Annotated in this window: 95 protein-coding genes, 4 tRNA genes, 3 rRNA genes and 1 riboswitch (2 of these 103 cut by a window edge); of the genes, 60 read left to right on the plus strand and 42 right to left on the minus strand. The window is 67.8% G+C overall.

The genetic code is table 11. The features are described from left to right. The 9 genes from V5740_RS08055 to V5740_RS08095 form a co-directional block, all read left to right on the plus strand. Positions 1-25, plus strand: partial view of an SAM-dependent methyltransferase gene (locus tag V5740_RS08055; RefSeq protein ID WP_347304475.1) — the 3' portion only. Its footprint begins 950 nt before the window's first position; the window shows 25 of its 975 coding nt (coding positions 951-975); the start codon falls outside the window, past its left edge; it ends in the stop codon at positions 23-25. 92 nt (positions 26-117) lie between these two features. Next, on the plus strand, positions 118-732 hold the full coding sequence (locus tag V5740_RS08060; protein ID WP_347301983.1) for a hypothetical protein: 615 nt from the start codon (positions 118-120) through the stop codon (positions 730-732). Positions 733-760: 28 nt separating this feature from the next. Next, on the plus strand, positions 761-1,030 hold the full coding sequence (locus V5740_RS08065; RefSeq protein WP_347301984.1) for a DUF2171 domain-containing protein: 270 nt from the start codon (positions 761-763) through the stop codon (positions 1,028-1,030). Positions 1,031-1,240: 210 nt separating this feature from the next. Next, positions 1,241-1,330 carry a potassium-transporting ATPase subunit F gene (locus V5740_RS08070; protein ID WP_347301985.1) on the plus strand — a complete coding sequence of 30 codons (90 nt, stop codon included), beginning with the start codon at positions 1,241-1,243 and terminating at the stop codon, positions 1,328-1,330. Positions 1,331-1,345: 15 nt separating this feature from the next. After that, positions 1,346-3,019, plus strand: coding sequence for a potassium-transporting ATPase subunit KdpA (gene kdpA, locus V5740_RS08075; RefSeq protein ID WP_347301986.1), 1,674 nt, complete (start codon positions 1,346-1,348; stop codon positions 3,017-3,019). A gap of 12 nt (positions 3,020-3,031) precedes the next feature. Beyond that, entirely contained in the window at positions 3,032-5,050 is a 2,019-nt protein-coding gene (kdpB, locus tag V5740_RS08080) for a potassium-transporting ATPase subunit KdpB (RefSeq protein ID WP_347301987.1), read from the plus strand. A 14-nt stretch (positions 5,051-5,064) separates the two neighbouring features. Next, positions 5,065-5,646, plus strand: a complete 582-nt coding sequence (gene kdpC / locus V5740_RS08085) for a potassium-transporting ATPase subunit KdpC (RefSeq protein ID WP_347301988.1) — start codon at positions 5,065-5,067, stop codon at positions 5,644-5,646. After that, positions 5,643-8,294 carry a sensor histidine kinase KdpD gene (locus V5740_RS08090; RefSeq protein ID WP_347301989.1) on the plus strand — a complete coding sequence of 884 codons (2,652 nt, stop codon included), beginning with the start codon at positions 5,643-5,645 and terminating at the stop codon, positions 8,292-8,294. Before kdpC ends, V5740_RS08090 begins: the two co-directional genes overlap by 4 nt. After that, complete coding sequence (locus V5740_RS08095; protein WP_347301990.1) at positions 8,291-8,965, plus strand: response regulator; 675 nt, start codon at positions 8,291-8,293, stop codon at positions 8,963-8,965. The genes V5740_RS08090 and V5740_RS08095 overlap by 4 nt, the downstream gene beginning before the upstream one ends. A 14-nt stretch (positions 8,966-8,979) precedes the next feature. On the opposite strand, the gene V5740_RS08100 is transcribed toward V5740_RS08095, so the two are convergent. The 4 genes from V5740_RS08100 to V5740_RS08115 form a co-directional block, all read right to left on the minus strand. After that, entirely contained in the window at positions 8,980-12,303 is a 3,324-nt protein-coding gene (locus V5740_RS08100; protein ID WP_347301991.1) for an error-prone DNA polymerase, read from the minus strand. Positions 12,304-12,306: 3 nt separating this feature from the next. After that, entirely contained in the window at positions 12,307-14,853 is a 2,547-nt protein-coding gene (locus V5740_RS08105) for a DUF6504 family protein (RefSeq protein WP_347301992.1), read from the minus strand. Beyond that, a complete protein-coding gene (locus V5740_RS08110) occupies positions 14,765-15,466 on the minus strand; it encodes a protein ImuA (protein WP_347304476.1) in 702 nt (233 codons plus the stop codon). The genes V5740_RS08105 and V5740_RS08110 overlap by 89 nt, the downstream gene beginning before the upstream one ends. 121 nt (positions 15,467-15,587) lie before the next feature. Then, positions 15,588-17,246, minus strand: a complete 1,659-nt coding sequence (locus V5740_RS08115) for a DUF5597 domain-containing protein (protein ID WP_347301993.1) — start codon at positions 17,244-17,246, stop codon at positions 15,588-15,590. Between the two features lie 130 nt (positions 17,247-17,376). Between V5740_RS08115 and V5740_RS08120 the strand changes: the two genes are divergently transcribed. The 5 genes from V5740_RS08120 to ald all read left to right on the plus strand — a co-directional run bounded on the left by V5740_RS08120 (position 17,377) and on the right by ald (position 23,011). Then, on the plus strand, positions 17,377-18,078 hold the full coding sequence (locus V5740_RS08120; protein WP_347301994.1) for a response regulator transcription factor: 702 nt from the start codon (positions 17,377-17,379) through the stop codon (positions 18,076-18,078). Positions 18,079-18,088: 10 nt separating this feature from the next. Then, on the plus strand, positions 18,089-19,411 hold the full coding sequence (locus V5740_RS08125; RefSeq protein WP_347301995.1) for an ATP-binding protein: 1,323 nt from the start codon (positions 18,089-18,091) through the stop codon (positions 19,409-19,411). Positions 19,412-19,538: 127 nt separating this feature from the next. After that, entirely contained in the window at positions 19,539-20,222 is a 684-nt protein-coding gene (locus tag V5740_RS08130) for a carbonic anhydrase (RefSeq protein WP_347301996.1), read from the plus strand. A gap of 4 nt (positions 20,223-20,226) precedes the next feature. Beyond that, positions 20,227-21,768, plus strand: a complete 1,542-nt coding sequence (locus tag V5740_RS08135) for a SulP family inorganic anion transporter (protein WP_347301997.1) — start codon at positions 20,227-20,229, stop codon at positions 21,766-21,768. Positions 21,769-21,895: 127 nt separating this feature from the next. After that, entirely contained in the window at positions 21,896-23,011 is a 1,116-nt protein-coding gene (ald, locus tag V5740_RS08140) for an alanine dehydrogenase (protein WP_347301998.1), read from the plus strand. Between the two features lie 7 nt (positions 23,012-23,018). Here ald and V5740_RS08145 read toward each other — a convergent pair whose 3' ends face one another. Beyond that, the gene (locus tag V5740_RS08145) at positions 23,019-23,420 is read right to left on the minus strand and encodes an acyl-CoA thioesterase (protein ID WP_347301999.1); all 402 of its coding nucleotides are present in this window, start codon (positions 23,418-23,420) and stop codon (positions 23,019-23,021) included. A gap of 1 nt (position 23,421) precedes the next feature. Beyond that, positions 23,422-25,506 (minus strand): S9 family peptidase, encoded by a 2,085-nt coding sequence (locus V5740_RS08150; RefSeq protein ID WP_347302000.1) that lies wholly within the window; start codon positions 25,504-25,506, stop codon positions 23,422-23,424. Positions 25,507-25,558: 52 nt separating this feature from the next. Here V5740_RS08150 and V5740_RS08155 point away from each other — a divergent pair, with 52 nt between their 5' ends. The 4 genes from V5740_RS08155 (at position 25,559) to V5740_RS08170 (ending at position 30,203) form a co-directional block, all read left to right on the plus strand. Then, a complete protein-coding gene (locus V5740_RS08155) occupies positions 25,559-27,364 on the plus strand; it encodes an aminopeptidase P family protein (RefSeq protein WP_347304477.1) in 1,806 nt (601 codons plus the stop codon). 201 nt (positions 27,365-27,565) lie between these two features. Beyond that, on the plus strand, positions 27,566-28,033 hold the full coding sequence (locus tag V5740_RS08160) for an EF-hand domain-containing protein (RefSeq protein WP_347304478.1): 468 nt from the start codon (positions 27,566-27,568) through the stop codon (positions 28,031-28,033). A gap of 3 nt (positions 28,034-28,036) precedes the next feature. Beyond that, entirely contained in the window at positions 28,037-28,801 is a 765-nt protein-coding gene (locus tag V5740_RS08165) for a response regulator (RefSeq protein WP_347302001.1), read from the plus strand. 52 nt (positions 28,802-28,853) lie between these two features. Beyond that, a complete protein-coding gene (locus V5740_RS08170) occupies positions 28,854-30,203 on the plus strand; it encodes an ATP-binding protein (RefSeq protein WP_347302002.1) in 1,350 nt (449 codons plus the stop codon). A gap of 9 nt (positions 30,204-30,212) precedes the next feature. On the opposite strand, the gene V5740_RS08175 is transcribed toward V5740_RS08170, so the two are convergent. Beyond that, positions 30,213-30,893, minus strand: a complete 681-nt coding sequence (locus V5740_RS08175; protein ID WP_347302003.1) for a lysophospholipid acyltransferase family protein — start codon at positions 30,891-30,893, stop codon at positions 30,213-30,215. Beyond that, on the minus strand, positions 30,890-31,426 hold the full coding sequence (locus V5740_RS08180) for a YdcF family protein (protein WP_347302004.1): 537 nt from the start codon (positions 31,424-31,426) through the stop codon (positions 30,890-30,892). Before V5740_RS08180 ends, V5740_RS08175 begins: the two co-directional genes overlap by 4 nt. A 158-nt stretch (positions 31,427-31,584) precedes the next feature. Between V5740_RS08180 and V5740_RS08185 the strand changes: the two genes are divergently transcribed. The 5 genes from V5740_RS08185 to ggt all read left to right on the plus strand — a co-directional run bounded on the left by V5740_RS08185 (position 31,585) and on the right by ggt (position 40,617). Then, positions 31,585-32,238: a zinc-ribbon domain-containing protein gene (locus V5740_RS08185; protein WP_347302005.1), complete on the plus strand. Its 654-nt coding sequence runs from the start codon at positions 31,585-31,587 to the stop codon at positions 32,236-32,238. Between the two features lie 89 nt (positions 32,239-32,327). Continuing rightward, positions 32,328-32,414, plus strand: a tRNA-Leu gene (locus V5740_RS08190). 423 nt (positions 32,415-32,837) lie between these two features. Further along, positions 32,838-35,654, plus strand: a complete 2,817-nt coding sequence (locus tag V5740_RS08195; RefSeq protein WP_347302006.1) for a M14 metallopeptidase family protein — start codon at positions 32,838-32,840, stop codon at positions 35,652-35,654. 99 nt (positions 35,655-35,753) lie between these two features. Next, a complete protein-coding gene (locus V5740_RS08200) occupies positions 35,754-38,795 on the plus strand; it encodes a TonB-dependent receptor (protein WP_347302007.1) in 3,042 nt (1,013 codons plus the stop codon). Positions 38,796-38,853: 58 nt separating this feature from the next. After that, positions 38,854-40,617, plus strand: a complete 1,764-nt coding sequence (gene ggt / locus V5740_RS08205; protein ID WP_347302008.1) for a gamma-glutamyltransferase — start codon at positions 38,854-38,856, stop codon at positions 40,615-40,617. Between the two features lie 76 nt (positions 40,618-40,693). Here the strand turns inward: ggt and V5740_RS08210 are convergent, their stop codons facing one another. Both V5740_RS08210 and V5740_RS08215 read right to left on the minus strand, forming a co-directional pair. Beyond that, entirely contained in the window at positions 40,694-41,800 is a 1,107-nt protein-coding gene (locus tag V5740_RS08210; protein ID WP_347302009.1) for an FAD-dependent oxidoreductase, read from the minus strand. After that, a complete protein-coding gene (locus tag V5740_RS08215; RefSeq protein ID WP_347302010.1) occupies positions 41,797-42,750 on the minus strand; it encodes an alpha/beta hydrolase in 954 nt (317 codons plus the stop codon). The genes V5740_RS08210 and V5740_RS08215 overlap by 4 nt, the downstream gene beginning before the upstream one ends. A 31-nt stretch (positions 42,751-42,781) precedes the next feature. Here V5740_RS08215 and V5740_RS08220 point away from each other — a divergent pair, with 31 nt between their 5' ends. The 7 genes from V5740_RS08220 (at position 42,782) to V5740_RS08250 (ending at position 49,865) form a co-directional block, all read left to right on the plus strand. Further along, positions 42,782-43,240, plus strand: coding sequence for a prepilin peptidase (locus tag V5740_RS08220; RefSeq protein ID WP_347302011.1), 459 nt, complete (start codon positions 42,782-42,784; stop codon positions 43,238-43,240). A 93-nt stretch (positions 43,241-43,333) separates the two neighbouring features. Beyond that, positions 43,334-44,326 (plus strand): Flp pilus assembly protein CpaB, encoded by a 993-nt coding sequence (cpaB, locus tag V5740_RS08225; RefSeq protein WP_347302012.1) that lies wholly within the window; start codon positions 43,334-43,336, stop codon positions 44,324-44,326. Between the two features lie 38 nt (positions 44,327-44,364). Then, positions 44,365-45,831, plus strand: coding sequence for a type II and III secretion system protein family protein (locus V5740_RS08230; protein ID WP_347304479.1), 1,467 nt, complete (start codon positions 44,365-44,367; stop codon positions 45,829-45,831). Positions 45,832-45,845: 14 nt separating this feature from the next. Next, the gene (locus V5740_RS08235; RefSeq protein ID WP_347302013.1) at positions 45,846-46,538 is read left to right on the plus strand and encodes a CpaD family pilus assembly lipoprotein; all 693 of its coding nucleotides are present in this window, start codon (positions 45,846-45,848) and stop codon (positions 46,536-46,538) included. Continuing rightward, positions 46,535-47,848, plus strand: a complete 1,314-nt coding sequence (locus tag V5740_RS08240; protein ID WP_347302014.1) for a pilus assembly protein CpaE — start codon at positions 46,535-46,537, stop codon at positions 47,846-47,848. The genes V5740_RS08235 and V5740_RS08240 overlap by 4 nt, the downstream gene beginning before the upstream one ends. Continuing rightward, entirely contained in the window at positions 47,848-48,816 is a 969-nt protein-coding gene (locus V5740_RS08245; RefSeq protein ID WP_347302015.1) for a type II secretion system F family protein, read from the plus strand. Before V5740_RS08240 ends, V5740_RS08245 begins: the two co-directional genes overlap by 1 nt. Positions 48,817-48,839: 23 nt before the next feature. Beyond that, on the plus strand, positions 48,840-49,865 hold the full coding sequence (locus V5740_RS08250) for a type II secretion system F family protein (protein ID WP_347302016.1): 1,026 nt from the start codon (positions 48,840-48,842) through the stop codon (positions 49,863-49,865). A 9-nt stretch (positions 49,866-49,874) separates the two neighbouring features. Here V5740_RS08250 and V5740_RS08255 read toward each other — a convergent pair whose 3' ends face one another. Then, the gene (locus tag V5740_RS08255; RefSeq protein WP_347302017.1) at positions 49,875-50,369 is read right to left on the minus strand and encodes a MarR family winged helix-turn-helix transcriptional regulator; all 495 of its coding nucleotides are present in this window, start codon (positions 50,367-50,369) and stop codon (positions 49,875-49,877) included. A gap of 323 nt (positions 50,370-50,692) precedes the next feature. Between V5740_RS08255 and V5740_RS08260 the strand changes: the two genes are divergently transcribed. Both V5740_RS08260 and V5740_RS08265 read left to right on the plus strand, forming a co-directional pair. Next, positions 50,693-53,950, plus strand: coding sequence for a TonB-dependent receptor (locus V5740_RS08260; protein WP_347302018.1), 3,258 nt, complete (start codon positions 50,693-50,695; stop codon positions 53,948-53,950). Positions 53,951-54,039: 89 nt separating this feature from the next. Continuing rightward, positions 54,040-55,035 (plus strand): 2OG-Fe(II) oxygenase, encoded by a 996-nt coding sequence (locus V5740_RS08265; protein WP_347302019.1) that lies wholly within the window; start codon positions 54,040-54,042, stop codon positions 55,033-55,035. Here the strand turns inward: V5740_RS08265 and clpB are convergent. After that, positions 55,032-57,611 carry an ATP-dependent chaperone ClpB gene (clpB, locus tag V5740_RS08270; protein WP_347302020.1) on the minus strand — a complete coding sequence of 860 codons (2,580 nt, stop codon included), beginning with the start codon at positions 57,609-57,611 and terminating at the stop codon, positions 55,032-55,034. The two genes, V5740_RS08265 and clpB, sit on opposite strands and share 4 nt — an antisense overlap. A 189-nt stretch (positions 57,612-57,800) precedes the next feature. Here clpB and V5740_RS08275 point away from each other — a divergent pair, with 189 nt between their 5' ends. The 3 genes from V5740_RS08275 to V5740_RS08285 are packed head-to-tail and all read left to right on the plus strand — an operon-like array spanning position 57,801 to position 59,833. Beyond that, positions 57,801-58,820 (plus strand): LLM class flavin-dependent oxidoreductase, encoded by a 1,020-nt coding sequence (locus tag V5740_RS08275; protein ID WP_347302021.1) that lies wholly within the window; start codon positions 57,801-57,803, stop codon positions 58,818-58,820. A gap of 57 nt (positions 58,821-58,877) precedes the next feature. Continuing rightward, positions 58,878-59,084 (plus strand): hypothetical protein, encoded by a 207-nt coding sequence (locus V5740_RS08280; RefSeq protein ID WP_347302022.1) that lies wholly within the window; start codon positions 58,878-58,880, stop codon positions 59,082-59,084. Then, positions 59,081-59,833, plus strand: coding sequence for a hypothetical protein (locus tag V5740_RS08285; RefSeq protein ID WP_347302023.1), 753 nt, complete (start codon positions 59,081-59,083; stop codon positions 59,831-59,833). Before V5740_RS08280 ends, V5740_RS08285 begins: the two co-directional genes overlap by 4 nt. Before the next feature lie 9 nt (positions 59,834-59,842). On the opposite strand, the gene V5740_RS08290 is transcribed toward V5740_RS08285, so the two are convergent. Then, entirely contained in the window at positions 59,843-61,183 is a 1,341-nt protein-coding gene (locus V5740_RS08290; RefSeq protein WP_347302024.1) for an MFS transporter, read from the minus strand. 192 nt (positions 61,184-61,375) lie between these two features. On the opposite strand from V5740_RS08290, the gene cyoA reads away from it, so the two are divergent. The 9 genes from cyoA to V5740_RS08335 are packed head-to-tail and all read left to right on the plus strand — an operon-like array spanning position 61,376 to position 69,964. Further along, positions 61,376-62,551 (plus strand): ubiquinol oxidase subunit II, encoded by a 1,176-nt coding sequence (gene cyoA / locus V5740_RS08295; protein ID WP_347302025.1) that lies wholly within the window; start codon positions 61,376-61,378, stop codon positions 62,549-62,551. Between the two features lie 22 nt (positions 62,552-62,573). Then, positions 62,574-62,834 carry a hypothetical protein gene (locus V5740_RS08300; protein ID WP_347302026.1) on the plus strand — a complete coding sequence of 87 codons (261 nt, stop codon included), beginning with the start codon at positions 62,574-62,576 and terminating at the stop codon, positions 62,832-62,834. After that, positions 62,831-64,867, plus strand: a complete 2,037-nt coding sequence (cyoB, locus tag V5740_RS08305; RefSeq protein WP_347302027.1) for a cytochrome o ubiquinol oxidase subunit I — start codon at positions 62,831-62,833, stop codon at positions 64,865-64,867. The genes V5740_RS08300 and cyoB overlap by 4 nt, the downstream gene beginning before the upstream one ends. Positions 64,868-64,872: 5 nt before the next feature. After that, on the plus strand, positions 64,873-65,538 hold the full coding sequence (gene cyoC, locus V5740_RS08310; protein WP_347302028.1) for a cytochrome o ubiquinol oxidase subunit III: 666 nt from the start codon (positions 64,873-64,875) through the stop codon (positions 65,536-65,538). Continuing rightward, complete coding sequence (gene cyoD / locus V5740_RS08315; protein ID WP_347302029.1) at positions 65,535-66,017, plus strand: cytochrome o ubiquinol oxidase subunit IV; 483 nt, start codon at positions 65,535-65,537, stop codon at positions 66,015-66,017. The genes cyoC and cyoD overlap by 4 nt, the downstream gene beginning before the upstream one ends. A gap of 19 nt (positions 66,018-66,036) precedes the next feature. Beyond that, positions 66,037-66,774, plus strand: a complete 738-nt coding sequence (locus tag V5740_RS08320; protein ID WP_347302030.1) for an SURF1 family protein — start codon at positions 66,037-66,039, stop codon at positions 66,772-66,774. Positions 66,775-66,793: 19 nt separating this feature from the next. Further along, positions 66,794-68,143 (plus strand): ATP-binding protein, encoded by a 1,350-nt coding sequence (locus V5740_RS08325; protein ID WP_347302031.1) that lies wholly within the window; start codon positions 66,794-66,796, stop codon positions 68,141-68,143. Continuing rightward, the gene (locus V5740_RS08330) at positions 68,136-68,678 is read left to right on the plus strand and encodes a response regulator transcription factor (protein ID WP_347302032.1); all 543 of its coding nucleotides are present in this window, start codon (positions 68,136-68,138) and stop codon (positions 68,676-68,678) included. Before V5740_RS08325 ends, V5740_RS08330 begins: the two co-directional genes overlap by 8 nt. Positions 68,679-68,716: 38 nt before the next feature. Further along, the gene (locus V5740_RS08335; RefSeq protein ID WP_347302033.1) at positions 68,717-69,964 is read left to right on the plus strand and encodes an MFS transporter; all 1,248 of its coding nucleotides are present in this window, start codon (positions 68,717-68,719) and stop codon (positions 69,962-69,964) included. Here the strand turns inward: V5740_RS08335 and V5740_RS08340 are convergent. From V5740_RS08340 to V5740_RS08355, 4 genes are all read right to left on the minus strand, one after another. Continuing rightward, positions 69,961-70,314 carry a UrcA family protein gene (locus V5740_RS08340; protein ID WP_347302034.1) on the minus strand — a complete coding sequence of 118 codons (354 nt, stop codon included), beginning with the start codon at positions 70,312-70,314 and terminating at the stop codon, positions 69,961-69,963. The two genes, V5740_RS08335 and V5740_RS08340, sit on opposite strands and share 4 nt — an antisense overlap. A 201-nt stretch (positions 70,315-70,515) precedes the next feature. Continuing rightward, positions 70,516-71,469, minus strand: coding sequence for a hypothetical protein (locus V5740_RS08345; protein ID WP_347302035.1), 954 nt, complete (start codon positions 71,467-71,469; stop codon positions 70,516-70,518). 292 nt (positions 71,470-71,761) lie between these two features. Beyond that, positions 71,762-73,162 carry a hypothetical protein gene (locus V5740_RS08350; RefSeq protein WP_347302036.1) on the minus strand — a complete coding sequence of 467 codons (1,401 nt, stop codon included), beginning with the start codon at positions 73,160-73,162 and terminating at the stop codon, positions 71,762-71,764. Positions 73,163-73,257: 95 nt separating this feature from the next. After that, a complete protein-coding gene (locus tag V5740_RS08355) occupies positions 73,258-73,410 on the minus strand; it encodes a hypothetical protein (protein WP_347302037.1) in 153 nt (50 codons plus the stop codon). Positions 73,411-73,519: 109 nt separating this feature from the next. On the opposite strand from V5740_RS08355, the gene V5740_RS08360 reads away from it, so the two are divergent. Next, complete coding sequence (locus V5740_RS08360) at positions 73,520-73,951, plus strand: PRC-barrel domain containing protein (RefSeq protein ID WP_347302038.1); 432 nt, start codon at positions 73,520-73,522, stop codon at positions 73,949-73,951. Positions 73,952-74,046: 95 nt separating this feature from the next. On the opposite strand, the gene thiC is transcribed toward V5740_RS08360, so the two are convergent. Together thiC and V5740_RS08370 are read right to left on the minus strand one after the other, a co-directional pair. Continuing rightward, positions 74,047-75,903, minus strand: a complete 1,857-nt coding sequence (gene thiC, locus V5740_RS08365; RefSeq protein ID WP_347302039.1) for a phosphomethylpyrimidine synthase ThiC — start codon at positions 75,901-75,903, stop codon at positions 74,047-74,049. A 47-nt stretch (positions 75,904-75,950) separates the two neighbouring features. Then, positions 75,951-76,058, minus strand: a riboswitch (TPP riboswitch). 33 nt (positions 76,059-76,091) lie between these two features. Next, positions 76,092-76,985 (minus strand): MipA/OmpV family protein, encoded by an 894-nt coding sequence (locus V5740_RS08370; RefSeq protein WP_347302040.1) that lies wholly within the window; start codon positions 76,983-76,985, stop codon positions 76,092-76,094. Between the two features lie 109 nt (positions 76,986-77,094). On the opposite strand from V5740_RS08370, the gene crtY reads away from it, so the two are divergent. The 6 genes from crtY to V5740_RS08400 are packed head-to-tail and all read left to right on the plus strand — an operon-like array spanning position 77,095 to position 83,780. Further along, positions 77,095-78,312 (plus strand): lycopene beta-cyclase CrtY, encoded by a 1,218-nt coding sequence (gene crtY / locus V5740_RS08375; protein WP_347302041.1) that lies wholly within the window; start codon positions 77,095-77,097, stop codon positions 78,310-78,312. After that, positions 78,309-79,835: a phytoene desaturase gene (locus V5740_RS08380; RefSeq protein ID WP_347302042.1), complete on the plus strand. Its 1,527-nt coding sequence runs from the start codon at positions 78,309-78,311 to the stop codon at positions 79,833-79,835. Before crtY ends, V5740_RS08380 begins: the two co-directional genes overlap by 4 nt. After that, positions 79,832-80,134 carry a barstar family protein gene (locus tag V5740_RS08385; RefSeq protein WP_347302043.1) on the plus strand — a complete coding sequence of 101 codons (303 nt, stop codon included), beginning with the start codon at positions 79,832-79,834 and terminating at the stop codon, positions 80,132-80,134. Before V5740_RS08380 ends, V5740_RS08385 begins: the two co-directional genes overlap by 4 nt. Then, complete coding sequence (locus V5740_RS08390; RefSeq protein ID WP_347302044.1) at positions 80,131-80,715, plus strand: TIGR00730 family Rossman fold protein; 585 nt, start codon at positions 80,131-80,133, stop codon at positions 80,713-80,715. The genes V5740_RS08385 and V5740_RS08390 overlap by 4 nt, the downstream gene beginning before the upstream one ends. 47 nt (positions 80,716-80,762) lie before the next feature. Beyond that, positions 80,763-81,815 (plus strand): phytoene/squalene synthase family protein, encoded by a 1,053-nt coding sequence (locus V5740_RS08395; RefSeq protein WP_347304480.1) that lies wholly within the window; start codon positions 80,763-80,765, stop codon positions 81,813-81,815. A 27-nt stretch (positions 81,816-81,842) separates the two neighbouring features. Then, complete coding sequence (locus V5740_RS08400) at positions 81,843-83,780, plus strand: biotin carboxylase N-terminal domain-containing protein (protein ID WP_347302045.1); 1,938 nt, start codon at positions 81,843-81,845, stop codon at positions 83,778-83,780. Here V5740_RS08400 and V5740_RS08405 read toward each other — a convergent pair. Beyond that, entirely contained in the window at positions 83,731-85,017 is a 1,287-nt protein-coding gene (locus V5740_RS08405) for a multidrug effflux MFS transporter (RefSeq protein WP_347302046.1), read from the minus strand. The two genes, V5740_RS08400 and V5740_RS08405, sit on opposite strands and share 50 nt — an antisense overlap. Positions 85,018-85,120: 103 nt before the next feature. Between V5740_RS08405 and dinB the strand changes: the two genes are divergently transcribed. Next, positions 85,121-86,242, plus strand: coding sequence for a DNA polymerase IV (dinB, locus tag V5740_RS08410; protein WP_347304481.1), 1,122 nt, complete (start codon positions 85,121-85,123; stop codon positions 86,240-86,242). 1 nt (position 86,243) lies between these two features. Here the strand turns inward: dinB and V5740_RS08415 are convergent, their stop codons facing one another. Further along, positions 86,244-86,690, minus strand: coding sequence for an NUDIX domain-containing protein (locus tag V5740_RS08415; RefSeq protein ID WP_347302047.1), 447 nt, complete (start codon positions 86,688-86,690; stop codon positions 86,244-86,246). Between the two features lie 9 nt (positions 86,691-86,699). After that, positions 86,700-87,323 carry a 6-phosphogluconolactonase gene (locus V5740_RS08420; RefSeq protein WP_347302048.1) on the minus strand — a complete coding sequence of 208 codons (624 nt, stop codon included), beginning with the start codon at positions 87,321-87,323 and terminating at the stop codon, positions 86,700-86,702. Positions 87,324-87,493: 170 nt separating this feature from the next. Between V5740_RS08420 and V5740_RS08425 the strand changes: the two genes are divergently transcribed. Together V5740_RS08425 and V5740_RS08430 are read left to right on the plus strand one after the other, a co-directional pair. After that, positions 87,494-88,018 carry a ferritin-like domain-containing protein gene (locus V5740_RS08425; protein ID WP_347302049.1) on the plus strand — a complete coding sequence of 175 codons (525 nt, stop codon included), beginning with the start codon at positions 87,494-87,496 and terminating at the stop codon, positions 88,016-88,018. A gap of 87 nt (positions 88,019-88,105) precedes the next feature. After that, positions 88,106-88,936 (plus strand): MBL fold metallo-hydrolase, encoded by an 831-nt coding sequence (locus tag V5740_RS08430; RefSeq protein WP_347302050.1) that lies wholly within the window; start codon positions 88,106-88,108, stop codon positions 88,934-88,936. A gap of 7 nt (positions 88,937-88,943) precedes the next feature. On the opposite strand, the gene V5740_RS08435 is transcribed toward V5740_RS08430, so the two are convergent. The 4 genes from V5740_RS08435 to V5740_RS08450 all read right to left on the minus strand — a co-directional run bounded on the left by V5740_RS08435 (position 88,944) and on the right by V5740_RS08450 (position 94,159). Further along, positions 88,944-89,993: a phosphoesterase gene (locus V5740_RS08435; RefSeq protein WP_347302051.1), complete on the minus strand. Its 1,050-nt coding sequence runs from the start codon at positions 89,991-89,993 to the stop codon at positions 88,944-88,946. Next, the gene (locus V5740_RS08440; protein WP_347302052.1) at positions 89,990-91,321 is read right to left on the minus strand and encodes an AarF/ABC1/UbiB kinase family protein; all 1,332 of its coding nucleotides are present in this window, start codon (positions 91,319-91,321) and stop codon (positions 89,990-89,992) included. The genes V5740_RS08435 and V5740_RS08440 overlap by 4 nt, the downstream gene beginning before the upstream one ends. Positions 91,322-91,395: 74 nt before the next feature. Next, on the minus strand, positions 91,396-93,495 hold the full coding sequence (locus V5740_RS08445) for an AsmA family protein (protein WP_347302053.1): 2,100 nt from the start codon (positions 93,493-93,495) through the stop codon (positions 91,396-91,398). 19 nt (positions 93,496-93,514) lie between these two features. Continuing rightward, entirely contained in the window at positions 93,515-94,159 is a 645-nt protein-coding gene (locus V5740_RS08450; RefSeq protein WP_347302054.1) for a glutathione S-transferase, read from the minus strand. Between the two features lie 116 nt (positions 94,160-94,275). Between V5740_RS08450 and V5740_RS08455 the strand changes: the two genes are divergently transcribed. Together V5740_RS08455 and V5740_RS08460 are read left to right on the plus strand one after the other, a co-directional pair. After that, entirely contained in the window at positions 94,276-95,499 is a 1,224-nt protein-coding gene (locus V5740_RS08455; RefSeq protein ID WP_347302055.1) for a threonine synthase, read from the plus strand. A 130-nt stretch (positions 95,500-95,629) separates the two neighbouring features. After that, the gene (locus tag V5740_RS08460) at positions 95,630-96,778 is read left to right on the plus strand and encodes a mandelate racemase/muconate lactonizing enzyme family protein (RefSeq protein ID WP_347304482.1); all 1,149 of its coding nucleotides are present in this window, start codon (positions 95,630-95,632) and stop codon (positions 96,776-96,778) included. A 20-nt stretch (positions 96,779-96,798) separates the two neighbouring features. Here the strand turns inward: V5740_RS08460 and V5740_RS08465 are convergent, their stop codons facing one another. The 10 genes from V5740_RS08465 to V5740_RS08510 form a co-directional block, all read right to left on the minus strand. Next, on the minus strand, positions 96,799-96,951 hold the full coding sequence (locus V5740_RS08465; protein WP_347302056.1) for a hypothetical protein: 153 nt from the start codon (positions 96,949-96,951) through the stop codon (positions 96,799-96,801). Continuing rightward, a complete protein-coding gene (locus tag V5740_RS08470; RefSeq protein ID WP_347302057.1) occupies positions 96,935-97,111 on the minus strand; it encodes a hypothetical protein in 177 nt (58 codons plus the stop codon). The genes V5740_RS08465 and V5740_RS08470 overlap by 17 nt, the downstream gene beginning before the upstream one ends. Positions 97,112-97,241: 130 nt before the next feature. After that, complete coding sequence (locus V5740_RS08475; protein ID WP_347302058.1) at positions 97,242-98,105, minus strand: SMP-30/gluconolactonase/LRE family protein; 864 nt, start codon at positions 98,103-98,105, stop codon at positions 97,242-97,244. Between the two features lie 245 nt (positions 98,106-98,350). Then, positions 98,351-98,427: transfer RNA gene (locus V5740_RS08480), tRNA-Met, on the minus strand. 134 nt (positions 98,428-98,561) lie between these two features. Beyond that, a 5S ribosomal RNA gene (gene rrf, locus V5740_RS08485) occupies positions 98,562-98,676 on the minus strand. Between the two features lie 123 nt (positions 98,677-98,799). Beyond that, a 23S ribosomal RNA gene (locus V5740_RS08490) occupies positions 98,800-101,594 on the minus strand. 249 nt (positions 101,595-101,843) lie between these two features. Then, positions 101,844-101,919 (minus strand) — tRNA-Ala (locus tag V5740_RS08495). An 11-nt stretch (positions 101,920-101,930) separates the two neighbouring features. Continuing rightward, a tRNA-Ile gene (locus V5740_RS08500) sits at positions 101,931-102,007 on the minus strand. 195 nt (positions 102,008-102,202) lie between these two features. Continuing rightward, positions 102,203-103,689: ribosomal RNA gene (locus V5740_RS08505) — 16S ribosomal RNA — on the minus strand. Together the 16S, 23S and 5S rRNA genes with 3 tRNA genes alongside form the textbook arrangement of a ribosomal RNA operon. A 495-nt stretch (positions 103,690-104,184) precedes the next feature. Further along, on the minus strand, positions 104,185-105,978 hold the full coding sequence (locus V5740_RS08510; protein ID WP_347302059.1) for a DEAD/DEAH box helicase: 1,794 nt from the start codon (positions 105,976-105,978) through the stop codon (positions 104,185-104,187). A 261-nt stretch (positions 105,979-106,239) separates the two neighbouring features. On the opposite strand from V5740_RS08510, the gene rimO reads away from it, so the two are divergent. Beyond that, positions 106,240-107,631 carry a 30S ribosomal protein S12 methylthiotransferase RimO gene (gene rimO / locus V5740_RS08515; RefSeq protein ID WP_347302060.1) on the plus strand — a complete coding sequence of 464 codons (1,392 nt, stop codon included), beginning with the start codon at positions 106,240-106,242 and terminating at the stop codon, positions 107,629-107,631. Positions 107,632-107,689: 58 nt separating this feature from the next. After that, a complete protein-coding gene (locus V5740_RS08520; RefSeq protein ID WP_347302061.1) occupies positions 107,690-108,781 on the plus strand; it encodes a serine hydrolase in 1,092 nt (363 codons plus the stop codon). Here the strand turns inward: V5740_RS08520 and V5740_RS08525 are convergent. From V5740_RS08525 to V5740_RS08550, 6 genes are all read right to left on the minus strand, one after another. After that, positions 108,762-109,091, minus strand: a complete 330-nt coding sequence (locus V5740_RS08525; protein WP_347302062.1) for a hypothetical protein — start codon at positions 109,089-109,091, stop codon at positions 108,762-108,764. The genes V5740_RS08520 and V5740_RS08525 overlap by 20 nt on opposite strands. Continuing rightward, on the minus strand, positions 109,091-110,092 hold the full coding sequence (gene nadA / locus V5740_RS08530) for a quinolinate synthase NadA (RefSeq protein WP_347302063.1): 1,002 nt from the start codon (positions 110,090-110,092) through the stop codon (positions 109,091-109,093). The genes V5740_RS08525 and nadA overlap by 1 nt, the downstream gene beginning before the upstream one ends. 49 nt (positions 110,093-110,141) lie before the next feature. Then, positions 110,142-110,939 (minus strand): hypothetical protein, encoded by a 798-nt coding sequence (locus tag V5740_RS08535; protein WP_347302064.1) that lies wholly within the window; start codon positions 110,937-110,939, stop codon positions 110,142-110,144. A 128-nt stretch (positions 110,940-111,067) separates the two neighbouring features. Next, the gene (locus tag V5740_RS08540; protein WP_347302065.1) at positions 111,068-111,760 is read right to left on the minus strand and encodes a DUF4230 domain-containing protein; all 693 of its coding nucleotides are present in this window, start codon (positions 111,758-111,760) and stop codon (positions 111,068-111,070) included. Next, the gene (locus V5740_RS08545; RefSeq protein WP_347302066.1) at positions 111,742-112,614 is read right to left on the minus strand and encodes an MBL fold metallo-hydrolase; all 873 of its coding nucleotides are present in this window, start codon (positions 112,612-112,614) and stop codon (positions 111,742-111,744) included. The genes V5740_RS08540 and V5740_RS08545 overlap by 19 nt, the downstream gene beginning before the upstream one ends. Beyond that, complete coding sequence (locus V5740_RS08550; protein ID WP_347302067.1) at positions 112,614-112,808, minus strand: DUF465 domain-containing protein; 195 nt, start codon at positions 112,806-112,808, stop codon at positions 112,614-112,616. Before V5740_RS08550 ends, V5740_RS08545 begins: the two co-directional genes overlap by 1 nt. Before the next feature lie 159 nt (positions 112,809-112,967). Between V5740_RS08550 and V5740_RS08555 the strand changes: the two genes are divergently transcribed. Together V5740_RS08555 and ptsP are read left to right on the plus strand one after the other, a co-directional pair. Further along, entirely contained in the window at positions 112,968-113,123 is a 156-nt protein-coding gene (locus tag V5740_RS08555) for a DUF465 domain-containing protein (RefSeq protein ID WP_347302068.1), read from the plus strand. Between the two features lie 198 nt (positions 113,124-113,321). Further along, positions 113,322-115,343, plus strand: partial view of a phosphoenolpyruvate--protein phosphotransferase gene (gene ptsP, locus V5740_RS08560; protein ID WP_347302069.1) — the 5' portion only. Its footprint extends 249 nt past the window's final position; only the first 2,022 of its 2,271 coding nucleotides appear in the window; the start codon lies at positions 113,322-113,324; its stop codon lies beyond the right edge, outside the window.

Genomic DNA, 115,343 nt, shown 5'->3' on the forward strand with positions numbered 1-115,343 from the left:
CTGGCCCGACGGCGCGGGCTTCTGATCGCGCGGCCAAGGAACGCCCTGCCCCCTCCGGCGGTTCTCCTGCCATGTGCCGCCCCTGGCAAAGGGGTTGGCGACCCGAGGAGAGCAATCATGGGTGAATACGAGCCCGATGACAGCCGCGACGTCACGCTGAAGCCGAACAACGTGCCGGGCGAGCCCACGCCGACCGGCGCGCGCGAGGACGAGGCACGGCAGAAGGCGAAAGCCAGCAAGACGCAGCCCGCGCAGCAGCAGCAGGCCCAGTCGATGGACGACAAGGGCATGAGCCAGTCGCTGGGCGGGATGAGCCAGTCGATGGGCAAGGTTGAGCCCAACACCGCGCGTGATGTCGGCAAGGAGGAGCAGCCCCATGCGCCTGGAGAGTCGCGGGTGAAGGCGGAAACCTTCGAGCAGAAGGACGTGGAAGTGGTCGATCCGGCGCCATGGGGCGCGGAGGCCAGCCCGCCGTCCGAGCCTGAGCCCAACCGTGAGAGCGACACCGGCATCGGTGGCGACACTTACGACAGCTATGCCGACACGCTGAGCGAGCAGGCGAGCGGCACCGGCGAGGCGCAGCGCCGCCAGGCGGCCGAGCAGGGCGATGCCGGCGATGTGCCCGCCACCGATGACGATGACGCAGATGCGATGGCCGCCGACAATGAAGGCCGCGGCTACGGCGATTCATCGGACGCGCGGCTGGCCGCCCTGCGCGGCGACAAGTCCTGAACCTGAAAAACCAACGGAGACAATGACGATGGCTGATGCAAGTGCGATCCGCGAACACATGGAAGTGATCGGCGCCGATGGTGTGCATGTCGGCACGGTGGACAAGGTCGAAGGCGACCGAATCAAGCTGACCAAGAAGGATTCGGGCGCGGAGATCGAAGGGGCGGAGGGCACCCATTCGGGCCACCACCACTTCATCTCGCTGGGCCTGGTGGCCGAGGTCGAGGGCGATCAGGTGCGCCTGAGCACCACGGGCGCCAACGCCCAGTTGTTCGAGGAAGAGGAAGGCGACGCCTGATCCAGGCTGACCTTCCCTGATCCGGCGCGGCCCGTCACCTGAGTGGCGGGCCGCGCTGCGTTTGCGGCGCCGCCAAACGGTTGTCCTTACCCGCGGCCTGTCCGACGCGGATTGATCTTTACGGGTTCCTTATGCGCGGACGGCTGTTTGCCCCGCGCAAGCTGACGCCTCTCCGCCCCATGTGCTGCGGCGCATGGAGGAGATCGTGTCATGTCATTCGACCTTGGGCTGGGTGCGGCAGTTGCCGCGCTGGTGCTCGCCTATCTTGTCGCGGTGCTCGCGCGCCCTGAACGTTTCTGAGCGGGGGCGCGCACGATGACGCTATCCGGCTGGACCCTGATCGGCCTGTTCCTCGCCCTTGTGGTCGCCCTCGCCCGCCCGGCGGGTGCGGCGATGTACCGCCTGTATGACACGCACCCGCTGCGCGGTGAAGGCGCGCTGTACCGCCTGATCGGCGCGGGTACCGCCGAACAGGGCTGGGCCGGTTATGCCATCGCGGTGCTGGCGTTCAACCTGGCGGGAATCGCATTGCTGTTCGCCATCCTGAAGCTGCAGGCCGTGCTGCCGCTGAACCCGCAGGGGTTCGGCAGCGTGGATACCTGGCTGGCGTTCAACACCGCCGTCAGCTTCGTCACCAACACCAACTGGCAGAATTACGGCGGGGAGACGACCCTGTCCCACTTCAGCCAGATGGCGGGGCTGACGGTGCAGAACTTCCTGTCCGCCGCCACCGGCATCGCGGTCGCCTTCGCCTTCATCCGCGCGCTGTCGCGCGGCGGCACCCCGACGCTGGGCAATTTCTGGGTGGATGTCACGCGTATCACCTTGTGGCTGCTGCTGCCCGCCTGCGTCGTGCTGACCATCGCCTATGTCGCCATGGGCGTGCCGCAGACGCTGTCCGCGGGCGTCACGGCGACCACGCTGGAGGGTGCGGAGCAGGTGATCGCGCTGGGGCCGGTCGCCTCGCAACTCGCCATCAAGATGCTGGGCACCAATGGCGGCGGCTTCTTCAACGTCAATTCGGCGCATCCGTTCGAAAACCCCTCCGCGCTCAGCAACCTGTTACAGATGCTGACCATTTTCGTCGGCGGGGCGGGCCTGACGCTGACCTTCGGCCGGGCGGTCGGCAATATGCGGCAGGGCTGGACCATCCTGGCGGCGATGCTGCTGCTGTTCGTCGCCGGATTGGCGCTCGTCTACTGCGCGGAGGCGGCGGGCAACCCGCTCCACGCCGGTCTCGTTGGCGGCAACATGGAGGGCAAGGACGTGCGTTTCGGCATCGCCGCGACTGCCCTGTTCGCCGCCGTGACCACCGCCGCCAGTTGCGGCGCAGTGATCGGCATGCACGACAGCTTCATGCCGCTGGGCGGCCTCGTCACCCTGTTCAACATGCAATTGGGCGAGGTGATCGTGGGCGGCGTGGGCGCGGGGTTCTACGGCATCCTGATCTATGCCGTGCTGGCGGTGTTCATCGCCGGGCTGATGGTCGGCCGCACGCCCGAATATCTCGGCAAGAAGATCGAGGCGCGGGAGATGAAGCTGGCGGTGATCGCCATCGCGGTGCTGCCGTTGTTCATCCTGGGCCTGACCGCGATCGCCAGCGTGACGCAGGCCGGGCTTGCCGGGCCGCTGGCAAGTGGGCCGCATGGCTTTACGGAGATCCTGTACGCCTACACCAGCGCGGTCGCCAACAATGGCTCCGCCTTTGGCGGGCTGACCGGCAACACCCCGTTCTACAACGCGACGCTGGCATTGGGCATGTTCGTCGGCCGGTTCGGCGTGATCCTGCCTGCGCTCGCCATAGCCGGCGGCCTTGCGGCCAAGCAGCGGCAGACGGCTGGACCGGGCACCTTCCCCACCACGGGCGCGCTGTGGATCGGCCTGCTGGCGGCCATCATCCTGATCGTCGGCGGCCTCACCTTCCTGCCCGCGCTCGCCCTCGGCCCGATCGCCGACCAGGCGCAGATCGCCGCTGGCACCATCCTTTGAGGGCATGAACCCATGAACCAGACCCTGTTCACCGGCCCGCTGCTGGCGGGCGCCGCCCGCGATGCCTTCGCGAAGCTCAACCCCGCCGCGCTGATCCGCAATCCGGTGATGTTCGTGACGGCGATCGTGGCGGCCCTGTCGACCGTGCTGTGGCTGCGCGGCATTGCCACGGGCACCGGCAATCCCGCCTTTGAAGGGCAGCTGGTCTTCTGGCTGTGGCTAACCGTACTGTTCGGCAATTTCGCCGAGGCGCTGGCGGAAGGCCGGGGCAAGGCGCAGGCCGCCAGCCTGCGGGCGACCAAGGCGGACCTGACCGCCAAGCGGCTGGCGGCGACCGGCGGCGAATGGCGGCAGGTGCCGGCCCATGAGCTGAAGGTGGGCGACCTGGTGCTGGTCGATACCGGCGACCTGATCCCCGCCGATGGCGAGGTGGTGGACGGCGTCGCATCCGTGAACGAGGCCGCGATCACCGGTGAATCCGCGCCTGTCATCCGCGAAGGCGGCGGGGATCGGTCCGCCGTCACCGCCGGCACCCGCGTCATCGCCGACCGGATCACCGTGCGCGTCACCGCCGCCGCGGGCGAGGGGTTCCTGGACCGCATGATCGCGCTGGTGGAAGGGGCCAGCCGGCAGAAGACCCCGAACGAGATCGCGCTGACCATCCTGCTGGCGGGACTGACGCTGATCTTCCTAATCGCGGTCGGCACGCTGCCCGCCTTTGCCGCCTACGCCGGCGGCAGCATCGCGGTGCCGGTGCTGGTGGCGCTGTTCGTGACGCTGATCCCCACCACCATCTCGGGCCTGCTGTCCGCGATCGGCATCGCCGGCATGGACCGGCTGGTGCGGTTCAACGTGCTGGCGAAGTCCGGCCGCGCGGTGGAGGCGGCGGGCGACATCGACACGCTGCTGCTGGACAAGACCGGCACCATCACGGTCGGCGACCGGCAGGCGACCGCCTTCCTGCCGCTGCCGGGGGTGGCCGGGCATGAACTGGCCGCGGCCGCCCGCCTTGCCAGCCTGGCCGACGAAACGCCCGAGGGCCGGTCGATCGTCGTATTGGCTGACCAGCAGGCGCCCGGTGGAGAGGCCATGCCCGCGGGCGCAGAGCCGATCGCCTTCACCAGCCAGACCCGCGTATCGGGCGTGCAGGTCGGCAGCCGCGCATTGGTCAAGGGCGCGGTCGATGCGGTGCTGCGCCGCCTGCCCCAGGCCGCCAACGCCGATGCCCTGCGCCGCATTGCCGACGACATCGCCCGTGCGGGTGGCACGCCGCTGGCGGTGGCTGATGGCGCGCGGCTGCTGGGCATCGTCCACCTGAAGGACATCGTGAAGGCCGGCATCCGCGAACGGTTCGGAGAGCTGCGCCGCATGGGCATCCGCACGGTGATGATCACCGGCGATAATCCGCTGACCGCCGCCAGCATCGCCGCCGAGAGCGGGGTGGACGATTTCCTGGCGGAGGCGACGCCGGAGGACAAGCTGGCGCTGATCCGCCGCGAACAGGCGGGCGGCAAGCTGGTGGCGATGTGCGGTGACGGCACCAATGATGCACCCGCCCTCGCCCAGTCGGACGTGGGTGTCGCCATGAACACCGGCACGCAGGCCGCGCGGGAGGCGGGCAACATGGTCGATCTCGACAGCGACCCGACCAAGCTGATCGAGATCGTGGGCCTGGGCAAGCAGATGCTGATGACCCGCGGCGCGCTGACCACCTTTTCCATAGCCAACGACGTGGCGAAATACTTCGCCATCCTGCCGGCCATTTTCGTGACGCTGTATCCCGGCCTCGGCATGCTGAACCTGATGCGGCTGGGCAGCCCGGAAAGCGCGATCCTATCCGCGATCATCTTCAACGCAATCATCATCCCGCTGCTGGTGCCGCTGGCCCTGCGCGGGGTGAAGTACCGCGCCGGTGCGGCGGACGCGCTGCTGGCGCGCAACCTGGCTGTCTTCGGCGGCGGCGGCCTCCTCGCCCCGTTTGCCGGGATCAAGCTCATCGACCTCCTCGTCACCGGCCTCGACCTGGCCTGAAGGACATGCCCACCATGCTGCACGAATTGCGGCGGTCCATCCGCCCCGCCATCACCCTGCTGCTGCTGCTGACCCTCGTCACCGGCATCCTCTATCCGCTGGCGATGACAGGGGCGGCGCAATTGCTGTTCCCCGCGCAGGCGAATGGCAGCCTGATCCGGCAGGGTGGCCGCGTGATCGGCTCCGACCTGATCGGCCAGGGCTTCACGACCGATGCTTATTTCCACGGCCGCCCGTCGGCTGCGGGCAATGGCTACGATGCCGCCGCCTCCGCCGGCTCCAACCTCGCACCCGGCTCCGCCGATCTGGCCGTGCGCATCGCGCAAGGCCGGGCCGACGAAGACCTGACCAGCCTGGCTCCATCCGATCTGGTCACCACTAGCGCCTCGGGACTGGACCCCCACGTCAGTCCCGAGGCGGCCTTTGTGCAGGTGCGCCGCGTCGCCGCCGCGCGCGGGCTGCCCGTTGCGCGGGTGGAGCAGCTGGTTCGGGCAGCGATCCAGAACCCGTTGCTCGGCGTGCTGGGCGAGCGGCGCGTCAATGTGCTGGAGCTCAATCGACAACTGGACGCGATTGGGGCAGCACCCGCCCCATGATACCGGTCGCCCCGCGCCCTGATCCCGATGCGCTGCTGAAGGCCGCGCGGGCGGAGGCGCGCGGACGGCTGAAGATCATCCTCGGTGCCGCGCCGGGCGTCGGCAAGACTTACGAGATGCTGCTGGATGGCGCAGCGCTGGCGCAGGCCGGCCGCGACGTGGTGGTCGGCGTGGTGGAGACGCATGGCCGCGCCGACACCGCCGCGCTGGTCCAGCCGCTGGAAGTGCTCCCCCGCCGCGCGGTCCCTCATGGCGCGCACAGCCTGGCGGAGTTCGACCTCGACGGCACGCTCGCCCGGCGGCCCGACGTGGCGCTGGTGGACGAATTCGCCCACACGAACGCACCCGGCAGCCGCCATCCCAAGCGGTGGCAGGACGTGGAGGAGCTGCGTGACGCCGGCATCGACGTCGTCACCACGCTGAACATCCAGCACCTTGAAAGCCTGAACGACGTCGTCGCCGGCTTCACCCGCGTCCGCGTGCGGGAGACGGTGCCCGATGCACTGCTCGACGATGCGGAGATCGAGCTGGTCGACCTGCCGCCGGACGAGCTGATCGCCCGCCTGCGGGAAGGCAAGGTCTACCTGCCTGATGAGGCGACCCGCGCGCTGGGTCATTTCTTCTCCAAGGCGAACCTCAGCGCCTTGCGCGAACTGGCGCTGCGCCGGGCGGCGCAGGCCGTGGACCGGCAGATGCTGGACCATGTGCGGCTGGCCGGCGAGCCCGGCATCTGGGCCGCGGGCGAACGGATCGTGGTGGCGATCGGCGACCAGCCGGGCGGCGACCTGCTGGTGCGCAGCGCCCGCCGGCTGGCCGATGCCCTGCACGCGCCGTGGACCGCGCTGACGATCGAGACCGGCCGTACCGCTCGCTTGCCGGCGGAGGCGCGCGGGCGCATCGCCGATGCGCTGAAGCTGGCCGGTACGCTGGGCGCCACATTGGTCACGGTGTCCGCACCCACGGTGATGGAAGGCCTGCGCGCCCATCTGGCGGAATCGCGGTCAACCGCGCTGGTCATCGGCAAGACGCGGCGCCCCTGGTGGTTCGAACTTCGCCACCGGTCACTGGTGGACCAGCTGGTGCGCGGGCCCGATCCGGTCGCGGTGCATGTGGTGCCGCTGCCCGGCGGCGCCATGGCGGAACGGCCCGGCCTGCCCCTGCCCACCCCCGGCAGCGCGGCGATCGCCTTGCTGAGCGTGGCGTTGACGACGCTCGCTGCGCTCGCGCTGCAACCTTGGCTGGGACCCGAGGCGGTGGACCTGCTCTATCTGGTGCCGGTGGTTGCCGTCGCCACCTGGCGCGGCCTGCGCGCATCCCTGGTCGCCAGCGTGGCGGGGGCACTCGCCTATAATTTCTTCTTCCTGCCGCCGGTCCATACGCTCAACATCACGGGGCCGCAGAACCTGCTGACCTTCGCCATCCTGGCGGGCGTGGGCATCACCGCCGCGCAGCTGGCCGGCCGGTTGAAGCGGCAGGCCAATGCGGGCGCCCGCTCTGCCACGGAGAATGCCGCGCTGGCCGCTTTCGGACAGCGGCTGGCAGCGGTGGCGGACGAGACGGGCACGGCGGCGATCACCTGCGGGGAGATCGCCAACCTGCTGGGGCTGAACACGGTGCTGCTGCTGCGGCGCGATGGCCGCCTGGTCGTGGCGGGATCCGCGCCCGGAGAGGCCGCGCTGGGGCCGATCGACTACACGGCGGCCGACTGGGCGTGGGACCGGGCCGAGCCTGCCGGGCGCGACACCGCCACGCTGACCGCCAGCGACTGGCAGTTCCATCCGCTCGCCACGTCGCTGGGCGTGCTGGCGGTGCTGGGGATCAGCCATGACAGCCAGGCCGATCCGCTGCCGGCAAATCGCCGCGTGTTGTTCGCCACGCTGCTGGGGCAGGCGGCGCTGGCGCATGAACGGCTGCAACTGGAAGGGGAAGCGCGGCAGGTAGCGGCGTTGCAGCAGCGGGACGACCTGCGCGCCACGCTGGTGTCATCGCTGGGGCACGACCTCAAGACGCCGCTGACGGCCGTGCTGGCCGCTGCCGACGCGCTGGCACACGAGGCGCCGGGCAACCCCGCCGCCGCCACGCTGAAGACCGAGGCCCTGCGCCTGGCGCGATTGTTCGACGACCTGGTGGAGATGACGCGGATAGAGGCCGGCGCCCTTGCCGTGAGGCCGGAACCCATCGACCTGACCGATGCAGTCGCTGCGGCAGTTCATGATCTGAGGTCGACGCTCGCCAGTCACCCTGTGCGGCTGGACGTGCCGGTCACGCTGCCGCTGGTGATGGCCGACCCGCGCATGCTGCACCACATGCTCATCAACCTGATCGACAATGCCGCGAAGTACTCGCCCGCCGGCGCTCCGGTCACGATCAGCGCCCGGCGCGATCCGCACCGGCTGAGGCTGTGCGTGCTGGACGAAGGGGCCGGCCTGCCGCCGGGCGCCGCCGACGGCCTGTTCGCCCGCTTCACACGCGGCGAGGGGTCGGACGGGCCGGGCGGCACCGGCCTTGGCCTCGCCATCGTGAAGGGCTTCGCCGATGCGATGGGCCTGACGGTGCGCGCCGCGCCGCGGGACGAGGGCCCGGGATCGTGCTTCGCGGTCGAGTGGCCGGAACCGCTGATCCGCACCCTGCGGAGTGGCGTGGCATGACCCCGCCGCTGCTGGTCGTCGATGACGAGCCCGCCATCCGCCGGCTGGTGCGCGGCGCGCTGGATCGCGCGGGCCATGCCAGCGCGGAAGCGGCGAACGCGGCGGAGGCGCTTGCCGCCGCGGCACGCCCCGGTTGCGAGCTGGTGCTGCTCGACCTCGGCCTGCCGGACCGCGACGGACTGGAACTGATCCCGCTGCTGAAGGCGCTGGACCGCGCCGTGCTGGTGCTGACGGCCCGCGATGCGGTGGCGGAGAAGGTGGCGGCGCTGGACCTCGGCGCCGACGACTACGTCACCAAGCCGTTCGACACGGACGAGCTGCTCGCCCGCATCCGGGTGGCGCTGCGCCATCGCAGCGGCGGCGATGCCGGTGGGCGGCTGGTGGCGGGCCCGGTGACGCTGGACATCGCGACGCACCGGGTGACGTTGCGGGGCGAGGCGGTGCACCTGACGCCCAAGGAGTTCGCGCTGCTTGCCGAATTGCTGCGCCATGCGGGCAAGGTGCTGACGCACCGCCACCTGCTCGGCACCGTATGGGGGCCGGCGCATGTCGGCGACATCGAATATCTGCGGGTAGCCATGCGCGCGCTGCGCGGCAAGCTGGAGGATGATCCCGCAGCGCCGCGCCTGCTCATCAACGAACCAGGCATCGGCTACCGCATCGCCGGGTGACACGCGCGCATGCTCTAGTGAAAGTCGTGGCTCTTGATCGGGATCACATCCTCCGGGTCGCAGCCGGTGCGGAACGGCCGGTGGTAATCGCTGCGCACGCGCTTCTTCCAGCCGGGATCGCCGCGGTCGGGCGATCCGGCATGGGTCGCGCCATCGCCCCGGCTGGTCAGGCGCGGCAGGTCGATCTCCCCCACCTCCCGCAACATGGCCGTACGGTCGTGGATGCGGTCGGCGATGATGTGGATCGTGCCGGCATTCCCGCCGGACCCGTCGCGCTGGACCACGCCGGTCACGCTGATCATGGCGGATGACATCACCACCGTGCGCTGCGCCTCGAACCGGTCGGGCCACAGGATGATGTTGGCGACGCCCGTCTCGTCCTCAATGGTGATGAACAGCACCCCCTTGGCGCTGCCGGGCTTCTGCCGGACCAGGATGATGCCGGCGACCTCCACCCGGCGCCCGTCCTTGGTGGCGCGCAACGCCTCGCACGCAATCACCCCCTGCCGTGCCAGCCGGTCGCGCAGGAAGAACAGCGGATGCTGCCGCAGGGTCAGCTGCGTGGCGCGGTAATCCTCCACCACCTCGCGCCCCGCGGTCAGCGGCACCAGGCTGACCGGCTCCTCCCGCCGCTCGGCCGCCTCCAGCAGCGGCAGCGGCGTTTCCCCCAGGCCGCGGATCGCCCACAGCGCCTGCCGCCGGTTCAGGCCCAGCGCGTGGAAGGCGTCCGCCTTGGCGAGCTTCTCCAGCGTGGCGAGCGGCACGCCCGAACGGCGCCACAGATCCTCCACGCTGCGAAACGGGGTCAGGTCACGCGCGGCCATGATCCGCGCCACATCGGTGGCGGACACGCCGTGGACGATCCGCATGCCGAGGCGCAGCGGCAGCATGCCCCCCGTCCCTTCGCCATCCACCAGTTCCGTGTCCCAGCCGCTGTCGATGACGCAGACCGGCCGGATCTCCACCCCATGCTCGCGCGCGTCGCGCACGATCTGCGCCGGGGCGTAGAACCCCATCGGCTGCGCGTTGAGCAGCGCGCAGCAGAACACGTCCGGATGGTGGCACTTCATCCAGCTGGACGCATAGGCGATCTTGGCGAAGGACGCCGCGTGGCTTTCGGGGAAGCCGTAGGACCCGAAGCCTTCGATCTGCTTCACCAGCCGTTCGGCGAAGTCGGGGCCGATGCCCTTGGCGGCCATGCCGGCGATCAGCTCCTCCTTGAACTGGCCGACACCCTGCGTGTACTTGAACGTCGCCATCGCCTTGCGCAGCTCGTCCGCGCGGGCGGGGGTGAAGCCGGCGCCTTCGATGGCGACCTTCATCGCCTGTTCCTGGAACAAGGGGACGCCCAGCGTCTTCTGCAGCACCGCCTTCAGCGCCGGGCTGGGATAGTCGAACTCTATATCCTTGTTCTTACGCTTCTGCTCCCGCCGCTTGAGGTAGGGGTGGACCATGTCGCCCTGGATCGGGCCCGGCCGCACGATCGCCACCTGGATGGCGATGTCGTAGAATTCTTCGGGCAGCATCCGCGGCAGCATCGCCATCTGCGCGCGGCTTTCGATCTGGAACACGCCCAGCGTGTCCGCCCGCTGGATCATGGCGAAGGTCGCCGTGTCGTCGGTCTGCAAGGCCGGATGATCCAGCGTCAGGTGCAGCCCCTTGTGCCGTTCCAGCAGGTCGAAGGCGCGGCGCATGCAGCCCAGCATGCCGAGGCCGAGGATATCGACCTTCATCATGCCGGCCTCCTCGATATCCTCCTTCTCCCATTCCACCACCTGGCGATCGACCATGGCGGCAGGCTCGATCGGCACCAGCCGCGCCAGCTGGTCGCGGGTCAGCACGAAGCCACCGGGATGCTGCGACAAATGACGCGGCGTGCCGATCAGCTTGCGCGCCAGTTCCAGCGTCAGCGCCAGCCGCGGATCGCCGCGATCGAGGTTCAGCGCATCGACGTGCCGGTCGGCCACGCCTTCCTCCGACCAGCCCCAGACCTGCCCGGCCAAGGCTGCGGTCATGTCCTCTGGCAGGCCCAGCACCTTGCCCACCTCCCGCACCGCGCCACGCGCGCGGAAACGGCTGACCACGGCGGTCAGCGCGGCATGGTCATGGCCGTAGGTCTCGTAGATCCACTGGATCACGTCCTCCCGCCGCTCATGCTCGAAATCGATGTCGATGTCGGGCGGCTCGGCCCGGTTCTCCGACAGGAAGCGTTCGAACAGCAATTCGTGGAGGACGGGGTCGATGGAGGTGATGCCGAGCACGAAGCAGATCACCGAATTGGCGGCGGAGCCGCGCCCCTGGCACAGGATGCCCTGGCTGCGGGCATACTTCACGATGGAATGAACGGTCAGGAAGTAGGCCGCGTAATTCAGCTTGGCGACGAGGCCCAGCTCCTTGGCCAGCAGGGTGCGATAGGCCGGGGGCGGATCGCCGGCGAAGCGTTTCGTCAGCGCGGCGGTGGAAAGCTTCTCCAACGCCTGCTGCGGCGTCTGCCCGGTGATGACCGTCTCCTCCGGGTAGAGGTACTGGTCCTTCAGGTCGCGCGGGGAGAAGGTGCAGCGTTCCACCACCCCCTCCACCGCCGCGAGCGCCTGCGGGAAGCGGGCGAAGCGGCGGGCCATCTCGCCCGGCGGCTGCAAGCAACGGTCGGCGGAGCGTTCGCGCCTGAGGCCCAGTTCGTCGATGGTGCACTTTTCCCGGATGGCGGTGACGACGTCCTGCAGCAGCCGCAGCTCCGGTTCGTGATACAACACATCGCCCGTCACCAGCGGCGTCAGGCCGAACCGTTGCGCCGCCAGCGCCGCCGCATGCAGCCGGCGGGCATCGTCCGGCCGGCGGCGCTGCGTCAGGCAGACATGGCCCCGCGGATCGCCCGATCCGTCGCCGAACAGGTCCGCCATCCAGCGCAGCGCGCCTTCGTCCGGACCGTCATCATCCGGCACCAGCGCGGCGACGAGGCCGGTGGAGTATTCCGCCACATCCTCCCAGTGAAGGAAGCAGCGGCCCTTCTCCCCCCGGTCCGGGCGGGCGCGGCCCTTGCCCAGGGTCAGCAGCCGGGTCAGCCGGCTCCATGCGGCCAGATCCTCCGGCCAGACCAGCAGCGATGCCCCGGTGACGAGGTCGAGCCGGCAGCCCGCGACCATCCGCACCGGGCTGCCTTGCGCCGCCACCTCCTCCGCCGCGACCATCGCGCGGATGATGCCGGCGACAGAGTTGCGATCGGTGATGCCGAGCGCGGGCAGGCCCATCTCCGACGCGGTGGAGAACAGCTCCTCGCACGAGGATACGCCGCGCAGGAAGCAGAAATGGGTCGAGACCTGCAGTTCGGAATAGGCCATGCCTCAATCACCCAGCCCGTGGATGAACCAGCTGAGATCGCCGGTTTCCGCGCTGACACCGTCGCCGCGGCGGAACAGCCAGAAACGCTGGCCCGCCTCGTCCTCCACCCGGTAGTAATCGCGCACCGCCAGCCGTTCCGGCACGCGGCGCCACCATTCGCCCGTCACCCGTTCCGGCCCCTCCGCCCGGACAACGCGGTGGCTGGTGCCGCGCCAGGTGAAGCGGCGCGGCGGCTGGTCCGGCATCTCCGCGATGACGTGGTCGATCCGTTCCGGCCGGGCGAGCAGCCAGACGGGGCGCGGCCAGCGCGGGTGCCAGGGGTGGTCGGGCGGACGTGTATCCAGCCGGCGGACATCATCGGGGCGCAGCATCGCCGCACGCCCGCGTCCGGGGTCGAGCGGGCCGGTGCGGGTCCAGCAACGTTCGGGCACGTCGCTTTCCACCGGGGCCGCGCGCCACAGCCGCTCGGCCCCGATGCGGTTCGCCAATGCGTCGATCAGCGGCGCGAGATCGGGCGCGGCCTCCTCCGCCAGCGTGGGTGCCAGCGATTGCGCACCCAAGGGGTCGGCCCGGCGCACATGCAGCGCCATGGCATCGATGCCGTAGCCGGGCTCGATCTCCTCGATCCGGCGCAACGTCAGGCGCAGCATGTGCACCGCATCGCGGGTCGGCCGCGCGAAGCCCAGCCGCAGCCTTTGCGGCACGCCGTCCACCCGCGCGGCGACCAGTTCCACGCTGCGCGCACCCTGCCCCGCCTTCGCCAGCTCCACCGCCAGCCGGCGCATCAGTTCGTCCAGCCAATGGGCGATCGCCTCCGGCGTGGCGATCGGTTCGGCGAAGCGCTGTTCCACCACCACGCGGGTGGGCAGCAGCACCGGTTCGGACGGCTCGGCCACGCGGCCCCAGGCCTGGTCGATCCGGTCCGCCACCGCCCGGCCGAAGCGGCGCACCAGCGGTGCGCGCGGCATGGCGGCGAGCTGCCCCACGCTGTCCACCCCCAACCGCGCCAGCAGCTCCAGCGCCCGCGGCTCCAACCGCAGGGCGGCGACCGGCAAGTGCGCCAGCGCCTCCGCCTGACGGCCCGGCTGGAGGATCTGCGCCGCCTCCGCCGCGCCGAAGCGGGCAAGCGCCCAGGCCGCGCCGGCGGTGTCCGCCACCGCCACCCGCGCGGCGATGCCGTGGCGGGCCAGCAGGCGCAGCAGCCGGCGGCAGAAGCGCGCCTCCCCGCCATGCAGGTGTGCGACCCCGGTCAGGTCGATGAACAAGCCATCCGCGTCGGAGATGGTGACGTTCGGTGCCCAGCGGCGCGCCAGCAGTTCGGCCAAAGTGCGCAACGCTGCCGCATCGCCATCCGGATCGGCCTCGCGCACCTCCAGTCCCGGCACCTGCGCGCGCGCCATGGTCAGCGCAGTACCCGGACCGATCCCGACGCTGAGCGCAGCGGCATTGGCGGCGGCGACCTCCACGCGCGGGCCGGTCTTGCGCACCGTCACCAATGGCGGCTCGTCAATCGGCGTCACGGCGAGGCCGTCTGCCTCCTCATCACGGCATACGCGCGCGACCACGCTCGCCAGCGTGCGGCCGGTCTGGAAGAAGCGGCCCTGCCCGTAAGTGGGCGCGGTCGGTTCGCTGCGGCCATGATTGTCGGGATGCGGCCCTTCACCGGGGAACTGCACCGCGGGCATCGCCGCCAGCTGCTTCAGGCTTTGCGCCACATTGGGCGGCGCGACATAGCCGGCCTCCCCCCCATGGCCATCGCGCGCGCTGCGTTTGGGCGCTTTCATCTGGCGGCGGACCACCACATCCTCCCCCGGACCATGCACCGGCGGCATGGCGGCGAACTGGCGCAGCGCCGCGCCACGCCCCGCCTTTGCCGGCGCGTCCTCCCCCGGGAAGCGCAGCGGCGGCACGTCGGGCCGGCCATGGCCGAGGTTCGGGCCGACATCATCGGGGCAGAGGCCGAACGGATTGTCGATCACCTCCGTCTTGCGCGACAGCTCGCCCGATCGGGGGCGCTGATGCGTGGGCAGGTTGTTCACCGCCGTTTGCAGATCCTCCCCCAGCCAGCCGCGCGTGCCGGGGCGGAACAAGGGTTCCGCGCCTTCCGTCCGGCGCGCCATCTCGCGAAGTGGGGCAGGCGCGGCGAGCCGCTCCTCCGGCGGGTGGCTCAATCCCTTGCGGGACGGCCCGCCCCTGAACGGATTGTCCGCCGCCTTGCTGACGCGGCCCAGTTCGCGCTGGGGCGGGCGGCGATGGGCAGGCAGCGCCTCGATCGCCGCCTCAACCTGCTCGCGCGTGTCGGCCAGGCCGCTGCCAGTTCCGCTGCTGCCAGCGTCGGGGTCGCTGCGTGCCCAGCGCGCGCCGGGTCGCCAGCCGCCCTCCTTCGGGACGGAGCAGTGCTGTGCACGCTCCGCCGCCGCATCGGCACCGATGGCGTGGAAGGCCGCACGGCCGTCAGCTTCAGCCGACGGCGGCGCGTGCCGGCGCTCCGACCTGCGCAGCCGGTCGATCGACCAGCTGGGCAGGTAGAGCGAGGCGACCCGCTTCATCCGATCCCTCCACCACCAGTTCGAACGGATCGCCGCCGCGCTGGCGGACGCATTGCAGGTGCCAGCATGCCCGGCCCAGGCCGTCCCACGGCACGGGCAAGGATGGGGCATGGGCCACGCGCCAGCGGGTCACCGCGGCGGATGGTGCGGCCAGCGGGTCGGCGCCATTGCGGGCCGGGCGGCGCAGCAGCAGGGCAATCGTCCCGCCACCTTCCGCCGCCAGTTGCAGCCGCCGGGCCTGCGCCATGGGCAGCCGGCGCGCCTCCCCCACCACGGCGCCGAGGCCGCGATGCCGCAGCCCTTCCTCCAGCAGCGCGAGCAATTCGGCATCGTCGCGTGCCTCGGCATAGATCACCCGCGCCGGGGCAAGGCCCGCCTGGTACAGGCCGGGTGCGAACAGGTCCCGCCCGCGCACCACCCACAGCACCTCGCCCTGCGAACGGGCGGCGATCCCGGCGGCGAACAGCACGGCCGCCGCGTCATCCCCCCACCCCTGCCCACGGCACGACACCTCGTGCAGCGCGTCGAGCCGCATGCCGCCATCCGCCAGCCGGCCATCAACCCGGTCGATCCCGAACGGCAGGACCGGCCGCTCCCGCTTCTCGCCGGAGATCAGCCGCACGCTCTCGCGAAGCTCGGCAAGGGTGGGAACAGGATGGGGCACAACGACTCGCAACAGGAACGTTCTCTATTTGTTCCGCTCGGCACCCCGCCGTCAAGGACCCGCAAGCACCTTACCGATAACGGTACAGCTTCACCTCGTGCACCCGGCCCTCAGCCCCGTCGCGGGCGTGCAGCCGCAGCACCTGGCCCTGCCCGTTCTCGTCGCCGTTCAGCCGCCGCCCCCGTACCAGCCGTCCGTCACGCAGTACCAGTTCATCGATGCTGTCCAGCCCCACGATGGCTGGTCCGGGCGTATCGGCGGTGAAGGTGACCACGGCATCGCCGCTGCCCACCACGGTGAAGCTGTCGGGTCCGGTCTGCAGGAACATGGCGGCGACCCGGCTGTTCGGATCGACCCGCCCGTCCGCACCTTCCGCGCGCACTATGTTGACCGTGTAATCACCCAGCCGCATGCGCCCGGCGCGCTGCGCGGCACCCTCCATGATGAGCGTATGGGCCTGCCCCTCGGCCTGCTTCTGCAGCAGCAGCGGCGCGAGCGGCGCCAGCCGGGCATAGAGGCCGGCGATCGCGCGGTCGTCCGCATTGCCGGTGCCCACGCCGATGCTGGCATCGCCCGCCGCCGGCGGGGCCGCCGCGCCATCTATGCCGAAGGGCGAGAAGCCGATCGCCCGCAGCGAGCCATAGGCATAGAGCGCGTTCGCCGCCCCGTCCGGCCCGCCACGCGCCTCCGGCACGAACAGCGGGTTGTCGGGGCGGGCATATTGCGCCGCCCAGGTTCCGAAATCGTCGAAATAGATGTCAGGCGACACGAAATCGAGCGAGGGCGCGCCGACCTGCCAGATGTCGATCGCATGCGGCAGGGGTCCGCCCGAATTGTACTGGCCGGGCTCGTAATTGGGCCGGATCAGCGCGGCATTGGTGAACATGGGCAGCGCGTATTCGCCCTTCCCGGCGGCGGTCACCACTTCCACGAAGGTGGCGTAGTGCCAGGCCATGAACAGGCTGTCGGTCATCGACCCGCTGCCGAACACCTCCTGCCAGGTACCCTCCATCCGTCCGCCGGCGGCCTCCCACGCGGTGCGCAGGTCGGGGTTCAGCGTCGTGCGGTTCGCCGCCAGGTGAGTGGTCAAGGCGGAAGGGACAGGTCCGGCAAAGGCCGCCTCCGCCACGGCGGAATGGTCGCGCGATTGCGGGATCACGCCGACCTCGTTCTCCACCTGCACCATCAGGACGGTCTGCCGCACGCCATCCACCTGCCGCAGGTGCCGCATCAGCGCCGCATAGGCGCGGGCATCCGCCTCGCGCACCCCCGCACTGAATGGCGACAGCCGTTCCGTCCCGCGGCCGTCGCTCAGTTCCACGCGCGGGAAGCGGGACTGGTCCCGCTTGACCCAGCCGGGCGCGTAGGAGGAGAAGGTGTTCTTCCACGATCCGAACCACAGCAGCACCAGCTTCAGGTCATGCTGCCGCGCTGCCGCTAGCATGCCGTCCAGGTTGCGCCAGTCGAACCGCCCCTCCTGCGGCTCGATCGTCTCCCATGCCACCGGCACGAGCACGGTGTTGAGGTTCATCGCCTTCAGCCGTGGCCAGACCGTTTCCATGTAGGTGAGGTCACTGGTGGAGGAGTTCGCCGTCTCCCCGCCCAGGATCAGGTAGGGCGCACCATCCACGATCAGCTGCGTCGCCTCACCGCGCCGCTCCAGCCGCGGGAGATCCGCCTGCGCGTGAGCCTGCGCCGTGGCGACGATCACGAAGGTTAGCGCTAACACAAATTGGCGCAGCATTGTCGGCATACGACCCGTTCCATCCTCTGTCCCGCATCCAGTGTGCCGCAGCGCGAAGGACACGACAAGGCGTTCCGGCCTTGTCGCCAAGTCGCACCACGGGCAGAGGGGATATATGAAAATCTTGATCGTGGAGGATGACGGGCCGCTCCGCCTGCTGATCGGGCGGACCTTGCGCGACTACGGCTTCGAGACGGTGGGCGTGGGCTCCGGGGCGGAGATGCAGCCGCTGCTGGATGGCGGCGGGTTCGACCTGCTGGTGCTCGACATCATGCTGCCCGGCACCAACGGGCTCGACATCTGCCGCCGGGTGCGCGCGAACAGCGCGATGCCGATCATCATCATCAGCGCGCGCGGCCAGCAGACCGACCGCATCGTGGGGCTGGAACTGGGGGCGGACGATTACCTGTCCAAGCCCTTCGGCCCGGACGAACTGGTGGCCCGCGTGCGGGCCGTGCTGCGCCGGACCAGCGGCGCCGTGCAGGCGCCCGCCGACAAGCGCCGGCGCATCACGTTCGACGGGTGGACCGTGGTGGAGGAACGGCGTGAACTGTTCGCACCGGCAGGTCAGGAAGTGCCCCTGTCGGGCGCCGAATACGACCTGTTGCTGACCCTGATCGGTTCCGCCCAGCGGGTCGTTGGCCGCGAATACCTGCTGGAACAATCGCGCAAGCGCATGTCGGGCGCGTCCGACCGCTCGATCGACGTGCTGGTCAGCCGGCTCCGCTCCAAGCTGGGCGAGCATGGCGGGGAGGCGCTGATCAAGACGGTGCGTGGCGCCGGCTACATGTTCACGCCCCGCATCGAACGGCAATGAGCGCCTGGCGATGAGCCGGGTCCATCTCTGGCCCGCCAGTCTGACCGGCCGCATCACGCTGGTGCTGCTGGTGGCGGTCTTGGTGGAGTTCGCCGGCACCGTGCTGGTGTTCGGGGAGGCGGAGCGGCTGCTGTTGCGCACCGGCCAGGCGCAGCGCGTGGCGGAACAGGTCGTCGCCGCGGAACAGGTGCTGGGCCCGTTGCCGCCCGCCGTACGGGCCAAGGCCGCGCCGGGCCTGTCCACCCGCCATGTCGCCTTTGCCGCCTCGGCCACCGCGCCGCCCGTGCGCCCGCAATCCGACGTCACGCGCGCCGCGCTGGCCGCCATGCTCGACTGGGAACCGACGCTGCAGAAGGATGCGCTGCGGGTCGGCCTGTCGCAGGGCAAGTTCGGCGGACGCCGGCTGGAAGGCGGCGTCCGGACCGATGACGGCAGCTGGATACTGTTCCGATCGCGTGAGCCGGTCAGCCACTGGCATGCATCCCTACGCTGGATCGCCTCGCTCGTGATGCTTGCCACGGCGGTCCTGCTGGTTGCCGTGCTGCTGGTCAGGACCATGGCCGCACCGCTGCGGGCGCTGTCGTCCGCCGCCGACCGCATCGGCCTGTCCCCGCAGCCGATCCTGATCGAACCGGGCGGCCCGCAGGAGATGCGCCGCCTGGCGGAGGCGTTCAATGCGATGCAGTCCCGCATCGGCGAATTGATCGACAGCCGGACGGAGGCGCTGCTGGCGGTCAGCCATGACCTGCGCACCCCCCTGTCCCGCCTGAAGCTGCGGCTGCACGGACGCCTGCGCGAAGGCGACCAGGAAGCCATGCAGGATGATCTGGCGGAAATGCAGGCGATGCTCGATTCCCTGCTGACCTACCTTTCACATGGTGCCGACGGGCAGACACCGGTGCGCACCGACCTTGCCGCGCTGCTCCGCTCCGTTGCCGCCAATGCGGAGGCGGTGGGACATCATGTCGACACAATGGGCGTGGAGGCGCCGCTGCATGCTACGGTGGATGCGGGCGCGATCCGGCGGGCGGTGACCAACCTGGTGGAGAACGCCTTCCGCTACGCCGGGGATGCCGTCCTGTCGCTGCGGACGGACGGCGCCCACGCGATCATCGCCGTGCGCGACCATGGTCCCGGCATCCCGGCCGAGCAGTTGCCGCATGTCACCGCGCCGTTCTTCCGCGGTGATCTGGCGCGTGCGCGGGACACCGCCGGCATGGGCATGGGCCTCGCCGTGGTGGAGCGGGTGGCGCAGCAGCATGGCGGATCATTGCAACTCGGCAATGCGACGCCCGGGCTGCGTGCGGAGCTATTCCTGCCGCTGGACCGTTAGCCCAGCGCGGCCGCAGCAACACTTTGTTACGTGCGCGTTGCATTGCAGCAATGGGAGGCATGCATTTCATGTAGCAAGGGCAAGTGCCGCCTCCCCCTGGATGGCCGCCCATACACGGAGAGCAGCAATGGAAATCGGCAGCGGCGTCGCCCGCTTTCAGGGTGAGGTGTACAAGCAGCAGCAGGAGCTGTTCCATACCCTCGCCCGCAATGGACAAAGCCCCAAGTACCTGATGATCAGCTGCGCGGATTCCCGCGTGGTTCCCGAACTGATCACGCAAGCCAATCCCGGTGACCTGTTCGTGTGCCGCAATGCCGGCAACATCGTGCCGCCGGTCGCGGTCAAGAATGGCGGCGTGTCCTCCACCGTCGAGTTCGGCGTCATGGCGCTGGGGGTGACGGAAATCATCGTGTGCGGCCATTCGGACTGCGGCGCGATGAAGGGGATGTTCAATCCCGAGGCGCTGGACGCCATGCCCAACGTGAAGGCCTGGCTGTCCTACTCCGAAACCGCGATGGAAGTGGTCAAGGCCTGCTACGGCCACCTCGACAAGGACGGTCAGGTGAAGGCGCTGACGCAGGAGAACGTCGCCATCCAGCTGGTCCACCTGCAGAACCACCCCTCCGTCGCGGCCGGTCTCGCAGCGGGCAGGCTGCAGCTGCACGGCTGGTACTTCGATATCGAAAGCGGATCGATCCAGGCGCTCGACAGCAATGGCTCGTTCCGCGAATTCAAGGCGGGCGACGACATGCCGATCGCCGTGCCGCGGCGTGAACGCAAGGTTGCGTCCATCAGCGAAGTGGCTGCCTGATCCGATGGCCCACGCCGCCACCCCCGTCGCGACTGCGCCGGCCACCAGCCCCCGGGCCACGTTCGGACGCGACTTCGCCGCCTCCATCGTGGTGTTCCTGGTCGCGATGCCGCTGTGCCTTGGCATCGCCATCGCATCCGGCGTACCGCCAGAACTGGGGCTGGTGACGGGCATCATCGGCGGGCTGGTGGTGGGCGCCATTGCCGGGTCTCCGCTGCAGGTCAGCGGCCCGGCCGCGGGGCTGGCGGTGCTGGTCTATGACATGGTGCAGGAGAACGGGCTGGCGATCCTCGGCCCGGTGCTGGTCCTGGCTGGCCTGATGCAATTCGCCGGTGGCGCGCTGCGGCTGGGCAATTACTTCCGCGGCGTGTCGCCGGCGGTGGTGCACGGCATGCTGGCGGGCATCGGCGCGGTTATCCTGCTGGCGCAATTGCACGTCCTGATCGACCGCTCCCCGCTGAGCGACGGGTTCACCAACCTCATCAGCCTGCCGGCGCGTTACTTCGCGCTGGAAACCGACATGACCCATGCGCTGATCGTGGGCCTGGTGACGATCGGCGCGATGCTGGGCTGGGACAAGTTCAAGCCCGGAAACCTGCGGCTGATCCCCGGCGCGCTGGTCGGCGTGCTGGCAGGCACGGCGGTCGCCGCGGCCGGCAGCCTGATGGTCAAGAAGATCGAGCTGCCCGACAGCATCGTCGGTGGCCTGACGCTCGCCAGCGGTGACACCTTCGCCAGCATGGCCGACCCGACAATCATCGGCCTGGCGCTGGCGCTGGCCTTCATCGCCAGCGCGGAGACCCTGCTCTCGGCCGCCGCGGTGGACCGGATGCAGGATCGGGTGCAGTCCAAGTACAACAAGGAATTGAGCGCGCAGGGCGTGGGCAATCTGCTGTGCGGTCTTGTCGGTGCATTGCCGATGACGGGCGTGATCGTCCGCTCCTCCGCCAACGTGCAGGCCGGGGCCATGACCCGCACCTCCACCATCCTGCATGGCGTATGGCTGCTCGCCTTCGTGGCGCTGCTGCCGTTCGTGCTGGCGGTGGTGCCGCTGGCGGCGCTGGCCGGCGTGCTGGTCATCACCGGCTACAAGCTGGTCAAGGTGTCGGAGGTGCGTCACCTGTTCTCCCGCTACGGCCTGCTGCCCGCGCTGATCTGGATCGTCACCTTCACCCTGGTGGTGACGGTGGACCTGCTGACCGGCGTGCTGGTCGGCCTGGCACTGACTGTGCTGGAACTGGTCCCGCACATGCGCGGCATCGGCCTGCGGATCGAGGAACGTCAGCCGACGCCGGAGCGGCGTGAGATCGTCATGACCGGGAAGGCGACGCTGATCTCGATCAACAAGGTTGCCGCCATGATCGACCGGCTGCCCAGCACCGGCCATGTGATGGTGGATACCACCAATGTCAGCTTTATCGACCATACCGTGTCCGAATTGCTGACCGACTCGCTGAAGCGGTGCCGCCAGCAGGGGTGCACCGTGGAGCTGATCACGGCGCGAGATGTGCCAGCGCAGGAGCCGCTGGCCGCCGCGCTGGCCTGACCCCGCAACGAACTTTCCCATTGCCCGGTGGTGCTTAATTGCGCCGCCGGGTTTTTTTGTTGTCCGCACGTAATCTGCGTCGTGCTATGTCCGGCGGCATAAACCAGCAGGTTGAAGAGGATACGACATGCGCATCGGCTGCCCCCGGGAAATCAAGAACCGCGAGTATCGGGTCGGTCTGACCCCCGAAAGCGTCAAGGAACTGGTCGCGCACGGGCATGAAGTCTGGGTGGAGGCTGGCGCCGGTCTCGGCATCGGTGCCGACGATGCGTCGTTCCGTGCGGCCGGTGCCCGGGTCGTGGAGGGACCGCAGGCGATCTTCGCCGAATGCGAGATGGTGGTGAAGGTGAAGGAGCCCCAGGCGGAGGAGCGCGCGATGCTGCATCCCGGTCAGTTGCTCTACACCTATCTCCACCTCGCCCCCGATCCCGATCAGACCGCGGACCTGGTGAAGTCGGGCGCGACCTGCATCGCTTACGAGACGGTGACCGGCGCCGGCGGTGCACTGCCGCTGCTTAAGCCGATGAGCCAGGTGGCCGGGCGAATGAGCATCCAGGCCGGCGCCACCGCGCTGGAGAAGGCACATGGCGGACGCGGCGTGCTGCTGGGCGGCGTGCCGGGCGTGCTGCCGGGCAAGGTGGCGGTGATCGGCGGCGGCGTGGTCGGCTTCAACGCCGCGCAGATGGCTGCCGGTCTTGGTGCCGATGTGACGATCCTGGATCGCAGCCCCGAGGTGCTGGAACGCGTCGGCACCTATTTCGAGGCGCGCGCCAAGACCCGCTTCGCCAATACCGCCAATGTGGAGGACGCCGTGATGGAGGCGGATTTGGTGATCGGCGCCGTGCTGATCCCCGGCGCCGCCGCGCCCAAGCTGGTGACCCGGGACATGCTGCCACGCATGAAGGCCGGTGCCGTGCTGGTGGACGTCGCCATCGATCAGGGCGGCTGCTTCGAAACCAGCCGCGCGACCACGCATGACGATCCGACCTACATCGTCGACGGTATCGTGCATTACTGCGTCGCCAACATGCCCGGCGCCGTCGCGCGCACCAGCACCTACGCGCTCAATAACGTTACCCTGCCCCATGCATTGCGCATCGCGGATCTGGGCTGGCGCGAGGCGCTGCGGGCGGATCCGCACCTCGCCAACGGGCTGAACGTCCACGACGGTCGCGTCACCTACCCAGCGGTCGCCCGGGAGCTGGGCTATGACGCACTGTCGCTGGACGAGGCGCTGGCCTGAACGCGTGTCAGGCCGGCGGCAGGAATGGCTCCGCCACCTCTGCCGGCACCCGCATCAGCCGGCCGGTCGCGCGATCGATCATCGCCCAGGTGGTACGGGCGCGGACCAGGTCGCGCCCGCCCGCATCACTGAAGGTGACGTGGCGGTCGAACCGGGCGCCCGTCGGCGGCTCACGGATCTCGGTCACCGCGGTGACCTCGGCCCCGGCGGCCACGTTGCCGCGATAGTCGATCTCATGCCGGGTCACGACCCAGGCATATCGCTCCACATCCTGCGGCAGGGCGTCGGCCTGCCAGTGCGCGGTGGCGATTTCCTCCATCCAGCGCACCCACACGGCGTTATTCACATGGCCCAGCTCGTCGATATGCTCCGCCCCGGCGACGAACCGCATCGTGAAGCGGTGGGCCATGTCAGACCGGCACGTCCAGCTGCCACAGGATGAAGGCGAACTCCTCCGCCGTCTCCTCCAGGCTCTGGAACCGGCCCGACTTGCCGCCGTGGCCCGCGCCCATATTCGTCTTCAGCAGCAGCTCGTTATTGTCGGTCTTCAGCTCGCGCAGCCGGGCGACCCACTTCGCCGGCTCCCAATAGGTGACGCGCGGGTCGTTGAGGCCGGCCGTCACCAGCAGCGGCGGGTAATCCTGCGCGCGCACCTGATCGTAAGGGCTGTAGCTGCGGATCAGCTCGAACGCTTGCCTGTCCTCGATCGGGTTGCCCCATTCCGGCCACTCACCGGGCGTCAGCGGCAGGTCCGGGTCCAGCATGGTCGCCAGCACGTCCACGAACGGCACATGCGCGACCACCGCACCCCACAGCTCCGGATCGGAATTGATCACGGCGCCCATCAGTTCGCCCCCGGCGCTCCCGCCCGAGATGCTGATGCGGCCCGCCTGGGTGAAGCCCCGCTCGATCAGCGCCTTTGCCACATCGACGAAATCGTTGAACGTGTTGGTCCGCTGCTTCAGCTTGCCCGCCTTGTACCAGGCGCGGCCCAGATCATCGCCCCCGCGGATATGCGCGATGGCATAGGCAAAGCCACGATCCACCAGGCTCAGCCGCGTGGTGGAAAAGCCGGGATCAATCGCGATGCCGTAGGCGCCGTAGCCATACAGGTGCAGCGGCCCTGCCCCCTGCCGATCGCGCCGGTACACCACGCTGACAGGTATCGCCGTACCATCGCGCGCGGTGATCTCCAGCCGCTCTGTCGCATAGAGATCGCGGTCATAACCGCTTGGGATCTCCTGCACCTTCAGCAGCTCAAGCCGCCGCTCCGCCACATGATAGTCGAAGGTGCTGGCCGGGCTGACCATGCTTTCGTAGCTGACGCGCAGCGCGTCCATCGCCCATTCGGGGTTGCTGCCGAACCCGGCGCTGTAGGTGTCTTCCGGAAACGCCACCGGCTCGACCCGCGCCGGATCATCGTAATAGCGCACCTCCAGCCGGTCGAGGCCGCCCAGCCGCCCTTCCGTGACGTAGAAGTCGCGGAACAGGTCGAACCCGGTCAGATAGAACTGGTCGGTGCCCTCGATCAGCGTGGTCCAGTCGCCCGGCCGGTCGAGCGGCGCCGTGGCGAGGCGGAAGTTCTCGTGCGTGTCGTTCGCATGGATGAACAGCACGCCGTCCCGCTCGTCGACGTCGTATTCCACGCCCGGTTGGCGGGCCCGCACCAGCACGGGTGTCGCCAGCGGATCGGCGGCGGGCACCAGCCGCACCTCGCTGGTCTCATGGTCGCCGGTGCCGATGATCAGCCACTTTTCGTTGGCGGACAGGCCCGCGCTGACGCGGAATCCCTCGTCATCCTCGTGGTAGAGCTCGACATCCTCGGCCAGCGGCCGGCCCAGCCAGTGCAGCCGGGCATTGTCGGTCCGCCACTGCTCGTTCGCCAGCGAATAGACGAGGCCGGTATCGCCCGCGACCCAGATCAGCGCGGACAACGTGCCTTCGATCGTGTCGGGGAGATGCTCGCCCGTCGCCAGCACCTTGATACGGGCGTCGAACCGTTCGGACCCGTCATCATCCACCGAATAGGCGAGCATGGTGCCATCATGGCTGACGCTGATCGCGCCCAGGCGGAAGTAATCCTTGCCGTCCGCCAGCGCGACCTCGTCCAGGATCAGCTCGTCATCACCGCCGGCGACGGGCTTGCGCCACCACTTCTTGTATTCGGCGGCTTCCTCGTACTCGATCCAGTACAGCCAATCGCCGTCCTTCTGCGGCACCGACTTGTCCGCTTCCTTGATGCGGGCGCGCATCTCGGCGAACAGGGTGTCCACCGCCGGGCGGTGCGGCTGCATCTTCGCCTCGAACCAGGCATTTTCCGCCGCCAGATGCGCCAGCACCTGCGGATCGGTCACTTCCGGGTAGCCGGGGTCGCGCAGCCAGGCGTAATCGTCCGCGACGGTAATGCCGTGATGGGTAACGGAACTGGGGCGTTTGGCGGCGACCGGAGCGGCGGAGGAGGCGGCTAGCGTGCCGCTGGTGTTGGCATCATCCATGGCGGGCATCTATGACCGCGCCATGGCCACCGCAAGCAAGGACGATCCGACGATGTTGATGCACACGCACGAGGCCCGGCTGGAGGCGCTGCGCGCGGAACTCACGCGTCGGCAACTGGGTGGCTGGATCGTGCCCATCGCTGACGAGCACATGAGCGAATATGTCGGCGCCTATGCGCAGCGCCTGCACTGGCTGACCGGCTTCGCCGGCAGCGCGGGCAGCGCGGTCGTGCTGGCGGATGACGCGGCGGTGTTCGTCGATGGGCGGTATACCATCCAGGTGCGCGAACAGGTCGACAGCCGGCTGTTCCGGCACATGAGCGTGCCCAAGGATGACCCCCTGCGCTGGATCGCCGCGACGGCGCCGGCCGGCGCGCGCATCGGCTACGACCCTTGGCTGCACACTGCCGGGTGGGTGAAGAACGCCGCGCGTGTACTGGCGACAGCGGGGATGGAGCTGGTCGCGGTGGCGGACAATCCGCTGGACGCCATCTGGCAGGATCGCCCCGCCCCCTCCCCCGCCCCGGCGCTGCCTTATGACGAGGCGCTGGCGGGTCGCTCCAGCGCCGACAAGCGCGCCGAACTGGCGGAGGGCTTACGTGCCCGCGGGCTGGATGCGGCGATCGTCAGTGCGCTCGATTCCGTGGCGTGGCTGTTGAACATCCGCGGCACCGACGTCGATCATACGCCGGTCGCGCTGTCCTACGTCGTCGCCCGCGCGGATGGCACCGCCGACCTGTTCATCGCGCCCGAGAAGACCGGGGCGGAGCTGCTGCGGCATCTGGGTAACGCGGTAATTGTGCGCGACCGGGCGGACTTCGCCGGCGCGCTGACCGGGCTTGGCGGCCAGCGGGTGCTGGTCGACCCATCCTTCGGCGTGGCCGCCATCACGCAGGCGCTGGAGGAGGCCGGCGCGACCGTCGTGGCGGAAAGCGACCCGACGATCATCGCCAAGGCGCAGAAGAACCCGGCCGAACAGGCGGGGCAACGCGCGGCACAGGCACGGGACGGGGCGGCGATCGCGCGATTCCTGCACTGGCTGGCGACAGAGGTGCCCGGCGGCGGCGAGACGGAGCTGTCGGCCGTAGCGCGCCTGCTTGCCTTCCGGCAGGCGACGGGCCTGCTGCGGGATACGTCCTTCGACACGATCTCCGCAGCCGGGCCGCATGCGGCGCTGCCGCATTACCGGGTGGACGAGGGCAGCAACCTGCCGATCCGGCCCGGCAGCATCTACCTGGTCGATTCGGGCGGCCAGTATGATGACGGCACGACCGACATCACCCGCACCGTATGGGTTCCGGACGCCGCCGGCACCCAGCCGACCGCGCAGCAGCGCGATCGCTTCACCCGCGTGCTGAAGGGGCACATCGCGCTCGACCGGCAGGTATTCCCCGCCGGCACGATCGGTGGGGAGCTGGACGTGCTCGCCCGCCAGTACCTGTGGATGGATCAGGCGGATTATGCCCATGGCACCGGTCACGGCGTCGGCAGCTTCCTGGCGGTGCACGAGGGGCCGCAGCGCATCGCCCGCCTGCGCGGCGGCCAGGCCGGCACCACGCAGGAACTGCTGTCCGGCATGATCCTGTCGAACGAGCCCGGCTATTACGAAGCCGGCGCCTACGGCATCCGGACGGAAAACCTGCTGCTGGTGGTGCCGCGGGACGATGAGGGTCAATGGCTCGGGTTCGAGACGCTGACCTTCGTACCGATCGATCGCACCCTGGTGGAACCGGCTTTGCTGTCGCCGGAGGAGATCGCCTGGTGGAACAGCTATCATGTGCGCACCCACGCACTGCTCGCCCCGCAGCTGGACGGCGCGGCTCTCGGCTGGCTGGACGCGGCTTGTGCCCCCCTGTGACGCTTGCAGGCGGGTGAACGTACATGCCGGCAGGCGACAAAGTGCGACACTTATCGCGCATTCCGGCACAGGGATGATACCTTCGGGCCGTAGATGACGTTGCATGGACAGCGGGGCGCCGGGTTCCGACCCCTCCCTCCCCTTCCGGTGCCCCGTTGTTCGCCCGTTTCGACCCCTTGCGGGAGACCCGCTGTGAAGATCATGTCCCTGCTCGCCTTCGGCTCAGCCGCCGCCGCGCTGCTGGCGATGCCCGCCGTCGCGCAGAACGCCGCGCCGGACCCCCAGTCCACGCTACAGAACAACAGGATGCGGATGATGGCCGATACCACCCGTCAGCAGGCCGAACAGCGGGCGACAGAGCTGTTCACCCGGATGGACAGCGATGGCGATGGTCAGTTGAGCGCGGAGGAAGCGAGCAGGATGCCGGCTCGCGGCCGCCGCGCACAGGAAGGTCGCCTGCGCGGCCCGGTTCCCGACGTGGCGCCGCCGCCCGCGACTGGCAGCGAAGAGGCCCGGCCGATGACGCGCGCGGACTTCGTCGCCAACGCCCTTGCCCTGTTCGATCGCGCCGACGCGGACCGCAACGGCACCGTCACGCAGGAAGAGCGCCGCGCCGCGCGGGGTCAGCGCAACGGCCGCACGGGCGGGCCGCCCACCACCATCCAGTAAGGCATGACCGCCCCGCCCCCGGAACCGGCACCCATCCGCCTGCTGCTGGTTGATGACGAGCCTACGCTGCGCGAACCCCTGGCGGACTATCTGGTCCGGCAGGGGTTCGTCGTGCGGCAGGCGCCCGACGCCGCCCGCGCACGCAGTGCCCTGGTGGAGGAACGGCCTGACCTGGTTCTGCTCGACATCATGATGCCGGGCGAAGACGGCCTGTCGCTGTGCCGCCACCTGGTGGAAACGCGGGAGCTGCCGGTGATCTTACTGACCGCGCGTGGCGAGGCGACCGACCGGATCATCGGGCTGGAGATCGGCGCCGACGATTACGTGGTGAAGCCGTTCGAACCGCGTGAGCTGGTCGCCCGCATCCGCTCCGTCCTGCGCCGTGCCACCCGCGCGCCTACCCTGGCGGAGGAGGATGCGCTGTACGAGTTCGAGGGATGGCGGCTCGATCCGCTGAAGCGTCGATTGACCGATCCGGAAGGTACGGTGGTGCCGATCTCCTCGGCGGAGTTCCGGCTGCTGGTCGCCTTCCTCACGCATCCGCGCCAGGTGCTCGACCGCGACCGGCTGCTCGACATGGTGCAGGGGCGGGAGGCGCATCTGTTCGACCGCGCGGTGGACAACCAGATCAGCCGCCTGCGCCGCAAGGTGGAAGCCGACAGCCGCGATCCGCGCCTGATCCAGACCGTGTGGGGCGGCGGCTATCGCCTGGCTGCGGACGTTCGGCGGATGGGGCAGCCCGCGCGCCGGTCCGATGGCGGCGCCTGAGCCATTGCGCGCGCTTTCGTCACGCCTGTGGCCACGCAGCCTGCTGGGTCAGATGCTGCTCGCCGTCGCAGCCGCACTGCTGGTGGCGCAGGGCCTGTCCGCCGTGCTGCAGGTGCAGGCGGCGCGGCAGCGGGCGGAATCGCGTGCCATGAACGCGCTCGCCTTCCAACTGGTGGCCGAACCGCGCATGGTGTTCGGGCAAAGACACCGGCACCGCGACACGCCGCGTTGGACCCGGCTGCGCATCCAGCGCACCGACACCTCCCCCCTGCTACCGGGCGAGAGCCGCGACGGGGCGCGTGAACAGGCGCTCACCGCTATCCTCGCCGAACAGAACATCGCCCCGGTCGAACTGGTGGTGACGGGCCGGACGTGGCGGCAGGATGGCTGGGTGATGCAGCAACTGGCGGAACGTGGGCGTCCGGAGGCCTATGACTGGCTCGACTACCCCTTCCTGCTCGCCGCCATGCGCCGCGACGGGGAGACGAGCTGGACGGTCGCGCGGGTGCCGTTGCCCCAGGGTGATCAATGGCGGATCAGCCGTCTCGCGCTGCAGACCCTGGTGCTGTATGTCGTGCTGGTCGGCGGCCTCGCGCTGCTGCTGCGCCGGATTACCCGGCCGCTGGCGGCACTGACCACGCGAGTGGAGGACTTTGCGCGCACGCGCGACCTGTCCGGCCAGCTCGCACCCACGGGGCCGCAGGATATGCGTCGGCTGATCGTGGCGCACAACGCCATGGAGGCGCGCATCGCCGCCCTGCTGGACGAGAAGGACGTGATGCTGGGCGCAATCGGCCACGACCTCAAGACTCCGCTCGCGGCCCTGCGCGTCCGGATCGAAAGCGTACCCGACACCGCAGAACGCGCGCGCATGGCCGCCACGATCGAGGACATCGTCCACTCGCTCGACGACATGCTCTGGCTTGCCCGCGTGGGCCGGCCGGGGGAGGAGCCGGAGCGCACCGACATGGCCGCTTTGCTGGAGTCGGTGGTGGAGGAGTACGAGGATCTCGGCCAGCCGGTCACGCTGGAGGAGGCCGACCGCTTGCCCATGGCGCTGCGCGCGCTGTGGCTGCGTCGCGCCGTGCGCAACCTTGTCGACAACGCCGTGCGCTATGGCGGCGGGGCGCGGGTCTCGCTCCAGCGCGAGGGCACATCCGCGGTGGTGCGGGTGGATGATGACGGGCCGGGCATTGCGGAGGACGCGCAGGATGCGATGCTGCTGCCGTTCGCACGGGGAGAGACATCGCGCAATCGCGGCACCGGCGGCGCTGGTCTCGGCCTGACCCTGGCCCGTGCCATTGCCGAGCAGGATGGCGGCGCGCTGCGCCTTGCCAATCGCCGCGACAGTGATGGCCGCTTGCTCGGTCTCAGGGCCGAACTGCACCTGCCGGTCCGCTGAGGTTCGGCGCTATCCGTTCAGCGCGTTGATGGCGGCGAGTACCCGCTGCTCCACCTCAGCCCGCGGCAGGCCGGGCGGGATGGGCGCACCGAAGCGGAAGGTGATGGTGCCCGGCCGCTTGATCCAGCGGTGATACAGCGGCCCGCTGTCCACCGCGACCGGCACGATCGGCAGCCCGGTCGCCTTGTAGATGCCGACGAAACCCGGCCGCAGCAGCGCCGATTGTCCATGCGCCGTGCGGGTTCCTTCGGGAAAGATCGCCAGGGGCCGGCCATCCGCCACCATGCGCCGCGCCTCCGTCAGCATGGCCCGCAACGCCTTCGCCCCCGCCTCCCGATACACGGGCACCAGGCCGTAGCTGCGCGCCACGCGGCCCCAGCCCGGCAGGTCGAACAGCTCCCGCTTGGCGAAGATCGCCGGCCGGTCCAGCAGGCAGGGCAGGTCGATCGCCTCGAAGAACGCCTCGTGCCGAAGTGCGTAGAGAACCGGCTGCTCCGCCCGGTTGCCTTCCACGCGCACATGGATCCCGGCAAGCCGCGCCAGGCACCAGCGATGCACGCGGGACCAGCGGCGCACCACGACCGGCAGGTGACGCGGTGCCCAGCGCGCAACCACCAGAGCATGGCTCACCAGCACGGCGGTGGCGCAGTAGAACGCCACGTAGAACGCCACCGACCGCAGCAGGTTCATGCGCCGCGCACCACCCGCACCATGACCCACGCCGCCAGCAGTTTATGGTATTCGAGCAGCAGGATGAACAGCGACGGTTCGGAGCGGATCGCGTCACGCACGACCACCACGTCGGGCGGCAACGCGGCCTCCAGCTCCAGCGCGCCGCGCCGCATGTGCCAGTCGGTCGTGACCAGCCGCAGGGTGCGAACCTGCTGCTCCTTCACCCATTGCGCCGTCTCCAGCCCATTGCCGCGGGTATCGAGGGCGGCGAAGCCCAGGGTCACGCAGCAACGCATCGTCGCGGGGGGCACGTCGTATTCGGCGGCGAATTCACCCGGGCGCACCTGTTCGGCGACCCCCGTCACCAGCAGGCGCGGCGCCTGCCGCTGTTGGAGCAGGGCCAGGCCCCGCTCGATCCGTCCGCCGCTGCCGGTCAGCACGACGATGGCGTCGGTCCGTTCGTCAGGTGCGGGCTTGGGCAGCGCCACGGCGAACAGGACGAAGCCCAGCAGCCAGACAAGCAGCAGCGCGGCCAAGAAACGCCGGATCACCGGCCCCTCCGGCATGGCTGAACAAGGGCGGGCGAGCGGCGCGACATCGGTGCGCGCGGCTATAACGGCGGATCGATGTGGAAAAAAGGGCGGCGGAGCGGCTCGGGCGCGGCCGACCGCTTGTTGCCGCGACACGGTCGCCTTAGAGACCGGCCAGGATGATGATCGAGTGCCCCGCCTGCGCAACGCGCTACCAGGTGTCGGAAACGGCGATCCCGGACGAAGGCCGCACCGTGCGTTGCGCCAAGTGCGGCGAAAGCTGGTTTCAGCCACGGCCCGAGCCGGAGGTGGAAACCGCGGTCGAGGAGATCGCCCCTGTCGATCCCGTCGACGATGTCGAAGCCCCACCCGAACCTGTGCCGGCGCCCGTGCCGCCACGCGACCGTTCCGGCCGGCGGCGCCTGTGGGCATGGACGGCGATCATCCTGCTGGCGCTGGGCGGCGCCAGCTTCGCCGCGGTGAAATGGTGGGGAGCGCCCGATTGGCTGCCGCTGCCCCGCGCGACCTTTGCCGCCGGCAAGCCCGGGCTGGAGCTGGACTTCCCACCTGACCGGCAGGAATGGCAGCAATTGCCGGACGGTACGGAGTTCTTCGGCGCCAGCGGCACCATTACCAACCGCACCGACAGCACCGCCGACGTACCGCCGATCCTGATCGTGCTGCGCGATGCGCGCGACCGCATCGTCTACAGCTGGGAAGTCGCCCCGCCCCGCCGCCGCCTGGCACCGGGGCAGAGCGTCGCCGTACGCGAAGCGGTCACGGACGTGCCGCGATCGGCCCGCGTGGCGGAGATCGGCTGGAAGCCGGTCTGAGCGCGCCATCGTGCTTGCAGACCCCCGGACCATTTGCTAGGCGCGCGCTCCTACCCGGCCGGACGCCTCAAATGCGTGCGGCCAAACCTGCGGTCGTGGCGGAATTGGTAGACGCGCAACGTTGAGGTCGTTGTGGGCGAAAGCCCGTGGAAGTTCGAGTCTTCTCGACCGCACCAGGTAGTATCGGCAGAGATCATCTCCTTGCCTGCGGGCGCACCTCGCCCCCGGTTCACGCCGGCATAATCATCCAGTCCCGCCCAATCGGCCCTGCCGATCTCCCGGCATGGGCGCGGCGGAGTCGTCCTTATCGACAGCATGGACCTATGCCACGTCTGCGCCCTGCCGCGCAGCGAGGCAGCCGCGCGCTCGTCATCAAAGTTTAACAAATTCGTTGACAGCGCTGTTGAACGCAAGTTTATGCCGCACGCACACTGGTTAGACGATCAAAAATCACTTTGGTTACTATCTTTGTGCAAGATTTGGTCTGGCAGGGGTGCAGATCAGATCGGGGGGCCTTTCAGGGCAGCACGCTGCCGCTTCATGCCCGATCTGTGCGCGTCTGACGGTCACGTCTTCAACTTGCGCTGGAGTATGATTGCATGACGCTTCGCCCGCTGCTGCTTGCCGGAACCCTGCTCGGCCAGGCCTTGCTGGCCGGTGCACCCCCGGTGCGGGCGCAGGACGGTGCGGCAGCCGCCTCCTCGGCTGGTTCCGCCTCCGCCATCCCAGCGCCCGACACATTCTTTCCGCAGCCGATCGGCAGCGACTACTTCCTTGCCGACTACACCCAGTACGAGGCCTATCTGCAGCGGCTGGCCGCGACCTCCGATCGCATGCAGCTGGTGGACTTCGGACGGTCGGAAGAAGGGCGCACGCAGTGGATGGCGGTGGTCTCCTCCCCCGCGAACCTCGCCCGTGCCGACGAATATCGCCGCATTGCGGAGCAGTTGGCGCGCGGGCGGGTGAGCGAGGCGGAAGCGCAGCGACTGGCGGGTGAAGGCAAGGCGATCGTGTGGATCGATGCCGGGCTGCACGCGACGGAGACGGTGACGTCGCAGGGCCAGATCCAGGTCCTGCATCGCATGCTGACGCAGAACGATCCGGAAACGCTGCGCATCCTGGACGATTGCATCATCCTGTTCGCGCATGACAATCCGGACGGGATGGAACTGGTCAGCGACTGGTACATGCGTCACGCCGATCCGGAGAAGCGCGAATTCGCCACGCTGCCGCGCCTGTACCACAAATATGTCGGCCACGATAACAACCGCGACAGCTACATGTCGCAGCTATCGGAAACGGCCAACATCAACCGGGTGCTGTTCCGCCAGTGGTACCCGCAGATCGTGTTCAACCAGCACCAGACCGGGCCGGACGGGATGGTGGTGTTCATTCCGCCGTTCCGCGATCCGTTCAACTTCAACTACGACCCGCTGGTCATGGCGGAGCTGAGCGAGGTCGGCCACGCAATGCAGTCGCGCCTGATCGAGGAAGGCAAGCCTGGCGGCGGTACGCGCAGCGTCGCCAATTATTCGACCTGGAACAACGGTATGGTCCGGTCGATCAACTACTTCCATAATTCGATCGGCCTGCTGACGGAGATCATCGGCGGCCCCACCCCCACGACGGTACCGCTGGTGCCGGACACGCAGATGCCCCGCAATGACGAGCCAATGCCGATCGCGCCGCGTCCGTGGCACCTGCAGGACACGCTGGATTACCAGTATTCGCTCAACCGCGCGGTGCTGGACTATGCCAGCCGCAACAAGGAACGGTTGCTGCTGAACATCTGGCGCATGGGCGCGAACAGCATTGCGCGCGGCAGCCAGGACAGCTGGACCATGGACCCGGTCGTGGTGGAGCGGATGCAGGCCGCCGCGCCCCTGCGGCAATCGGACAGCGAACGGGCATGGCGCGGTCCCAAGCGGATCGACCCGGCACTTTACGGCCCGCTGGCGCAGGACCCGGCGGAACGTGATCCGCGTGCCTACATCATCTCCGCCGAGCAGCACGATCTGCCGACCGCCGTCACTTTCGTGAACGCGCTGATCAAGAACGGTATCGAGGTGGACCGGGCGGCAAGCGCCTTTACCGCCAATGGCCGCAACTATCCGGCGGGATCGTTCGTGGTGCGGACGGCGCAGGCATACCGCCCCTTCGTGCTCGACATGTTCGAGCCGCAGCACCACCCGCACGACACGCAATATCCGGGCGGTCCGCCGAAGGCGCCCTACGACATCACCGGCTACACGCTGGCCTACCAGATGGGCATCGGCTTCGACCGGGTGCTGGACGGGCTGGATCCCGCCGCCGTCGCCGCGCTGGCACCGGTGGCGGACGTGATGACGCCGCCCGCCGGCAGCATCGTGGGCCAGGGTGATGCCGGCTGGCTGGTCGGGCACGAGACCAACAACAGCTTCATCCTGACCAACCGTCTGCTGAAGGCCGGCGTGCCGGTATCATGGATGGAGGCCGCGACCAGTGCCGAAGGCGTGACGCTGCAGCCCGGCGCGATCTGGGTGCCCGCCAGTGCGGAAGCGCGCCGTATCGTGGAGGCAGGCGTGGGGCCGCTGGGGATCACCGCCCATGCATTGCCCGCGGCGCCCGCTGGCGACAGCATCGCGCTGAAAGCCACGCGCATCGGGCTGGTGGACCAGTGGGGCGGGCTGATGCCGGCAGGCTGGACCCGCTGGCTGCTGGAACAGTTCGAATTCGATTTCGCGCAGGTCTTCCCGCAACGCCTGGACGCCGGAAACATCGATCGCGATTACGACGTGCTGCTGTTCACCGACGATACCTTGCCGGCAGCCGGTGCATGGGGCGGCGGCCGCGCTCCGCGCCAGCCGGAAGAAGCGGACACCCCGCGCGAGATGCGACCGATGCTGGGCGCGATCACCGATGCGAAGACGGTGCCTGCCGTCTCGAACTTCGTGAACGGCGGCGGCGCGGTCGTGGCGATGGGTAGCGCGACCCGCTTCGCCGAGCTGCTGGACACGCCGCTGCACGCCGCCTTGGCACGCGAGGTCGATGGGGCGGAGCGAACGCTGGAGCCGACCGAGTTCTATATTCCCGGCTCGATCCTGCGTGCCCGCGTCGACAATACCCAGCCGCTCGGCTTCGGCATGCCGGCGGAGATCGACATGTTCTTCGCCAATTCGCAAACCTTCGTGACCGAACCCGAAACCGGCGCGGCATCGACGATCCGGCCCGCATCGTGGTTCGAAGGGCGTGACCTGCTGCGCAGCGGCTGGGCCGTGGGTCAGGAGCGGCTGGCCGGGACGATGGCCGTGGCCGACGTGCCCGTGGGTGAGGGACGCCTGCTGCTGATGGGGCCGGAAGTGGCGCAGCGTGCGCAGCCCTACGGCACGTTCAAGTTCCTGTTCAACGCGCTGCTGTGGGGCGGCGCCGACGACTGATGTGCAAGGCGGGCAGAGATGTGGCCAGCACATCCGCCCGCGAGGTTTTCGGGGGAGAGGGACTGAAGGCTACCGCAAAGATTGAAGGGGGGTAGCATCATGTTTCAGGGATCACGGCGCCGGCGGCTGACGCTGACGGCCACATCGTTCATCGCGCTGGCGCAGGCCGGCATCGTTCACGCACAGGATGCGACCGCGCCCGACATCAACGATGATCCGGCGGCACAGCAGCCTTCCGCGGCGGAGATCGTGGTGGTCGGCTCGCAGATCCGCGGCGCACGCATCAACGAAGCGCTGCCAGTTACGGTGGTCGGCACCGACCAGATCGAGGCAGCGGCGGTCGTCTCGGGCGACGAGCTGTTCCGTTCGATCCCGCAGTTCGGCGACGTACGTTTCAACAGCCAGTACCTGCCCGGCACCTCCAACTCGGCGCGCGGCGATGTCGGTTCGCTCGACCTGCGCAGCCTGGGCGTCGGCAACACGCTGGTGCTGCTGAACGGCCGGCGCGTGGTGAACCACCCGACCAGCCAGGCCAACGACCAGTTGGTGCCGGTGCTCTCCTTCAATTCCAACGCGCTGCCGGTGAACGGTCTGGAACGGCTGGAGGTGCTGCGGGACGGCGCCGCCGCGATCTACGGCGCGGATGCGGTTGCGGGCGTGGTCAACACCGTGCTGAAATCCGATTACGACGGGGCCGAGCTGTCGCTGCAATATGGCGGCGCGGAAGGCACGGGCTTGCGCGAATTCAACGCCAACGGCGTGATCGGCACCAACTTCAACGAGAACCGCGGCAACGTCACGCTGTTCGCCAGCTACGATCACGGCACCGGCATCGACTCGCGAGAGCAGGACTTCACCGCGTCGGACGATCGCCGCCCGCTGTTCGCCGACACGCCCTTCGCCAGCCAGAACTCGCTGCTGGGCACCGCGACCACCACGCAATACCCGAACCTTCGCACCGTGGGCAATGTGGTGGTGCGCCGCAACGGCACCGCGATCACCAACACCAGCGGCCAGTTCCACGTTCAGCCGCTGGGCCAGGTGGGCTGCCAGGCCACCATCGGGGCGGAACGCTGCATCCAGAGCGGCGCGCTGGCGACCTCCGGCGCGGATGCCAACCTGCGGTACGACAACGCCGCGGCGGGCATCACCGTCGTGCCGGAGCTGGAGCGGCTGAACCTGTTCCTGACCGGCAATTACGAGATCAACGACAGCCTCACCTTCTTCACCGAAGGCGGCTTCTACCGGGCGAAGACGAAGGCGAACCAGGGTGCGATGAGCACCACCACCGCCTCTCCCCTGTCCGTGCCGGCGGATTATTACTGGAACCCCTTCGGACCGACCACGATCAACGGCGCGCCCAATCCCAATCGCCTGTCCGGCATCAACGCCCCTGCCGGCGGTGTGGCGCTGACCATTCCCAACTACGCCTTCACCGATCTCGGCCCGGTGGAGATCGACGTCACCAACCAGCAGTTCCGCCTGCTGGGCGGCCTGCGCGGGGAATGGGGCAAGTTCGACTGGGAAACCGCGGTCAGCTATTCGGAGGCGTGGGTCCGCGATGTCAGCGACAATGTCAGCCGCACCGCCCTGTATGAAAGCATGTCGATCGACGGGCCCGATGCGTACAACATCTTCGGCACGTCGGTGAACAGCGACGCGACGAAGGACGCGATCCGGCAGGATCTGGTCCGCTTCACCAAGTCCACGCTGGCGACGGCCGACTTCCACCTGTCCACGGGTTCGCTGTTCGAATTGCCGGCCGGCGGGCTCGGCATGGCGGCGGGCGTCGAAGGGCGGCGGGAGACGCAGCTCGACGATCGTGACAGCCGGATCGACGGCACCATCACCTTCACCGATCCCGCGACCCGGCGGCTGGATGCCGACTTCGTGAACTCCGCGACCAACCCCGATACCGGCGGCGACCGCAACGTCATCGGGGCCTACATCGAATTCGCGATTCCCGTGATCTCGCCGGAGATGGGCATCCCGCTGGTCCGCAGCCTGGATATCCAGGCGGCTGCCCGGTATGAATATTACGACGATTTCGGCGACGTTGCGGTGCCCAAGGTCGCCGGTGCGTGGGACGTGATCGACGGCATCCGCCTGCGCGGATCGTGGGCCAAGTCGTATCGCGCGCCGAACCTGGAACAGCTCAACGCCACGCTGATCACCCGGTCCAATGGCCGGACCGACTGGATCCGGTGCGAGGCGGACCTCAGGGCCGGGCGCATCGCCAGCTTCAACGATTGCTCGCAGAGCTTCACCACGCAGGAACGCCGCTCGGGCAATGCTGATCTCGACGCGGAACGTGCCACCACCATGTCGTTCGGCACCGTGCTGGAACCGCCGCTGCCGCTCGGCTGGGGCGACCTGACCTTCACCGCGGACTGGTGGAACGTGAAGCAGACCGGCCTCATCGGCCTGTATGGCGGCGCCAACGCGCTCATCAACGATTACCTGCAGCGCACGCAGGGCAGCAGCTACGCCAATCTGGTGCGCAATCCCGTCACCCAGGCCGACCGGGACGAGTTCGCGGGCACCGGGTTGGAGCCGGCGGGGACCATCGCCTACCTGCTGGACCAGTACGTCAACATCCTGCCGCAGGAGGTGGAGGGCCTCGACTTCAACCTGACCTACCGCACGCCCGAAACCAGCATCGGCCGCTTCAACCTGGCGGTGAACGCCTCCCATTTCCTGAAGTTCTTCCAGACACCTTCGCCGCAGGTGGAGGAGCTGATCGCCGCGCAGGAGGCCGGCCTCATCAACGGGGGCATCAATATCGGCCAGGGCGGCAGCCTGCTGAAGGACGGGGGCAAGCCCCGGTGGCGCGGCTCCGCCTCGCTCACCTGGTCGCTCGACAACGTCACCGTCGGCGGCTTCGTCCAGTATACCGGTGTCGTGGAGCAGCAGGCGCTCGTCTATCCGGACGGCAGCTACTGGGAGGTGGGGCCGCAGACGACCGCCAACCTCTACGCCCAGTACACCTTCGACGAAGGCACGCTGGACGGCACGTCCTTCCGGCTCGGCGCGCGCAACCTGTTCGATGCGAAGCCGCCGCTCGCCACCGGCGGCTATCTCGGCACGATCTACGCGCCGATGCGCCGCTACTGGTACGTCAACGTGCGGCACAGCTTCTGATCGCATATCCCCGGCCACGCCGCGCGCGGCCGGGACCTTCATGGCAACGGGGACCATCATGACCAGCACTGCCCTTCACCGGATCGCCGCGGCGCTCGCTTTGGCTTCCCTGCCGCTATCGGCCATCGCGCAGGACGCGGCCACGCAGGCGCCGCCCGCCGCGGCGGCGACGCGTGGCAGCGGCGGCGACATCGTCGCCTACGGCCAGATCCACGGCCCAGTGATCGGGCGCGACGGCATGGTTTCCAGCCAGAGTGCGCCCGCCACTCTGGTGGGGACGGAGATCCTGCGCCAGGGCGGCAACGCCGTGGATGCGGCCATTGCCGTCGGCCTGGCGGAGGCCGTGACCCTGCCGCGCGCGGGCAATCTGGGTGGCGGCGGCTACATGGTGGTGCACATGGCCGCCACGGCGGATCGTCCGGCGTCAACGATCGCGATCAACTATTACGGCATCCTCCCGCAGGCGATCACGCCCGAAACCATGCTGGGCAGCAATGGCCGGCCCGACCAGTCCAAGGTCATGTCGTTCCTCGGCACCACGGTCCCCGGCACCGTCGCCGGCCTGTGGGAGGCGCATCAGCGATACGGCAGCATGCCGTGGGCGAAGCTGGTGGAACCTGCCATCCGCCTGGCGCGTGACGGCGTGAAGCTGACCGATGGGGAGGCGGAAGCGACCGCCGGCCGCGCCGCGATGCTCGGCCGCGATCCGGGCGCGCGTGCCGCCTACCTGAAAGCCGATGGCACCCCCTACCAGCCGGGCGAACTGTTCCGCCAGCCGGACCTCGCCTGGAGCCTGCAGCAGATCGCGGAGGGTGGGCGCGACGCGTTCTACAAGGGCGCGCTGGCGGAACGGATGATCGCCGGCATCCAGGCGGGCGGCGGCATCATGACGATGCAGGACCTCGCCAGCTACACCGCCGCCGTCACCGAACCCGTCTGGTCCAGCTATCGCGGGCTGCCGATCGCCTACATGGCCCCGACTTCCAGCGGGGTCACGCTGGCGCAGGCGATGAACATCCTGGAACGCTTCCCCTTGCGCGAATATGGCTGGGGCAGCGTCAATGCGCTGCACCTGATTTCCGAAGCGATGAAGATCGCGGCGTCCGATCGCCGGCTGGTCGGCGGGGAACCGCAATGGACGACGCCGTGGCGCGGCCTTGCCAGCAAGGAATATGCGGCGGAACGCGCGCAGCTGATCCGCATGGATGCCTCGCTGACGGCGGCCACCCTGCCCGACGGGAACCCGTATCCGCACGAAAGCGCCGATACGACGCACTTCTCGGTCGCCGACAAATTCGGCAACGCGGTCGCGAACACCTACACGCTGACTGCATCTTATGGCGCGCATGTGGTGCCGCCGGGCACCGGCATCCTGCTCAACAATTCAGGCGGCAACTTCGCCTGGGGCAGCAGCGACCCGGCGCGACAGGCGACCTGGCCCGCCCCCGGCAAGCGCGCGGGTTCGACGATCACCCCGCTGATCGTGTTCCGCGACGACAAGCCGTGGCTGGTCACCGGCACGCCGGGCGGGGGCTACATCATCGCCACCATGGCGCAGATCCTGGTCAATGCGATCGACTTCGACCTGAACATCGCGGAGGCGGCGGAACGGCCGCGCATCAACCAGGGCGGTGGCGACGCCCCGCTGGAACTGGAGGGTGGTTACTCGCCCGACATCATTCCTTTGCTGGAGGCACGCGGCCACACGGTGCGGCAGTCGAACACCATGGGCAGCACGCAATCGATCATGATCGAAGGCGACCGCTTCCTGGGCGCTGCCGATACCCGGCGGCCCGACGCACTCGCCGCCGGGGTACGCTGACGGGGTCCGCTAAGGGGTACGCTGACGGAGATTGCGGGGCTGGATCAGCGCTAAGGCGCTTCGCCAGTCGCCGCGATCATGCGAACCGCGTCGCCGCATACAGCGACGCGTCCAGCGCCTCGGTCATGGCGTCGCGCGCTTGTCCAAGCAGGAGCTGCGCCCCCAGCCGGGCCGCCGCCGGGGCCGTCTGGATGCCGAAGCCGCCCTGCCCCGCGAACCAGAACAATCCGGGCACGTCCGCGTCCCAGCCATAGACCGGCCGCCGATCGGGCGCGAAGCTGCGCAAGCCCGCCCAACGGCGCTCCACCGCCTCTACCCGCCAGTCGACCACCTCGCCCAGCCGGTCGATGGCAAGCGCCACGTCCAGCTCCTCTGGCGCGGCATCACAGGGTGGGCTCGGCGTCTCGTCATGCGGGCTCAGCCACAGGCGGCCATTTTCGGGCTTGAAGTAGAACTGTCCGGCGAGGTCCAGCACCAGCGGCAGGGTGGCGGGCGCCGGCGGATCGGTGCGCAATTGCGCCACCGTACGCCTGAGCGGCCCGATGCCGAGCGGCCGCGCCCCGGCGAGTGCCGCCACATCGTCGGCCCAGGCCCCGGCGGCATTGACCACCACGCCGGCGCTGATCTCCGTCCCGTCCTCCGCCTGCAACCGCCAGCCCGCACCCGCCCGCTCCAGCGCGGCGATGCGGCTGTTCGGCCGCAGGATGACGCCGCCCTGCCGCGCCAGGGCCAGGTAATGCGCGTGCAGCCCGGCAACGTCGATGTCGGCGCAGGACGGCTGGTGAATCGCCAGCCCCCAGCCCGCGCGCAGGCCCGGGATCATCGGCGCGACTCCGGCCCGATCCAGCACCTCGATCTGCACGCCCGTCCCGGCGAAACGGTCGATAAAGGCGGCGACCGCCGCATCCCCGTCGCGCGCCACATACAGCGCACCGCGCGGCGTCAGGAAGTTATGCTCACGCAGGTACACTCCGGACGCGAGCGTCAGCGGCACGATCTCCGGCCCGCCATAGCATTCCTCCCAGAACGCGGCCGAGCGACCGGTCGTATGGTATCCCGGCTGCCGCTCGGCCTCCAGCAGCAGCACGCTGGCATCGCTGCCGGCGAGGCGAGCGATCTCCGCCGCGATGCTGGCGCCCGCCATGCCCGCGCCGATCACCGCGATGTCGCAGGTCGTCGTCATGCCGGCACCACCCGGGCCAGGAAGCTATCAATCGCGCCCAGCGCGCGGCGGCGCACGCCCGGCACCTCGCGCAGGATCTCGTGCCGCGCCTGGGCCCCGAACCACGTCACCTCGGCGTGTGGCAGGCGATCGGCGGTACGGCGGATCGCGCGCGGGCTGACCAGCCGGTCCGCCTGCGTGGCGATGATGCACACCGGCAGCATCAGCCGCTCCAGCAGGCCCGGCGATTGCAGCCGCGCGTTGGAACGGATCGCGCCCGCCAGCCAGCCCCAGCTCGCCGGGCCCATCGCCAGCTCGGGCCGCTGCTGGCGCCAGTGGAACTCGTCGGCGTAGCGGCCATCGTCATGCGTCAGCAGCGCCTGGCGCAGCTTCGCGCTGTCACCCGGCCGCTCGCTCGCCTTCCAGGCCGGACGGCGCGGATCGCCCAGCCGCACCATGGTGGCCGCTATTGCGCGCTTGGCGAGGCCCGGCAACGCGTCCGGCCCGATGTCGAGCATCGGCGCACTCAGCACCAGCGCGGCGGGTGCGGGCCTCAGCATTGTTTCCGCCGCGGCGCGCAGCACCAGATGCCCGCCCATGGAGTGGCCCAGCAGAACATGCGGACCCGCATGGCGTGCGGTCCAGTCCCGCCAGAACGCGGCGAGATCGTCCAGCCACAGCGCGAAATCATCGACGTGACCGGTCGTGTCGTCACGGCCCAGCCGCCCGGACCCGCCCTGCCCGCGCCATTCGGCGGCGCCGACCTGCCAGCCGGCCTGCCGCCAATGCTCCAGTTCGGGCAGGTATTTCTCGTAGGCGTCGCCCCGCCCGACCAGGAACAGCAGCGATCCACGCGGGGTGCCTGCGGGCGGCGTCCACGCGATCTGCCGGATCAGGTGCCCGTCGGCGGCACGCCACTGGCTCTCGCGCGCGCCTGCCGGAATGTGGCGACCGAGTGCCTCGGTTACCATTTCGCAAGCGGTCCCGCTTTAGCCGGAAGGGGTGACTGACCCATCGCCCGCGACCTATGGCCTGCTGGCCCTGTTGGCAATCGCCCTGCTGCTGGCGGCGGTGGGCGACTGGCGCCACCGGCTGATCCGCAACCGCCTGAACGCCGCGATCGCCTGCAGCGCTCCGCTGTTCTGGCTGGCGAGCGGTCTGCCCTTGTGGCCGGGCGTGGCAGCGCAGCTCGCCCTGGCCGCCGCCGTGCTGGCGGTCTGCGCCGGCCTGTTCGCCATCCGCGTGCTAGGCGGCGGCGATGTGAAGCTGCTGGCGGCGCTGGCCCTATGGGTGCGCCCCCACGCTTTCCCCGATCTGCTGCTGGTGATGGCGCTGACCGGCGGCCTGCTGGCGGCGGCGCTGCTGCTGACGCATCGCCGGTCCGGAACCGGCACCAGCGTCCCCTACGGCATCGCTATCGCCGTCGCCGGCCTGTGGGTGCTGCCCGCTCTCTCCGCATGAATGCCTGAGCGGCGGCAAACGGCCGATTAACCATTCTGCCCTACCCCGATGGGAGGACAGCCGCACGGGCAAGAAGGGGCAGCGGGACCGATCATGGACAGGAAGAAGCTGGCATTGCTGGGCGGGGCCGTGGTGGTGGCGATGGCCACCGCCCTCGCCGCCCGCTCCATGTTCGCCGGTGCCGCCACGCCGCAGGCCGTTGCGGTCGAAGCGCCGCAGCCCACCGGCCCGCGCGTGCTGGTCGCCCGCCGCGCACTGCCCGTCGGCACGATCATCTCCGCCGATGCCGTCAGCTTCCAGCCCTGGCCATCGGAACTGGTGCAGGACGCATACTTCACCGAAGGCGACGCGCCGATCGACAAGCTGCTCGGCACCGTGGTCCGCCATCCCGTCACCGCGGGGGAGCCGGTGACGCAAGGGTCGCTGGTGAAGCCGGGCGACCGCGGCTTCCTCGCCGCCGCGCTTGGCCCCGGCATGCGCGCGGTGACGGTGGACGTGTCCGCCCGCACCGGCGTCGCCGGCTTCGTCTTCCCGGGCGACCGGGTCGACATCATCCTGACGCAGTCGGTCAGCGGCGAAGGCCAGCCGCTCCGCGCGACGGAGACGATCATGCGCAATGTCCGCGTGCTCGCGACCGACCAGTCCACCGCCAGCACCACCGAAGACGGCAAGACGGTCGTGCAGACCTTCCGCACCGCCACGCTGGAGGTGACGCCGCGCATGGCCGAGAAGATCGCGGTGGCGGAGACGATCGGCACGCTCAGCCTCTCGCTGCGCTCCATCGCCGACAGCCAGGGCGAACTCGACCAGGCGCTCGCCTCGGGCGAGATCGAGCTGCCCGCCGGCGCGACGCCGGAGCAGGAGGAACGGCTGCTGCGCGCCGCCGCCACCCGGCCGCAGGACGCGCGCGGCTCCTTCGTGACCGGTGGCGACGTGTCGCGGTTCCAGCGCAGTTCCATGCCGCGCACCGAAAGCAGCGGCGAGAGCCCGCAATCCGGCGCCCCCGCCGCGGCGCCCGTGCGCGCCGGACCGGTCGTGCGCGTCACGCGCGGGCAGACCGCCACACTGGTGCAGGTGCCCAAGTGAGCGCCCCCGCCCTCTCCCGCTTCCGCGAGACCGCCCCCATGATCCGTCGCCTCCTCCCTTGCCTGCTCGCCGCCGCTGCCGCGCCACTCGCCCCAATCGCACCCGCGACCGCGCAGCAGGCCGCCCCGGCGGACAGCATCGTCCTGTCGATCGGCCGGGCTGAGCTCGTCACCCTGCCGCAGGCGATCAGCGACGTGTTCGTCGCCAACGATGCCATCGCCGACGTGGAGGTCCGCAGCCGACGCCAGCTCTACGTCATGGGCAAGGCCGGCGGGGAAACGGTCGTCTATGCCAGCAACGCCGCGGGGGAGACCGTGTGGTCCGCCAATGTCCGGGTGGGATCGAACATCGACAGCGTGGACCAGATGCTCGCCATGGCCATGCCGGACGCGCAGATCGCCGTATCCACCATCGGCACCGGCACCCTGCTGCTGACCGGCACGGTCGCCGCGCCCGAGGATGCGGCGGAGGCGGAACGGCTGGTGAAGGCCTATGCCGGTGAAACCGCCAACGTCATCTCCCGCCTGCGCCTGACCACGCCGATGCAGGTCATGCTGCGCGTCCGCATAGCGGAGGTCAGCCGGTCGCTGGTACGAGAGCTTGGCGTCAACATCACCTCCGCCGACGCCACTGGCGGGTTCCAGTTCGGCCTTGGCCAGGGTCGCCAGATATTCCAGCAATACGGTCCGGGCGCGCCGCTGCTGACCGCGCCCAACCCCAACAACACCATCACCGGTCCGGGCACGATCCTGAACGGCATCAGCCCAGGCGCGACGATCGCCGCCGGCGGCAAGTTCCTTGGCCTTGATCTGCTGGGCGCGCTCGACCTGGCGGAGGTGGACGGACTGGTCACGACCCTCGCCGAACCCAACCTCACCGCGATCTCGGGCGAGACCGGGCAGTTCCTGGCGGGCGGCGAGTTTCCGATCCCCCTCAGCCAGGGGTTCGGCACCACCACGGTGGAATACAAGAATTACGGCGTCAGCCTCGCCTACACCCCCGTGGTGCTGACTAATGGGCGCATCTCGCTGAAGGTGCGGCCGGAAGTATCGGAACTGTCCACTCAGGGCGCGGTGACGCTGAACGGGTTCCAAATCCCCGCCCTCACCGTCCGCCGCGCGGAAACCACGGTGGAGCTGGGTTCGGGCCAGAGCTTCATGATCGCCGGGCTGATGAGCAACAATGCCCAGAACCAGATCAACCGCACGCCGGGCCTTGGCAACCTGCCGATCATCGGCAACCTGTTCCGTTCCACGGAATTCCGCCGCGGCGAGACCGAGCTGGTGATCGTCGTCACGCCTTATCTGGTGCGGCCGGTGGACGACAGCGCGATCCGCCTGCCGACCGACGGGCTGCGCCTGCCAACATTGGGGGACCAGCTGCTGGACCATGTCACCGCCCGCGACAGCGGCGGGGATCGGCCCAACCCGGCGGCAGCGCCGCCCACCGATGCTTCCGCCGCCGACGCCACCCTTCCCGAACCCGGCTTCAGCCTGATCCCGTGATTGCGAGGACACCCATGCCGCCGACCCGATCGACCCGTTCCTGGCAACGCCGGGCCATGCTCAACCCGTCGCTTCTGATCCTGCCGCTGATCGCCGGCCTCACGGCCTGTTCGACCACCGCCGATGGCGGACCGGTCAACCGCTCGCTCTATTCGGTCCACCAGCCGGTCGTCGACCGCACCACCTATACGCTGGACCTGGCCGTCGGGGCCGGCGGCATGCGGCCTGGGGAGGAGGCACGGCTCGATGCGTGGCTCGGCGCGCTTGGTACGGCGCCGGGCGATACGCTTGCGCTCGACGGGCCGGCGGATCGCGCCGCGCTGGGCCAGATCGCCGCCGTGACCGGCCGGCATGGCCTGCTGGCGGGCGCGTCCGTGCCGGCTATCGGCACCGTACCGCCCGGGTCGATCCGCGTGGCGGTGACCCGCCACCGCGCCTATGTCCCCGGCTGCCCCGACTGGACGGATCGGACCGCCAGCCAGCTGGATAACCGGACTTCCAACAATTACGGTTGCGGCGTGAACGGCAACATGGCCGCCATGGTGGCCGATCCGCAGGATCTGCTCCGCGGCCGCAGCGACACCGGCAACACGCAGGTCATGACCGCCAATCGCGGGATCGATGCCTGGCGCAAGCGGACCCCCGGCGCGGCAGGCGAACTGCCCCGTGCCACCAGCGCCGGCGGCGTCAGCGGAGGTGGCCAGTGAACGCGCCTTGGAAGCCGCAGGCCGGCCGTGACGAATTTGCCGCCTTCGTGTGCGACGACCCCACGCTCGACCGCGTCCGTTCCGCCGCGGTCTCGCTTGGCTTCTCGCCGGAGAAATGCGTGCGCGGCGGCCTGCGCAACGCGGTGCAGACGCTTGCCGTCAGCACCAGCCCGGCGATCCTGCTGGTGGACCTGTCCGATTGCGTCGATCCCCTGCACGAGATCCATGGCCTGGCGGAGGTGTGCGAACCCGGCACGGTCGTCGTGGCGCTCGGCCAAGCGAACGATGTCCGGCTGTATCGCGCCCTGCTGGCCAGCGGGCTGCACGACTACCTGCTGAAACCCGCCACCGCCGACCAGTTGGCGGAGGTGCTGGACGGCGCCCGTACCTCCCTTGTCGCGCCCAAGGCTGCGGCCTCGGATGCGGAGCGGCCGCACAGCAGCATCGCCGTGATCGGCGCGCGCGGCGGGGTCGGCGCCTCGACCATCGCCACCTCGATCGCGTGGGCGTCCAGCACGGCCGGCGGCATGTCCACCGCGCTGCTCGACCTCGATGTCCATTGGGGCACCGCGGCACTCGCCTTCGACCTGGAACCGGGTCGCGGCCTCACCGATGCGATCGAGAACCCGGAGCGTATCGATGGCCTGTTCATCGAACGCGCGATGATCCGCCCCAGCCAGAACCTCGCCATCCTCTCCTCAGAGGCGGCGCTGTCCGCCACGCTGGCGACCGATGGTACGGCATTCGTGCAATTGCTGGACGAGTTCCGGCAGGGGTTCGGCCGAACGGTGATCGACCTGCCGCGTGGCCTGATGATCAACTTCCCGCAGGTGCTGGCGGGTGTCGGCACCGTGGTGCTGGTGACCGACCTGACGCTGGCCGGCGCACGCGACACGATCCGCATCCTCGCCTGGCTGCGCGGCCACGCGCCGGGGGCGCAGCCGGTGATCGTCGCCAATCGCACAGGCCCAGGCCTGGGGGAGATCGGCCGTGCGGAGTTCGAGACCACGATCGAGGGCAAGATCGCCCATCTGATTCCGCTCGACACCAAGACGGCCGGCACCGCGGCCAAGCTGGGTCAATGCCTGGCGGAAGCGGCCAAGGGCAGCAAGACGGGTGCCGCGCTCACCGCCTTGCAGGCGACGATCGATGCTGCCGCCAGCGATGGGACTGATGACGACGGCACGCTGCTGCTGAGCGGACCGGGCGCGAAGCCCAGGTTTGACTTCAAGGCGCTGCTCGCCCGCGCCGGCGGCAAGGCTGGCAACAAGCCGAAGGCGAAGCCCGGCACCAAGGTGGCGGCGTCCTGATGGACCCGTTCGACCTGCTGCTGATGACCGGCATGGTGGTGGGCGCCATCCTGGTCGGCGCCACCATGCTGACCGGCAGCAATCCCGGAAAGCATGCCCAGCGTCGGTTGCAGGCCGTCCGGCTGCGCCATTCGGACAGTGCGCAGGCACGGGTGGAATCGCAGCTGAAGAAGGCGATCGCCGCGCGTCAGCCGCGCACCGGGGCGGACGGTACGCAGTCGCGCATCGCCGCGCTGGCGCTCCGGCTGGAGCGTAGCGGCACCGGCTGGACGGTGCAGGGTTACCTGCGAGCTTCGGCCATCGTCGGCGTGCTCGTCGCCGCTTTCGCCTGGTTCGAAACTGGCGCCTTCCTGCTGGCGCTGATCCTCGGGGTGGCGGCTGGCCTCGGCCTGCCGCATCTCGTGCTCGGCCGCATGATCACGCGCCGCCTGGCCGCATTCACCGCCCGCTTCCCCGATGCGCTGGAGCTGCTGGTGCGTGGTCTGCGCTCCGGCCTGCCGGTCAGCGAGACGCTGACCGTCATCGCGAACGAGGTGCCCGGCCCCGTCGGCAAGGAGTTCCGCACGGTGGTCGACGGCATCCGCATCGGCCGCTCCATGGAAGAGGCGCTGCAGGTCGTTGCCGACCGCCTCGCCACCGCCGAGTTCCAGTTCTTCGTCATCACCATCGCCATCCAGCGTGAAACCGGCGGCAACCTTGCCGAAACGCTGTCCAACCTGGCCGAAGTGCTGCGCAAGCGCGCCCAGATGAAGCTGAAGATCAAGGCGCTGTCGTCCGAATCCAAGGCGTCCGCCTACATCGTGGGCGCCCTGCCGTTCGTGGTGTTCGGCATGATCTCCTTCATCAATCCAGGCTATGTCGAGCCTTTCGCCAGCGACCAGCGGCTGACCGTGATCGGCCTTGGCGCGATGGTGTGGATGGGCCTCGGCGTCTTCATCATGGCCAAGATGGTCAGCTTCGAGATCTGACGGCGGCAGGAGACACACCGACGATGGACCCGCTCCTGAACCAGCCTGCCGGCCCGACCCTGCTGGGCATCGACGTGGTCGCGGTCGGCACCGTGCTGGCGGCGATCGCCGCCGTGGCAGTGATGGTCGCCTTCTACGCCGCCTTGGGGGTACGCGACCCGATGAGCCGCCGCGCCAAGTCGCTGGTCGCCCGGCGGGACGAGCTGAAGGCCGGGATCGTCACCCGCAACCAGCCCGGTCGCAGGCGGCAGAGCCTGTCGCACCGCACCGCGACGACCGACCGCATCCGCGACTGGCTGAACCGGATGAAGGTGCTGCAGGATAGCCAGATCAGCGCCATTCAGCAGAAGCTCGCCCATGCCGGTTTCCGCAACCGGGAACTGGCGGTGACGGTGATCTTCGCCCGCATGCTGCTGCCGCTGGCCCTCGGCACGATTGTCGCGCTGGCGGTCTATGTGCTGGACCTGTGGCCCGCCTGGGGTCCGTTCCAGCGCTTCGCCGTCTTCGCCGGCGCGGTCATCATCGGCTACAAGGGGCCGGAGATCTACTTGTCGAACAAGGCGTCCAAGCGGACCGCCGCAATCCGCAAGGGCCTGCCCGACGCGCTCGACCTGCTGGTCATCTGTGCGGAGGCGGGTCTTACCGTCGATGCCGCCTTCACCCGCGTCAGCCGCGAGCTGGGCCGCGCCTATCCCGAACTGGGGGAGGAGTTCGCCCTCGCCTCCATCGAACTGTCGTTCCTGACCGAACGGCGCCACGCGTTCGAGAACCTCGCCTTTCGCGTCAACCTGGACCAGGTGCGCGGCGTCGTCACGACGATGATCCAGACCGAACGCTACGGCACGCCCCTCGCCGCGGCGCTGCGCGTCCTGTCCGCCGAATTCCGCAACGAACGCATGATGCGGGCGGAGGAGAAAGCGGCGCGGCTGCCGGCGATCATGACCGTGCCGCTGATCCTGTTCATTCTGCCGACGCTGTTCGTGGTGATCCTGGGCCCGGCGGGCTGCGCCATCGCCGATGCCTTCGGCGGCAACGGGCTCGGCGGCTAGGGCAGGCCGTCAGCCCATTCCCCAGCTGCCGCCGATCGCCGCAGCCTCCACCGGCCGACCGTCCAGCTGACCGACCTGGTGCCGCACCCGTTCCAGCAAGGCGCGGAACTGCGCCTGCTCCTCCGGGCTCAGCACGTTCATGATCCGGGCGGTCATGTTGACGGCGAGCGGCATGATCTGGCCATGCATCTCCCGCCCTGCGCCCGTCAGTTCCAGCAGGTGCGACCGCCCATCCCGCTCGTTCGGGCTACGCGTGACGAGCTGGCGTTCCTCCAGCACCTTGCACGCGCGGTTCACCGCCACCTTGTCCATCAGGGTCATGCCGGTCAGCTCCCGCTGGGTCAGCGGACCGTGATCGCCCAGCACCGCCATGACCCGCCATTCGGGGACCGACAGGCTCCAGCGCACCTTGTATTCCGACGCGATCTGCCCGCTCACCGCATTGGAGGTGATGGACAGGAGGTACGGCAGGAACTCCATCAACGGGGTACGATCGTGGCTCATTGGTTGCGGCCGATACCACCACTCCACAATCTTGCAAGTGCAAGCATTTACCTCACGCAACTTTATGCCAACAAGTGCATCTTTCATGCAACAACCGACACGTCTGCCGGGTAGCACACATTCCGTCATGTTGCTGTAATCCGTGCCGCAAGATGGTTCCGCGCAGTGTCTCCGAAAAGTCACACACGCGCCGCGATCACTGGCCGGCTGCTTGGTTCTGATTGTAACCATGCGCGCAATACCGCAGCAATCCGTTCAGATCAGTGTAAGATTTGCGCCCGCGGGCGCGCACTGGTGGGCAAGCAATTGGGGATAGCACTCACATGAACGTCAATCAGTCCCGCAAGCAGAAGCTGCAGGCCGGTGTCGGCCTGTCGGCCCTCGTGCTTCTTGGTCTCGCCACGCCGGCGATCGCGCAGGATGCGACCAACAGCGGCACGCCCGCGCTTGATTGCCGGGACGAGAATACCGACGGCGTATGCGACGGCGAGTCGGTCGAAACCGGCGCCATCATCGTCACCGGTTCGCGCATCGCGCGTACCAACCTCGACTCGCCGACGCCGGTCACCGTGCTGTCGGGTGAGGCGTTCTTCAACCAGGGCACCGTCAATGTCGGCGACACGCTGAACGACCTGCCGCAGCTGCGCAGCACCTTCGCGCAGTCGAACGGCGGCCGCTTCCTCGGCACCGCCGGCCTCAACCTGCTCGATCTGCGCGGCCTCGGCACGCAGCGGACCCTGACGCTGGTCAATGGTCGCCGCCACGTGCCGTCCGACATCCTGAACAACGGCGTCTCCGTCGACGTCAACACGATCCCGACCGACCTGGTGGAGCGTGTCGACATCGTGACCGGCGGCAACTCCGCCATCTACGGTTCGGACGCGATCGCCGGTGTCGTGAACTTCATCCTGAAGGATGACTTCGAAGGCCTGCAGTTCCGCGGCCACGCGAACATGAACACCGACGGCGACTTCAACGGCCAGTACATCTCCGGCCTCGCCGGCACGAACTTCGCGGAAGGCCGCGGCAACGTCACCGTTCACGCGGAATATTCCAATCAGGACCGCGTCTTCGGCTCGCAGGTGCCGTGGCTCCGTCGCCAGGATGGTCTGGGCGTGATCGACGCCGATCCCGCGCTCGCCGCCAACCGCAACGGCAGCGACGGTTTCCCGGATCGCACCTTCTTCCGTGACATCCGCTCGGCCTCCATCCACTATCTGGGTCTGGTGCCGATCCCGCAGCCGGCCGGCGGCGCCGCGTGCGGCACGGGCCTGGGCAACAGCGACGGTGGCCCGGTCAACACCGGCACGCCGTACAACTGCACCTACATCTTCAACCCGGACGGCACGCTCTCGCCGCAGACCGGTTCGCGTTACAGCACCGGCCCGATCGGCGGGATCGTCGGCGGCAACGGCCAGACCGGCCGCGAAGGTCAGGTCCTCACCGTCCTGCCGGGTCAAGAGCGGATCAACGTCAACCTGCTCGCCAAGTTCGAGGTGTCGCCGGGTCTGATCCCCTTCGTCGAAGCGAAGTACGTCAACATCAAGACGCAGGGTCTGAACTCCGGCCCGGCCTTTACCCAGGGCGGCACCTACGGCGACTCGCGTGAGCGCCCGCGTCTCGACAACCCGTTCCTGAACCCGGGCGCCAGCGTGACGATCGCCAACGCGATCCTCACCTCCGGCCTCAACGCCAACAGCCTGACCGCCCGCACCCCGCTAAGCGCGGCGCAGCGCGCCTCGGTGCTGGACGGTTCGTACCGCTTCGCGGTTGCCCGGAACCTGACGGATCTCGGCATTCGGGACGAGCAGTCCGAGCGTGAGATGTACCGGATCGTCGGCGGTATCCGCGGCGACTTCGCCAACAGCTTCGCCTACGAACTGTCGGTCAACTACGGCAAGGTGAACGAGGACACGACCGTCCTTGGCAACCTCGTCCCGCAGCGTTTCATGCTGGCGATGGACGCGGCCCGCAACTCCGCCGGCCAGATCGTCTGCCGCTCGCAGATCGATCCTGCGGCCGCTTACGAATACGGCAATCCGGGCGATGCGGAGGCGCTGGCGCAGGATATCGCGAACTGCGTACCCTACAATCCGTTCGGTGCCGGGGACAACCGCGCCGCGGCAGCCTACATCACGCAGGACACCACGTCGCAGGCTTCGCTGGAGCAGCTGGTCGTGTCGGGCTTCGTGTCGGGTGACACCTCGTCCTTCTTCGAACTGCCGGGTGGTCCGGTCGGCTTCGCCGTCGGCGCCGAGTACCGTCGGGAGGAACTGTTCTTCCAGGCCGATCCGATCGTCGAGCAGGGCCGCACCTTCTACAACGCGCTGCCGACCTTCGCTCCCGATCCGTTCGAGGTGAAGGAAGCCTTCGCCGAAGTGCGCGTGCCGCTGCTGGCTGACCTGCCGTTCGTGGAAAGCCTGTCCGTGTCCGGCGCGGTGCGCGTGTCCGACTACGAGGGTGCGGTCGGCACGACCTGGGCCTACAATGGCGGCGCCGAGTGGGAAATCGTCGAGGGTCTGCGCCTGCGTGGTGCCTATGGCCGTTCGGTCCGTGCGCCTAACCTGACGGAGACGGCCTCGCCGCTCGGCCAGAACTTCGCGCCCGGCTTCAGCGATCCGTGTCTGCCGCAGAACATCGGCAACAACCCCAATCGTCAGGCGAACTGCGCTGCCGATTTGGGCGCGCTGCTGACGAACGGGCAATTCGTGGCTCTGCCGGCCTACTCGCTGGAGATCCTGAGCGGGTCCAACCCGAACCTGGTCGAAGAAAAGTCCGACTCCTACACGCTGGGTGCGGTGTTCACCCCGGTGGCGATCCCGGGCTTGAACTTCACGGTCGACTACTTCGACATCTCGGTGGACAACGTCATCACCGCACCGTCGGCGCAGACGATCGTCAACGCCTGCTACGACCAGCCTGATCTCAACAACCAGTTCTGCAGCCTGTTCTCGCGCTTCCGTGGCACGGGCGTCGGTCCGAACGGGGAAGTGCCGGGTCAGGTGCTCGACGCCAACGCGCAGATCATTCCGCTGAACTTCGCGTCGCGCTCGGCACGCGGCATCGACTTCGACCTCGCCTACTCCACCGACCTCGGTGCCGATGCGCAGATTGCCACCCGCTTCCTGTACACGCACAACCTGGAGCGGAGCAATTTCGAGAACCCGTCGAACCCTGACTTCGAGAACCGGATCCTCAGCGAACTGGGCAACCCGAAGGATGAGTTCCGCTGGAACCTGAACCTGAGCAAGGGTCCGGTCCTGCTGGGCTACACGATGTCCTACATCGGCCCGCAGACGATCAACCTGTACGAGGATACGAACGCGCTGCCGGGTGCCTGCACCCCCAACGGCTGCCCGCCGAACAACCTCGATTACGCGGACATCCTGGAATACGACTCCGTGTTCTATCACGACGTGCGCGTGGAGGTTGAGGTCGAGGGTGACTCGCAGTTCACTATCGGCGTGGACAACATCCTCAACACGATCCCGCCGCTCGGCCTGACCGGCACGACCGAAGGCAGCGGTATCTACCGCGTGCGCGGCCGCAACATGTTCGTCAGCTTCCTGGGTCGCTTCTGATCCACCGCTGACAGCAAGGCACTGAAGGGGGTCGGAACCGAAGGGTTCCGGCCCCTTTTCTTTGCCGCCCATCCGGTCCAGACCGGGTCATGGCTGCAATTCCCGATCCCTCCGAGGCAGCGGCCCGGCTGGCCGAACAAGGCGCCGTCCCCCAGGCCTATGCCCTGCTGACCCGCGCGGTGGACGACGGCGATGCCGGCGCCGCCGCCACGCTCGCCGGCTGGCGGATGGCCGGTACCCTCGTCCGCCGGGATCTCGCCGCCGCGCGGGACTTGTATGGTCGCGCAGCCGCGCTTGGCGCCGATGCCGCGGTGCCGGTGCATATCGCGCTACTGGCGAACGGCGCCGGCGGATCGGGCCGTGACTGGCCCCGCGCCTATGCGCTGCTGCGCCAGCGCGCCGCGAAGGACGCACTGGCCCGGCGGCAGATTGAGCTGCTCGACGCCATGGCCCTCGATGACAATGGCGATCCGGTGGCCGCGCCCGCCATTGCTTCCCTGCCGGCCGCCGCCGGGATGTGGCGCAGCCCCGCCTTCCTGACCCCGGCCGAATGCCTCCATCTCGCGGATAGCGCGGCGCCGACGCTGCAGCCCGCCAGCGTAGTCGATCCGCGCACCGGCGCGCTGGTGCAGCACCCGGTGCGCCGGGCGCATGCGACCAGCTTCCCCTTCGTGGCGGAGGACATGGTGATCCACGCCATCAACCGCCGTATCGCCGCTGCGACGCGGCTGCCGGTTGCCAATGGCGAGCCGCTGCAGGTGCTGGGCTACGGCACCGGCCACGAATACCGGCTCCATTCCGATGCATTGCCCGCCGGCGAGGCGAACCAGCGCGTTTCCACCGTGCTGATCGTGCTGCAGGACGGCTTCACCGGTGGGGAGACCGCCTTTCCGCAGCTCGGCTGGCAATGGCGCGGCCGCTTGGGGGAGGCGCTGCACTTCCCCAGCCTTGATCCCGCCGGCAGGGCGGACGGGCGCATGGTCCATGCCGGGCTGCCGGTCGGCGCGGGCGTGAAGCTCATCGCCTCGCGCTGGATCCGCGCCGCGCCGCTCGACCTCACCGGCCCGCCCGGACGCCCGTTCTAGCTGACGTCGAACACCAGCGCGCCGTCGCCATCGGTGACGTGGACATTGCTGCCATCGGGCACCTGCCCGCCCAGCAGCATCTCCGCCAACGGGTCCTGCAGGTATCGCTGCACTGCGCGTTTCAGCGGCCGGGCGCCATAGACCGGGTCATAGCCGACACGCCCCAGCCAGCGCTTGGCCGCATCGTCCAGGTCCAGCACGATCTTCCGGTCCCGCAGCAACCGCTGCACCCGGCCGACCTGGATGTCGACGATCGGCGCCATGTGCTCCGCCGCCAGCCGGTGGAACAGGATGATCTCGTCCAGCCGGTTCAGGAACTCGGGGCGGAAATGCCCGCGCACCACGTCCATCACCTGTGGCTCGACATCCTCCACGCTCTGCCCCTCGTCCATGCCGGCCAGGAACTGGCTGCCCAGATTGCTGGTCAGGATGATCAGGGTATTGCTGAAATCGACCACGCGGCCCTGCCCGTCGGTCAGCCGGCCATCGTCCAGCACCTGCAGCAGCACGTTGAACACGTCCGGGTGGGCCTTCTCGACCTCGTCGAACAGCACGACCTGGTACGGGCGCCGGCGCACCGCCTCGGTCAGGACGCCGCCTTCCTCGTACCCGACATAGCCCGGGGGTGCGCCGATCAGGCGGGCGACGGCGTGCTTCTCCATGAACTCGCTCATGTCGATGCGCACCATCGCGGTATCGTCGTCGAACAGGAACGCGGCCAGCGCCTTGGTCAACTCCGTCTTGCCGACGCCCGTCGGGCCCAGGAACAGGAAGCTGCCGAGCGGCCGGTTCGGGTCCTGCAGGCCGGCGCGCGCGCGGCGCACCGCCTTGCTGACGGCGGCGACGGCCTGTTGCTGGCCGATCACGCGCTTGCCGATCGCCTGCTCCATGTTCAGCAGCTTCTCGCGCTCGCCCTGCATCATCCGGTCGACCGGCACCCCGGTCCAGCGGCTGACGACGGATGCGATGTCGTCCTCCGTCACCTCCTCGCGCAGCAGGGCGGTGCCGGTCTGCGCCTGCGCGTCGGCGAGCTGCCGCTCCAGCTCGGGAATGCGGCCGTAGGACAGCTCCCCCGCCTTGCCGAGGTCGCCGGTGCGCTGCGCCTGCTCCAGCTCGATGCGCAGGGCGTCGAGCTGCTCCTTCAGCCGCGCCTCGGCATGGATCTTGTCCCGCTCGCCCTGCCAGCGCGCGGTCAGCTCGGCGCTCTCGCCCTCCAGCCGCCCCAGCTCCTCGCGCAGCGCCGCCAGCCGGTCACGGCTCGCCTGGTCGCTCTCCTTGCCGAGCGCCTGCTCCTCGATCTTCAACTGGATGATCCGGCGGTCCAGTCCCTCGATCTCCTCCGGCTTGCTCTCCACCTCCATGCGGATGCGGCTCGCGGCCTCGTCCATCAGGTCGATCGCCTTGTCCGGCAGGAAGCGGTCCTGGATGTAACGGTTGGAAAGCTGCGCCGCCGCCACGATCGCCCCGTCGGTGATCCGCACGCCGTGGTGCAGCTCGTACTTCTCCTTCAGCCCCCGCAGGATGGAAATCGTGTCCTCAACCGTCGGCTCCGCCACGAACACCGGCTGGAACCGCCGCTGCAACGCGGCGTCCTTCTCGACGTACTTCTGGTACTCATCCAGAGTGGTCGCGCCGATGCAGTGCAGCTCGCCGCGGGCGAGCGCGGGCTTCAGCAGGTTGCCCGCATCCATGCTCCCCTCGCTGGCGCCGGCCCCAATCAGCGTGTGCATTTCATCAATGAACAGGATGATGTGCCCCTCGGCACCCTTCACCTCGTCCAGCACCGCCTTCAGCCGCTCCTCGAACTCGCCGCGATACTTCGCGCCGGCGATCAGGGAGCCCATGTCGAGGCTCATCAGCGCGCGGTCTTTCAGGCTGTCGGGCACGTCGCCATTGGCGATGCGCAGCGCGAGGCCTTCGGCGATAGCGGTCTTGCCGGTGCCCGGCTCGCCGATCAGCACCGGGTTGTTCTTGGTCCGCCGCGCCAGAATCTGGATCGTGCGGCGGATTTCCTCGTCCCGGCCGATCACGGGGTCGAGCTTGCCGGCGCGCGCCGCCTCGGTCAGGTCGCGGGCGTACCGCTTCATCGCGTCATAGGCCTGTTCCGCGTTGGCAGTGTCGGCGTTGCGCCCGCCGCGCAGGGCGTTGATCGCGGCATTCAGCCCCTCCGCCGTCACGCCCGCAGCCTGCAAGGCGCGGCCCGCGGCGGTAGTCTTCGCCAGCGTCAGCGCAAGCAGCAGTCGCTCCACGGTGACGAAGCTGTCCCCCGCCTTTGTCGCCACCTGCTCCGCCTGGTCGAGCACGCGCACGGCATCATTGTCGAGGCCGGGGGTCGATTGCGCACCCGACCCGGAGACGGACGGCACCTTGGCAAGCGCCTGAGCCAGCGCATCGGTCGCGACCTTCGGGTCGCCACCCGTGCGGGTGATCAGGCCCGCGGCCATCCCCTCGGGATCGTCGAGCAGTGCCTGCAGCAGATGTTCCGGGCTAATCCGCTGGTGGCTGTTGCGGATGGCTACGGTCTGCGCGGCCTGCAGGAAGCCTTTCGCGCGGTCGGTGAACTTATCCAGATTCATGCTTGCCCATGCTCCCGAGGCACAATGATCGCCAGCAAGGTAGTGTTGCCATGGGGCAACACAAGGGGCAGGTGTCGTAGAGACCTAAAACAGCCCGCCGGCATGCGGTAACACCGGTGTCCCTTCTTGCGCCACACCGACCCGACCCCTTGATAGCAGGCAAACACCCACTCCAACGGATTGCCTGTCATGACCAAGAACATCGGTTTCCTCAGCTTCGGCCATTGGGCGCCGCATGGCCAGTCGCAGACCCGTTCCGCCGCGGACGTGTTGCTGCAATCCATCGACCTCGCCGTCGCGGCGGAGGAGCTGAGCGTGGATGGCGCCTACTACCGGGTGCACCATTTCGCCCGCCAGCTGGCCAGCCCCTTCCCGCTGCTGGCGGCGGTGGCCGCGCGCACGAGCCGGATCGAGATCGGTACCGGCGTGATCGACATGCGGTACGAGAACCCGTTCTACATGGTGGAGGATGCCAGCGCCGCCGACCTCATCAGCGGCGGCAGGCTCCAGCTCGGCATCAGCCGCGGCTCGCCCGAACAGGTGATCGATGGCTGGCGGCACTTCGGCCATGCACCCAAAGTGGGGGAGACGGACGGCGACATGGGTCGGCGGCACGGCGTGACCTTCTACAACCTGCTCAAGGGGGAAGGCTTCGCGCAGCCGAACCCGCGCCCGATGTTCCCCAACCCGCCGGGCAAGCTGCGGCTGGAGCCCACGTCCGAGACGCTGCGTGACCGCATCTGGTGGGGCAGCGCCAGCAACGCCACCGCGCGCTGGGCGGGCGAGATGGGCATGAACCTGCAGAGCAGCACGCTGAAAGAGGACGAAAGCGGGGAGCCGTTCCATGTCCAACAAGCCAAGCAGATCCGGCTGTATCGCGAGGCCTACGCCGCCGCCGGGCACACGCGCACCCCGCGTGTGTCGGTCAGCCGGTCAATCTTCGCCATCACAGACGATCGCGACCGCGCCTATTTCGGGCGCAGCGGCGACCAGGATCAGGTCGGCGTGATCGACAATATGCGCGCGGTGTTCGGCCGCAGCTACGCCGCGGAGCCGGACCGGCTGGTGGAGATGCTGCGCGAAGACGAGGCGATTGCGGAGGCGGATACGTTGTTGCTGACTGTGCCCAACCAGCTGGGCGTGGATTACAACGCGCACGTGCTGGAAAGCATCGTCCAGCATGTCGCCCCGCCGCTGGGCTGGCGCTGAGCGGACATTGCAACCTGGGGGCGCCGCCCCTAGGTTGCATTGTCTCTGGAGTGCACGATGCAGATAAATTCGGACCAGTCGATCGAACGCGCCGGTGCCATCCACCGGCATTTCGGCAGCTGGAACGCCGTCCGCAAGGCCGCGCAGGAGAACGGCTGGTCCTGGGTCCTCAGCACCGCAGGCGTGACCGAGCCGGAGCCTGACGAGCCGCAGACCTACACCGGCCGTGCCTCGGTCGTGATGCGCCAGCCGGAGAACCGATGAGCTTCAGCTATGCGCTGTTCCTGGTGCTGTTGTTGCTGGCACCGGGATTCAGCGTGTGGGCGGGCCTGCGGCTGGCCGAGTATAACGAGCTTGTATCGCAGGCGCCCGAGCGGCCGAATTCCACCTTTTCCCTGCTGACCATCATCTTCGGCGCGGTCGCCGGCCATCTCGTGATGGCGACGCTGCTGGCGGCGCAGGAGACGTTCTGCACGCCTGCCGACATCTGCACCGGCGTGGAGTTCGATCCCAACATCTACCGGGTGATCGTCGCCGGGGAGCAGGCGGAACCTGCGGGGAATGGCTTTGCCGACCTGCCCGGCTGGTCGATCCCCTACTGGCTGCTCAGCCTCCTGCTGCCGGCCATCCTGACCGGCGCGGCTGCGTTCCGGCTGGGCACATGGCGGTTGATCCGCCGGCTACGCGAAAGATCGGTATTGGGCTGGTTCCAGCCGTGGATCGAGCGGGCGCGATCGTCCGACCACTTCATCATCGCCTATGTGGTGACCGGCATGACGCATGATGGCGCCTATGTCGCCTACGAAGGCGTAGTGGCGAATGTCGCGCTGGACGACAACCGGGCAATCGCCATGATCGTGCTCGACAATTGCGACCGTTTCCTGGTGCGGATCGACGGCGGGCAGGTGACGCGCATCGATGCGCCGACCTCCATCGGGCTGATCCAGCTGGAGGCACGCAATTGCCTGAACATCGCGCTGGAACTGCTTGGCAATCCCGGCGCGATGTCCTGACCCATCTCCTTACTCGATGTTCTTGCCAAGCTCGCGGTTGATCCACAGTGCGACCAGGGTGCAGACCGCACCCGACAGCAGGTAGGCGCCCGCCGCGATCAGCCCGAACCGGGCCGACAGCCACAGCGCGGCCAGCGGCGCGAAGCCAGCGCCGAACAGCCAGGCGAGGTCCGACGTCAGCGCCGATGCGGTATAGCGGTGCCGCTGCGCGAAGCGCGACGACAGCGCGCCCGATGCCTGGCCGAACCCGATGCCCAGCAGCACGAAGCCGATCACCATGAACACGACCTCGCCCTGCGCGCCGCCATCCAGCAATTGCGGCGCGAAGAAGGAGAACACCGCGATCGCCGCCGCGGTGGCGCCCAGCAGTGTGCGCCGGCCGATCCGGTCGGCCAGCAGGCCTGATGCGATTACCGACAGCACTCCAATTGCGCCGGCTACCGCCTCGATCACCAGGAACCGGACGGGGCTCTCCTCCGTGTAGAGGAACACCCAGGACAGCGGATACACCGTGACCATGTGGAACAGCGCAAAGCTGGCGAGCGGGGCGAACGCGCCCGCGATGATGACCTTCCACTCCGACCGGATGGTGCTCAAGATCGGCGCCGGCTGCAATTCGCGCTTTTCGAACAGGCTGGCATATTCGGGCGTCACCACGATGCGCAGGCGCGCGAACAGCGCCACCACATTGATCGCGAAGGCGACGAAGAAGGGGTAACGCCAGCCCCAGCCTAGGAAGTCCTGCGCCGGCAGCACCGACACCAGGAACACGAACAGCAGGCTGGCGACGATCAGGCCGATCGGCGCACCCAGCTGCGGGATCATCGCCCACCAGCCACGCCGGCCATCGGGCGCGTTGATCGCCAGCAGCGATGCCAAGCCATCCCAGGTGCCGCCCAGCGCGAAGCCCTGCCCCAGTCGAAACAGCGCCAGCAGGATCGCGGACCAGGTACCGATCGATTCGTAGCCGGGCAGGAAGGCGATCACCACCGTGGACACGCCCAGCAGGAACAGCGCCGCCGTCAGCTTGACGCCACGTCCGTAATGCTGGTCGACCCAGGTGAAGACCATCGTACCCACGGGTCGCGACAGGAATGCCAGCGCGAAGATCGCGAACGACCACAGCGTGCCCTGCAGCGGGTCCATGTACGGGAACACCAGCTGCGGGAACACCAGCACGGACGCGATGGCGTAGACGAAGAAGTCGAAGAATTCGGACGTACGGCCGATGATCACGCCGATGGCGATCTCCCCCGGCTCGATCCGGTGGCCGTGGGGATCGTCCCGATCGGCGTTCACGGCGCGTGCGTCGCGCTCGGCCTCTGTGCTCGGCAGCGTTCCGGCGGCCATGGTGATCCTTCTTCTTCTGGCGTGCTTGCGCGTAAGCGCCCGCCTTTAACCGGCAGCGGGCAGGATGCAAACCGCATTGCTGCACTGCGGCGATAATCGGGCTGCGCATTTGAATGCGCTGCGGCGAGACGATGAACGATTGGACAAATTGTCCTATGTGCAATGCAACATCATGCTGGTAGGCGGTCGCCCATGCTGACGATTCCGAACACCGGCCCGACGCTCGGCCGCCTGCTTCGCCGCACCCTGCCCGTGCTTGCCACCCTGCCGCTGCTGGCTGGTTGTGGCGAGCTGATCGTGCTCGATCCCGCCGGCGACGTGGCGCGCCAGCAGGGCAACCTGGTGGTGATCTCCACCGCGCTGATGCTGTTGATCGTGGCGCCGGTCATGGCGGCGACCGCCTGGTTCGCGTGGAAGTACCGCGCGGCCAACACCGACGCGAAGTACACGCCGGACTGGGACCATTCCACCCAGCTGGAGCTGCTGATCTGGGCCGCGCCGCTGCTGATCATCATCTGCCTGGGAGCGCTGACCTGGGTCAGCACCCACCTGCTCGACCCTTACCGGCCGCTCTCCTCGGGCGGGTCCGCCTCCCCTGCGGGGCCGGGGCAGGAACTGTCCGCGCCGCTGGAGGTGCAGGTGGTCGCGCTCGATTGGAAGTGGCTGTTCATCTACCCGGAACAGGGCATCGCCACCGTCAACGAATTCGCCGCGCCGGTGGACCGGCCGATCCGCTTCCGCATCTCCGGCTCGTCGGTGATGAACAGCTTCTACATTCCCGCCATGGCGGGAATGATCTACGCCATGCCCGGCATGGAGACCAAGCTGCATGGCGAGTTCGACCAGGCTGGCACGTTCGAAGGGCTGTCCGCCCAATATTCGGGGGCAGGCTTCTCCAACATGCGCTTCGCCGTGCGCAGCATGCCCGCCGCAGACTTCGACAGCTGGGTGCAGCAGGTGCGCACCAGCACCGGCCAGCTGACGCGCGCCGCCTACCTCCAGCTCGAACAGCCGAGCGAGAAGGTGCCGCCGATGTACTTCGCCGCCGTGGAACCGCAGTTGTTTGACCTGGTGGTCAACATGTGCGTCGATGCCGACAAGATGTGCGCGCACGAGATGATGGCCATCGACGAGCGGGGCGGCCTGGGCCTCGCCGGCATCCACAACGTCCGCCGCCTGGCTTACGACAAGTATGCCGGTCGCGGCAGCGGCGGGGACAGCCTGCTGCTGGCCGATGGCAGCCGCTACGTCCAGGCGACGTGCCTGGCCCAGCTCGACCCGGTCGAGGGCGGCCTGCTCGACCCGGTCAACCTCGCCCCGCTGACCGGCGCCGGCCTGTCGCGTCCCAGCACGCTGGCGTCGCTGTGACGCGCGCGGAAGGTACAAGATCATGAACAACCAACGCCCGCCCAGTTCGCGCCGGCTCGGCCGTGCGGCCATCGTGGTGCTCGCGCTGCTCGCGGCCATGGGCGCCATCACCTTCGTCGGCATGAACATCTGGCACGCGACGGAGGTGGCCGAGGAAGAGGCCACCGGCGACACCGGCGCGACCGAGCATACGCCGCCCAATTACGTCGACCACAACGACGTGCCCGAACATGACCCGGGCGTCCCCAAGGACCTGACACAGAGCGACCAGACGCAGCCATGACCCCGCATCCCGCACCCGAAGCCGGCCCCATCCTGGGCCGCCTCTCGCTCGAGGCGATTCCGCTGCACGAGCCGATCCTGATCGTCACCTTCGGCGCGGTCGCCATCGGCGGCATCGCCATGCTGGCGCTGCTGACCAAGTTCCGCCTGTGGGGCTATCTCTGGAACGAATGGTTCACCAGCGTGGACCACAAGAAGATCGGCATCATGTACATGGTGCTGGGCCTCGTCATGTTCCTGCGCGGTTTCGCCGACGCGCTGATGATGCGTCTGCAGCAGGCGATCGCATTCGGCGGGTCGGAAGGCTACCTGAACGCCCATCACTACGACCAGGTGTTCACCGCCCATGGCGTGATCATGATCTTCTTCGTGGCGATGCCGTTCGTCACGGGCCTGATGAACTACGTCGTGCCGCTGCAGATCGGCGCGCGCGACGTGTCGTTCCCGTTCCTCAACAATTTCAGCTTCTGGATGACCACCGCGGGCGCCGTGCTGGTGATGATGAGCCTGTTCATCGGCGAATTCGCGCAGACCGGGTGGCTCGCCTACCCGCCGCTGTCGGGCATCGCCTACAGCCCCAATGTCGGCGTCGACTACTACCTGTGGTCGCTGCAGATCGCGGGCGTCGGCACGACGCTGTCGGGCATCAACCTGATCGTCACCATCCTGAAGCTGCGCGCGCCGGGCATGGGCCTGATGAAGATGCCGATCTTCACCTGGACCAGCCTGTGCACCAACATCCTGATCGTCGCCTCCTTCCCGGTCCTGACCGCGGTGCTCGCTCTGCTGAGCCTGGACCGCTATGTCGGCACCAACTTCTTCACGAACGACTTCGGCGGCAGCGCCATGATGTACGTGAACCTGATCTGGATCTGGGGCCACCCGGAGGTCTACATCCTGATCCTGCCGCTGTTCGGCGTGTTCAGCGAGGTGACCAGCACGTTCAGCGGCAAGCGCCTGTTCGGCTATACCTCCATGGTCTACGCCACGATCGTCATCATGATCCTGAGCTACCTGGTGTGGCTGCACCACTTCTTCACCATGGGTAGCGGTGCGTCGGTGAACAGCTTCTTCGGCATCACCACCATGATCATCTCGATCCCGACGGGGGCGAAGCTCTTCAACTGGCTGTTCACCATGTATCGCGGCCGCATCCGGTACGAACTGCCGATGATGTGGACGGTCGCCTTCATGCTGACCTTCACGGTCGGCGGGATGACGGGCGTGCTGCTGGCGGTGCCGCCGGCGGACTTCGTGCTGCACAACTCGCTGTTCCTGATCGCGCACTTCCACAACGTGATCATCGGCGGCGTGCTGTTCGGCATCTTCGCCGCGATCAACTTCTGGTGGCCCAAGGCGTTCGGCTACAAGCTCAACACCTTCTGGGGCAAGGTCAGCTTCTGGTGCTGGGTCCCGGGCTTCTGGGTGGCGTTCACCCCGCTCTACATCATGGGCCTGATGGGCGTGACCCGCCGGATGCGCGTGTTCGACGATCCCGACCTGCAGATCTGGTTCGTGATCGCCGCCATCGGTGCGGCCATGATCGCGGCCGGCATCGGCGCCATGCTGGTGCAGTTCGCCGTCAGCATCTGGAAGCGAGAGGAGCTGCGTGACGAGAGTGGCGACCCGTGGAATGGCCGTACGCTGGAATGGGCGACCAGCTCGCCCCCGCCGGAGTACAACTTCGCCTTCACGCCGGTGATCCATGACCTGGACGCATGGTACGACATGAAGAACCGCCACGCCGATCGCCCGATCGAAGGGTTCCGCGACATCCACATGCCCAAGGGCACGGGTGCGGGCGTGATCCTGGCCGGTATCAGCCTGGTCGCAGGGTTTGCGCTGGTGTGGCACATCTGGTGGCTGGCCGCGCTCGGCCTGATCGGGTTGGTCGCCGCGGCGATCTACCACACCTTCAACTATGACCGCGACTTCCACATCCCCGCCGCGCATGTGGCCGAAGTGGAGGCGGCGCGGTCGCGGCAGCTGGACGGACTGCGCGCCCGCGAAGCGCAGCCGGCAGCAGGAGCATAAGCGCGATGAGCAGCACCGACTGGGCGATCACCGCACCGGGACCGGCCCCGCACACGGAAGAGAAGGAGGGGCAGCCCATCCGCTTCTACGAGCTGGACGAGCACGCCCATCCCGAAGGCTACAGCACCATGCTGGGCTTCTGGATCTACCTGATGAGCGACTGCCTCATCTTCGCCATCCTGTTCGCCTGCTACGGCGTTCTGGGCGGTAACTACGCCGCGGGGCCGGGTCCACGCGACCTGTTCGAACTGCCGCTGATCGCGGTGAATACTGCGATGCTGCTGTTTTCCTCCATCACGTATGGCTTCGCCATGCTGTCGATGCAGGCGAACAAGCTGCGCGCCACGCAGGGCTGGCTGGCGGTGACCGGGCTGTTCGGCCTCGCCTTCCTGGGTATCGAGCTGTACGAGTTCCAGCACCTGATCCACATCGGCGCCGGGCCGCAGCGCAGCGCATTCCTGTCGGCCTTCTTCACGCTGGTCGGCACGCACGGCCTTCACGTCACTTTCGGCCTGATCTGGCTGGTGACGCTGATCGTCCAGCTCAACAACCGTGGCCTGATCGCCGCCAACCAGCGCCGGGTCGCATGCCTCAGCATGTTCTGGCACTTCCTGGATGTCGTGTGGATCGGCGTCTTCACCGTTGTCTACCTGATGGGGATGCTGCGATGAGCAACACCACCTACAACCCCGACCACGCCGACAATCCGTCCCACCCGGCGCACCGTCCCACCGGGCCGATCCCGGCCGCGACCGAAACCGGGCACGAGGCTGGCCACGGCGCGCATCACGACGGGCAGCATGGCGGCCACGCCGTGGCGGAACTGCCGCACGCGACCATGCGCGACTACGTCATCGGCTTCGTGCTGTCGGTCGTGCTGACCGCGATCCCGTTCGCGCTGGTGATGAACGGCACCTTCTCCGCCGCCGTGACCGCCGCCATCATCACCATCTTCGCGGTGGTGCAGATCGTCGTCCACATGGTCTACTTCCTGCACATGAATCCCAAGGCGGAGAATGGCTGGACGCTGTCCACGCTGGTCTTCACCGTGATCGTCGTCGTCATCATGCTGTCGGGTTCGCTGTGGGTGATGAGCCACCTGCACAACAACATGATGCCGCAGCCGCACGACGTTTCGCAGCTGCCGTGATCGTGTGGCGGGGCCGGACATGACCGATCGCCCCGCCACGACCACAGCGCGCGGCCGCGGCGCCGGGCGCTGGGTCATCGCTGCGATTGCGTTGCTGCTGGCGGCTTTGTGTGTCTCGCTGGCCGTGTGGCAGGTGCAGCGCCGCACCTGGAAGCACCAGTTGATCGAGGCGGTGGAGACCCGCGCGACCGCCATCCCCGTCATTGCGCCGGGTCCCGACCGCTGGCCCGCCATTACCGAGAATGACGACGTGTACCGGCGGCTCACCGCCACGGGTACGTTCCGCCATGACCGGGAGGTGCTGGTGCAGGCGGTGACCGATCTTGGCGGCGGGTTCTGGGTGATGACGCCGCTCACGACGGATAGTGGCTTCACCGTCCTGGTCAATCGCGGCTTCGTCCCCCGTGACCGGACAGATCCGGCCAACCGCGCCGCCGGCAATCCGGCCGGCCCGGTCACGGTCACGGGCCTCCTCAGGATCACGGAGCCGGGCGGCGGCTTCCTGCGCAGCAACGATCCCGCCGCCGGCCGCTGGTTCAGCCGGGACGTGGCCGCGATCGCGCGGGCTCAGGCGTTGGGCCCTGTCGCCCCCTATTTCATCGATGCGGACGGCACCGGCAATGCCGGCGGCTATCCGGTGGGCGGCCTCACTGTCCTGAACTTCCCGGACAACCATCTGCCTTATGCCCTGACCTGGGCGGCGCTGGCCGGCCTGTGCCTGTTCGCGGCCTGGCGGGTCTTGCGCCTGCCCCGCTGATCGCGGCACAATCGGCCACATGGCCACGGCCACGCCCTCCCCCGGTTCCGAGCAAGGCCTGCGCACCCTGTTCGGCATGCTGCCGACAACGCCCGCAGATGCCGGCCGGCGCAACCTGTTGCTGCTGATCCAGCTGCGCTGGTTCGCGGTCGGCGGCCAATTGGTGACGATAGAGATCGTCCGCTCCGCCATGGGCATCGCCCTGCCCGTCGGCCCGCTGCTGGGCGCGGTGCTGCTGCTGGTGGCGATCAACCTCGCCAGCCTGCCGCTGCTGCAACGCCGGCGGGATGTCAGCAACCGGGAGCTGACGCTGGCCCTGTTGCTAGATGTGGGGGTGCTCGCCTGGCAGCTCCATTTCACGGGCGGCATCGCCAATCCGTTCGCCCCGCTGTTCCTGCTGCAGGTGGTGCTGGGCGCGCTGCTCCTCTCGCAGCAGGCCGCGTGGGGCGTTGCGGTCGTCGCGCTTGGCGCGTTGCTGGCGCAGTTGTTGTGGACCCGCCCGCTCAATCTTCCGGCGCCCTACGCCGCCGACCCGCTGCAATTGTACCTGCAGGGCAGCTTCGTCTGCTTCGCGCTGATCGCGGTGCTGCTGCTGGTCTTCGTCACCCGTACCACTCGCAACCTCAATCAGCGCAATGCGGCACTGGCGGAGGTGCAGCAGCGCGCGGTGGAGGAGGACCACATCGTGCGCATGGGCCTGCTTGCCAGCGGCGCGGCGCACGAACTGGGCACCCCGCTTGCCAGCCTGTCCGTGCTGATCGGCGATTGGCGCCGCCTGCCGCAACTGGCACGCGACCGGGAATTGCAGGAGGATCTGGCCGACATGGACACCGCCGTGCAGCGGTGCAAGGCGATCGTCAGCTCCATCCTGCTCGCCGCCGGGGAGGCGCGGGGCCTTGCCCCGGAACGGACCAGCGTGCGCGCCTTCCTGCACGCCATTGTCGCCGAATGGCGCAGCGGGGCAACTGGCCGGATGCCGGGCGAGTTCGCCTTCACCGACCACTTCGGGGAGCCGGACGTGCCGATCATCGCCGATCCCGCGCTGCGCCAGGTGATCGGCAATGTGATCGACAATGCGGTGGAGGCATCGCCGGACTGGGTCGGCCTCACCGCCCTGCGGCTCGGCGACCGGCTGGTGCTGGAGGTGGCCGACCGCGGCCCCGGCTTCGACCCGACAATGCTGCAGGCCTTCGGCCGGCCATACCATTCCACGAAGGGGCGCGCCGGCGGCGGCGTCGGCCTGTTCCTGCTCGTCAATGTGCTGCGCCAGCTGGGCGGCACAGTGGCGGCGCGCAACAATCCCGAAGGCGGCGCGACGGTGCGGGTCGAAATTCCCCTGAACGCGCTTACCTCGGCCAGCGATGCCTGAGCCCGCCCTGCCGCCGCTGCTGCTGATCGTGGAGGACGACGCCGCCTTCGCTCGGACCTTGCGCCGATCGTTCGAACGGCGCGGCTATCACGTGGTCGCCACCGACAGCCATGCCGGGATGGTGGATCTGCTCGCCAGTCACCGCCCCGATTATGCCGTCATCGACCTGAAGCTTGGCGGCGCGTCGGGCCTTGCCTGCGTGCAGACGCTGCATGCCCGGCTGCCGGACGCCAGGATCGTGGTGCTGACGGGCTTCGCCAGCATAGCCACGGCGGTGGAGGCGATTAAGCTGGGCGCTTCGCATTACCTGGCGAAGCCTGCCAACACCGACGACATCGAACGCGCCTTCGGCCTGGCGGACGGCAATCCCGATGCGCCGGTAGACGGCCGGCAATCCAGCATCAAGACGCTGGAATGGGAGCATATCCACCAGACGCTGGTAGAGGTGGACTTCAACATCAGCGAGGCCGCGCGGCGGCTTGGCATGCATCGTCGCACGCTGGCCCGCAAGCTGGAGAAGCGGCCGGTGCGGTAGGGCTTGCGCTCGCGGGGCGGCAGGTCGATGGCGCGCGGATGCGACGTCCACCGATCGTGCTGGCCATGCTGCTGCTGGTCTATATCTGCAACTTCGTCGACCGGCAGATCCTGGCCATTCTGGCGGCGCCGATCCAGCGGGAACTGGCGCTGTCCGATGGCGAGATGGGCCTGCTGGGCGGGGTCGCCTTCGCCCTGCTCTACGCCACTTGCGGGGTGCCGCTGTCGGCACTGGCGGACCGGACGGGCCGCGCGCGGGTGATCGGCTGGGCGCTGGTCGTATGGAGCGGGTGTACCGCTTTGTGCGCGCTGGCGCAGGGCTTCTGGCACATCTTCCTGGCCCGCCTTGGCGTCGGGATCGGGGAGGCGGGCGGCGTGGCCCCGTCCTACGCGCTGATCGGCGAGTACTTCCCCTCCCATCGGCGGGCGCGGGCGCTGGCGATCTATTCGCTGGGCATCCCGATCGGCTCGGCCGCGGGCGTGCTGGCGGGCGGAGCGATCGCGGCGGCGGTGGACTGGCGCTGGGCCTTCGTGGTCGTGGGTGGGGCCGGGCTGCTGCTGGCGCCCGTCTTCGCGCTGCTGGTCCGCGACCCGCCCCGGCGGGAGCGGCGGCCGGCGGCGCCGTGGCGGCGGACGGCGGGGTTGCTGGTACGGAGCCGGTCGTTCTGGCTGCTGTCGTTGGGACAGGCGCTGGCGAGCATGGCGGGGTATGGCATCGTCTTCTGGCTGCCGAGCGTGCTGCAACGGTCGTTCGGGCTGACCCTGCTGCAATCGGCGCAGTTCTTCGGCGCCCTGCTGCTGGTGGGGGGGATCGCGGGAGTGCTGGGCGGCGGGTGGCTGGGCGACCGGCTGGGCCGGGGCGACCGGGCGTGGCATGCCTGGTTGCCGGGAGGGGCCTTCGTGATCGCCGCGCCGCTGTTCGCGGCGGGGATCGTGTCGGGCGACTGGCGGGTCGCCTTTGCCCTGTTCCTGCTGCCGCAGGCGCTGAGCTACTTCTGGATGGGGCCGGTCCTGTCGGCGGTGCAGCACCTGGTGGGCGCGGCGGAGCGGGCGAGCGCGAGTGCGCTGTTCCTGCTGGTCAACAATCTGTTGGGTCTGGCCGGGGGGACCTGGGCGCTGGGCCTGCTGGCCGATGCCCTGCGCGGCCGCCATGGCGAGGGGGCGCTGGCGCAGGCGATGCTGTGGTCGCTGCTGCTGTATGTCGCCGCGGGCCTGCTGCTGCTGGCAGGCGGGCGCTGGCTCCGGCGCGATTGGGTGCCGGAGCCAGCAATCAGTCCGACCGCTTAGCCCTCTTCAGCCGCGGCGACGGCGGCGCTGGCGGCGTAGCCGCGGGCATCGAGTTGCGCCAGGGCGCCGGCGCGGGCGGTGTCGAAGCAATTCAGCGCCGACGGCGTGCGGTTCAGCACGGAGCCGCGCGGCATGTCACACACCTGCGCCGCGGCCTGGTTGACGCGAAGCGCCAGCGTGCGCTGGTCGTAAGGGGACGACAGGTTCAGGTCACCGATCTTCACCGCGACGGAGCGGGTGTCGGGCGCGTGTTCCTGCACCACCATCTCGCTGTTGGCGAAAGCGGGCGTGGTCGCCACGCCGAGGGCAAGCAGGCCGCCAAGGGCGGCGCGCATGGTCATGGAAGGCATTGTTCTCTCCTGCAAACGGCCACCTGCCCTGTTGCCGGGCCGGTTGGGTTGATGCTGCTTATAATTGCGGCACGCTGCCCAATCAATATGCAGCGCACCAATTCGTCGCTGCACCGCAAGAGTGTGCCGTCCGGTGACACGAGCGGCGGAAGCCGGAAGTTGACACTAAGTTGACACCTCCCTCTCGCCGCTTCGCCTTGTTCATGAACCGTCGCGCGGCGGGCGTCGGCGGGTGCCGGCCTGCGTGGGATCGAGCCAGGCGAACCAGTCGATCTCCTCCTGCTCGGTGAGCTTGCCGCCCGCCGCCTGCTTCTCGTTCGCCGCCCGCCCGCGTTCGTGCTGCGCCAGCCGCGCCTCCGCCCGCAGCTGCTCGGGGCTTTTCGCCGGGCGCTGCTCGGCGAGGAAGTGCGGCAGCTTGCCGTCGGCGAGTTCGGCACAGAGCAGTTCGTGCGCCAATTGCTCCGCATCGAGCATCGTTTCCACCGGGGCGGGCAGCGCGGGTTCCATCGCGCGCAGGACATCTTCGAGTGTGGCGGGCGCCGGAGTGGCGCGGGCCGGGACCGGGGCGAGCGCGGTGCCCTGGCCATCCGCCGGGTCATTCCCGCCGCCATCGGTGCCGCGCGCGGCGGCGGCCGGTTGCGCGAAGTGCCACGCCGCACGGGCCGAGCGCGCCTCCCGGCTGTAGCGTTCGGGCTTCAGGTGGCTGAGCAGACGATCGTTGTAGACGCGGCGGCTGTCCGTCAGTTCGCCGGCGGAATTGTACTGGTCCTGCTCCACGCCCTCGATCGCGCGTTCGAAGGCGATATCCTCGATCAGGGTGCCCGCGCGTTCGCGCGCCACGTCCCACGCGCGGGCGAAGGCGGCGGCGTGGGGCGCGCGGCGCAGGGCATAGGCGCTCGCCCGCGTCATCCCGACCTCCTTCGCGGCGAGCGCGACGAGGCCGGTATCGGCCAGCACCTCGATGAAGCGGCGCTGCTTCTCCTCCGTCCACCCGTCATAGCGCTGGCGGCGGCGGACGGGGACCCAGCGATAATCGGCGGGGTCGTAGTCGAGGATGGCGTGGCCGAGTTCGGGTTCGGGCGGGGATGTGGGGGCGGCTCCGGTGACGGGCGGTGACGGCGGGGCGATGGGTGCGGTGGGCGGGGTCGTGCTCATCGGCGAGCTTAGGGCAGGTTTTTGCCGAGTAGGAAAATGTTTTGGGGTGGTACGCGATGAATTAATACGAATAGGCGCGAGGCATGGACTATCTGCTCCAGCGTTTTACCGCTCCTGACGGAACGGAAATGGTCGTGCTGCGCGCCGATGGCTGGGATCGCCTGTGCACCTACTTCAAGGCGCGGAGGATGAGCGGCTGGCCCGGATGGAGGTTGGCGACGGCTACGGCTCGCGCAACACGAAACGCACGACTAAGGACCGCGCATTAAGAAAATCAGACTGCCACTCCTTTTTATCCAGTCGTTCTATATGCGTGATCGTGCAGTCTGCTAACCCATTCGCGGATGTGATCAAACCATCTTGCGTACTGATCCTCTGACAGATCAGTTTTTAACAAGCCGTCTTTACCAACACGATGCAAAAATGCGTACAAGACTTCTTCGGCCACATCTCCACATATTAACACGCCTTCACTAACTGACTTAGAAAACGGCGATACAGATCCGTGAACTAGCTTAGATCTTAAATCATAAGCTTCCTTGACAATCTTTTTCTTCAACCTCCAATCATCTAAGCAATCAGATGACATAGTTAAATCAGCAACTCTTGTGCTTACCGTCTCTGCTATATCACTCTTGCTTCCAGCAACCATAAGTCGCTCTATGGCGGTTATAAATTTTACTACTTTCGAGAATGACTGCTTATCTCTCACTCCCTCGCCAAACCACCTCGCTGCATCCAAGAACCGGCTTGCTATCGGTCGCCTTACACTTAAATCAACCTTACTATTTAAAACTAACCTAATCAGTTGAAGCGTTTCCACAACATCTTCTCTTTGTAAATCCTTGGACCATCCTTCTGGAAAGCCCATGGCGTCTAGGCTTCCTGTAGATGTCTGGATGGTCATCAAGCCATCCTTTTTGATCCACGCCAATGCTCGAGAGTCACTGGATATTTGGAAGCGACCAACTTCAACGCGATGAGTGCCTTTCCTGCCAATCAGAAAATATAAGCAGTCAAGGGCCGACGTAAGAAGGTCATGTGCCGCATCCTGCGCGCGTTTTGCATCACAGTTTTTCACTGTCACTACCGCTACCCACTTGTAACTCTTATAGTACTCCGCCGCCGTACGAAGGTGCTTTCGAGCCCACTTACGGTCACTCTCACTAGGATTTGCCCGCAGGTAAGCCTTCACTTGGTTGAAGATTTCTGGCTGGAACTGATCCAGCCATCTTATTTTCACGGCTCCAATGTCGATCTCGCCGGGTTCACTTGTAAATGTAAATCGCAGTGGATAGTAGTAGGTGAACTCTCCGCATCGGGCGGCGGCGCGCTTTGCAGCCCATGACAACAACCTATCCGTCTGTTTTTGATCAATGGCTCGGCCTTCACTCACGAACCTTTTGATTATTTCTGCGCCTAACTCTTTTTTGATATCTGAATATGTGACACGAGACTCCAGATCACGAAGTTTGATGACCCTCATCACCAAGGTATCGAGAGCAGAAACAGCCTTTTTGCTGACAAGTAGTGACCCATGACCCTGCGGGTGAGGCATCATAAACCAAGGATCAACTTCTTCAAAAACAGAGCTCAGGCTTTTAGAAGCTTTAGTAGCAGTAGCAGCGACTTCGCTAAGTATATACGATATTAGCTCAAAAGATTTGCGATCGTTGATGTCAATCTCATCCATAGAAACGTACCCAGATCATCACACAGGCGCGCTAAGCCTTGCTGTAACCGTGAGCCACTGCTGCTTCTGTCGCAAGACGGCTTGTTGAGCAGACGCTACCCCTTCTTCGCCTTATGCTCCGCCAGCAGGCGGTCCAGTTCCACGATGCGTTTGCGCTCCGGCGTGTCCTTCGCCAGCCCCTTCAGGCGGCAGGTCGCCCACAGCGCCTTGCGTTCGGATTCCAGTGCCTTGAGGTAGAGATCAGCCATGCCGCGTGATCACCCGCAGGCGTCGGGTTGTAAAGCGCGGAAGGCGAAACCATCGCGGCGCGCCCTCGTTCGCTCACCATCCCCAACAGCGAAGAGGAACCCGTTCGCCATGAAACTCGCCATTGTTGCCGCCCTGCCCGCCCTCGCGCTGGGCCTTGCCGCGTGCCAGTCGGAAGCCGACAAGCAGGCCGATGCGACGGAGGACGCGCTGGAGCAGCGGGCCGATGCCGATCTCGCCGCCTCCGATGGCGCGGTCGTCGCGCTGGGCATGACGGAGCGGCAATTGCTGGATGCCGACCTCGTCACCGCCGACGGCACCGAGCTGGGCGACGTGGAGGGGCTGCGCCGCACGGGCGACCAGGCGGGCATGGAGGTGACCGGGCTGATCGTGGAGCTGGAGGACAGCGATCCCGACCGCTACGTCACCGTACCGCTGAACGGCCTGACCATGCGCCATCAGGGCAACGACATGGATGTGCAGACCAGCCTGACCGCTGCCGAGCTGGCGGCGATGCCGGATGTGGAATTGCCGACGGTTTGATGTGCGCGGGTGGTGGGGTGGCGCTGTTTGCCCCTCCACCACCCTGTGGGTGGTCCCCCTCCCCATCTTGGGATGGGGAGGATTTTAGGGGCGCGTCAGTCGTGTTCGCGGTTGCCGGCGCCGATGTAGAGTTCGTTGCCGCCAAGGCGGTACTTCTCGCTCATAGCGGCCATGCCTTCTTCCGCATCCTCGACCGCGGCGAAGGCTTCGATCGGCTGGTTCTGCTTCGCCGCGAAGTCGCGCACTTCCTGCGTGATCTTCATGGAGCAGAATTTCGGCCCGCACATGGAGCAGAAATGCGCCGTCTTGGCGCCTTCGGCGGGCAGGGTCTGGTCGTGGTACAGCTCCGCCGTTTCGGGATCCAATGACAGGTTGAACTGGTCGCGCCAGCGGAACTCGAACCGGGCCTTGCTGAGCGCATCGTCGCGCACCTGCGCGGCCGGGTGGCCCTTGGCGAGGTCGGCGGCGTGGGCGGCGAGCTTGTAGGTGACGACGCCGACCTTCACATCGTCCCGGTCGGGCAGGCCCAGATGCTCCTTGGGCGTGACGTAGCAGAGCATGGCGGTGCCGTACCAGCCGATCTGCGCCGCGCCGATGCCGCTGGTGATGTGGTCGTAGCCGGGCGCGATGTCGGTGACGAGCGGCCCGAGGGTGTAGAACGGCGCCTCCCCGCAGGCTTCGAGCTGCTTGGTCATGTTCTCGCGGATCTTGTGCATGGGCACGTGGCCCGGCCCCTCGATCATGACCTGCACGCCGCGTTCCCAGGCGCGCTTGGTCAGCTCGCCCAGCGTGTAGAGTTCGGCGAACTGCGCCTCGTCATTGGCGTCGGCGATGGCGCCGGGGCGCAGGCCGTCGCCCAGCGAATAGGCGATGTCGTAGGCGGCGCAGATCTCGCTGATCTCGTCGAAATGCTCGTACAGGAAGCTTTCGCGGTGATGGGCGAGGCACCACTTGGCCATGATGGAACCGCCGCGTGACACGATGCCGGTCACGCGCTTCGCCGTCAGCGGGATGTAGGGCAGGCGGACGCCCGCATGGATGGTGAAGTAGTCGACGCCCTGTTCCGCCTGTTCGATCAGGGTGTCGCGGAAGATCTCCCACGTCAGGTCCTCGGCAATGCCGCCGACCTTTTCCAGCGCCTGGTAGATGGGGACGGTGCCGATGGGGACGGGCGAATTGCGGATGATCCATTCGCGGGTGTCGTGGATGTTGCGGCCGGTGCTGAGGTCCATCACCGTGTCCGCGCCCCAGCGGATCGCCCAGACGAGCTTGTCCACCTCGGATGCGACGTCGGAGGCGACGGCGCTGTTGCCGATATTGGCGTTGATCTTGACCAGGAAGTTGCGGCCGATCGCCATCGGTTCGCATTCGGGGTGGTTGATGTTGGACGGGATGATCGCGCGGCCGCGGGCGACCTCGTCCCGGACGAATTCGGGGGTGACGTATTCGGGGATTTCTGCGCCCCATGAATTGCCGTCCATCTCCCGGCGGACGAATTCACGGCCCAGGTTCTCGCGTTCGGCGACGTATTCCATCTCCGGGGTGATGATGCCGGCGCGGGCGTAATGCATCTGGGTGATGGTCTTGCCGGCATGCGCGCGCAGCGGGCGGCGGACAACATTGGGGAAGGCGGGGACGCCGGCGGAGCGGTCGGGGCCCTTGAGGCCGTTATCCTCCGGCTTCACCTCGCGCGCGTCATACGCCTCCACGTCGCCGCGGGCGAGCTGCCAGGGGCGGCGGATGGCGGGAAGGCCGGCGGCGATGTCGATGGCGGCGGCGGGGTCGGTGTAGGGACCGGACGTGTCGTAGACGCGCACCGGCGGTTCGCCGCTGTGGGGATCGAGGTGGATTTCGCGCATGGCGACGCGGTGTGGGCCGACATGGATCTTGCGGCTGCCCCGGATCGGACCGGTGGTGACGCCGATTTCCAGCGGGGAGTTGATGTCGGCCATTCGCGCTCTCCTGTCCGGGGGAGGTAGCGCGGGGAGAGGGATGGATCGCCTGTGCCGCCGCCCTTCCCTCCGCCCGTGTTAACGGGTTCAGGTTCGACGGGTCGTGGGATGCCAGCCCCACCTCTCAGCCATGGCAGGCTCCCCGAGGGTGCGGGCACGATAGGCCGCACCCCCGGGGCTTGCAAGCATCAGAACGTGTAGGCGAGGCCGATGCCGCCGACCCACTGGTCCGCGCTGCCGCGGATGGAGGTGAACGGCGTATCCTCCGCCGAGCCGAACAGGCGGTTGTAGCTGGCGAGGCCGACGATGGAGAGGCCGCCATCGGTGATGTCGCCATTGAGGTCGAACCCGGCGATCAGGTTGACGCCCGCCGACTTGAACCCGCCATCGGCGTCATAGCGGGGCAGGCCGGTGATCGCCGCCTGCTGCGCATCGAGGCCGTAATAATATTCGGCGAAGGAATCATCGACCCATTCGGCATTCACGTTCAGCGCGGCGAAGATCCCGCGGCTGAGCGGGGTCAGGTAGCTGACGCCGGGCGTCACCACCATGCCGTCATGCGCGCCGGCCACATCCCAGCGCACATCGGTGCTGACGGTCAGCCGGTCGTAGGGGTGCAGCACCTGCGCGAAGGTGATGCCGGCATTGGCGCCCACTTCCACGGCGAGATCCTGATCATCCAGCAGGTTCACCACGTCATCCCCGGTGTCGCCGTCGCGGCCGAACCGGAGGCGCGCCACGGGGCCGAGCTGGAACTGGACATTGCCCGCCGTGTCGTAGTCGGCGATCAGGTCCAGCGCCAGGCCGCCCGCGCGCGGCGCGATCCCGATGCCGCCCACCCGGCCGGCGACCGCCGGGAATGGGGTGACCGTATAATCGTCAGCCCCTTCATAGGTCGGCGTGTAGCCTACGCCCGCCCCGATCACGAGGAAGTCGCCGTCCAGCACGCCGGCATCGATCTGTTCGGGCACGGCGCCCTGGCCGGTGGTCCCGACCGAGCCGGGCGCAGCGACATCCTGCGCGATCGCAGGCATGGCAAGCAGCGCGGCCAGGGTGGCGGCGCCGGTCAGAATGGTTCGCATGTAGTGTGTGTGCCCTCAGAATGTGCAGCTGCAACGTAAGCGCAGGTACTCTGTTCCTGACGGCCGAGCGTGCATTGCCAGCGGGCGGCGATGGGTTACAGCGACGGGCATGGAACGCAGCAATGGATGTGATGTCGCGATCGTCGGCGGCGGCCTTGCCGGCGGGCTGATCGCGCTGGCCTTGGCGGAGCGGTGCCCCGGCCTGCATGTCCGCGTGATCGAGGGCGGCGCGGCGGCTGGTGGGCACCACCGGTGGAGCTGGTTCGCCAGCGATCTCGACCCGGCAGGCACGCGGCTGATGGCGCCGTTCCGCATGGCGCAATGGCACGAAGGATACGAGGTCGCCTTCCCCCGCCATTGCCGCACGCTGCAAACGCCGTACCGCTCGCTCGCCTCCCGCGACTTCGCCGCCCATCTGGCCACGGCGCTGCCGGCGGGGACGCTGGCAACCGGGCAGCGGGTCGCCGGCCTTGCCGCTGACGGCGTGACGCTGGCGGAAGGTGGCCGGGTGCCGGCGGGGGTGGTGATCGATTGCCGCGGGTTCCAGCCGACCGCGCGGCTGCAGGGCGGATGGCAGGTGTTCCTGGGCCGGCACCTGCGCACCGACCGTCCGCACGGCCTGACGCGGCCGACGATCATGGACGCGACGGTGGACCAGACCGATGGCTACCGCTTCGTCTATGTCCTGCCGCTGGCGGCGGACGAGGTGTTCATCGAGGATACCTATTACCAGGACGCGCCGGTGCTGGACCGCCCGCTGCTGAGCGGGCGGCTGGACGCCTACGCCGCGGCGCATGGCTGGGCGGGCACCGTGCTGGAGCAGGAGACCGGCGTGCTGCCCGTCATCACCGGCGGCGATTTCGCCGGGTGGCAGGCGGAACAGCGGGTGCCGGGCGTGGCGCGCGCCGGCGCGGGTGCGGGCTTCGTGCATCCGCTGACCAGCTATACCCTGCCCTTCGCGGTGGAGACCGCGCTGGCGGTGGCGGATGCCTTCGCCCACCAGCCGCAGATGACGGGCGATGCGCTGGCCACCATGCTGGAACAGCGGGCGGCGGATCACTGGCGGCGCACCGGTTTCTACCGCCTGCTCGGCTCCATGCTGTTCGGCGCCGCCGGGCCGGCGGAACGCTATCGGGTGTTCGAGCGATTCTATACCCTGTCCGATCCGCTGATCGAACGGTTCTATGCCGGGCGCAGCACCTGGACAGATCGGCTGCGGGTATTGAGCGGGCGACCGCCCGTGCCGATCGGGGCGGCGGTGCAGGCACTGGTGCAACCACGCGCGCCGCTCTATTCGGGTACGCAACAACAAAGGGATTGCGCATGAGTACCGACCCGGCGCCGGCGCATGCCCCGGTCGCAATTACTGGCAAGCGCGCCTGCGTGATCGGCGCGGGCTTCGGCGGGCTGGCACTGGCGATCCGCCTGCAATCGGCCGGCATCGCCACCACCGTGGTGGAGGCGCGCGACAAGCCGGGCGGGCGCGCCTATCACTGGCAGCGCGACGGCTTCACCTTCGACGCCGGGCCGACCGTGGTGACGGACCCCGCCTGCCTGCAGGAATTGTGGGCCATCACCGGCCACGACATGGCGCAGGACATCGAACTGATGCCGGTCATGCCGTTCTACCGCCTGAACTGGCCCGACGGCACGAACTTCGATTATTCCAACGACGAGGCGTCGCTGCAGCGGGAGATCGCCAAGCTCGATCCCGCGGACATCGCCGGGTACGAACGGTTCCTGCAATATTCGGCCGGCGTGTTCCACGAAGGGTACGAGAAGCTGGGCAGCGTGCCGTTCCTGGACTTCGCCAGCATGGTGAAGGCGGCACCGGCGCTGGCCAAGTACCAGGCGTGGCGTTCGGTCTATTCCGTGGTCAGCAGCTACATCAACAACGAGAAGCTGCGTGAGGCGCTGAGCTTCCACACATTGCTGGTGGGCGGCAACCCGATGACCACCAGTTCGATCTACGCCCTGATCCACAAGCTGGAGAAGGATGGCGGCGTGTGGTGGGCGCGCGGCGGGACCAACCGTCTGATCGCGGCCATGGTCCGTCATTTCGAACGGCTGGGCGGCACCGTCCGGCTGGACGACGCCGTCACCGCAATCGGCACGGTCGGCGATCGGGCGAGCAGCGTCACCACCAAGAGCGGCTGGAACGAAAGCTTCGACGCGGTGGCGAGCAATGGCGACATCGTCCATTCGTACCGCGACCTCCTGGGCGGCAACCAGCGCGGGCAGCGGCGCGGGCGGGCGCTGATGAAGAAGCGGTTTTCCCCCAGCCTGTTCGTGGTGCATTTCGGGATCGAGGGCACCTGGCCCGGCATCCCGCATCACATGATCCTGTTCGGCCCCCGGTACAAAGGCCTGCTGGACGACATCTACACCCACGGCGTGCTGCCGGAAGATTTCTCCATCTACCTGCACCATCCCACAGTCACCGATCCGGGCATGGCGCCGCCGGGGATGAGCACGTTCTACGCGCTGGTGCCGGTCGCCCATCTGGGCAAGCTGGCGATCGACTGGGATGTGGTCGGCCCGCAGCTGGAAAAGCGTATCCTGGACGAGGTCGGCCGCCGGCTGATCCCCGACATCCACAGCCGCATCGTGACCAAGTTCCATTATGCGCCGACGGACTTCGTGGCCGATCTCAACGCCCACCTGGGCAGCGCCTTCAGCCTGGAGCCGGTGCTGACGCAAAGCGCCTTCTTCCGCGGGCACAACCGGGACGACGTGATCCGCAACTTCTACCTGGTGGGGGCCGGCACCCATCCGGGCGCAGGCATCCCCGGCGTGGTGGGCAGCGCGAAGGCGACGGCCGGCCTGATGCTGGAGGATCTGGCGACGTGACAACCCTGACGCTCGACGGCGGAACCATGGGGTCGCTGGCGGACCTGCACGCCCAGGTGGCGCGGCACCCGGAGACGCCGGGCGATCACGGTCCCAATCTCGACGCGCTGTTCGACGTGCTGCTCGCCTACTACACCGCCCCGCTGGCCATCATCTGGCGCAATGCCGCCGCCGCCCGCGCCGCGCTGGGCCCCGATTTCGCGCGCGCCAAGCAGGTGTTCGACGACGCGGTGGCGTATTACCATGCAAAGGGCCGCGCGGCCGTGTTTACCATTGTCGAAGGATCCGAAGCACCATGAACCGCCTTGCCGTCTATTGCGGGTCCGCCACCCCGGCAGATCCCCGCTACGTCGCGCTGGCGCGGGACACCGGCGCGGTGCTCGCCCGGCGTGGCATCGGCGTGGTCTATGGCGGCGGCACGCGTGGGCTGATGGGCGCGCTGGCCGAGGGCGCGTTGGCCGAAGGCGGCGAGGTGATCGGCGTCATTCCCGAGGCGCTGGCCGCCACGGCGGAGGTCGCCAACCATGCCTGCACCGAACTGCACACGGTTGCCACCATGCACGAGCGCAAGCTGCGCTTCACCGATCTGTCGGATGGGTTCCTGACGCTGCCCGGCGGGGTCGGCACGATGGACGAATTGTGGGAAGCGGTCAGTTGGGCGCAGCTCGGCTATCACACCAAGCCGGTGGGGCTGCTGAACGCGTTCGGCTTCTATGACGGGCTGGTGGCGTTCAACCGGACGATGGTGGATACCGGCTTCATCCGGCCGATGCACCAGGACATCATCATGGTCGAAACCGAGCTTGAGCCATTGTTGCAGCGGATGGCCGATCATCGCCCCCATCGCCCGATCTTCGCCATGGCGGCGGAAGAATTGTGAGCAGCACGCCGCCTTCCACCGGCCGCCCGCGCACGGTGCCGCGGCGCATGCTGGCGCCCAGCCGCATCCTGCGCCCGACCCCGCGCCAGATCGGCGGCGGGCGCGAACGGGCTGACCTGGTGGCGGAGGCGCACCGCGCGATCCGCAAGGGGAGCAAGAGCTTCGCCGCCGCGAGCCGGTTGTTCGACCGGGAGACGCGGGAGAAGGCCTGGCTGCTCTATGCCTGGTGCCGGCGGTGTGACGACATCGCGGACGGGCAGGACAGCGGCTTCACCCTCAGGCCCGGAACCGACGGGCAGGAGCGGATCCGCGGTATTCGTGTGCTGACCGCGCGCGCACTGGAAGGCCAGCCGACCGCCGAGCCGGCGTTCGATGCCTTCGGCCAGGTCGCGCTGGAGGCGGGGCTGAAGGCCGATCTCGCCGCCGACGTGATCGAAGGCTTCGCGCTGGACCTCGCCGGGTGGCGGCCGCGCACGGAGATGGATCTGTGGCGCTATTGCTACCATGTCGCCGGGGCCGTGGGCGTGATGATGGCGCGGGTCATGGACGTGGATGGCGAGGACGAGGAGCTGCTCGACCGCGCCTGCGACCTCGGCCTGGCGTTCCAGATCGGCAACATCGTGCGCGACATCAGCGAGGATGCGGCGGCAGACCGCTGCTACATCCCGGCCGAGTGGCTGGCGGAGGCGGACATTCCGCCGGGCGAGCACATGAAGCCCGCCTTTCGCCCGCAACTGGTGGCGCTGGTCGCGCGCATGGTGGCCCTGGCGGAGGAGCGGGAGGCGGCGGCGCGGATCGGCGCGGCCAGCCTCGCCTTCCGGCAGCGCTGGGCCGTGCTGGCGGCCGCCAACATCTATGGCGCGATCGGGCGCAAGGTGCGGCGCAAGGGGGCCAAGGCGTGGGACCGGCGCGTGCGGGTCGGCAAGCTGGCGAAGCTGCGCCATGTCGCCGCCGCTTTGTTCGAAGCGATGCGATCGCCTGCGGAGCCGCCGGCCGAATGGCCGCAGCCGACGCGTGGCAGCATCCTGCTGGCGGTGCGCATGGCCGGGCCGATCGCACCGATGCCGATGACTCCGCTGCCGGATGAGGCTACACCTTAGTTACATAAGAAACTGGGTGAGAGTGCCATGATCCGTTCCGTCCTGATCGCCAATCGCGGCGAGATCGCCTGCCGTGTCATCCGGACCGCCCGCGCCATGGGCCTGCGCACCGTGGCCGTCCATTCCGAGGCGGATGCCCGCGCGCTGCACGTGCGGATGGCGGACCATGCGGTGGCGATCGGCCCGGCAGCGGCGGCGGAAAGCTATCTGAACGGCCGGCGGATCATCGAGGCGGCGCTACACAGCGGCGCCGATGCGATCCATCCCGGTTACGGCTTCCTGTCCGAGAACGCCGACTTCGCGGAAGACGTGATGGCGGCCGGGCTGATCTGGGTCGGCGCGCCGCCTGCCGCGATCCGCGCCATGGGGCTGAAGGACGCGGCCAAGCAGCGGATGCGTGGCGCGGGTGTGCCGGTGACGCCCGGCTATGACGGCGCGGACCAGGACCCTGCCCGCCTGCTGGCGGAGGCGGAGGCGATCGGCTGGCCGGTGCTGGTGAAGGCGGTCGCCGGTGGCGGCGGCAAAGGGATGCGGCTGGTCGAGCGGCGCGAAGACTTCGCCGGCGCGCTCGATTCCTGCCGGCGGGAGGCCGCGGCGGCGTTCGGCAACGACCGGGTGCTGCTGGAGAAATGGATCAGCAGCCCGCGCCATATCGAGGTGCAGGTGTTCGGCGACGCGCACGGCAATGTGGTGCACCTGTTCGAACGCGACTGTTCGCTGCAGCGGCGGCACCAGAAGGTGATCGAGGAAGCGCCCGCCCCCGGCCTGGACGCCGCCACGCGCGCGGCGATCTGCGACGCGGCGGTGCGTGCGGCGCGGGCGGTCGATTATGTCGGCGCGGGGACGGTGGAGTTCATCGCCGATGGCAGCCGCGGGCTCAGCGCCGATCGCGTGTTCTTCATGGAGATGAACACCCGGCTGCAGGTGGAGCATCCGGTGACCGAAGCGATCACCGGCATCGACCTGGTGGAGTGGCAGCTACGCGTCGCGGCGGGTGAGCCGCTGCCATTGTCGCAGGACGACCTGGCGATTACCGGCCATGCGGTGGAGGCGCGGCTGTATGCGGAGGATCCGACGCGCGGCTTCCTGCCAGCGACCGGCCCGCTCGACTTGCTGGACTGGGGCGAGGCGCCGATCCGGATCGAGACGGGGGTGGAACAGGGGGACCGGGTCAGCCCGTTCTACGACCCGATGATCGCCAAGCTGGTGGCGCACGGGGAGACACGGGCGGAGGCGCATGCCTGCCTGGCGGAGGCGCTGCATTCGCTGCGCATCTGGCCGGTCCGGACCAATGCGGCCTTCCTGCTCGCGTGTCTCGGCGATCCGGTCATGCAGACCGGGCAGGCGACCACCGGCCTTATCGCGGAGCGGGGCGAGCTGCTGACCGATGCGGGGGCGCCCGGCGACAATGAATGGCAGGTGGCGGCGCTGGCGCTGTTCGCGCCGTTCTACAACGCCGGGGCCGAGCCCGGAGCGGGGCCGTGGGACCGGCTGAGCGGCCTGCGCCCCAACTCAGCACCCAAGGCACGCATCACCGTGCAGCATCATGGCGCCGGCGGCGCGGCGGAGCTGCGCGTGCTGGATTTGGCCGATTGCCTGGACGCGGACGGAACGGCCATACCGGTCGCGGGCGGCGTGCTGGTGGCGCGCGACGGGCAGCCGTTCCTGTTCAGCCTGCCGCGCTTCGCCGCAGGGGCCGCGCAGGTCGGCGATGGCACGATCCTGGCCCCCATGCCCGGCCGGGTGATCGCGGTCGACGTGGCCGATGGCGACGAGGTCGTCGCCGGGCAGCGGCTGCTGGTGCTGGAGGCGATGAAGATGGAACACGCGCTGACCGCCCAGGCGGATGGCGTGGTGGCGGACCTGGCGGTGGCGACAGGCGCGCAGGTCCAGGTGGATGCGCCGCTGGTGCGGGTCAGGCCCGCGGCGGCGGCATCACCGGCACCGGCCGCTTCGGCGGGTTGAGGCGGCGGAACAGGCGCCCCTTCTCGCTGAACAGCACCAGCACGAAGGCGGCGACACTGCAGATCAGCAGCGCATGGGCAAAGGGCCGTGCCGTGCCGTCGTAAGCCTGCCCGATCAGCAGGCCGACGACCGCCGCGCCGAACATCCGGCAGAAGGTCTGGGCGGAACTGGCCGCGCCGGCAATGCGGGCGAAGGGCTGCATGGCGATGGAGCCGAAATTGGCGCCCAGGAAGCCCAGCAGCATCAGATTGGTCGCCATTAGCGGCAGGAACACGGCAAGATCGCCCGGATGGTAGTGCGATGCCCAGACCTGCGCCGCCGCGACCACCATGAACACCAGCACGCCGGTATGGCTGACCCGCCGCGCGCCGAACCGTTCGACGATGCGCGAATTGACGATGTTGGACACCGCCATCATCGCGGCGGTGCCGCCGAACACCACCGGGAACCAGTCGCCCACGGCGAAATGTTCGCCCAGCAACTGTTGCGCACTGTTGACGTAGCCGAATACCGCCCCGACCAGCAGCCCGGCACCCAGGACATAGCCGATGGCGCCCCGGTTGAAGAAGCCGGCCGCCATGTTGCGGGCGATCACCGGCAGGTCCAGCCGCTGGCGGTTTTCCGGATGCAGCGTTTCGGGCAAACGCAGCCAGACCCACAGGCCCGCGAGGACCGCGACCACCGCGAACGCGACGAAGATGGCCCGCCAGCCCGCCACCAGCATGATCGCCTGCCCCAGGCTGGGGGCGATGACCGGCACGGTGATGAAGACCGCGCTGACGAGGCTCATCAACCGGGCCATGCGGTCGCCGGCGAACTGGTCGCGGATAATGGCGGTGGGAACCACCATCAGCCCAGCGCACAGCACGCCCTGCAGGATGCGCAGGCCCAGCAGCACCTCGAACGAATGGATCGCCGCAATCAGCAGCGAGCATGCGGCATAGGCCGCGAGACTGACGAAGATCACCGGCCGGCGCCCGAACCGGTCGGCCAGCGATCCCGGCAGCAGGCAGCCGGCACCATTGGCCAGCAGGTACACGCCGACGACCAATTGCCGCCGGTTGCCGTCGACCACGCCCAGTTCGCCGGCCATCTGGCCCAGGGCAGGCAGCATGGCATCGATGGCGAGCGCATTGAGGCTCATCAACAGGGCGATGATCACCACCAGCTCGCGCTGGCCGATGATCTTGGTGGCGGGGGAAGCGGCGGTGGTGGCCATGGCGTCGCGTAGACCCATGTTGCGCTGCGGTAAACACTTCATGGCAGCACATCGCCGCCACCTATGCTAGGAACAGGCGGTGAACAGCCAGCCGGCCCTGATCGAATCGGCGCCCGCCCCGGTGGCGGAGGTCCCTGCCCCTGCGCCGACGGAGGATACCAGCCGCAAGGTGATCCATGTCGACATGGACGCCTTCTTCGCCAGCGTGGAGCAACGCGACGATCCATCGCTGCGCGGCAAGCCTGTGGCGGTGGGCGGCAGCAGCGGCCGCGGCGTGGTGGCCGCCGCCAGTTACGAGGCGCGCGTGTTCGGCATCCGGTCCGCCATGCCGTCCGCCACCGCGCGCCGGCTGTGCCCGGACCTGATCTTCTGCAAGAGCCGGTTCGACGTCTATCACGAGGTGTCGCAGCAGATCCGCGCGATCTTCGCCCGCTTCACCGACCTCATCGAACCGCTGAGCCTGGACGAAGCTTATCTGGACGTGACGCGCAATCACCTGGGCATCGCGTCCGCCACCAAGATCGCGCGGGAGATCCGGCGCATGATCCGGGAGGAGACGGGCCTGACCGCCAGCGCCGGCGTGTCGTACAACAAGTTCCTGGCGAAGCTCGCCAGCGACCAGAACAAGCCGGACGGCCTGTGCATCATCAAGCCGGGGGACGGCGCCGCCTTCGTGGCGACGCTGCCCGTCCGCCGGTTCCACGGCATCGGCCCGCGCGGGGCGGAGAAGATGGCCAGGCTGGGCGTGGAGACGGGCGCCGACCTAGCGGGCAAGGACGCCGACTGGCTGCGGGAAAATTTCGGCAGTTTCGGCGAGTATCTGTTCCATGCCGCGCGGGGGATCGACCATCGGCCGGTGCGGGCGCACCGGGAACGCAAGTCCATCGGCGGGGAACGCACCTTCGGCACCGATCTGCACGCGCCGCACGATCTTCACGCCATGCTCGACAATATCGTGGAGATCGTCTGGACGCGGATCGCCGACAAGGGTGCGCAGGGCCGCACGGTGACGCTGAAGCTGAAGTTCAACGACTTCCAGCTGGTGACCCGCGCCCGGTCCCTGCCTCACCCGGTGCGGGGACGCGATCAGTTCACGACCATCGCGCGCGAGCTGCTGGCCGAGCAATTGCCCCTGCCCCGCCCGATCCGGCTGATGGGCCTGACGCTGAGCGCGCTGGGCGATGCGCCGGACACGCCACCACCGCCGGCCGCGCCGCGCGCCCAGCAATTGCAGCTGCTATAGGCTACAGCAGGGCCAGCCGGTCCTGCGTCCGGGCGGACACGGCGGGAAGCGCGTCCAGCGCGAACAATCGGTGAGTGGCGACCTCCCGCCTGTCAGCCCTGGGCTCGCCCGCGAGCGTGCCGGTGAACAGGTGCACCACATTGGTTGCCCCGTGCAGCGGTTCTTCCAGCACGCGCACCAGCGTCAGGCCAGTGAGCGGGCAGCCCAGCTCCTCCGCGAACTCACGCGCGGCGGCGGCTGCCGGCGCCTCGCCATGGCGGACTCCGCCGCCCGGCAGGATCCATTGCCGCGGACCGTAGGTCTGGCGGATCAGCAGGACCCGGCCATCGGCATCGCGCGCGATCACGCTGACGCCGTGGATGGTCGGTCGCCTGAGGCGCCACCACGCCACGCGCAGATGGTGGCCTACCCGCAGGGCCAGCCGATGCAGGGGGGCCGGCGGGCGCATCGGCCGCCTTCAGGCGAGGCAGGTGACGGGAACGCCGCGCTGCGCGGCGGCGCGCAGCAGGCGGGTGATCGGCAGGTCGATCCTGCCGTCCACCGCGTCCTGGAACAGCGCCAGCTTCTCCGCCCCGCGGATCACCAGCAGCACCGCATCGGTGTTCAGCAGCGCCGGCAGGGTCAGCGTCAACCGGTCGAACGGCGCGTTTGCGGGCAGCGGGTCGGGCGTCAGGCGGCGGATCGGCTGCGGATCATCGGGCTGCGGGTCGGTGTTGGGGAACAGCGAGGCGACATGGCCATCCTCCCCCATGCCGAGCCAGGTCAGCGCGAAATGCGGTGGCACCAGCCCTTCCGCCAGCGGCACCACCTCTGCCCCAACGATACCGAGCGCGGTTTCGATCATCCCGGCATTGCTGGCGGGGTGATCGACCGGCACGCAGCGGTCATCCCCCGGCCAGATCGCGAAGCGGCGCCAGTCCAGCGGGGCGCCGGCCAGCGCCTGCAGGATCGGGCGCGGGGTGGACCCGCCGGGCAGGCAGAGCGGCACGCGGCCATCCGTCGCCCCTGCCGCCGTGGCGAGGCGGGGATAGAGCCAGGCGGCGACCTTGTCGTCGCTGTTGTCGCGGATGATCTCGACCATGGGCACGCTCCTTCTCGCCGGTGCCTATGGCAGGCGCGGCACGGCCACAAGGCACCGGCCTTATGAAATGTCAGCTTTGGAACGGGCGGTTTCGCAGACCCTTGGGCGAAGGAGCGGCAGGGGCGGAGCAGCCCCGACGGCCCGCATCCATACGGAAGGAGAACCTGACCATGGCAACCCAGACCGACACTCTGCGCGAATTGTTCGTCACCGGCCTCGTCAATGCGCACGCGGTGGAGAAGCAGGCGCTGTCCATCATGACGCCCCAGCTGGAGCGGATCGAGAACTACCCGGAGGTCGCCGATCGGCTGCGCGCCCATATCGAGGAGACCAACGGCCAGATCGCCCGGCTGGACGAGCTGCTGGAAGGCCTCGGCACCTCGTCCTCTACGCTGAAGGATATCGGCCTCAGCATGTCGGGCAGCATGGCGGCGATCACGCACTCCGTGGCGGGTGACGAGATCGTGAAGAACAGCTTCGCCAATTACGCCTTCGAGCATTTCGAGATCGCCGCCTACAAGTCGCTGCTGGTGATGGCGGAGGATGGCGGCTTTGCCCAGGCCACCCCGCTGCTGACCCAGTCGCTGAACGAGGAGCAGGCGATGGCCGAATGGATCGACGAGCACCTGCCCGTCGTCACCCGCCGCTATGCCGCGCTGTATGCCGCCGGCGGATCCAGCGCCGCCAAGGTCTGACAAACCGCAAGGGGACGCCTCGCGCCGGCCGGCAGCCTGCCGGGCGTTCCCTTCCGCTTCCGCGTGCGAGCGAGTGGGAAGACATCCATGAAGATCCACTACCTGCGCTGCGGCACGGATTGCCCGCTGGGCGGTGCGCTGTTCGATGGGTTCAGCACCGGCCCGCTCGGCACCATCCCATGCACGGCCCAGCTGATCGAGACGGAGGCCGGGCTGGTGCTGGTCGACACCGGGTACGGCCTGCAGGACGTGCGCCGGCCGCATCCGCGGCTCAGCAAGTTCTTCCATGCATTGCTGAACATCCGCTTCCGGGTGGAGGACACCGCGATCCATCAGATCCGCGCACTTGGCTATTCGCCGGAGGATGTGCGGCACATCGTGCTGACCCATCTCGATTTCGACCATGCCGGCGGGCTGGAGGATTTCCCCAATGCCCGCGTCCACGTGATGGCGGCGGAGCGCGACGCGGCGGAGCGGCAGCGGCGCGGCTTCATCGCCCGGCGCCGCTATCGCCCCGTGCAATGGGACGATGTACGCGACTGGCGCACCTATGCAGGTGCGGGCGATAGCTGGTTCGGCTTCGACGCGGTGCGCGCGCTGGACGGCTTGCCGCCCGAAATCCTGCTGGTGCCGCTGCCGGGCCATACATGGGGCCATGCGGGTGTGGCGGTGCAAGACGGCACCGGCTGGGTGCTGAATGCGGGCGATGCCTATTTCTACCGGGGCGAGATGCATCCGTTCCGGCATCGCTGCACGCCGGGCCTGCGCTTCTACCAGACCATGATGGAGGTCGATCGCCCGCAGCGATTGGCCAATCAGCGACGGCTGCGCGACCTGAAGCGGGCGCATGGGCAGGAGGTCACCATCTTCTGCTCCCACGACCAGAAGGAACTGGAGGCGTTGCAGGCGCGCGGCTGATGGCGGATCAGAAGCCGAGCCCGGCGATGAAGCGCTGCCACACGGGCAGCGGCAGCGCGCCGCCGGTCGCCTGCGCATGGCCGTTGCCGTACCGTCCATCGGCCTCGTCCGGCCGGTGCTGCGCCAGGAAGGCGAGCAGGTCGCGGCCGCTGGCGGTGCGCGCGGCGAAGTGGACCCACCCCTCGCGGTAGCCGGTATTGGCGGCGATCACGACCTTGTCCCTCAACCGCCCGCGCCATTGCTGCGCGATCAGCGGGTGGATCTGGCAGGGCGAGTGGAAGGCGATCAGCGCGACGTCGCCGACCACCCGTGGAGGCACCCGGCGCGCATCCTCAACCGCGCTGCGCACTTCCGCCTTCGCGGCGCGCAGGGCGGCGGCATCCGCGCCCTCCCCCTTGGTGATCGCCTTCGGACCATCCCCCGCCAATAGCAGGCGCAGCGCGGGACCGGCATCGGCTGCCGCTGTACGCCGCGGCGCGTTCACCAGCGAGGTCGCATCGCGCAGGGCGGTCTTGCCCCAGCGCGCCTGCGCAGTGGCCAGTTCGGGGAAGCCCGCCTCCTCCGCCATGTCTCCCACCAGCCCCAGGGCGGCGAGCCACAGCAGGTTCTGCTGATCGCCGAGCGCACCCGCCGCCCACCACGCGATCAGCGCACTGGTCGGTTCGGGGTCGAGGCCATGGCCGCTGAGGGTGATGGCATCGGGCGGGGTGCCGGTGGGCCGATGGTGGTCGATCACCAGCGTCGGCACGCCCGCCAGCACCGGGTCGCTACGGGTGCCGAGATCGGCCACCACCAGCCCGCCGGCCCCCAGCGCCTGCAAGCGCGCGGCGAAGGCCGGGTCCCACGGCGTCTCCGCCTTGCCGACGATCACCGGCTCTGCCGAACGGCCGCTCGCACGCAAGGCCCGCACCAGGATCGCCGCGGCGGAGAGGCCATCCGCATCGAAGTGGGAGGCGACGGCGACCGGTAGGGCGGTATCGGCCTGCTGCAGGAAGCGCACCATGCCCTCAGCCGCAAGCGCGCGCGGATCGCCTGTGTGCAGGTCGCCCACCATCATGCGATCGCCTCCGCCGCCAGGCCGCGGATATCGACCCGCGCCTTCAGCCGGGCGGCCAGCAGCGCGGTGCCGCTGACCTTGCGCTGCACGAACAGGGTTTCGACGTGCGGGACGTGCCAGGTCGATCGGTCGGCGATCATCGCCTTCGCCTCTTCCCGCACCACGGGTACGAAGGCGCGGTCGCCGAAGTCGAACGGGCCGGGCCGGTTCAGCGCCGCATCGATCGCCGCGATGATCCGGTCCACCGCCGGCCGATGCGCCGCAGCCGCCTCCGCACCCAGGAAGCCGGTCTCCACCGCGACCTCCCGGATGGCATTCAGTTCGCGCGCCAGACCTGTCTCGATCAGGCGGCGGTAGGCCGCCACCGTGGGCGGATCGACCGGACGGGTGGCGCCGAAATCCAGCAGCACCAGCCGCCCACTATCCGCCTGCCAGCGATAATTGGCGAAGTTCGGATCGGTCTGCATCACGCCGAACTCGAACAATTCCCGCAGGACCAGCGTGACGAGCGCGGTCATGGCGCGGTCACGCGTCGCCTGGTCAGCCTCCGCCAGGGTTTCGATCGGTCGCCCTTCGAGGAAGCTCATAGCGAGGACGCGGCCGGTGGTGAACTCCTCGACCAGATCAGGCACCGCATACCGGTCATCTCCCGTCAGCCGCCGGCCATATTGCCGCATCTGCTCCCCCTCGCGTCGGTAATCGGCCTCGTCGGTCAGCTGGCGCTTGGCCTCTGCCAGAAGGGGCGCGAGATCGACGTTCGGTGGCAGCAGCCGCGACATGCGGAGCAAGGTGGCGACATTGTCGACATCCGCGCCGATACTGTCGGCGACGCCGGGATACTGGACCTTGATCGCCAGCATGCGTCCGTCGGGCAGCGTGGCGCGGTGCACCTGGCCGATGGAGGCGGCCGCGATCGGCGTGGCATCGAACTGGAGGAAGCGGCGCCGCCAGTCGGCGCCCCATTCCGCCTTCAGCACGGCATTCAGTTGCTGCGGCGGCATGCGATAGGCCTGATCCCGCATGCGTGACAGGATGGTCGCCAGTTCCGGGGGCAACAGGTCGCCCGCATCCATGGAGATCATCTGCCCCAGCTTCAGCGCCGCGCCGCGCATGTGCGACAGTCGATCGGCGATGTTCGCCGCATTGCCGGGCGTGAGGACAAGCTCGCCAAGGCGGGGGCGCTGCCCGGTGGCGATCTGCCGCCCGCCTTCGGCGATGACGCTGGTCGTCAGGCTTCCGGCAAGGCGGCCAAACGCGCCGAGCCGGGCAAGGCGGCCGGTCGGGACCGGGCGGAAGCGATCGGGCGGCGTGGACGGATCGTTAGCCATGAGCGGACATGCGAAGCATGGTGCGGGTAACGTCCGGGCCGTCCTGCGGGTCCGCGAGCGCGCGTCTGCCGGGCCTAGAAGATCCCCAGGAATTTCTTGCGCGGCCTGTCTTCGCGCTCCGCATCTTCATCTGCACCGACATCTTCGCGCCGCTTGCCCTCGCTTGTGCGCTGTTCGCTGGCGGTGGCACCGGCCAGCACAGGGCCGCAGGCGGCGGATTGGGCATCGCCGATGTCGACAAACGCCAGCAGCGCGGCGGGCGGCGCGGCCAGCACCGCCAGGCCGAGGCCAGCCCCGGCGCGGGCCAGCAGGTCCGGGCTGACTGCCGCCAGTGCAGGGTCGGAGAAGGTGCCGCCGATGCCCACCGGCGACTGGCCGGAGAACAGGCTGAACTTCTTGGCATCGGCGCGGAATGCCAGATCGACCCGCTCCGTAACGAAGCTGAAGCCGCCGCGCCCGGTGATGACGTTCTTGCGCGTGTCGATCAGGATCGGATCGGCCGCCGCCACACCCCGGCGCACGGTGAAGGCCACCAGCCCGCAATTGATGTTCACCGGCTCCTTCAATCGTTCCTCGAACATCTTCTGGACGAAGGTACCCAGATCCAGCTCCGACAATTGGACATTGCGAGTGGTCAGGGTGCCCTGCGGAATGACGAAGGCGATGCGCCCGCGCGAAGTCGCCAGGGAATCGTGCAGCGTGTCGCCGTCGCCTTCCAGTCGCAGCCGCCCGCTGACCGTGCCGCTGGTCCCCGCATCCGCGACGCCCCAACCGGCCAGCAGCCGCGCCATCGGCGTGGAGCCAAGCCGGAAATCGTAGGTCACGCGCGCCGGCCGGCGACGCCAGTCGAAGCGTACGTCCGACCGGACCGTGCCCCGCGCCATCGTGAAGTTGAGCGGCGAGAGCGACAGCAGCCCATCGTCCAGCGCCACGGTGACCGCCGCATCGGTGATCGGCACATTGTCCGATTGGAGGCGCGCGACGCGATAACGCACGTCGGCATCGAAGGCCCGCAGCCCTTCTGCGCGCAGATTGGCGTCGGGCAGCAGGCGGGCGGGTCCGGCACCGGTAGCCCGCGCCGCCGCGGTGACGCCGCGTTCCGCCACCACATCCGGGTTGTAGCCGATGAACGGCGCCACATCGACGATGTCGAGCACACGGGTCGCAAGGTCCGCCTCGACATGGACCCGCTCGGCCCCATTATCGACGGTGAAGGCGCCGGCGATGTCGCTGTCGCCGAACCGGCCCTTCAGGTCGCCGAAGCGGAAGCGCGCATCACGCTTCACCAGCGTGCTGGTCAGCCGGTAGGCGCGCGTCTGCGGCACCACGATGCCCAGAATGTCCAGCAGCTCCGCCACGTTGCGTCCCTCTGCCGCCACCTGCAACGGCACACCCTCGATCTCCGCCAGGCTGGGCAGCGTGCCGGTCATGCGGATGCGATTGTTGGCCGCGACGGCATTCAGTTCCAGCCGGTTGCGGCCCCGCGCCACCGTCTCGTTCGGAGACAGCAGGGCGCCCGTCAGCGTGAACGGCGTGCCACGGATGCGCCCGTCCCCGGTGAAGCGCACCGCCTCCCCGATGCGCGCATCGCGCGAGGTGATGGAGGAGAAATCGAGATCGGCCAGTAGAGCGAGGCGCGGATCGCGGTAGCGCAGCGCCGTGGATACCAGCCGGGCGCGGCCGATCACCGGCAGCTCGAATGGTTCGCCTCCGCCTTGCGCGCCGAAGGTCCAGCTATTCGCTGTGTGCGCCTCGTTCCATTCGAGGTCGAGCGAGGCGTCCGTCAGGTCCAGCCAGCGCAGCCGCCAGCGTCCCACGATGAGCGGCAGCGGGGCAATGCGGGTATCGATCCGCTGCGCGGCGAACAGGTGATCCCGCGTCGTCCAGGCAGGATTGGCGACCGTCAGCCCCTCGGCCAGCAGCTTGATATCGAACGGCGCGAAATAAAGCTGGAAGTCGCCACGCACGCGCACCGGCCGCTCGACCAGGCCGCTGACGATCCGTTCGAACGGCCGCTTCAGGAAGCGCCCCTTCGTGACGAACAGCACCAGCCAGATGGCTGCGATCGCGACAAGGATGGCGATCGCCCCGTTGCGCGCCCAGCGCAGCGCGCGTGTCCGGCGGGCCGGCGGGGTGCCGTCTGCCGCAGACTGGGTTTCGTCGCCCTGGTCCATGCGCGCCGCCGGCTCCGCCTCAGGCCGCGGCCATCGGCGTCATGTCCTGCCGCGCCAGCGCGGTGCGGACACCCTGGTCCGCCTCCATCCGGTCGCGATGGGCGGCGAGCGCGGGATAGTCCGCCAGCGACAGCGGCGTCTGGTCCAGCCAGCGGACCAGCACATACAGGAACGCATCGGCAAAGCTGCGCTCCCCCAGATACCAGTCCCCGCCGGAGGAGGAGAGCGTGTCCTCCAGCATCTGGTAGTGACCGCGCAGCTTGTCATAAGTCGCCTGCTTCACCTCCGCCTGCGCGGCATCGCTGCGGGCGAACTTGTCCGCCGCGAAGTGCGGGCCGTAGGTGCCGTGCACCTCAGTCGTCATGAACGACAGCGCCTCCGCCTCCCGCCGGCCCAGCTTCGTGTCGCGGGCGTAGCCGGGTCCGCCATGTTCCGCCCCCAGCCAGGCGAGGATTGCGGACAGTTCGGTCAGGACGTCGCCATCGGGAAAGCTGACGGCGGGCACCTTCCCCTTCGGATTGATCGCCAGGTATGCGGGCTGCTTGTGTTCGCCATACGCCATGTTGCCGACCGTGACCGGCGCATCGATCCAGGCGACCGCGATGTTGGCGGCCAGCGAACAGGTGCCGGGCATTACGTGCAGGACCGGGCGATCATCAGGCATCTACGTTCTCCTCGTGCGGGACATACGCACGGGAACAGCCATGGCTCCACGACGAACCGCCACGCTCCGTCGCGCGTGCGATATCCTTGTGCCCGACTTGGCCTATAGGCGGGATCATGAATCACAATCTCGTCACCGATCGCCCCACCTTCGTGACCCATCTCGAATGCTCGCTGACGGGCGAGCGGTACGAGGCCGACATGCTGCACGGCCTGTCGCGCGCCGGGCGCCCGCTGCTCGTCCGCTACGATCTTGGGGCGGTAAAGGCCGGCCTGTCGCGGGACGAGCTGGCGGCGCGCGACACGGATATGTGGCGCTGGCGCGAATTGCTGCCGGTGCGCGGGACGCAGAACATCGTCTCGCTGGGGGAGATCGAGACACCGCTGATCCCGATCCCCGCCAGCGGCGGCGCCAACGTGCTGGTCAAGGATGAAGGGCGCCTGCCCACCGGCAGCTTCAAGGCCCGCGGGCTGGTCATGGCGGTCGCCATGGCGAAGGAGCTGGGCGTTAAGCGCATCGCGATGCCCACCAACGGCAATGCCGGCGCGGCCCTCGCCGCCTATGCCAGCCGCTGCGGGATCGAGACGATCGTGTTCTGTCCCGAGGACACGCCGGAGGTGAATGTGCGCGAGATCGCCATGCAGGGCGCGCGCGTCTGGCGGGTGAACGGCCTGATCGACGATTGCGGCGCGATCGTCGGCAAGGGCGCGGCGGAAGGGCGGTGGTTCGACTTCTCCACCCTGAAGGAGCCGTACCGGATCGAAGGCAAGAAGACGATGGGCCTGGAACTGGCCGCGCAGCTCGGCTGGCGGCTGCCCGACGCGATCTTCTACCCCACGGGCGGCGGTACGGGGCTCATCGGCATGTGGAAGGCGTTCGACGAGCTGGAACAGCTTGGCTGGATCGGGTCCGAACGGCCGCGCATGTATGCCGTGCAGGCAGCGGGCTGCGCGCCGATCGTGCGGGCGTTCGATGCGGGCCAGGAACATGCGGAGCGGTGGGAGGACGCACACACCGTCGCCGCCGGCATCCGCGTCCCGCGCGCGGTGGGCGACTTCCTGATCCTGCGTGCCGTGCGGGAAAGCGGCGGCAAGGCGCTGGCGGTGGGCGATCCCGCCATCATGCAGGCGGTCGAGGATTGCGCCCGGCGGGACGGCCTGCTGATCTGCCCCGAAGGCGGTGCCACGCTCGCCGCCTACCGTGAAGCGTTGCGGACGGGCGAGGTGGACGAAAGCGAGCAGGTGGTGCTGTTCAATTGCGCGACCGGCCTCAAATACCCGATGCCTCCGGCGCCCGACACGCTGGACCGCCATGGGGAGATAGACTTCGACGCGCTGTAGCCGTCGCACGCCCGGACCAGGCGTCCGGCGATGCTATCTCGCGATCGATCCATGCCGCCACCGCGCTTGACCGACCCTGCCCGCGGGGCTGAAGCATAGGGCCAGTTGCAGCGGAGGATGCCTGGTGACGATGACCCAAGACGCGATCGCGGAGGTGCGCCTGTCGCTCGCCTTCCTGCCGCTGGCGACCCCGATCAGCGATGCCAAGGTGTTTACCGGTCGCCAGCGTCCGTTGACTCAGGTGGCGATGCTGTTCGCCGAGATCCGCAGCCGTGACGGCCATGAGGGGGTCGGCTTCAGCTATTCCAAGCGGGCCGGCGGCCCCGGCATGTATGCCCATGCGCGCGAAGTCGCCGCCGATCTGCTGGGCGAGGACCCGAACGACATCAGTCGCCTGTGGACGCGGCTGGTCTGGGCGGGCGCCTCGGTCGGGCGTTCCGGCCTGTCGGTGCAGGCGATCGCCGCGTTCGACAATGCGCTGTGGGACATGAAGGCCAGGCGCGCCGGCCTGCCCCTCGCCCGCCTGCTGGGTGCGCATCGCGACGGTGTCCCGTGCTACAACACCTCCGGCGGGTTTCTGTCGAGCCCGATCGAGGAGGTGCTCGACAATGTCGAGGCGTCGATCGCCAGCGGGATCGGCGGGATCAAGATCAAGGTCGGCCACCCGGACGCTTCGGTCGATCTCGCCCGGCTGGAGGCGGTCGCCCGCAGGATCGACGGCCGGGTGGCGCTGATGGTGGATGCCAACCAGCAATGGGACCGGGCAAGTGCGCTGCGCATGTGCCGGGCGATGGAGCAATACAGTCTTGTCTGGATCGAGGAGCCGCTGGACGCCTACGACGTGGAAGGTCACGCGGCGCTGGCGCGGGCCATCGACACGCCGATCGCCTCGGGCGAGATGCTGGTGAGCGCGGCGGAACACTTCGCCATGATCCGGTCGGATGCGGTCGATTTCATCCAGCCCGATGCCGCGCGGGTGGGCGGCATCACGCAGTTCCAGCGGGTGACGGCGATGGCGCAGGAGGCGCATCTGGCCCTCGCCCCGCATTTCGCGATGGAATTGCACGTCCACCTCTCGGCAGCCTATCCGCATACAGCCTGGGTCGAGCATTTCGATTGGCTGGACCCGCTGTTTGCCGAACGGCAGGAGATCCGCGACGGGAAGATGATGATCCCCGACCGGCCAGGCCTCGGCATCACGCTCAGCGATCAGGCCCGTGCCTGGACGGTGCAGAGCTGCCGCGTCGATCGCGCAGGCATCGCGGATGGGACCGGCTGACCGGCCCGCGAAACCGGCGGTCAGACCTGCAAGTCGCCGTAGCGGGACAAATCGGGCTCCGCACCAGGGCGGGAGAACAGCTTCGTGGCGATGTCGCGCAGAGCGGGCCGGCTTGCGATCGCCAGCGCTCCATGGAGAAGCTGGATGCCGAAGCGGCTATGCGGGTTCATCATGCGCGGACAGCAACATGACCGGGCCGATCAGGGCGAGGGACATCCCGTGCGGCCGCAATGCCGCATCGACCAGGCGATTGAACACGCGGGCAGCGTGGTTCGCCAGATACCCCGGCGCGACCGCCGCCTCCGGGTGGATGAGTTCGTCCGGTGCTGCCATTGGGATCACCTGACGCATTCGGCGCCTACTTGCCAGCCTTGTGGCGCGGCTCACCCAGGTGTCGAGATCTGTCTGAGGCAAAGCCTCTCGACAAGGGCCAAGGTCCGCAGGGCCTGTGCGGCCCTTCCCGCTACTCCACCTCGATGTCGAACAGCGTCAGGGACGACGCGACGATCTGCGGCACCAGCAATCGCCTGCGACTGCTGTCATAGCCGATCGCCGCCGGGATTGGAACGCCGCCCGCCACCTCGCGCGGCTCTCCCTCCGGCGGCACGTGATAGACGTTGTGCCCGTCTTGGCTGGCGACCAGCAGACCGCCATTCGCCAGTGGCACGATCCCGTCTATCCGACCGGTCGGCAGGGTTTGCTCCCGCAGGATTGCTCCCGTTGCCGCGTCACGGAAGGTCAGCACGTTGGACAGCAAGCCCCCATGGACCACCTGTCCGGCGGCGTTGACCGCGATGCCGTTGGCGCGGTGCAGACTGGCGGAACGCTCCGCGAAGACCTCAACGGTTCCGTCCGGCTGGATGCGATAGAGGGCGCCATGGTCATCCGCCGTTCCGGAATCTGTGACGTAGGTGACACCCGCCTCGGTAACGAACAGGTCGTTGAGGCGCACGGCGTCCGGGATATCGATCGAGCGCAACGGCGCGCCCGTTTGCCGATCGAAGACGCGGATCGCCTTCTGATCCGCCACATGAACCTCATCCCCTGCGATGAACAGGCCGAGCGGCTCCTGCAGGCGCACGCCATTGATGCCACCCGCAATCCACTTCAGCGCCAATACCTCACCTTCCGGCGAGACAAGCGAGATGAAGCCATCGTCCTGCGCACCGCGGGGCCCCAAATTGCTGACGATGTAGCGGTCATCGGCTGGGTCGAATCGCGCAGCCTCCGAGTTCTCGAAACCCACCCCGGCGATCACCTCCTGGGCGGTGGCCGGCATGGGACCGGCCATGACCGCCAGCAGGACGAGGCGCACGAGATTGCTCATCGAGTTCTCCCTAAAACCGACTGATTCTCAGGCAGGTACCCGATTGATGCTGGCGTCGCGAGCACCTTCGGGAAGCTCGCCAGCGTGCGATGCACGGGTTCGCCAGCGAAGAGACGACGCCCCAAGGCGCGTTTAGCGAAGGCGTTATGTAGCAATAGCCTGCGGGCCTTTGCTACGGACAGTGCACCTCGTGACGCGGAGCGTGGGCGAGCTGGTCTTGTTGATTTGTTGTAGAGGGGAAGGTTTGGTTGCGGGGGTTGGATTTGAACCAACGACCTTCAGGTTATGAGCCTGACGAGCTACCGGGCTGCTCCACCCCGCGTCACCTGTGTGTGCGTCTGTGTGTGAGACGCGAACAGGGCCATGTTGCTCTTTGTGGGAGCCTGGCCCTGTTGAGCCGACCTTGTGGGTCGGTGTCATTGTGATGGGTTTTTGTTTTCTTGCGCCGGCTGCAATGCCTGGCGGCGTCCTACTCTTCCAACGCTTGAGCGGTAGTACCATCGGCGCTGCCAGGTTTCACGGCCGAGTTCGAGATGGGATCGGGTGGGTCACAGGCGCTATGGCCACCAAGCAATGAAGCTGGCGCAAGAGGTTTTAATCAATGCTTGTCTGGTGAGGTTCTGACCGCCGGTCACCGTGGCTGCCGGCCCCTTTGCAAGGGATCAGGCAGGCCTGTCGGTGATGGTGTGAGATTCTCAAGAGTGAACAGAGAGATTAGGACCGGTTAGCTCCATGCGTTACCGCACTTCCACACCCGGCCTATCAACGTGATGGTCTATCACGACTCGATGATTGCTTATCTTGAGGGAGGCTTCCCGCTTAGATGCTTTCAGCGGTTATCCCGTCCGTACATAGCTACCCTGCTGCACCGCTGGCGCGATGACAGGTACACCAGAGGTACGTTCACCCCGGTCCTCTCGTACTAGGGGCAACTCCTCTCAACAATCGACGCCCACGGCAGATAGGGACCAAACTGTCTCGCGACGTTCTGAACCCAGCTCACGTACCACTTTAATTGGCGAACAGCCAAACCCTTGGGACCTGCTCCAGCCCCAGGATGTGATGAGCCGACATCGAGGTGCCAAACGATTCCGTCGATATGAGCTCTTGGGAATCATCAGCCTGTTATCCCCGGCGTACCTTTTATCCGTTGAGCGATGGCCCTTCCACGCAGGACCACCGGATCACTATGACCGACTTTCGTCTCTGCTCGACCTGTCGGTCTCGCAGTCAGGCAGGCTTATGCCATTGCACTCTTGCAGCCGGTTTCCAACCGGCCTGAGCCTACCATCGCGCGCCTCCGTTACTCTTTAGGAGGCGACCGCCCCAGTCAAACTACCCGCCACAGAGGGTCCCTACACCGGCTAACGGTGCGAGGTTAGATATCAGAAAACAGCAGGGTGGTATTTCACCTATGGCTCCACGACAGCTGGCGCCGTCGCTTCAAAGCCTCCCACCTATGCTACACAACTCTTTCCTAATACCACTCTGAAGCTGCAGTAAAGGTGCACGGGGTCTTTCCGTCTAACCGCGGGTATCCCGCATCTTCACGGGAAATTCAATTTCGCTGAGCATATCCTGGAGACAGTGGGGAAGTCGTTACGCCATTCGTGCAGGTCGGAACTTACCCGACAAGGAATTTCGCTACCTTAGGACCGTTATAGTTACGGCCGCCGTTTACCGGGGCTTCAATTCGGAGCTTGCACTCCTCCTCTTAACCTTCCGGCACCGGGCAGGCGTCACACCCTATACGTCGTCTTGAAGCCGACTTAGCAGAGTGCTGTGTTTTTGCTAAACAGTCGCTACCCCCTGGCCTGTGCCCCCTGCCAGTGCTTGCGCATAGACAGGGCCTCCTTCTTCCGAAGGTACGGAGGCAATTTGCCGAGTTCCTTCAGGATACTTCTCTCAAGCGCCTTGGTATGCTCTACCTGACCACCTGTGTCGGTTTCGGGTACGGTCTATACGGTGGGGCTATTTCCTGGAACCGCTTGGCTGCCCATTCAATCCGATAAGGATGAACAACTTCCACGATCCGTCACACACCACCAGGCCCACGAATATTAACGTGGTTCCCATCGACTACCCCCTTCGGGCTCGTCTTAGGGGCCGGCTCACCCTGCGCCGATTAGCGTTGCGCAGGAACCCTTGGTCTTTCGGCGAGAGGGCATCTCACCCTCTTTGTCGCTACTCATGTCAGCATTCGCACTTCCGATACGTCCACGGTCGGTTACCCTCCCGCTTCACTCGCCTACGGAACGCTCCGCTACCGCTTGGACCTAAGTCCAAACCCTAAGCTTCGGTGCATGGCTTGAGCCCCGTTACATCTTCGCCGCAGGAACCCTTGATTAGACCAGTGAGCTGTTACGCTTTCTTTAAAGGATGGCTGCTTCTAAGCCAACCTCCTGGTTGTTTTGGGATTCCCACATGCTTTCCCACTTAGCCATGACTTGGGGACCTTAGCTGTAGGTTAGGGCTGTTTCCCTTTTGACGACGGACCTTAGCACCCGCCGTCTGTCTGCCGGACAAGACTCGATGGTATTCGGAGTTTGGTTAGGTTTGGTAGATCTCGCGACCCCCTAGCCCATCCAGTGCTCTACCCCCATCGGCATACATCCGACGCTCTACCTCAATAGATTTCGCGGAGAACCAGCTATTTCCCGGCTTGATTGGCCTTTCACCCCTAAACACAGCTCATCCGAGAATTTTTCAACATTCACCGGTTCGGTCCTCCAGTGCGTGTTACCGCACCTTCAACCTGGCCATGCCTAGATCGCCGGGGTTCGGGTCTAATGCATCATACTATGGTCGCCCTGTTCAGACTCGCTTTCGCTGCGCCTACACCTATCGGCTTAAGCTTGCATGATACACTAAGTCACTGACCCATTATGCAAGAGGTACGCTGTCACTCCTCAAGGGAGCTCCAACTGATTGTAAGCATCCGGTTTCAGGTACTGTTTCACTCCCCTCATCGGGGTGCTTTTCACCTTTCCCTCACGGTACTGTGTTCGCTATCGGTCATGTACGAGTATTTAGGCTTGGAGGGTGGTCCCCCCATGTTCAGACAGGATTACACGTGTCCCGCCCTACTCAAGTCCTCATCCATCACTTTCGCATACGGGGCTGTCACCCGCTATGGCCGCTCTTTCCAAAGCGTTCTGCTAGTTGAAGATGAGGCACTGGCCTGGTCCGCGTTCGCTCGCCACTACTAACGGAATCTCGGTTGATGTCTTTTCCTCCAGGTACTGAGATGTTTCAGTTCCCCGGGTTCGCTTCACCAAGCCTATTTTATTCAGCTCGATGATACCTTTTCCACCTCTCTCACACCGTGATTGCTCACGATACGAGGGAAATGGTGAAGGTGGGTTTCCCCATTCGGAAATCGCCGGATCAAAGCCTGCTCACAGCTCCCCGACGCTTATCGCAGCGTGCCACGTCCTTCTTCGCCTGTACATGCCAAGGCATCCACCAGATGCTCTTACCTCACGCTTGAGAATCCACACCATCAACGACAGGCCTGCATAACAGCACAGTCGCCAAACGATGGCGCGGTCAAAATCTCAGCCAGATTTCTTGTGCCGCACCAATCACCACAACCTCATCAGTTGCAGCAATCCATGCGCCACGGCATCGATTAAAAACCCATTCACAATGTCAAAGACGCGATTTTGCTGAAGGCAAAACGCGACAACCAGCCACAACGGGCCGGATACGTTTTCCTATCCACACTGAAGACATGCCTGGTGGAGCCTATCGGGATCGAACCGATGACCCCCTGCTTGCAAAGCAGGTGCTCTCCCAGCTGAGCTAAGGCCCCAAACAAGACAATGGTGGGCCTGAGTGGATTCGAACCACTGACCTCACCCTTATCAGGGGTGCGCTCTAACCAACTGAGCTACAGGCCCACACACATGCCCGAACCAGCCAAATGGCCGCAGGCGGCGTGAGCCAGCTCAGGCGTACCATGACGGATCTCCCGCCAAGGTATCTTCAGTGATGAAAGGACATGAGGACGACGGCAATGTTCTTTGGAACGGACGAAGCTCTTCCAGATGGCAACGGTTTCCCGTCACACCCGGCGCTTTCGGCCAAATCCTTAGAAAGGAGGTGATCCAGCCGCAGGTTCCCCTACGGCTACCTTGTTACGACTTCACCCCAGTCGCTGATCCCACCGTGGTTGGCTGCCTCCCTTGCGGGTTAGCGCACCACCTTCGGGTAGAACCAACTCCCATGGCGTGACGGGCGGTGTGTACAAGGCCTGGGAACGTATTCACCGCGGCATGCTGATCCGCGATTACTAGCGATTCCGCCTTCATGCCCTCGAGTTGCAGAGGACAATCCGAACTGAGACATCTTTTGGAGATTAGCGCACCCTTGCGAGTTAGCTGCCCACTGTAGATGCCATTGTAGCACGTGTGTAGCCCAGCCTGTAAGGGCCATGAGGACTTGACGTCATCCCCACCTTCCTCCGGCTTATCACCGGCGGTTTCCTTAGAGTTCCCAACTTAATGATGGCAACTAAGGACGAGGGTTGCGCTCGTTGCGGGACTTAACCCAACATCTCACGACACGAGCTGACGACAGCCATGCAGCACCTGTCACTCGGTCCCAAAAGGGAAGAAAACCGTCTCCGGTAGTCGTCCGAGGATGTCAAAGGCTGGTAAGGTTCTGCGCGTTGCTTCGAATTAAACCACATGCTCCACCGCTTGTGCAGGCCCCCGTCAATTCCTTTGAGTTTTAATCTTGCGACCGTACTCCCCAGGCGGATAACTTAATGCGTTAGCTGCGCCACCCAAACACCATGTGCCCGGACAGCTAGTTATCATCGTTTACGGCGTGGACTACCAGGGTATCTAATCCTGTTTGCTCCCCACGCTTTCGAACCTCAGCGTCAATACCTGTCCAGTCAGTCGCCTTCGCCACTGGTGTTCTTCCGAATATCTACGAATTTCACCTCTACACTCGGAATTCCACTGACCTCTCCAGGATTCAAGCCAGGTAGTTTCAAAGGCAGTTCCAGTGTTGAGCACTGGGATTTCACCCCTGACTTACCAAGCCGCCTACGTTCGCTTTACGCCCAGTATTTCCGAACAACGCTAGCCCCCTCCGTATTACCGCGGCTGCTGGCACGGAGTTAGCCGGGGCTTATTCTCCCGGTACTGTCATTATCATCCCGGGTAAAAGAGCTTTACAACCCTAAGGCCTTCATCACTCACGCGGCATTGCTGGATCAGGCTTGCGCCCATTGTCCAATATTCCCCACTGCTGCCTCCCGTAGGAGTCTGGGCCGTGTCTCAGTCCCAGTGTGGCTGATCATCCTCTAAGACCAGCTATGGATCGTCGCCTTGGTGAGCCTTTACCTCACCAACTAGCTAATCCAACGCGGGCCCATCCAAAGGCGATAAATCTTTGGTCCGAAGACATTATCCGGTATTAGCACCCCTTTCGAGGAGTTATTCCGAACCTAAGGGCAGGTTCCCACGCGTTACGCACCCGTGCGCCACTATCCCCGAAGGGATCGTTCGACTTGCATGTGTTAGGCATGCCGCCAGCGTTCGTTCTGAGCCAGGATCAAACTCTCAAGTTTGTGTCACATACCAAACCAGCACGACCTCGCGATCGCCAACCAGTCTAGCACGCGCTTCAAGGAGCCGTTACCTGCACTGTCAAACGTAATGGATACGAATGAACATGCTTAACATCCCAGCGCCCGTGGTGAGCACCGAAACGCGGCAACGACCTGGTTACTGCCAACCGGAGCCTTAAAACCCCCGGCAGCAGGCGCCGTCGCCCACATGTCCCTTCATCAAAATCAACAATGTCAAAGAACCGCCGAAAACCTTACGGCGGACAACCTTCCCTCCCGATCTTCACCGGGCTGCAGGTTGTCCGTCCAAGTTGGCGACCGAGTGAAGCGCGCCGGTCAAAACCGCTGCGCCCCGTCGGTGAAACGGCATATATGGGAGGGTTCCGGACCCGTCAACAGCCGTTGGATATTTTCTTGCGCGAGGTGCTGAAAACCCCAGAAATCCGCCATTCTCAGCACCTTCATTGACCTCCTCTACCGTCTTTCGGGCCCGAATCAGCCCCGTTGTGGCCGCCCTTTGCCGCCGAATCCCTTGCTGCGGGGTCCATTTCCCTCGCCCTTGCGGCCGAAGCGGGCGCCGCCGCCATTGTGTGGGCCCTTGAACGGCGGCCGATCGCCGCCCGGCGCCTTGCCCCGGTGGAACGGCTTGCCCGGCTGCCGCCGCGGCGCACCGCCGAGTTCGCCCGGTCCTTCAGGTGCAGCCTCGATCCGCACGCCGCCATCGTCGCCCTCGCCCTGCCCCGCGGTCCGCTCAATTGCATTGGCGAAGCGATCGGCGATGGCGGTCGGCACCTGGAAGAAGGATTCGCGCTGACCGATGCGGATCGCGCCGATCTCCCCGCGCGCCACATGGCCGCGGCGGCACAGCAGCGGCAGCAGCCAGCGCGGATCGGCGTTCTGCCGCCGGCCGACATCGATGCGGAACCAGACCACGTCCTCGAACCCTGCCCGCGGTGTCCGCTCCCGGGCCTCGCGCGGCAGATCGGGGGTCAGTTCCTCAGGCTCGGGCATGCTCGCCCGATGTGCACGCACCAGCGCCGCGGCAATGTCGTCGGGGTTCAGCCGCTCCTGCAGGAGTACCGCCAGCGCGCGATCCTCCTCATCTGCGGCCACCGGCTTCGTCAGGCGCTCGATCAGGCGATCGCGGTCTTGCGCGCGGATCTCTGCCGGGCCGGGCGCCGGACGCCATTCGGCCTGCACGCCGGCCGTGCGCAACAGCATCTCCACCCGACGACGCCGGGGATAGGGAACCACCAGCACCGCGGTGCCCTTGCGCCCTGCACGGCCCGTCCGTCCGGAACGGTGTTGCAGCGTCTCCGCATCGCGGGGCACCTCCACATGCACCACCAGGCTGAGGCCAGGCAGATCGATGCCGCGCGCCGCCACGTCCGTCGCCACGCATACCCGCGCGCGGCCATCGCGGAGCGCCTGCAGCGCCTGGTTGCGTTCGCTTTGCGAATGCTCGCCCGACAGCGCAACGACGGCAAATCCACGCTCCTGCAACGTGGCGTGCATCCGGCGTACATTGTCGCGTGTGGCGCAGAACAGGATGGCCGTCTCCGCCTCATGGAAGCGCAGCAGGTTCACCACCGCGTTCTCGATCTCCGCCGGAGCGACCGGCACCGCCTGGTAGGCGATGTCGCCATGGCCGCGCTCCTCCCCGATGGTAGAGATGGCCAGCGCATCGCGCTGGTACTGCCCGGCCAATGCAACGATCGGGCGCGGCATGGTGGCGGAGAACAGCAGCGTGCGCCGGTCGGCCGGCGTCGCGTCGAGGATCTCCTCCAGATCCTCCCGGAAGCCCATGTCGAGCATCTCGTCCGCCTCGTCCAGCACGGCGACCTTCAGCGCTGAAAGGTCCAGCGCGCCGCGCTCCAGATGGTCGCGCAGGCGGCCGGGCGTACCGACCACGATCGACACGCCCTGCTGCAGGGTACGGCGCTCCACCTGAGGGTTCATGCCGCCCACGCAGGTGGCGATCCGGGCGCCGGCCTGGGCGTACAGCCATTCAAGCTCGCGGCTGACCTGCAAGGCCAGCTCGCGCGTCGGCGCGATGATCAGCGCCAGCGGGCCCGCGCCGAAACGCACGCGGCCCACCCCGTCCAGCAGCTCGCCCGCCATCGCCAGGCCGAAGGCGACGGTCTTGCCCGACCCGGTACGGGCGGAAACGATGAGGTCGCGGCCGACTGCCTCATCCTGCAGCACGGCGGCCTGGACTTCGGTGGGTTCGCTGTAGCCTTGCGCGGCAAGGGCGGCGCCGATGGTCGGCGGAAGATCGTTGAAGGTCATGATTGTCCGTATGTAAGGGGCGGCGCCTGTCGCCGCACATGCCCGCCACAAGGCAACCAAACGCATCGCTCTGCGCGCAGATACCGGAATAAAAGGCAGGAAGGCGCCGCCCATAGCCGATCCGGCCCTAAAAGGCGAGTGGCGGATCAGACATGCGCCGGCCGCGCCCTTGCCTTTGGCGCCAGTGCCACCATCTGCCGGTCACCGGCGCGCGGGCCCACTGGCCTCGCCGCCCCTTTGCGTGTAAGGGCGCCCGCCATCATGGCAACGCGAATTAGTGACGCTCCGCGCGTCGGCATGGTCAGCCTGGGCTGCCCCAAGGCGCTGGTCGATTCCGAACGCATCCTGACCCGGCTCCGCGCCGATGGCTATCGCATGTCCGCCGACTATGCCGGCGCGGACGTCGTGGTGGTCAACACCTGCGGCTTCCTCGATTCCGCGAAGGAGGAATCGCTGGAGGCCATTGGCGAGGCCATGGCCGAGAACGGCCGCGTCATCGTGACCGGCTGCATGGGGGACGAGGCCGCGCTGATCCGCGCCCGCTTCCCCGAAGTGCTGGCCGTCACCGGCGCGCACCAGTACGAACAGGTGGTGGACGCCGTGCACGACGCGGCGCCGCCGTCGCAAGGGCCCTTCATCGACCTGATCCCGCAGATGCTGGACGACGAAGGCGGCGTGAAGCTGACCCCGCGCCACTACAGCTATCTCAAGATCTCCGAAGGCTGCAATCATTCCTGCTCCTTCTGCATCATCCCGCAACTTCGCGGGAAGCTCGCCAGCCGTCGGATCGATGCCGTGCTGCGCGAGGCGGAGAAGCTGGTCGCCGCCGGTACGCGCGAATTGCTGGTGATCAGCCAGGATACCTCCGCCTATGGCGTGGACATCCGCCACCAGGAACAGAGCTGGAAAGGCCGGCAGGTGCGCGCGCACATGACCGACCTTGCGCGGGAGCTGGGCCAGCTGCGCACGCCCGAGGGGACAGTGCCGTGGACGCGGCTGCACTACGTCTATCCCTACCCGCACGTCGATCAGGTCATCCCCTTGATGGCCGAAGGGCTGCTGACGCCATATCTCGACATCCCGTTCCAGCACGCCAGCCCTTCGGTCCTGCGCGCGATGCGCCGCCCGGCGAACGAGGCCAAGGTGCTGGACCGCATCCGCAACTGGCGCGAGATCTGCCCAGACCTGGCGATCCGCTCATCCTTCGTGGTGGGCTTCCCGGGAGAGACGGAGCAGGATTTCCAGTACCTGCTCGACTGGCTGGAAGAGGCGCAGCTCGACCGCGTAGGCGGCTTCCGGTTTGAGCCGGTGGAGGGCGCCACCGCCAATGCCCTGCCCGGCGCCGTGCCGGAAGAGGTTAAGGAGGAACGCTTCCAGCGCCTGATGGAGGCGACCAGCCGCATCAGCGCGGCGCGCCTCGCCGCCAAGGTCGGCCGCATCATTCCCGTCATCGTGGACGAGGTTGGTGAGCCGGACGAGGAGGATGGCAGCATCGGTGCCACCGCCCGCAGCCAGGCCGACGCGCCGGAGATCGACGGCCAGGCGCTGCTGCGCGACGTGCCGGCCGACCTGCAACCCGGTGCGATCATCGACGTGCTGGTGGAGGAATCCGACGCGCACGACCTGTTCGCCGTTCCGGTGACGCGGGACTGAGCCGAAGTGATGCGGGCGCGGCTTGCTTCCGCGCCCCGCACTGCCCAACTCGGACGGCATGCGTCGCCTTGCCCTGCCGCTCGCCTGCCTTGCCACATTGCTCACCGCCTGCGGTGCCGCATCCCCGGCACAGGAGATGCAGGCACAGCAAGCCGGCGCCGCTGGCCTTGATGAAGCCGCCATGGCGCGGACGCTGGCGCGGGCGGAGGAGCTGGGCCCGCTCAACAGCCTGGTGATCCTGCGCGGCGGTGAGACCCTGCTCGCCCGCCCCTTCCATGACGGGCCGCCGGTCAGCCGCCCGGTCAACATCAAGTCCGCCTCCAAATCTGTCATGTCCGCCATGATCGGCATCGCGATCGACAAGGGCGTGTTCACCGGAGTCGAGCAGCCGGTGCTGTCCGTCTTGCGCGATCAGGCGCCACCCACGCCCGATCCGTTACTGGAACGGCTGCATATCGGCCACCTGCTGTCCATGCAGGCCGGCCTCGCGCGGACTAGCGGCGACAATTACGGGCGCTGGGTGTCGAGCCCGAACTGGGTCCGCTATGCGCTGGCGCAGGACTTTGTCGCCCGCCCCGGCACCGACTGGCTTTATTCGACCGGCAACACGCATCTGCTGTCGGCGATGCTGACGCGGGCGAGTGGCCGCTCCACCTACGATCTGGCGCAGGAATGGCTGGCCGGGCCGCTGAACATCCGCATCCCGCAATGGCCCCGCGATCCGCAGGGCATCTATTTCGGCGGTAACGACATGCTGATGAGCCCGCTGGACCTCGCCGCCTTTGGGGAGATGTACCGGAACGGAGGCGTGGTGGACGGGCAGCAGATCGTCCCGCGCGACTGGATCGAGGCAAGCTGGTCGCCGTTCAGCACCAGCCCCTATGGCGGCGATTATGGCCTCGGCTGGTTCGTCAGCGGCGTCGGCCGCCACCCGCTCTATTATGCCTGGGGCTATGGCGGGCAGATGCTGTTCATCCTGCCCGATTTGCAACTGACGGTGGTGATGACCAGCGACACCGACGTGGAGCGCGGCAGCGCGCACCTCGCCGATTTGCGCGATCTGCTGGCGAACCACATCGTGCCGGCGGCGGAAGCCGGCGGCACCTGGCGCGGGCCGGGCTCGGCGGGGATCAGCGCTTCTTCTTCGTGAGCGTGGCGGTGAAGTCGGGGTCCTTGTTCGCCACCCAGTCGACGAATTTGCGCACAGCCGGGTCCGCCAGCAGGCCGCTTGCATCCATGCCGTGACGCTGCAGCTCCGAATTGGTGAAGGTCGTGATCAGCATCTGCTGGCAGATCGGGTGCATCGGCACCGTGTCTCGCCCACCCCGGCTCTTGGGGATGGGATGATGCCACACGATCGTCTCGCCCGTCGGTCGGCTGCACAGCCAGCACGGCACCGGCGGCGGAGCTTCCTCCGCCTGCGGCTCGTCCTCCCAGTCGTAGCGGCGCTTGCGGGCCATCAGGGAAGCGGCACGCCGACACGGCCCAGGTCACCCAGGCCGATCGTCCCGCTCGCCATGTCGAGCATCCGGTCGAGGCTGCGCTTCGCCTGCACCCGCAGGTCTTCCCTGATCTCGACGCGCGGCGTCAGGTCGCGCAGGCAGAGATACAGCTTCTCCAGATTGTTCAGCGCCATGTACGGGCAGATGTTGCAGTTGCAGTTGCCGTCCGCCCCTGGCGCACCGATGAAGGTCTTCTCCGGCAGCGCCTTTTCCATCTGGTGGATGATGTGCGGCTCGGTCGCCACGATCAGCGTGTCGCCGGCGAAGGTCTTGGCATATTGCAGGATTGCACTGGTCGAACCCACGATGTCGGCATGATCGACGATGTGCGGCGGGCATTCCGGATGCGCGGCGACCGGCGCGTTCGGGTGCTGCTCCTTCAGCTTCAGCAGCTCCCGCTCGCTGAAGGCCTCGTGCACGATGCACACGCCCGGCCACAGCAGCATCTCGCGCCCGAACTTGCGGTTGAGATAACCGCCCAGATGCCGGTCCGGGCCGAAGATCACCGGCTGATCCTTCGGGATCTGGCTCAGGATCGTCTCCGCGCTGCTGGAGGTGACGATGATGTCGCTCAGCGCCTTCACCTCCGTCGAGCAGTTGATGTAGGTCAGCGCGATGTGGTCGGGATGCTGCGCCCGGAACGCCGCGAACTTCTCCGGCGGGCAGGAATCCTCCAGGCTGCACCCGGCTTCCAGGTCGGGCAGGACCACGATCTTCTCGGGCGAGAGGATCTTCGCAGTCTCCGCCATGAACTTGACCCCGCAGAACGCGATCACCTCCGCATCGGTGTCCGCTGCCTTGCGGCTCAGCTCCAGCGAATCGCCGACGAAATCGGCCAGGTCCTGCAATTCCGGCTTCTGATAATAATGCGCCAGGATCACCGCGTTGCGCTCCTTGCGCAGGCGATCGATCTCGGCGCGCAGGTCGGTGCCGGTGGGCATGGGGGTGATGACGCTCATGCCCGGCAGATAGGATGCCGGGACACCGGCGGCAATGCATCGTGATCGGTCACGGCGGCGGCGGTGGCGGACCGTAGGCATGCGGATCGAGCATCGCCCCCGGCGTGCCCGCAACCGCCCATTCGTAGACGGCTGCGACAGGCGCGCTCTGGGCCAGTGCCATGTTCACCAGTTCCATGCCCGCGATCGCCGCCATGCCGACCAGCCACGCGGGATGGATGCCGCCCCGCTTCAGCAGGTCACGCCCGGCGCCCACCAGCGGGAACACCAGCGTGCCGGCGACGATTGCCGTGGCGAAATACGGGATGGGGACACCGGCGATAAGCAACGGCATCGGCAGCATGCGGCCGATCGACGGCCCCATGATCGCCGCCATGCCGCACACGATCAGCCGCGGATGCCACAGCCGGTCACGCCGGTGGACGAAGCCCGCGATGACGAGCCCGGCAAACACCACCACGCTCAACGGGTTCAGCAGCAGGAACTGCGCGGGCGTGAAGAAGAACGGCACGAAGCCGCGCTGCACGCTCCACATGGTCGTCAACGTACCGACCACGATCATCGCCGCCACCCAGCCAAGCGCCAGCCAGCCGAGCGGCCGATGCAGCGCCACCCGGCCGCTCGCCGCCAGCCAGGCCTGCGTCACGAACAGCACGACCCAGCCGAAGAACAGCAGCGCATGGACATGCACCCACAGCGGCGCACCGAAGGAAGAGATGCCCATCGCCGCGAACAGGGAGAAACCGGCGACGTTGAACGCGGCCATGGCGACCGCCATGACCAGGAAGAAATAGGTGTCGGTCGCCCAGGCGGGGCGCCGCAGCGCGGACGGGGCAAGGGTGGCCATCGCGAAACCTCACAAACAGTGGATCAGGCGCGACCAGCCCGCATCATCCCCCTCCGGTGATGCGGGTCCGACAATCCAGATAGCATAGTTCAGTAGAAAGGTAACGGGTGCGGCAAGACCTGCTTGCTTTATCTCTGCGGCGGCGGCGCGGCCTCCCCGTCGAAGCGCACCTCGACATTGACCTCGCCATACCCTGCAACCTCCAGCGGGATGGACAGGTTCTGGCGGATCGCCTCGCGTGCGGCATTGCGGGCGAGGTTCAGCAGCACCGGGTTTGCCGCCTGCTGCCGCGCCTGCTGTTCGGCCAGTTGCGTGTTGTCGCGGGTCAACTGGTCCTGCGCATCGCGGCTGATCCACAGGCCTTCCCGCAGATATTGCGCACGCGCCTCGTCCAGATTGGGGCGGCCTACGGTCAGGGCCGGCAATTGCACGCTCAGCGTGTCGGTCGCATCGTTCCACGCCAGCCGGCTGGCATCTACCTGCGACAGGTCCAGAGAGTAATCCACCCGCGCCGGGATCACCGCCACCTGCCGGCTGCGCAGCGCGCCGAAAAGCCGGCTATCCTCGCTCGCCACCACAGGAGAAAGCTGGGCGGAAAAGACCGTCAGCCGGTTCTGCTTCTCGAACGCGACCAGGCTGGTCGCCAGCGGATCGCCCAGATCGCGCGGCGCAAAGGCGCGCCAGCCCAGCCAGACGGCGACCGCCAGCATGACGATGAACAGCAGCCATGGCACCGCCTGCACCCGCGCCAGCGATTGCTGGCGCTGCACTTGGGGCTGGATGGTGTCGGTGCGGGTGTCATCTAGGGGGCGTGGGTCCATGATGATCCTGAACGGATCACCAGCCCGCGCCGTTCCAGATCGATCAGATGCGCTTGCACCGATTGCCGCGCAGCCCCCTGCAGCGCCGGCGACAGGCCGCGATACATCTGCGTGACCAGTGACGCGGGATCGGCCTGCCCCTCGGTCAGCAGGCGCAGGATCTGCGCCTCCCGTTGCCGCCGGTGACCGATCATGCCGCGCACCAATTGCTTCGGCCGCGTCACCGCGGGGCCGTGCGCGGGGTAGTAGATGCGGTCGTCCCGTTCGTGCAGCTTCTCCAGACTGGCGAGGTAATCGGCCATGTCGCCATCGGGCGGCGCCACCACGCTGGTCGCCCAGCCCATCACATGGTCGCCGGTGAAGACCACGCCGGTCCCCTCCAGCGCGTAGCACAGGTGGTTGGAGGCATGGCCCGGCGTCGCAATGGCGGCCAGCGTCCAGCCCGGCCCGGCCAGCATCTCGCCATCGGCCAGCACGCGATCCGGCGTGTAATCGGTGTCGAACGGCGCATCCGTTCCCTCGCCGTCGCCGCGCGCCGGAATGGCGGCGCAACCGATCACCGGTGCGCCTGTCGCCTCCGACAGCGGGGCGGCGGCGGGCGAGTGGTCGCGATGGGTATGCGTGCAACAGATCGCGGTGACCGGCGCCCCGCCGATGATCCGCACCAGCGCGGCAAGGTGATCCGGATCGTCCGGACCGGGATCGATCACCGCCAGCCCGCGATGGTCGCCGACCAGGAAGGTCTGTGTACCGGTATAGGTCCAGGCGCTGCCGTTGGGCGCCAGCACGCGCCGCACCAGCGGCTCCACCTGCTCGGCCATGCCGACCGGCCACGGCTTGGCGGGCAACGCCATCAGGCGATGATGTCGGGCGTCAGGTAATCTTCGATGATGGCGATCTGGTCCCGCAATTGCAGCTTCTTGCGCTTCAGCCGCGCCACCTGCAGCTGGTCCCCGCCCGTGCTGCCCAGCGCCGCGATGGCCGCGTCGAGGTCACGGTGCTCGACCTTCAGCGCGACCAGCCGCCGTTCCAGCTCCTCTTCGTTCACCGCCAGCCCTTCATTGCGCCCGTCATGCCCATCCCGGTCGTGGCTCGTTCTGCCGCATGGGACGTTTGCGGCCCTACGATTATTGTGTTTTGATGACAATCGCGCGGCTTTCGACGGGTCCGTCGTGAGTCGGCGCCACAACAGCGAAAGGAGACCCCTATGGAATCTTCGCATGTCGTCGCATTGCAGGCCAAGCATGACGGGTTGGAGCAGCAGCTCCACGCAGAGATGAACCGCCCCGTACCTGACAGCGCGATGATCCAGACGCTGAAGCGGCAGAAGCTGAAGATCAAGGAAGCCATCGCGCATTCCTGACCGGCACACCGTCACACTGAAAGGCACACCGCCTTCCGCGATGGCGCCCCTACCCGGTCGAACGAACCGGTCCGGCGCAATCGCGGGGGGCACCCCCTCCCCCGAACATGCAGCAACGCCACCGGCGCAGCGCTCCCGGACCGGCAGGTCCCCGCATCATTTGCAATGCCTTGCGAATCGGTTACGTCCATTCCCACGATGACCGCCGCCGCCGCTGCCCGCACGATCCTCACCCGGCTGCACGAACTCATGGCCTCGCGGCTGCACGCGCAGGGCAAGCTGAACCAGGTCGTCGACATCATCGGCGATTCGCTCGATAGCGAGGTCTGCTCGATCTACCTGCTGCGCGAAGGCATGCTGGAACTGTTCGCCACCCGCGGCCTGAACCAGAGCGCCGTGCATGTCACCCGCCTCGGCATAGGCGCCGGCCTGACCGGCACCATCGCGCAGAACATGCAGACGCTGAACCTGGCGGAAGCGGCAACCCATCCCGAATTCCAGTACGTGCCCGAGACGGGGGAGGAGAAGTTCCACTCCTTCGCTGGGGTGCCCATTGTCCGCCGCGAACGCGCCGTCGGCGTGCTGACCGTCCAGCATGTCGAGCCCCGCCGGTACGAGGAGGTGGAGATCGAGGCGCTGCAGACCGTCGCTATGGTCCTCGCCGAACTCATCACCAATGCCGGGCTGGTGGACGAGGAGAGCATCGGCGGCCGCTCCGCCGCGCAGAGCGGGCAGGAGGTGCTGACCGGCCTGCAACTGGTGAAGGGCCTCGGCTGTGGGCAGGCCGTGTTCCACCAGCCGCGCATCGTCATCGAACAGACCGTGGCGGAGGATACTGAGGCGGAGCGGCAGCGCGTCTACCATGCGTTCGACAAGATGCGCGAGCAGATCGACCAGATGGCCACCCATGCTGAATTCGGCGCGGGGGAGGAGCACTGGCACGTTCTCGAGACGTACAAGATGTTCGCCTATGACGAAGGCTGGAGCAGGCGCATCAACGAGGCGATCGACGCCGGCCTGACGGCGGAGGCGGCGATCGAGCGCGTCCAGCAGCGCACGCGGCAGCGCATGCGCGAAATCCGCGATCCCCTGCTGGCGGAACGGATGCATGATCTGGAGGATCTCGCCAACCGCCTCCTGCGCATCGTGTCCGGCCAGCTCGGCACCGCCGCGCGCACCGGGCTTCGGCAGGACACGATCCTGATCGCCAAGAACCTCGGCCCCGCCGAACTGCTGGAATATGACAAGCGCCGGCTGAAGGGCGTGGTGCTGGAAGAAGGCTCCCTCACGGCGCATGTCGTGATCGTCGCGCGGGCGATGGGCGTGCCGGTCATCGGCCGCGTCACCAATGCCCGGGCGCTGGTGCGCGACGGGGACCAGCTGCTGCTGGACGGCGATCGCGCGCAACTGGTCATCCGCCCCAACAGTGCCGCGATCGAGACGTTCGAGGCACGCCTCGCCCGCAGTCGGGAGAAGCAGGCCGCCTACGCCGCGCTGCGCGACGTCGAACCGTTCAGCCGCGATGGCCAGCGGATCGAGGTGATGATGAATGCCGGGCTGGTCGATGACATGCCCATGCTGTCATTGACCGGTGCCGACGGCATCGGCCTGTTCCGTACCGAATTCCAGTTCATGGTCGCCGACACGCTGCCCTCGCGCGACCGGCAGACCCGCCTGTACCGCGACGTGCTGGAGGCGGCCGGCAATCGCCGGGTGATCTTCCGCACGGTTGACATCGGCGGCGACAAGGTCCTGCCCTACCTCCGCAGCGCGGACCGCGCGGCCGAGGAGAACCCCGCGATGGGCTGGCGCGCGCTGCGCCTCGCGCTGGAACGGGACGGTCTGCTGAAGGTCCAGGCCCGCGCCCTGCTGGAAGCCGCCGCCGGACGTTCGCTCCACGTCATGTTCCCCATGGTCAGCGAACCATGGGAGTTCGAGGCGGCCCGCGCCGTGTTCGAAGGGCAGATCGATCACTTTCGCCGCCATCGGCACCAATTGCCTGACGAGATCAAGTATGGCGTCATGCTGGAAGTGCCCGCCTTGGCGGAGATGCTGGACACGCTGCTGCCGCGCCTCGGCTTCGTGTCGATCGGCACCAACGACCTGACCCAGTTCCTGTTCGCCGCCGACCGCTCCGACCCGCGGCTCGCCGAACGGTACGATTGGCTGAGCCCGGCGATCCTGCGCTTCTTGAAGCGCGTGGCGGATGGTTGCCGGGGC

The sequence above is a fragment of the Croceibacterium sp. TMG7-5b_MA50 genome (genome assembly GCF_039830145.1).
Classification (GTDB): domain Bacteria; phylum Pseudomonadota; class Alphaproteobacteria; order Sphingomonadales; family Sphingomonadaceae; genus Croceibacterium.

Excerpts from the sequence above, each read along its gene's own strand:
- V5740_RS08060 (WP_347301983.1), top strand. The coding sequence starts at position 118 with ATGGGTGAATACGAGCCCGATGACAGCCGCGACGTCACGCTGAAGCCG.
- V5740_RS08065 (WP_347301984.1), top strand. The coding sequence starts at position 761 with ATGGCTGATGCAAGTGCGATCCGCGAACACATGGAAGTGATCGGCGCC.
- V5740_RS08070 (WP_347301985.1), top strand. The coding sequence starts at position 1,241 with ATGTCATTCGACCTTGGGCTGGGTGCGGCAGTTGCCGCGCTGGTGCTC.
- kdpA (WP_347301986.1), top strand. The coding sequence starts at position 1,346 with ATGACGCTATCCGGCTGGACCCTGATCGGCCTGTTCCTCGCCCTTGTG.
- kdpB (WP_347301987.1), top strand. The coding sequence starts at position 3,032 with ATGAACCAGACCCTGTTCACCGGCCCGCTGCTGGCGGGCGCCGCCCGC.
- kdpC (WP_347301988.1), top strand. The coding sequence starts at position 5,065 with ATGCTGCACGAATTGCGGCGGTCCATCCGCCCCGCCATCACCCTGCTG.
- V5740_RS08090 (WP_347301989.1), top strand. The coding sequence starts at position 5,643 with ATGATACCGGTCGCCCCGCGCCCTGATCCCGATGCGCTGCTGAAGGCC.
- V5740_RS08095 (WP_347301990.1), top strand. The coding sequence starts at position 8,291 with ATGACCCCGCCGCTGCTGGTCGTCGATGACGAGCCCGCCATCCGCCGG.
- V5740_RS08100 (WP_347301991.1), bottom strand. The coding sequence starts at position 12,303 with ATGGCCTATTCCGAACTGCAGGTCTCGACCCATTTCTGCTTCCTGCGC.
- V5740_RS08105 (WP_347301992.1), bottom strand. The coding sequence starts at position 14,853 with ATGAAGCGGGTCGCCTCGCTCTACCTGCCCAGCTGGTCGATCGACCGG.
- V5740_RS08120 (WP_347301994.1), top strand. The coding sequence starts at position 17,377 with ATGAAAATCTTGATCGTGGAGGATGACGGGCCGCTCCGCCTGCTGATC.
- V5740_RS08125 (WP_347301995.1), top strand. The coding sequence starts at position 18,089 with ATGAGCCGGGTCCATCTCTGGCCCGCCAGTCTGACCGGCCGCATCACG.
- V5740_RS08130 (WP_347301996.1), top strand. The coding sequence starts at position 19,539 with ATGGAAATCGGCAGCGGCGTCGCCCGCTTTCAGGGTGAGGTGTACAAG.
- V5740_RS08135 (WP_347301997.1), top strand. The coding sequence starts at position 20,227 with ATGGCCCACGCCGCCACCCCCGTCGCGACTGCGCCGGCCACCAGCCCC.
- ald (WP_347301998.1), top strand. The coding sequence starts at position 21,896 with ATGCGCATCGGCTGCCCCCGGGAAATCAAGAACCGCGAGTATCGGGTC.
- V5740_RS08145 (WP_347301999.1), bottom strand. The coding sequence starts at position 23,420 with ATGGCCCACCGCTTCACGATGCGGTTCGTCGCCGGGGCGGAGCATATC.
- V5740_RS08150 (WP_347302000.1), bottom strand. The coding sequence starts at position 25,506 with ATGGATGATGCCAACACCAGCGGCACGCTAGCCGCCTCCTCCGCCGCT.
- V5740_RS08155 (WP_347304477.1), top strand. The coding sequence starts at position 25,559 with ATGTTGATGCACACGCACGAGGCCCGGCTGGAGGCGCTGCGCGCGGAA.
- V5740_RS08160 (WP_347304478.1), top strand. The coding sequence starts at position 27,566 with ATGTCCCTGCTCGCCTTCGGCTCAGCCGCCGCCGCGCTGCTGGCGATG.
- V5740_RS08165 (WP_347302001.1), top strand. The coding sequence starts at position 28,037 with ATGACCGCCCCGCCCCCGGAACCGGCACCCATCCGCCTGCTGCTGGTT.
- V5740_RS08170 (WP_347302002.1), top strand. The coding sequence starts at position 28,854 with ATGCTGCTCGCCGTCGCAGCCGCACTGCTGGTGGCGCAGGGCCTGTCC.
- V5740_RS08175 (WP_347302003.1), bottom strand. The coding sequence starts at position 30,893 with ATGAACCTGCTGCGGTCGGTGGCGTTCTACGTGGCGTTCTACTGCGCC.
- V5740_RS08185 (WP_347302005.1), top strand. The coding sequence starts at position 31,585 with ATGATGATCGAGTGCCCCGCCTGCGCAACGCGCTACCAGGTGTCGGAA.
- V5740_RS08195 (WP_347302006.1), top strand. The coding sequence starts at position 32,838 with ATGACGCTTCGCCCGCTGCTGCTTGCCGGAACCCTGCTCGGCCAGGCC.
- V5740_RS08200 (WP_347302007.1), top strand. The coding sequence starts at position 35,754 with ATGTTTCAGGGATCACGGCGCCGGCGGCTGACGCTGACGGCCACATCG.
- ggt (WP_347302008.1), top strand. The coding sequence starts at position 38,854 with ATGACCAGCACTGCCCTTCACCGGATCGCCGCGGCGCTCGCTTTGGCT.
- V5740_RS08210 (WP_347302009.1), bottom strand. The coding sequence starts at position 41,800 with ATGACGACGACCTGCGACATCGCGGTGATCGGCGCGGGCATGGCGGGC.
- V5740_RS08215 (WP_347302010.1), bottom strand. The coding sequence starts at position 42,750 with ATGGTAACCGAGGCACTCGGTCGCCACATTCCGGCAGGCGCGCGCGAG.
- cpaB (WP_347302012.1), top strand. The coding sequence starts at position 43,334 with ATGGACAGGAAGAAGCTGGCATTGCTGGGCGGGGCCGTGGTGGTGGCG.
- V5740_RS08230 (WP_347304479.1), top strand. The coding sequence starts at position 44,365 with ATGATCCGTCGCCTCCTCCCTTGCCTGCTCGCCGCCGCTGCCGCGCCA.
- V5740_RS08235 (WP_347302013.1), top strand. The coding sequence starts at position 45,846 with ATGCCGCCGACCCGATCGACCCGTTCCTGGCAACGCCGGGCCATGCTC.
- V5740_RS08245 (WP_347302015.1), top strand. The coding sequence starts at position 47,848 with ATGGACCCGTTCGACCTGCTGCTGATGACCGGCATGGTGGTGGGCGCC.
- V5740_RS08250 (WP_347302016.1), top strand. The coding sequence starts at position 48,840 with ATGGACCCGCTCCTGAACCAGCCTGCCGGCCCGACCCTGCTGGGCATC.
- V5740_RS08255 (WP_347302017.1), bottom strand. The coding sequence starts at position 50,369 with ATGAGCCACGATCGTACCCCGTTGATGGAGTTCCTGCCGTACCTCCTG.
- V5740_RS08260 (WP_347302018.1), top strand. The coding sequence starts at position 50,693 with ATGAACGTCAATCAGTCCCGCAAGCAGAAGCTGCAGGCCGGTGTCGGC.
- V5740_RS08265 (WP_347302019.1), top strand. The coding sequence starts at position 54,040 with ATGGCTGCAATTCCCGATCCCTCCGAGGCAGCGGCCCGGCTGGCCGAA.
- clpB (WP_347302020.1), bottom strand. The coding sequence starts at position 57,611 with ATGAATCTGGATAAGTTCACCGACCGCGCGAAAGGCTTCCTGCAGGCC.
- V5740_RS08275 (WP_347302021.1), top strand. The coding sequence starts at position 57,801 with ATGACCAAGAACATCGGTTTCCTCAGCTTCGGCCATTGGGCGCCGCAT.
- V5740_RS08280 (WP_347302022.1), top strand. The coding sequence starts at position 58,878 with ATGCAGATAAATTCGGACCAGTCGATCGAACGCGCCGGTGCCATCCAC.
- V5740_RS08285 (WP_347302023.1), top strand. The coding sequence starts at position 59,081 with ATGAGCTTCAGCTATGCGCTGTTCCTGGTGCTGTTGTTGCTGGCACCG.
- V5740_RS08290 (WP_347302024.1), bottom strand. The coding sequence starts at position 61,183 with ATGGCCGCCGGAACGCTGCCGAGCACAGAGGCCGAGCGCGACGCACGC.
- cyoA (WP_347302025.1), top strand. The coding sequence starts at position 61,376 with ATGCTGACGATTCCGAACACCGGCCCGACGCTCGGCCGCCTGCTTCGC.
- V5740_RS08300 (WP_347302026.1), top strand. The coding sequence starts at position 62,574 with ATGAACAACCAACGCCCGCCCAGTTCGCGCCGGCTCGGCCGTGCGGCC.
- cyoB (WP_347302027.1), top strand. The coding sequence starts at position 62,831 with ATGACCCCGCATCCCGCACCCGAAGCCGGCCCCATCCTGGGCCGCCTC.
- cyoC (WP_347302028.1), top strand. The coding sequence starts at position 64,873 with ATGAGCAGCACCGACTGGGCGATCACCGCACCGGGACCGGCCCCGCAC.
- cyoD (WP_347302029.1), top strand. The coding sequence starts at position 65,535 with ATGAGCAACACCACCTACAACCCCGACCACGCCGACAATCCGTCCCAC.
- V5740_RS08320 (WP_347302030.1), top strand. The coding sequence starts at position 66,037 with ATGACCGATCGCCCCGCCACGACCACAGCGCGCGGCCGCGGCGCCGGG.
- V5740_RS08325 (WP_347302031.1), top strand. The coding sequence starts at position 66,794 with ATGGCCACGGCCACGCCCTCCCCCGGTTCCGAGCAAGGCCTGCGCACC.
- V5740_RS08330 (WP_347302032.1), top strand. The coding sequence starts at position 68,136 with ATGCCTGAGCCCGCCCTGCCGCCGCTGCTGCTGATCGTGGAGGACGAC.
- V5740_RS08335 (WP_347302033.1), top strand. The coding sequence starts at position 68,717 with ATGCGACGTCCACCGATCGTGCTGGCCATGCTGCTGCTGGTCTATATC.
- V5740_RS08340 (WP_347302034.1), bottom strand. The coding sequence starts at position 70,314 with ATGCCTTCCATGACCATGCGCGCCGCCCTTGGCGGCCTGCTTGCCCTC.
- V5740_RS08345 (WP_347302035.1), bottom strand. The coding sequence starts at position 71,469 with ATGAGCACGACCCCGCCCACCGCACCCATCGCCCCGCCGTCACCGCCC.
- V5740_RS08350 (WP_347302036.1), bottom strand. The coding sequence starts at position 73,162 with ATGGATGAGATTGACATCAACGATCGCAAATCTTTTGAGCTAATATCG.
- V5740_RS08355 (WP_347302037.1), bottom strand. The coding sequence starts at position 73,410 with ATGGCTGATCTCTACCTCAAGGCACTGGAATCCGAACGCAAGGCGCTG.
- V5740_RS08360 (WP_347302038.1), top strand. The coding sequence starts at position 73,520 with ATGAAACTCGCCATTGTTGCCGCCCTGCCCGCCCTCGCGCTGGGCCTT.
- thiC (WP_347302039.1), bottom strand. The coding sequence starts at position 75,903 with ATGGCCGACATCAACTCCCCGCTGGAAATCGGCGTCACCACCGGTCCG.
- V5740_RS08370 (WP_347302040.1), bottom strand. The coding sequence starts at position 76,985 with ATGCGAACCATTCTGACCGGCGCCGCCACCCTGGCCGCGCTGCTTGCC.
- crtY (WP_347302041.1), top strand. The coding sequence starts at position 77,095 with ATGGAACGCAGCAATGGATGTGATGTCGCGATCGTCGGCGGCGGCCTT.
- V5740_RS08380 (WP_347302042.1), top strand. The coding sequence starts at position 78,309 with ATGAGTACCGACCCGGCGCCGGCGCATGCCCCGGTCGCAATTACTGGC.
- V5740_RS08390 (WP_347302044.1), top strand. The coding sequence starts at position 80,131 with ATGAACCGCCTTGCCGTCTATTGCGGGTCCGCCACCCCGGCAGATCCC.
- V5740_RS08395 (WP_347304480.1), top strand. The coding sequence starts at position 80,763 with ATGCTGGCGCCCAGCCGCATCCTGCGCCCGACCCCGCGCCAGATCGGC.
- V5740_RS08400 (WP_347302045.1), top strand. The coding sequence starts at position 81,843 with ATGATCCGTTCCGTCCTGATCGCCAATCGCGGCGAGATCGCCTGCCGT.
- V5740_RS08405 (WP_347302046.1), bottom strand. The coding sequence starts at position 85,017 with ATGGGTCTACGCGACGCCATGGCCACCACCGCCGCTTCCCCCGCCACC.
- V5740_RS08415 (WP_347302047.1), bottom strand. The coding sequence starts at position 86,690 with ATGCGCCCGCCGGCCCCCCTGCATCGGCTGGCCCTGCGGGTAGGCCAC.
- V5740_RS08420 (WP_347302048.1), bottom strand. The coding sequence starts at position 87,323 with ATGGTCGAGATCATCCGCGACAACAGCGACGACAAGGTCGCCGCCTGG.
- V5740_RS08425 (WP_347302049.1), top strand. The coding sequence starts at position 87,494 with ATGGCAACCCAGACCGACACTCTGCGCGAATTGTTCGTCACCGGCCTC.
- V5740_RS08430 (WP_347302050.1), top strand. The coding sequence starts at position 88,106 with ATGAAGATCCACTACCTGCGCTGCGGCACGGATTGCCCGCTGGGCGGT.
- V5740_RS08435 (WP_347302051.1), bottom strand. The coding sequence starts at position 89,993 with ATGATGGTGGGCGACCTGCACACAGGCGATCCGCGCGCGCTTGCGGCT.
- V5740_RS08440 (WP_347302052.1), bottom strand. The coding sequence starts at position 91,321 with ATGGCTAACGATCCGTCCACGCCGCCCGATCGCTTCCGCCCGGTCCCG.
- V5740_RS08445 (WP_347302053.1), bottom strand. The coding sequence starts at position 93,495 with ATGGACCAGGGCGACGAAACCCAGTCTGCGGCAGACGGCACCCCGCCG.
- V5740_RS08450 (WP_347302054.1), bottom strand. The coding sequence starts at position 94,159 with ATGCCTGATGATCGCCCGGTCCTGCACGTAATGCCCGGCACCTGTTCG.
- V5740_RS08455 (WP_347302055.1), top strand. The coding sequence starts at position 94,276 with ATGAATCACAATCTCGTCACCGATCGCCCCACCTTCGTGACCCATCTC.
- V5740_RS08460 (WP_347304482.1), top strand. The coding sequence starts at position 95,630 with ATGACCCAAGACGCGATCGCGGAGGTGCGCCTGTCGCTCGCCTTCCTG.
- V5740_RS08465 (WP_347302056.1), bottom strand. The coding sequence starts at position 96,951 with ATGATGAACCCGCATAGCCGCTTCGGCATCCAGCTTCTCCATGGAGCG.
- V5740_RS08470 (WP_347302057.1), bottom strand. The coding sequence starts at position 97,111 with ATGGCAGCACCGGACGAACTCATCCACCCGGAGGCGGCGGTCGCGCCG.
- V5740_RS08475 (WP_347302058.1), bottom strand. The coding sequence starts at position 98,105 with ATGAGCAATCTCGTGCGCCTCGTCCTGCTGGCGGTCATGGCCGGTCCC.
- V5740_RS08510 (WP_347302059.1), bottom strand. The coding sequence starts at position 105,978 with ATGACCTTCAACGATCTTCCGCCGACCATCGGCGCCGCCCTTGCCGCG.
- rimO (WP_347302060.1), top strand. The coding sequence starts at position 106,240 with ATGGCAACGCGAATTAGTGACGCTCCGCGCGTCGGCATGGTCAGCCTG.
- V5740_RS08520 (WP_347302061.1), top strand. The coding sequence starts at position 107,690 with ATGCGTCGCCTTGCCCTGCCGCTCGCCTGCCTTGCCACATTGCTCACC.
- V5740_RS08525 (WP_347302062.1), bottom strand. The coding sequence starts at position 109,091 with ATGGCCCGCAAGCGCCGCTACGACTGGGAGGACGAGCCGCAGGCGGAG.
- nadA (WP_347302063.1), bottom strand. The coding sequence starts at position 110,092 with ATGAGCGTCATCACCCCCATGCCCACCGGCACCGACCTGCGCGCCGAG.
- V5740_RS08535 (WP_347302064.1), bottom strand. The coding sequence starts at position 110,939 with ATGGCCACCCTTGCCCCGTCCGCGCTGCGGCGCCCCGCCTGGGCGACC.
- V5740_RS08540 (WP_347302065.1), bottom strand. The coding sequence starts at position 111,760 with ATGGACCCACGCCCCCTAGATGACACCCGCACCGACACCATCCAGCCC.
- V5740_RS08545 (WP_347302066.1), bottom strand. The coding sequence starts at position 112,614 with ATGGCGTTGCCCGCCAAGCCGTGGCCGGTCGGCATGGCCGAGCAGGTG.
- V5740_RS08555 (WP_347302068.1), top strand. The coding sequence starts at position 112,968 with ATGGAATCTTCGCATGTCGTCGCATTGCAGGCCAAGCATGACGGGTTG.